Annotated in this window: 94 protein-coding genes, 1 tRNA gene and 2 pseudogenes (1 of these 97 running past the window's edge); 64 read left to right on the forward strand and 33 right to left on the reverse strand. The window is 68.4% G+C overall.

Annotated features, from left to right (window positions below; genetic code table 11):
- Positions 1-176: 176 nt before the first annotated feature.
- Positions 177-1,040 carry a TauD/TfdA family dioxygenase gene (locus RTL41_RS09085; protein WP_312163518.1) on the reverse strand — a complete coding sequence of 288 codons (864 nt, stop codon included), beginning with the start codon at positions 1,038-1,040 and terminating at the stop codon, positions 177-179.
- A gap of 223 nt (positions 1,041-1,263) precedes the next feature.
- On the opposite strand from RTL41_RS09085, the gene cobS reads away from it, so the two are divergent.
- Positions 1,264-2,268, forward strand: coding sequence for a cobaltochelatase subunit CobS (cobS, locus tag RTL41_RS09090; protein ID WP_312163520.1), 1,005 nt, complete (start codon positions 1,264-1,266; stop codon positions 2,266-2,268).
- 307 nt (positions 2,269-2,575) lie between these two features.
- Positions 2,576-3,760: a DUF3089 domain-containing protein gene (locus RTL41_RS09095; RefSeq protein WP_312163522.1), complete on the forward strand. Its 1,185-nt coding sequence runs from the start codon at positions 2,576-2,578 to the stop codon at positions 3,758-3,760.
- A gap of 449 nt (positions 3,761-4,209) precedes the next feature.
- Here the strand turns inward: RTL41_RS09095 and RTL41_RS09100 are convergent, their stop codons facing one another.
- Positions 4,210-4,389, reverse strand: coding sequence for a DUF1328 family protein (locus tag RTL41_RS09100; RefSeq protein WP_312163524.1), 180 nt, complete (start codon positions 4,387-4,389; stop codon positions 4,210-4,212).
- 67 nt (positions 4,390-4,456) lie between these two features.
- Entirely contained in the window at positions 4,457-4,876 is a 420-nt protein-coding gene (locus RTL41_RS09105) for a YciI family protein (RefSeq protein ID WP_312163526.1), read from the reverse strand.
- 200 nt (positions 4,877-5,076) lie between these two features.
- On the opposite strand from RTL41_RS09105, the gene RTL41_RS09110 reads away from it, so the two are divergent.
- The 3 genes from RTL41_RS09110 (at position 5,077) to RTL41_RS09120 (ending at position 9,539) form a co-directional block, all read left to right on the forward strand.
- Positions 5,077-6,303, forward strand: coding sequence for a DUF4010 domain-containing protein (locus RTL41_RS09110; RefSeq protein ID WP_312163528.1), 1,227 nt, complete (start codon positions 5,077-5,079; stop codon positions 6,301-6,303).
- 126 nt (positions 6,304-6,429) lie between these two features.
- The gene (cobT, locus tag RTL41_RS09115) at positions 6,430-8,379 is read left to right on the forward strand and encodes a cobaltochelatase subunit CobT (RefSeq protein ID WP_312163529.1); all 1,950 of its coding nucleotides are present in this window, start codon (positions 6,430-6,432) and stop codon (positions 8,377-8,379) included.
- Between the two features lie 131 nt (positions 8,380-8,510).
- Positions 8,511-9,539: an esterase-like activity of phytase family protein gene (locus tag RTL41_RS09120; RefSeq protein ID WP_312163531.1), complete on the forward strand. Its 1,029-nt coding sequence runs from the start codon at positions 8,511-8,513 to the stop codon at positions 9,537-9,539.
- Positions 9,540-9,794: 255 nt separating this feature from the next.
- Here RTL41_RS09120 and rpmB read toward each other — a convergent pair whose 3' ends face one another.
- Both rpmB and RTL41_RS09130 read right to left on the reverse strand, forming a co-directional pair.
- On the reverse strand, positions 9,795-10,091 hold the full coding sequence (rpmB, locus tag RTL41_RS09125) for a 50S ribosomal protein L28 (RefSeq protein WP_312163533.1): 297 nt from the start codon (positions 10,089-10,091) through the stop codon (positions 9,795-9,797).
- A gap of 346 nt (positions 10,092-10,437) precedes the next feature.
- A complete protein-coding gene (locus tag RTL41_RS09130) occupies positions 10,438-11,007 on the reverse strand; it encodes an OmpA family protein (RefSeq protein WP_312163535.1) in 570 nt (189 codons plus the stop codon).
- A gap of 296 nt (positions 11,008-11,303) precedes the next feature.
- Between RTL41_RS09130 and RTL41_RS09135 the strand changes: the two genes are divergently transcribed.
- From RTL41_RS09135 to RTL41_RS09200, 14 genes are all read left to right on the forward strand, one after another.
- Positions 11,304-11,948, forward strand: a complete 645-nt coding sequence (locus tag RTL41_RS09135) for a TetR/AcrR family transcriptional regulator (protein ID WP_312163537.1) — start codon at positions 11,304-11,306, stop codon at positions 11,946-11,948.
- Entirely contained in the window at positions 11,945-12,919 is a 975-nt protein-coding gene (locus RTL41_RS09140; protein WP_312163539.1) for an HlyD family efflux transporter periplasmic adaptor subunit, read from the forward strand. Before RTL41_RS09135 ends, RTL41_RS09140 begins: the two co-directional genes overlap by 4 nt.
- The gene (locus RTL41_RS09145; protein WP_312163541.1) at positions 12,916-13,833 is read left to right on the forward strand and encodes an ABC transporter ATP-binding protein; all 918 of its coding nucleotides are present in this window, start codon (positions 12,916-12,918) and stop codon (positions 13,831-13,833) included. The genes RTL41_RS09140 and RTL41_RS09145 overlap by 4 nt, the downstream gene beginning before the upstream one ends.
- Positions 13,834-14,041: 208 nt before the next feature.
- A complete protein-coding gene (locus tag RTL41_RS09150) occupies positions 14,042-15,175 on the forward strand; it encodes an ABC transporter permease (RefSeq protein ID WP_312163543.1) in 1,134 nt (377 codons plus the stop codon).
- A 97-nt stretch (positions 15,176-15,272) separates the two neighbouring features.
- Complete coding sequence (locus tag RTL41_RS09155) at positions 15,273-17,096, forward strand: DUF885 family protein (RefSeq protein WP_312163545.1); 1,824 nt, start codon at positions 15,273-15,275, stop codon at positions 17,094-17,096.
- A gap of 74 nt (positions 17,097-17,170) precedes the next feature.
- On the forward strand, positions 17,171-17,404 hold the full coding sequence (locus RTL41_RS09160) for a type II toxin-antitoxin system ParD family antitoxin (RefSeq protein WP_312163548.1): 234 nt from the start codon (positions 17,171-17,173) through the stop codon (positions 17,402-17,404).
- Between the two features lie 8 nt (positions 17,405-17,412).
- Positions 17,413-17,703, forward strand: coding sequence for a type II toxin-antitoxin system RelE/ParE family toxin (locus RTL41_RS09165; protein WP_312163551.1), 291 nt, complete (start codon positions 17,413-17,415; stop codon positions 17,701-17,703).
- Positions 17,704-17,744: 41 nt separating this feature from the next.
- Positions 17,745-20,279: a helicase-related protein gene (locus tag RTL41_RS09170; protein WP_312163554.1), complete on the forward strand. Its 2,535-nt coding sequence runs from the start codon at positions 17,745-17,747 to the stop codon at positions 20,277-20,279.
- A complete protein-coding gene (locus tag RTL41_RS09175; protein WP_312163556.1) occupies positions 20,276-20,557 on the forward strand; it encodes an RNA-binding S4 domain-containing protein in 282 nt (93 codons plus the stop codon). Before RTL41_RS09170 ends, RTL41_RS09175 begins: the two co-directional genes overlap by 4 nt.
- 21 nt (positions 20,558-20,578) lie before the next feature.
- On the forward strand, positions 20,579-21,352 hold the full coding sequence (locus RTL41_RS09180; protein WP_312163557.1) for a pseudouridine synthase: 774 nt from the start codon (positions 20,579-20,581) through the stop codon (positions 21,350-21,352).
- A gap of 41 nt (positions 21,353-21,393) precedes the next feature.
- Positions 21,394-23,760: a penicillin acylase family protein gene (locus RTL41_RS09185; RefSeq protein WP_312163559.1), complete on the forward strand. Its 2,367-nt coding sequence runs from the start codon at positions 21,394-21,396 to the stop codon at positions 23,758-23,760.
- A 100-nt stretch (positions 23,761-23,860) separates the two neighbouring features.
- Positions 23,861-24,202, forward strand: a complete 342-nt coding sequence (gene fdxA / locus RTL41_RS09190) for a ferredoxin FdxA (protein ID WP_267232334.1) — start codon at positions 23,861-23,863, stop codon at positions 24,200-24,202.
- A 273-nt stretch (positions 24,203-24,475) separates the two neighbouring features.
- Positions 24,476-24,985, forward strand: coding sequence for a CarD family transcriptional regulator (locus tag RTL41_RS09195; RefSeq protein ID WP_312163562.1), 510 nt, complete (start codon positions 24,476-24,478; stop codon positions 24,983-24,985).
- A 71-nt stretch (positions 24,986-25,056) separates the two neighbouring features.
- On the forward strand, positions 25,057-25,896 hold the full coding sequence (locus tag RTL41_RS09200) for an alpha/beta hydrolase (protein ID WP_312163564.1): 840 nt from the start codon (positions 25,057-25,059) through the stop codon (positions 25,894-25,896).
- Here RTL41_RS09200 and RTL41_RS09205 read toward each other — a convergent pair.
- Positions 25,893-26,729: a CAP domain-containing protein gene (locus tag RTL41_RS09205; RefSeq protein ID WP_312163566.1), complete on the reverse strand. Its 837-nt coding sequence runs from the start codon at positions 26,727-26,729 to the stop codon at positions 25,893-25,895. The two genes, RTL41_RS09200 and RTL41_RS09205, sit on opposite strands and share 4 nt — an antisense overlap.
- A gap of 123 nt (positions 26,730-26,852) precedes the next feature.
- Positions 26,853-28,157, reverse strand: a complete 1,305-nt coding sequence (locus tag RTL41_RS09210; protein WP_312163567.1) for a dicarboxylate/amino acid:cation symporter — start codon at positions 28,155-28,157, stop codon at positions 26,853-26,855.
- 60 nt (positions 28,158-28,217) lie between these two features.
- Between RTL41_RS09210 and RTL41_RS09215 the strand changes: the two genes are divergently transcribed.
- Positions 28,218-28,294, forward strand: a tRNA-Arg gene (locus RTL41_RS09215).
- Between the two features lie 193 nt (positions 28,295-28,487).
- Positions 28,488-29,399, forward strand: coding sequence for a DUF4365 domain-containing protein (locus RTL41_RS09220; RefSeq protein ID WP_312163569.1), 912 nt, complete (start codon positions 28,488-28,490; stop codon positions 29,397-29,399).
- Between the two features lie 294 nt (positions 29,400-29,693).
- Here RTL41_RS09220 and RTL41_RS09225 read toward each other — a convergent pair whose 3' ends face one another.
- Positions 29,694-34,874, reverse strand: coding sequence for a hypothetical protein (locus RTL41_RS09225; protein ID WP_312163572.1), 5,181 nt, complete (start codon positions 34,872-34,874; stop codon positions 29,694-29,696).
- 436 nt (positions 34,875-35,310) lie between these two features.
- Here RTL41_RS09225 and RTL41_RS09230 point away from each other — a divergent pair, with 436 nt between their 5' ends.
- Positions 35,311-36,915, forward strand: a complete 1,605-nt coding sequence (locus RTL41_RS09230) for an LA2681 family HEPN domain-containing protein (RefSeq protein WP_312163574.1) — start codon at positions 35,311-35,313, stop codon at positions 36,913-36,915.
- Positions 36,915-38,270, forward strand: coding sequence for a hypothetical protein (locus RTL41_RS09235; RefSeq protein ID WP_312163576.1), 1,356 nt, complete (start codon positions 36,915-36,917; stop codon positions 38,268-38,270). The genes RTL41_RS09230 and RTL41_RS09235 overlap by 1 nt, the downstream gene beginning before the upstream one ends.
- Before the next feature lie 201 nt (positions 38,271-38,471).
- Here the strand turns inward: RTL41_RS09235 and RTL41_RS20860 are convergent, their stop codons facing one another.
- Positions 38,472-38,894 (reverse strand): helix-turn-helix domain-containing protein, encoded by a 423-nt coding sequence (locus RTL41_RS20860; RefSeq protein ID WP_409418321.1) that lies wholly within the window; start codon positions 38,892-38,894, stop codon positions 38,472-38,474.
- 220 nt (positions 38,895-39,114) lie between these two features.
- Here RTL41_RS20860 and RTL41_RS09240 point away from each other — a divergent pair, with 220 nt between their 5' ends.
- From RTL41_RS09240 to RTL41_RS09255, 5 genes and pseudogenes are all read left to right on the forward strand, one after another.
- A complete protein-coding gene (locus tag RTL41_RS09240) occupies positions 39,115-40,584 on the forward strand; it encodes a HEPN domain-containing protein (protein ID WP_312163578.1) in 1,470 nt (489 codons plus the stop codon).
- A 225-nt stretch (positions 40,585-40,809) separates the two neighbouring features.
- Positions 40,810-41,139 (forward strand): annotated as a pseudogene (locus tag RTL41_RS20865) (restriction endonuclease); the annotation flags it as partial.
- Positions 41,140-41,330: 191 nt separating this feature from the next.
- A pseudogene (locus tag RTL41_RS20870) lies at positions 41,331-41,405 on the forward strand (hypothetical protein); the annotation flags it as partial.
- A 47-nt stretch (positions 41,406-41,452) separates the two neighbouring features.
- Positions 41,453-41,743: a restriction endonuclease gene (locus RTL41_RS09250; RefSeq protein WP_312163582.1), complete on the forward strand. Its 291-nt coding sequence runs from the start codon at positions 41,453-41,455 to the stop codon at positions 41,741-41,743.
- 17 nt (positions 41,744-41,760) lie between these two features.
- A complete protein-coding gene (locus tag RTL41_RS09255) occupies positions 41,761-42,342 on the forward strand; it encodes a hypothetical protein (protein ID WP_312163584.1) in 582 nt (193 codons plus the stop codon).
- Positions 42,343-42,813: 471 nt separating this feature from the next.
- Here RTL41_RS09255 and RTL41_RS09260 read toward each other — a convergent pair whose 3' ends face one another.
- Positions 42,814-43,077, reverse strand: a complete 264-nt coding sequence (locus RTL41_RS09260) for a hypothetical protein (protein WP_312163586.1) — start codon at positions 43,075-43,077, stop codon at positions 42,814-42,816.
- Positions 43,078-43,632: 555 nt separating this feature from the next.
- Here RTL41_RS09260 and RTL41_RS09265 point away from each other — a divergent pair.
- From RTL41_RS09265 to RTL41_RS09280, 4 genes are read left to right on the forward strand one after another with little or no spacing between them, the layout of a single operon-like run.
- A complete protein-coding gene (locus tag RTL41_RS09265; protein ID WP_312163588.1) occupies positions 43,633-44,472 on the forward strand; it encodes a TnsA endonuclease N-terminal domain-containing protein in 840 nt (279 codons plus the stop codon).
- Complete coding sequence (locus tag RTL41_RS09270) at positions 44,469-46,664, forward strand: DDE-type integrase/transposase/recombinase (protein WP_312163590.1); 2,196 nt, start codon at positions 44,469-44,471, stop codon at positions 46,662-46,664. Before RTL41_RS09265 ends, RTL41_RS09270 begins: the two co-directional genes overlap by 4 nt.
- A complete protein-coding gene (locus tag RTL41_RS09275) occupies positions 46,661-47,563 on the forward strand; it encodes a TniB family NTP-binding protein (RefSeq protein ID WP_312163592.1) in 903 nt (300 codons plus the stop codon). Before RTL41_RS09270 ends, RTL41_RS09275 begins: the two co-directional genes overlap by 4 nt.
- A complete protein-coding gene (locus tag RTL41_RS09280; protein ID WP_312163594.1) occupies positions 47,560-49,395 on the forward strand; it encodes a hypothetical protein in 1,836 nt (611 codons plus the stop codon). Before RTL41_RS09275 ends, RTL41_RS09280 begins: the two co-directional genes overlap by 4 nt.
- Before the next feature lie 35 nt (positions 49,396-49,430).
- Here RTL41_RS09280 and RTL41_RS09285 read toward each other — a convergent pair whose 3' ends face one another.
- The gene (locus RTL41_RS09285) at positions 49,431-49,607 is read right to left on the reverse strand and encodes a hypothetical protein (protein ID WP_312163596.1); all 177 of its coding nucleotides are present in this window, start codon (positions 49,605-49,607) and stop codon (positions 49,431-49,433) included.
- 569 nt (positions 49,608-50,176) lie between these two features.
- Between RTL41_RS09285 and RTL41_RS09290 the strand changes: the two genes are divergently transcribed.
- On the forward strand, positions 50,177-51,223 hold the full coding sequence (locus RTL41_RS09290) for an IS110 family transposase (RefSeq protein WP_312163598.1): 1,047 nt from the start codon (positions 50,177-50,179) through the stop codon (positions 51,221-51,223).
- A gap of 771 nt (positions 51,224-51,994) precedes the next feature.
- Complete coding sequence (locus tag RTL41_RS09295) at positions 51,995-52,882, forward strand: NosD domain-containing protein (protein WP_312163600.1); 888 nt, start codon at positions 51,995-51,997, stop codon at positions 52,880-52,882.
- Between the two features lie 9 nt (positions 52,883-52,891).
- On the opposite strand, the gene RTL41_RS09300 is transcribed toward RTL41_RS09295, so the two are convergent.
- From RTL41_RS09300 to RTL41_RS09310, 3 genes are all read right to left on the reverse strand, one after another.
- Positions 52,892-54,580: an AMP-binding protein gene (locus RTL41_RS09300; protein ID WP_312163602.1), complete on the reverse strand. Its 1,689-nt coding sequence runs from the start codon at positions 54,578-54,580 to the stop codon at positions 52,892-52,894.
- Between the two features lie 57 nt (positions 54,581-54,637).
- Positions 54,638-55,909, reverse strand: a complete 1,272-nt coding sequence (locus RTL41_RS09305; protein WP_312163604.1) for an MFS transporter — start codon at positions 55,907-55,909, stop codon at positions 54,638-54,640.
- An 85-nt stretch (positions 55,910-55,994) separates the two neighbouring features.
- On the reverse strand, positions 55,995-57,368 hold the full coding sequence (locus RTL41_RS09310; protein WP_312163606.1) for a carbohydrate kinase: 1,374 nt from the start codon (positions 57,366-57,368) through the stop codon (positions 55,995-55,997).
- 77 nt (positions 57,369-57,445) lie between these two features.
- Between RTL41_RS09310 and RTL41_RS09315 the strand changes: the two genes are divergently transcribed.
- The 3 genes from RTL41_RS09315 (at position 57,446) to RTL41_RS09325 (ending at position 61,717) form a co-directional block, all read left to right on the forward strand.
- On the forward strand, positions 57,446-59,551 hold the full coding sequence (locus RTL41_RS09315) for a bifunctional rhamnulose-1-phosphate aldolase/short-chain dehydrogenase (protein WP_312163608.1): 2,106 nt from the start codon (positions 57,446-57,448) through the stop codon (positions 59,549-59,551).
- 13 nt (positions 59,552-59,564) lie between these two features.
- On the forward strand, positions 59,565-60,860 hold the full coding sequence (locus RTL41_RS09320; protein WP_312163609.1) for a TIM barrel protein: 1,296 nt from the start codon (positions 59,565-59,567) through the stop codon (positions 60,858-60,860).
- Positions 60,861-60,934: 74 nt separating this feature from the next.
- The gene (locus tag RTL41_RS09325) at positions 60,935-61,717 is read left to right on the forward strand and encodes a DeoR/GlpR family DNA-binding transcription regulator (RefSeq protein WP_312163611.1); all 783 of its coding nucleotides are present in this window, start codon (positions 60,935-60,937) and stop codon (positions 61,715-61,717) included.
- 26 nt (positions 61,718-61,743) lie between these two features.
- Here RTL41_RS09325 and RTL41_RS09330 read toward each other — a convergent pair whose 3' ends face one another.
- Positions 61,744-62,421 carry a TetR/AcrR family transcriptional regulator gene (locus RTL41_RS09330; protein ID WP_312163613.1) on the reverse strand — a complete coding sequence of 226 codons (678 nt, stop codon included), beginning with the start codon at positions 62,419-62,421 and terminating at the stop codon, positions 61,744-61,746.
- A gap of 174 nt (positions 62,422-62,595) precedes the next feature.
- Here RTL41_RS09330 and RTL41_RS09335 point away from each other — a divergent pair, with 174 nt between their 5' ends.
- On the forward strand, positions 62,596-64,170 hold the full coding sequence (locus RTL41_RS09335; protein ID WP_312163615.1) for a carboxylesterase family protein: 1,575 nt from the start codon (positions 62,596-62,598) through the stop codon (positions 64,168-64,170).
- A 4-nt stretch (positions 64,171-64,174) separates the two neighbouring features.
- Here the strand turns inward: RTL41_RS09335 and RTL41_RS09340 are convergent, their stop codons facing one another.
- Complete coding sequence (locus RTL41_RS09340) at positions 64,175-65,209, reverse strand: alpha/beta hydrolase (protein WP_312163617.1); 1,035 nt, start codon at positions 65,207-65,209, stop codon at positions 64,175-64,177.
- A 299-nt stretch (positions 65,210-65,508) separates the two neighbouring features.
- On the opposite strand from RTL41_RS09340, the gene RTL41_RS09345 reads away from it, so the two are divergent.
- From RTL41_RS09345 to RTL41_RS09360, 4 genes are all read left to right on the forward strand, one after another.
- Positions 65,509-68,106 carry a TonB-dependent receptor gene (locus tag RTL41_RS09345; protein ID WP_312163619.1) on the forward strand — a complete coding sequence of 866 codons (2,598 nt, stop codon included), beginning with the start codon at positions 65,509-65,511 and terminating at the stop codon, positions 68,104-68,106.
- Positions 68,107-68,232: 126 nt separating this feature from the next.
- On the forward strand, positions 68,233-71,439 hold the full coding sequence (locus tag RTL41_RS09350) for a family 78 glycoside hydrolase catalytic domain (RefSeq protein ID WP_312163621.1): 3,207 nt from the start codon (positions 68,233-68,235) through the stop codon (positions 71,437-71,439).
- A complete protein-coding gene (locus RTL41_RS09355; RefSeq protein ID WP_312163623.1) occupies positions 71,436-72,317 on the forward strand; it encodes an alpha/beta hydrolase in 882 nt (293 codons plus the stop codon). The genes RTL41_RS09350 and RTL41_RS09355 overlap by 4 nt, the downstream gene beginning before the upstream one ends.
- A gap of 20 nt (positions 72,318-72,337) precedes the next feature.
- On the forward strand, positions 72,338-73,909 hold the full coding sequence (locus RTL41_RS09360; RefSeq protein WP_312163625.1) for a tannase/feruloyl esterase family alpha/beta hydrolase: 1,572 nt from the start codon (positions 72,338-72,340) through the stop codon (positions 73,907-73,909).
- A gap of 6 nt (positions 73,910-73,915) precedes the next feature.
- On the opposite strand, the gene RTL41_RS09365 is transcribed toward RTL41_RS09360, so the two are convergent.
- Positions 73,916-76,069, reverse strand: coding sequence for a malate synthase G (locus tag RTL41_RS09365; RefSeq protein WP_312163627.1), 2,154 nt, complete (start codon positions 76,067-76,069; stop codon positions 73,916-73,918).
- Between the two features lie 161 nt (positions 76,070-76,230).
- Complete coding sequence (locus tag RTL41_RS09370; protein WP_312163629.1) at positions 76,231-77,646, reverse strand: short-chain fatty acyl-CoA regulator family protein; 1,416 nt, start codon at positions 77,644-77,646, stop codon at positions 76,231-76,233.
- A 157-nt stretch (positions 77,647-77,803) separates the two neighbouring features.
- Between RTL41_RS09370 and RTL41_RS09375 the strand changes: the two genes are divergently transcribed.
- Positions 77,804-79,396, forward strand: coding sequence for an isocitrate lyase (locus RTL41_RS09375; RefSeq protein ID WP_312163631.1), 1,593 nt, complete (start codon positions 77,804-77,806; stop codon positions 79,394-79,396).
- A 160-nt stretch (positions 79,397-79,556) separates the two neighbouring features.
- Positions 79,557-80,546, forward strand: a complete 990-nt coding sequence (locus RTL41_RS09380; protein WP_312163633.1) for a polysaccharide deacetylase family protein — start codon at positions 79,557-79,559, stop codon at positions 80,544-80,546.
- A 7-nt stretch (positions 80,547-80,553) separates the two neighbouring features.
- On the opposite strand, the gene RTL41_RS09385 is transcribed toward RTL41_RS09380, so the two are convergent.
- Positions 80,554-81,255, reverse strand: coding sequence for a methyltransferase domain-containing protein (locus RTL41_RS09385; protein WP_312163635.1), 702 nt, complete (start codon positions 81,253-81,255; stop codon positions 80,554-80,556).
- 181 nt (positions 81,256-81,436) lie between these two features.
- On the opposite strand from RTL41_RS09385, the gene RTL41_RS09390 reads away from it, so the two are divergent.
- Genes RTL41_RS09390 through RTL41_RS09400 form a run of 3 tightly spaced genes read left to right on the forward strand, consistent with a single transcriptional unit; the run spans position 81,437 to position 84,728 of the window.
- Positions 81,437-82,306, forward strand: a complete 870-nt coding sequence (locus RTL41_RS09390; protein WP_312163636.1) for an ABC transporter permease — start codon at positions 81,437-81,439, stop codon at positions 82,304-82,306.
- Positions 82,303-83,568, forward strand: a complete 1,266-nt coding sequence (locus RTL41_RS09395) for an ABC transporter ATP-binding protein (RefSeq protein ID WP_312163638.1) — start codon at positions 82,303-82,305, stop codon at positions 83,566-83,568. Before RTL41_RS09390 ends, RTL41_RS09395 begins: the two co-directional genes overlap by 4 nt.
- A gap of 29 nt (positions 83,569-83,597) precedes the next feature.
- Positions 83,598-84,728, forward strand: coding sequence for a glycosyltransferase (locus RTL41_RS09400; RefSeq protein WP_312163641.1), 1,131 nt, complete (start codon positions 83,598-83,600; stop codon positions 84,726-84,728).
- Here RTL41_RS09400 and RTL41_RS09405 read toward each other — a convergent pair.
- From RTL41_RS09405 to RTL41_RS09435, 7 genes are read right to left on the reverse strand one after another with little or no spacing between them, the layout of a single operon-like run.
- Positions 84,701-85,672, reverse strand: a complete 972-nt coding sequence (locus tag RTL41_RS09405; RefSeq protein WP_312163643.1) for a glycosyltransferase — start codon at positions 85,670-85,672, stop codon at positions 84,701-84,703. The two genes, RTL41_RS09400 and RTL41_RS09405, sit on opposite strands and share 28 nt — an antisense overlap.
- A complete protein-coding gene (locus RTL41_RS09410) occupies positions 85,672-86,544 on the reverse strand; it encodes a glycosyltransferase family A protein (protein WP_312163645.1) in 873 nt (290 codons plus the stop codon). The genes RTL41_RS09405 and RTL41_RS09410 overlap by 1 nt, the downstream gene beginning before the upstream one ends.
- A complete protein-coding gene (locus RTL41_RS09415; RefSeq protein WP_312163647.1) occupies positions 86,531-87,499 on the reverse strand; it encodes a glycosyltransferase family A protein in 969 nt (322 codons plus the stop codon). The genes RTL41_RS09410 and RTL41_RS09415 overlap by 14 nt, the downstream gene beginning before the upstream one ends.
- Entirely contained in the window at positions 87,496-88,602 is a 1,107-nt protein-coding gene (locus RTL41_RS09420; protein ID WP_312163649.1) for an NAD-dependent epimerase/dehydratase family protein, read from the reverse strand. The genes RTL41_RS09415 and RTL41_RS09420 overlap by 4 nt, the downstream gene beginning before the upstream one ends.
- The gene (locus tag RTL41_RS09425) at positions 88,599-89,618 is read right to left on the reverse strand and encodes a Gfo/Idh/MocA family oxidoreductase (protein ID WP_312163651.1); all 1,020 of its coding nucleotides are present in this window, start codon (positions 89,616-89,618) and stop codon (positions 88,599-88,601) included. The genes RTL41_RS09420 and RTL41_RS09425 overlap by 4 nt, the downstream gene beginning before the upstream one ends.
- On the reverse strand, positions 89,615-90,607 hold the full coding sequence (locus RTL41_RS09430) for a glycosyltransferase (RefSeq protein WP_312163653.1): 993 nt from the start codon (positions 90,605-90,607) through the stop codon (positions 89,615-89,617). Before RTL41_RS09430 ends, RTL41_RS09425 begins: the two co-directional genes overlap by 4 nt.
- Positions 90,604-91,575, reverse strand: a complete 972-nt coding sequence (locus RTL41_RS09435) for a glycosyltransferase (protein ID WP_312163655.1) — start codon at positions 91,573-91,575, stop codon at positions 90,604-90,606. The genes RTL41_RS09430 and RTL41_RS09435 overlap by 4 nt, the downstream gene beginning before the upstream one ends.
- Before the next feature lie 498 nt (positions 91,576-92,073).
- Between RTL41_RS09435 and RTL41_RS09440 the strand changes: the two genes are divergently transcribed.
- Positions 92,074-93,057, forward strand: a complete 984-nt coding sequence (locus RTL41_RS09440) for an NAD-dependent epimerase/dehydratase family protein (RefSeq protein ID WP_312163658.1) — start codon at positions 92,074-92,076, stop codon at positions 93,055-93,057.
- On the opposite strand, the gene RTL41_RS09445 is transcribed toward RTL41_RS09440, so the two are convergent.
- On the reverse strand, positions 93,050-94,120 hold the full coding sequence (locus tag RTL41_RS09445; RefSeq protein ID WP_312163660.1) for a glycosyltransferase family 2 protein: 1,071 nt from the start codon (positions 94,118-94,120) through the stop codon (positions 93,050-93,052). The genes RTL41_RS09440 and RTL41_RS09445 overlap by 8 nt on opposite strands.
- A gap of 103 nt (positions 94,121-94,223) precedes the next feature.
- Here RTL41_RS09445 and RTL41_RS09450 point away from each other — a divergent pair, with 103 nt between their 5' ends.
- The 4 genes from RTL41_RS09450 (at position 94,224) to RTL41_RS09465 (ending at position 98,923) form a co-directional block, all read left to right on the forward strand.
- Positions 94,224-95,351 carry a glycosyltransferase family 4 protein gene (locus RTL41_RS09450; protein ID WP_312163662.1) on the forward strand — a complete coding sequence of 376 codons (1,128 nt, stop codon included), beginning with the start codon at positions 94,224-94,226 and terminating at the stop codon, positions 95,349-95,351.
- Positions 95,341-96,360 carry a UDP-glucose 4-epimerase GalE gene (gene galE, locus RTL41_RS09455; protein ID WP_312163664.1) on the forward strand — a complete coding sequence of 340 codons (1,020 nt, stop codon included), beginning with the start codon at positions 95,341-95,343 and terminating at the stop codon, positions 96,358-96,360. Before RTL41_RS09450 ends, galE begins: the two co-directional genes overlap by 11 nt.
- Before the next feature lie 2 nt (positions 96,361-96,362).
- Entirely contained in the window at positions 96,363-97,538 is a 1,176-nt protein-coding gene (locus RTL41_RS09460; RefSeq protein ID WP_312163666.1) for a class I SAM-dependent methyltransferase, read from the forward strand.
- A gap of 110 nt (positions 97,539-97,648) precedes the next feature.
- Complete coding sequence (locus RTL41_RS09465; protein ID WP_312163668.1) at positions 97,649-98,923, forward strand: DUF1254 domain-containing protein; 1,275 nt, start codon at positions 97,649-97,651, stop codon at positions 98,921-98,923.
- A gap of 10 nt (positions 98,924-98,933) precedes the next feature.
- On the opposite strand, the gene RTL41_RS09470 is transcribed toward RTL41_RS09465, so the two are convergent.
- The gene (locus RTL41_RS09470) at positions 98,934-99,374 is read right to left on the reverse strand and encodes a hypothetical protein (RefSeq protein WP_312163670.1); all 441 of its coding nucleotides are present in this window, start codon (positions 99,372-99,374) and stop codon (positions 98,934-98,936) included.
- Positions 99,375-99,717: 343 nt separating this feature from the next.
- Between RTL41_RS09470 and RTL41_RS09475 the strand changes: the two genes are divergently transcribed.
- Genes RTL41_RS09475 through RTL41_RS09485 form a run of 3 tightly spaced genes read left to right on the forward strand, consistent with a single transcriptional unit; the run spans position 99,718 to position 104,041 of the window.
- Positions 99,718-100,437, forward strand: coding sequence for a response regulator transcription factor (locus tag RTL41_RS09475; protein WP_312163673.1), 720 nt, complete (start codon positions 99,718-99,720; stop codon positions 100,435-100,437).
- Positions 100,434-101,738: a FecR domain-containing protein gene (locus RTL41_RS09480; RefSeq protein WP_312163674.1), complete on the forward strand. Its 1,305-nt coding sequence runs from the start codon at positions 100,434-100,436 to the stop codon at positions 101,736-101,738. The genes RTL41_RS09475 and RTL41_RS09480 overlap by 4 nt, the downstream gene beginning before the upstream one ends.
- Complete coding sequence (locus tag RTL41_RS09485; protein ID WP_312163676.1) at positions 101,735-104,041, forward strand: CHASE2 domain-containing protein; 2,307 nt, start codon at positions 101,735-101,737, stop codon at positions 104,039-104,041. The genes RTL41_RS09480 and RTL41_RS09485 overlap by 4 nt, the downstream gene beginning before the upstream one ends.
- 6 nt (positions 104,042-104,047) lie before the next feature.
- Here the strand turns inward: RTL41_RS09485 and RTL41_RS09490 are convergent, their stop codons facing one another.
- Complete coding sequence (locus tag RTL41_RS09490) at positions 104,048-104,527, reverse strand: hypothetical protein (protein WP_312163678.1); 480 nt, start codon at positions 104,525-104,527, stop codon at positions 104,048-104,050.
- A gap of 620 nt (positions 104,528-105,147) precedes the next feature.
- Here RTL41_RS09490 and RTL41_RS09495 point away from each other — a divergent pair.
- Positions 105,148-105,567, forward strand: coding sequence for a helix-turn-helix domain-containing protein (locus tag RTL41_RS09495; protein ID WP_312163680.1), 420 nt, complete (start codon positions 105,148-105,150; stop codon positions 105,565-105,567).
- Positions 105,568-105,634: 67 nt separating this feature from the next.
- On the opposite strand, the gene RTL41_RS09500 is transcribed toward RTL41_RS09495, so the two are convergent.
- Entirely contained in the window at positions 105,635-105,838 is a 204-nt protein-coding gene (locus RTL41_RS09500) for a cold-shock protein (RefSeq protein ID WP_312163682.1), read from the reverse strand.
- Between the two features lie 188 nt (positions 105,839-106,026).
- Positions 106,027-106,656 carry a TlpA disulfide reductase family protein gene (locus tag RTL41_RS09505; RefSeq protein WP_312163684.1) on the reverse strand — a complete coding sequence of 210 codons (630 nt, stop codon included), beginning with the start codon at positions 106,654-106,656 and terminating at the stop codon, positions 106,027-106,029.
- Between RTL41_RS09505 and argH the strand changes: the two genes are divergently transcribed.
- From argH to RTL41_RS09525, 4 genes are all read left to right on the forward strand, one after another.
- Positions 106,657-108,087 (forward strand): argininosuccinate lyase, encoded by a 1,431-nt coding sequence (gene argH / locus RTL41_RS09510; protein ID WP_312163686.1) that lies wholly within the window; start codon positions 106,657-106,659, stop codon positions 108,085-108,087.
- Positions 108,087-108,365 carry a hypothetical protein gene (locus tag RTL41_RS09515; protein ID WP_312163688.1) on the forward strand — a complete coding sequence of 93 codons (279 nt, stop codon included), beginning with the start codon at positions 108,087-108,089 and terminating at the stop codon, positions 108,363-108,365. Before argH ends, RTL41_RS09515 begins: the two co-directional genes overlap by 1 nt.
- Positions 108,362-109,645: a diaminopimelate decarboxylase gene (lysA, locus tag RTL41_RS09520; protein WP_312163690.1), complete on the forward strand. Its 1,284-nt coding sequence runs from the start codon at positions 108,362-108,364 to the stop codon at positions 109,643-109,645. The genes RTL41_RS09515 and lysA overlap by 4 nt, the downstream gene beginning before the upstream one ends.
- A 103-nt stretch (positions 109,646-109,748) precedes the next feature.
- Positions 109,749-111,470, forward strand: coding sequence for an ATP-binding protein (locus tag RTL41_RS09525; protein ID WP_312163693.1), 1,722 nt, complete (start codon positions 109,749-109,751; stop codon positions 111,468-111,470).
- Here RTL41_RS09525 and RTL41_RS09530 read toward each other — a convergent pair.
- Both RTL41_RS09530 and RTL41_RS09535 read right to left on the reverse strand, forming a co-directional pair.
- Positions 111,467-112,006: a phosphoribosyltransferase family protein gene (locus tag RTL41_RS09530; RefSeq protein ID WP_312163695.1), complete on the reverse strand. Its 540-nt coding sequence runs from the start codon at positions 112,004-112,006 to the stop codon at positions 111,467-111,469. The genes RTL41_RS09525 and RTL41_RS09530 overlap by 4 nt on opposite strands.
- Positions 111,999-112,853 carry a DUF3426 domain-containing protein gene (locus RTL41_RS09535; RefSeq protein WP_312163697.1) on the reverse strand — a complete coding sequence of 285 codons (855 nt, stop codon included), beginning with the start codon at positions 112,851-112,853 and terminating at the stop codon, positions 111,999-112,001. Before RTL41_RS09535 ends, RTL41_RS09530 begins: the two co-directional genes overlap by 8 nt.
- A gap of 56 nt (positions 112,854-112,909) precedes the next feature.
- On the opposite strand from RTL41_RS09535, the gene ftsE reads away from it, so the two are divergent.
- The 4 genes in view from ftsE to RTL41_RS09555 are tightly spaced (at most 5 nt apart) and all read left to right on the forward strand, a layout consistent with a single transcriptional unit that may run on beyond the window.
- Entirely contained in the window at positions 112,910-113,626 is a 717-nt protein-coding gene (gene ftsE, locus RTL41_RS09540; protein WP_312163699.1) for a cell division ATP-binding protein FtsE, read from the forward strand.
- Positions 113,623-114,510: an FtsX-like permease family protein gene (locus tag RTL41_RS09545; RefSeq protein WP_312163701.1), complete on the forward strand. Its 888-nt coding sequence runs from the start codon at positions 113,623-113,625 to the stop codon at positions 114,508-114,510. Before ftsE ends, RTL41_RS09545 begins: the two co-directional genes overlap by 4 nt.
- Positions 114,507-115,124, forward strand: coding sequence for a YdcF family protein (locus RTL41_RS09550; RefSeq protein ID WP_312163703.1), 618 nt, complete (start codon positions 114,507-114,509; stop codon positions 115,122-115,124). Before RTL41_RS09545 ends, RTL41_RS09550 begins: the two co-directional genes overlap by 4 nt.
- Before the next feature lie 5 nt (positions 115,125-115,129).
- Positions 115,130-115,343: the beginning of a lysophospholipid acyltransferase family protein gene (locus RTL41_RS09555; RefSeq protein WP_312163706.1), read on the forward strand. 497 nt of this gene lie beyond the right edge of the window; 214 of the gene's 711 nt are visible here — the first part of the coding sequence; its start codon is at positions 115,130-115,132; its stop codon lies beyond the right edge, outside the window.

The following is a 115,343-nucleotide window of genomic DNA, read 5'->3' on the forward strand; positions in this document are numbered from 1 at the left end:
CGTGGTCTTGGTGTTTCAAAATCCGCCGAGCAGCTTGCGCCAGCCGCTGCCGGAGAAAAAGCAGGTGTCACCCCGGACCTGCCTCCGGCACCCCAACATTGCATCACTTCAAACAGACAATCCCGGTCCCGGCCTTCCGCTTCGCTCCAGCCGGGATGACACTTCAGGCAAGCCCCCTAAACCGGCGCGTCCCCCGCCACGGTCGTGCGGTGCATGACCCGCAGGTGGCCGTCATAGCCGCCGTCGGCGAAGTGCACGGTGCAGCGGTTGTCCCACATCAGCAGCATCCCCTGGCGCCACTTGTGGCGGTAGACGAACCGCTCGTCGGTCATGTGCGCATAGAGGAAGCCCAGGATCGCGTGGCTCTCCTGGTAGGTCAGGCCCTCGATGCCGACGGTGTAGGTCGGGCTGACGAACAGCGCCTTGCGGCCGGTGACCGGATGGGTGCGCACCAGCGGGTGGATCTGCGTCTTATCGGCCTCGGCCGAGACGATGATCTCCATCGTCCGCGCCTCGGTCTCCTTGGCGAAGACGCCCTGCGTCCCATAGGCGCGGGTGGCCGAATGCACCGCCCGCAGCGGCGCCAGCAACGCCTTCATCCCGTCCGAGAGCGCCTCATAGGCCCGCGTGCAGTCGGCGAACAGGGTGTCGCCGCCCACCGGCGGGGTGACCTCCGAGCGCAGCAGCGTCGCGGCCGGCGGCTGCTTCTGGAAGCTCCAGTCGGAGTGCCAGCCGGCCCCGAAGTTCCTGGCCTTCTCGTCCGGCTCGCGGCGCAGCTCCAGCACGTTGGGATGGCCGGCCATCGGCTTGATGAACGGGTCGACCCCGAACGGCCCGATCTGCAGGGTGAAGGCCTCCAGCGCCTCCAGGCTCAGCGGCTGGTCGGGAAAGGCCAGCACCGCATGCCGCGCCCAGGCGTCCTTGACCTGGCCCAGCGTCCGCGCGTCCAGCGGCGCAGAGAGGTCGAGCCCGGTGACCTCCGCCCCGAACCCGCTCGGCTGCGGCGTGACGGCGATGGCGTCGGCGAGCATCTGGCCCATGGTCGTTTCCTCCTCTTCGCCACGACCCTACGCCGGCCGACTTGATCCTGGACGCCGAAGATTTGACATCACGCGCCAACGGGCGGTCTGCGCCTTCCGCGCCCGACCGGTCTGCCCTGCGCCGCGGAAACCGGCTAAAGAAGTCGCCCTTCCCAGGTCGACGCTACGTCACGCGCAAACAGCCGTTTGCATCGGCCCCGTAACCTTGTAATCGAACCGCGCCATGACCTCTTTCGCCAATACGCAAGACGACAAGCTGATCGCCCTGGTCCCGGACAGGAAGGTTTCGGTCCGCGAAACCTTCGGCGTCGACGTGGACATGACCGTGCCGGCCTTCTCCGAGCGCGACGCCCACGTGCCGGACATCGACCCGGCCTACAAGTTCGACCCGGAAACCACCAAGGCCATCTGCGCCGGGTTCGCCTACGACCGCCGCGTGATGGTCCAGGGCTATCACGGCACCGGCAAGTCGACCCACATCGAGCAGGTCGCCGCGCGCCTCAACTGGCCGCTGATCCGGGTCAACCTCGACAGCCACGTCTCGCGCATCGACCTGGTCGGCAAGGACGCCATCGTCCTGAAGGACGGCAAGCAGGTCACCGAATTCCGCGAGGGCATCCTGCCCTGGTCGATCCAGCGCCCCGTCGCCCTGGTGTTCGACGAATACGACGCCGGCCGCCCGGACGTGATGTTCGTCATCCAGCGCATCCTGGAGGCCCAGGGCAAGCTGACCCTGCTCGACCAGAATCGCGTCATCCGCCCGAACCCGTTCTTCCGGCTGTTCTCCACGACCAACACCATCGGCCTGGGCGACACCACCGGCCTCTATCACGGCACCCAGCAGATCAATCAGGGCCAGATGGACCGCTGGTCGATCGTCACCACGCTCAACTACCTGGCCCACGACGTCGAGGCCGAGATCGTGCTGGCCAAGGCCCCGCACTACGACAGCCCGGAAGGCAAGCGCACCATCGCCGCGATGGTCCGCGTCGCCGACATGACCCGCAACGCCTTCATGAACGGCGACATCTCGACCGTCATGAGCCCGCGGACCGTGATCACCTGGGCCCAGAACGCCGAGATCTTCGGCGGCGACCTGGCCTTCGCCTTCCGCCTGACCTTCCTGAACAAGTGCGACGAGCTCGAGCGCGGCACCGTGGCCGAGTTCTTCCAGCGCGCCTTCGGCCAGGACCTGCCGGAAAGCACCGCCCGCGTCCGCGTGGCCTAGGACCGGGCCGCGTCCCCGCCGCCCAGCGGCTATGAAGCGGCTGTCATGACATCGGCGGCGCCGAGCCTGGCCTCGGCGCCGAAGATTCACCACCAAGGACACCAAGGACACCAAGGGCTCGGTAAGCGCGGCCCCCTTGGTGTCCTTGGTGTCCTTGGTGGTTGAAATACTGACGTCGCTCACGCGCCGCCTTCCAGAACTGTCTGCAGTCTTCGTCGCGAGCCCACGCCAAGGGGACTGGACGCTCGCCGGTGATCTGCGCATTCTCCGCCCCCATTGCGAACAATAGATTTTCAAGTGGGGAAACATGTCCAGGATCACGCTCGCGGCCGCCGCCGCCGGCCTGCTTTTCAGCGCCTTCAGCGCTCCGGCCTTCGCCCAGGAGCCGGCCGCCGCCGCCCGTAACGACTATTCGAAGACCGACGCCTGGCTCTGCTGGCCCGGTCGCGCCGACGCCTGCGCCATCGACAACACCACCACCGTCATCGCCGCCGACGGCGCCATGACCCAGGAGACCTGGAAGCCCGATCCCGCCGCCGCGGTCGACTGCTTCTACGTCTATCCGACCGTCTCCAACGATCCGGGCGTGTTCTCCGACATGACCCCCGACGCCGAGGAGCGCCGCGTGGTCGAGCAGCAGCTCGCCCGCTTCGGCTCCAAGTGCCGGATCTACGCGCCGATGTACCGGCAGGTGACCCTGACCACCCTGCGCGCGCGCATGGCGCCGGGCGCCACCCCGCCGGCCGGCCCGATGCCGACCACCAACTATGACGACGTCGCCGACGCCTGGAACCACTACCTGACCCACGAGAACAACGGCCGCGGCGTGGTGCTGATCGGCCACTCCCAGGGGGCTGGCCTGCTGACCGAGCTGATCGCCAGGGAGATCGACGGCAAGCCGGCGCAAGCCAGGCTGATCTCGGCCCTGCTGCTCGGGACCAACCTGCCGGTGCTCAAGGGCCAGGACGTCGGAACCTTCAAGTCGATCCCGCTCTGCAGGTCGGCGACCCAGATCGGCTGCGCCGTGGCCTATGTCAGCTTCCGCGAGACCTCGCCGCCCCCGGCCGGCAGCCGCTTCGGCGTCCCGCGCGAGCCGAACCCGGCCATGCAGGCGGCCTGCGTCAACCCGGCCGCCCTCGGCGGCGGCAAGGGCGAGCTGCACGCCTACCTGTCCTCGGGCGCGATGATCGCCGCGGAGGCCGCCGCCCCGCCGGCCTGGACCAAGGACGGCGCCAAGGTCACGACCCCGTTCGTCTCGGTCCCCGGCCTGCTGACCGGCGAGTGCGTTTCCAGGGACGGCTTCGACTATCTCTCGGTCCACATCAACGCCGACCCCAACGATCCGCGCACGGACGACATCGCCGGCGACGTGAAGGTCGGCCCGGTGGTGCTCAAGGACTGGGGCCTGCACCTCATCGACGTGAACCTGGCCATGGGGAACCTGGTCGACCTCGTCGGAACCCAGTCGCAAGCCTACCTGGCCAAGAACTAACCGCCGGTGGAGGGGGCGGCGGCCGGCCTTGAGCCAGCGGCTCCCCCTGCACTGGGCTGGGGTATCGGCTCGTCATGGCCGGGCCGCCAGGTCCCGGCCATCCATGGACGCCGAGGTCCGCCGGCGATCCCAGGCGCATATGAATCCCCGGCACGCCTGCGCGGCCGGGGATGACGAGCGGAGCGGGCGGCGACGCCATATGCGCGCGCCCTCCCCCGCCAAAGCAGGGGAGGATGACCAACGCCGCCCCGCAGCTATCCGCCGGTGATCTTCCGCCCGGCCAGGAGTATGATTTTCCCCCAACGGCTCGTCATGGCCGGGCCGCCAGGTCCCGGCCATCCATAGACGCCGAGGTCCGCCGGCGATCCCAGGCGCATATGGATCCCCGGCACGCCTGCGCGGCCGGGGATGACGATCGCAGGACGTGGGTAACCAACGCCGCCCCGCGGCTATCCGCCGGTGATCTTCCGCCCGGCCAGGAAGCCGAGCACCAGGAACACCACGAAACCGACCAGGAAGACGAAGAACAGGATCTTGGCGATCCCGGCCGCCGCCCCGGCGATGCCGCCAAAGCCCAGGGCGCCGGCGATCAACGCCACCACCGCGAATATCAGAGCCCACTTCAACATCGGGTTCTCCTTAAACCTGCAGAGCCAACGCCCTCCAGGCTCGGCCGTTCCGCTCGCGTCTGCGCGCTCAGCGCCCCGCCTTCTCGCGCACCCGGTCGTGCAGCTCGGCGATCTCCGGCGTCAGCGCCTCGCCGAAGTCCTCCATCTCGAAGAACGGGCGGATCTCGATCTCGCTGGGGCCCGGCATCGGATTGGGGCAGCGCTTCACCCAGGCCACCGCCTCGTCCATGTCCTTGACCTCCCACAGCCAGTAGCCGGCCACGACCTCCTTGGTCTCGGCGAACGGGCCGTCGATGACGACGCGCTTGTCGCCGTCGAACGCCACCCGCTTGCCCTTCGAGGACGGCTGCAATCCGTCGCCGCCCTTCATGATGCCGGCCTCGACCAGCAGTTCGTTGTAGCGGCCCATCGCCTCCAGCAGTTCGCTCGACGGCATCGCGCCGGCTTCGCTGTCGACCGTCGCCTTCACCAGAACCATCACGCGCATCGTCGTCTCCTTGGCTTGGGCCCTCCCGGCCCGTTCGAGCATAGGACGAACGGCGCCTGCGCACACCGACAGGCCCGGCCGCGAAATTTCACCGGTGCGGCCGGCCGCCGGCCCTGTAGTCTCCCGAAGACCCCTCGCCGCGGACGGCGAACGGCCAGGAGGCGCGCGCCATTCCCGACGAACCGATCCTCAACCTCGCCGTGGCCCTGGGCGTCGGGCTGCTGATCGGCGCCGAGCGCGAGCGCCGCAAGCAGGAACGCCCCACCCCCTCGGCGGCGGGGATCCGCACCTTCACGGTCGCGACCCTGGCCGGGGCGGTCGGCCTGCTGGTCGGCGGCGTGGTCCTGCTGTCGATCGTCACGGCCGCGGTCGCCGCCTTCGCCGCGCTCGGATACTGGCGCGACCTGGGCGAGGACGACCCCGGCCTCACCACCGAGCTCGCCCTGGTGCTGGCGGTGCTGGTCGGCGCCCTGGCGATCCCGCAGCCGATGATCGCGGCCGGCGTCGGGGTGGTGGTGGCGATCCTGCTGGCCGCCCGCACGCCGCTGCATCATTTCGTCGGCTCGGTGTTGACGGCCGACGAGGTCCGCAGCGGCCTGCTCCTGGCCGGCGCCACCCTGGTCGTGCTGCCGCTGCTGCCCGACCAGGCCGTCGGGCCGTATCAGGCCCTGAACCTGCGCTCGATCTGGCTGGTGGTCATCCTGCTGCTGGCCATCAGCGCGGCCGGCCACGTGGCCATCCGCACCCTCGGGGTGCGCTTTGGCCTGCCGCTGGCCGGCCTCGCCTCCGGCTTCGTGTCCAGCACCGCCACCATCGGCGCGATGTCGGCCCGCGCGGCCAAGACCCCGGGCGTCCTGGCCGGCGCGGTGGCCGGCGCGGTGCTCTCGACCGTGGCGACGATCGTGCAGATGGCCGTGCTGCTCGCCGCGATCAGCATGCCGACCCTGCAGGCCATGGCCGCGCCATTGGCCTGCGCCGGGCTGGCGGCGGTCGCCTATGGCGCGGTGTTCACGCTCCAGGCGCTGCGCCAGCCGCCGGACGAGGAGCACGCCGACCCCGGCCAGGCCTTCAGCCTGACCACCGCCCTGGTCTTCGCCGGCACGCTGGCGGTCATCCTCGTCGTCTCGGCCGCGCTCAGCGCCCGGTTCGGCGGGGCCGGGGCTGCGGTGGGCGCCGCCGCCGCCGGCCTGGTCGACGCTCACGCCGCGGCGATCTCGATCGCCTCGCTGGCCGCCTCGGGCCACATGGAGCCCGGCGCCGCCGTCCTGCCGATCCTGGCCGGCCTGACCAGCAACACCCTGACCAAGATGGTCTTCGCCTTCTCCGGCGGCCAGCGCGCCTTCGCCTGGCGCGTCGTCCCGGGCCTGGTCCTGGTCGCCGCCGCCGCCTGGCTCGGCGCCCTGCTCCAGGCCAGCTTCGGGCTGTGAGGCCCGGCGGCTCCGCGATCAGGCGCCCGCCCCGAACGCCGATCGTGGGCCGAATGCGGCCTTGCCCTCGCGTCACCTGCGCATTCCCCCTTGGGCGAGGCGAACCGTCGTTCTAAATGACAGCCCATGGCCAAGAACCCGGAAAGCCCTGTCGAGCCCTTCAAGCGCGCCCTGGCCCACGCCGCGCGCTCACTGGCTGAGAAGCCGGACCTGGAAATCGTCTATTCGGGCGAGGGCCCGCAGCTATCGGGCAACCGCGCCGTGCTGCCCCATCCGCCGCGCGACCTGACCCCGGCCGACGCCGCCCGCATCCGCGGCCTGGCCGACCAGATGGCCCTGCGCATCGCCCACCACGACGTCGCCGCCCACGCCAGGGGCCGTCCGGCCTCGGCGCTCGGCGCGCCGGTCTACGACGCGCTCGAACAGGCCCGCATCGAGGCGGTCGGCGCCAATGCGCTGGGCGGCGTGAAGGCCAACCTGCGCGCCGTGCACGAGCACGCCTGGGCCAAGAAGCCGCTCAACCAGCTCGAAGCCCTGGCCAATCCGCCGATGGCCGACGTCGTCGCCCTGCTGGCGCGCGAGCGCATGACCGGCGAGCCGCCGCCCGCCATGGCCCAGCCCCTGGTCGACCTGTTCCGCGCCGAGGTGGAGTCCAAGGCCGGCGCCGACCTCGACCGCCTGGCCCAGGCCGCCGACGACCAGAAGGCCTTCGCCAAGATCGCCCGCACCATCCTGCGCGACCTTTCCATGGGCGACGACCTGTCCGACGCCCCCGACCAGGCCGACGAGGAAGGCGACAGCGAGGACGGCGAGGCCGAGAGCCAGGACGACGGCGACGAGGGCGAAGGCGAGGGCCAGTCCCCGCAGCAGACCGCCATGGACGAGAACGAGGCGACCCATCGCGAGAGCGAGGACGCCGACAGCCAGATGATGCAGGCGGAGGACGATCCGAACGCCGAGGACACCGACGAGCCGCCGGAGATGGGCGAGGGCGAGCAACCCGCCCGCCCCGACCTCAAGGGCGAGGCCAAGCAGGCCACCTACAAGGTGTTCACCACCGCCCACGACGAGATCGTCGCCGCCGAGGAGCTGTGCGACGCCGAGGAGCTGACCCGCCTGCGGGCCTATCTCGACCAGCAGCTCGCCAGCCTCTCCAGCGTCGTCTCGCGCCTGGCCAACAAGCTGCAGCGCAAGCTGATGGCCCAGCAGAACCGCTCCTGGAGCTTCGACCTCGAGGAGGGCCTGCTCGACACCGCGCGCCTGACCCGGGTGATCACCGACCCGACCGCCTCCCTCGCCTTCAAGGAGGAGGAGGACACCGAGTTCCGCGACACCGTCGTCACCATCCTGATCGACAATTCCGGCTCCATGCGCGGGCGCCCGATCATGGTCGCGGCGGTCTGCGCCGACATCCTGGCCCGCACGCTGGAGCGCTGCGGGGTCAAGACCGAGATCCTCGGCTTCACCACCCGGGCCTGGAAGGGCGGCTCCTCGCGCGAGGACTGGCTGAAGGCCGGCAAGCCGCCGCAGCCGGGCCGCCTCAACGACCTGCGCCACATCATCTACAAGGCCGCCGACGCCCCCTGGCGCCGCGCCCGCCGCAACCTCGGCCTGATGATGCGCGAGGGCCTGCTCAAGGAGAACATCGACGGCGAGGCGCTGATGTGGGCGCACCAGCGCCTGATCGGCCGCCCCGAGCAGCGCCGCATCCTGATGGTCATCTCCGACGGGGCCCCGGTCGACGATTCGACCCTGTCGGTGAACTCGGGCCACTACCTGGAGCGCCACCTGCGCGACGTGATCACCGAGATCGAGACCAAGAGCCCGGTGCAGCTCATCGCCATCGGCATCGGCCACGACGTCACCCGCTACTATCGCCGGGCCGTCACCATCGTCGACGTCGAGCAACTGGCCGGGGTCATCGTCGACCAGCTCGCCGAACTGTTCGACGAGGAGGTCCGCAAGGTCACCCGCAAGACCGCCGGCCTCCTGCAACCGCCCCCCAGCACGCAGGGGCCGCAAGGCGGCGCCGCCCGCCGCTCCACCTTCAAGGAAGTCCGGAGAGCCGTGGCGTGATCCACGTCGGAGGCCGCCGCCCGACCTCCCTCCTCCCCCGTTCACGGGGGAGGGGGACCACGCGCAGCGTGATGGAGGGGGACCGCTCGCCCGCCCCCTCCGTCAGCCATGCGGCTCCCAAAGGGCGCGCAATGAGGGTCGCGGCCTCAGCCCTCGCCGCCCTGGCCCTCGCCGCCTGCGCCCAGCAGGCCCCTGCCCTGCCGACCGCGCCGCTGCCGGCCGGCCCCGGCTTCACCATCACCGCCGCCGCGGTCCCGCTGAACCCGGCCGACCCGAGCCAGCAGGTCGTTCGTGATGGCGTGCTGGTCGTTTTCGCCGACGGCAAGCCAGGCGATCCTCCGCCGCCCTCGCAGATGGAGTTCCGCTACGCCGGCGGCCTGGTCCTCTCCTCGGCCGACACCGCCCGCTTCCACGGCCTCTCCGACATGGCCGTGCGCAACGGCGTCGAGCTGACCGCGGTCAGCGACGAGGGCGACCTGGTCAGGGCCAGGCTGGTGCTCGACAGGGCCGGCCGGCTGGTCGGGCTGGAGGATGGCCGCCTCAGCGCCCTGGCCGGCCTCGACGGCCAGCCGCTGCAGGGCAAGCTGGAGGCCGATTCCGAGGGCATGGCCCTGCTGGCGAACGGCGACATGCTGATCAGCTTCGAGCAGCGCCACCGCATCTGGCACTACCCGGCCGACGGCGGCCCGCCGCGCGAGGCGCCGGCCCCCGACGCGAAGTTCCCGCCCAACGGCGGCATGGAGGCGCTCGGCCCCGATCCCGACGCCGGCCCCGACGCCTATCTCGCCGGCGGCGAGGAGAGCGGCCAGACCTGGACCTGCCGCCTCTCGGCCGGCTGCGTCCCCGGCCCGACCATCGCCAAGCCGCCGGAGTTCGGCCTCGTCGCGCTCACCCGCCTGCCCGGCCAGCGCACCGCCTGGCTGCTGCGCGCCTGGGACCCGGTGCGCGGCAACCGCGTGACCCTGACCATCCAAGACGCCCGGGGCGCGGAGGTCGGCCGGCTCGACCTCGCCCGGCCGCTCAGCATCGACAATTTCGAGGCCATCGCCGCGGTCCCGGCCAAGGACGGCGCGGTGCGATTCTACCTGCTCTCGGACGACAACTTCCAAAGCAGCCAGCGCACCCTGCTGCTGGCCTTCGACTGGACGCCGGCCCGCTAGCGACGAAGCGTATCGGCGCCATCGCACCGCCGGCATGACGCCTGCGAGCGCTCGACCGTCAGCTTCCTGCAAGCCCCAGAGCCAAAACCTGCCGCTTGGCGCCCTATCGTCACGCCAAACCGCCCTATCGGCAGGTTCGCCGGACCGATTCTGCGCATTTCGCGCCCAATCGGCAGCTTTGCCGATCGCGGCGCCGAAACGAAAAAGGCCGCCCCGAAGGACGGCCTTTCCGAACGCTTGTAGCTTGAGCGCGCCTCAGGCGGCGGCTTGGCTGGCCAGCTTGGCCTTCAGTTGGCGCTTGATCTTCAAGGCGCGCGGCGAGAGCTGCTCGTCGCGGGCGCCGGCCAGGAACACGTCCAGGCCGCCCTTGAAGTCCAGCGTGCGCAGCGCGGCGTTGCTGATGCGCAGGCGGAACGACTGGCCCAGCGCGTCCGACTGGAGCGTGGCGGGCGACAGGGCCGGCAGGAAGCGGCGCTTCGTCTTGATGTTCGAGTGGCTGACGTTGTGGCCGACCATGGGACCGACACCGGTAAGTTCGCAACGACGCGACATGGCTGTATGACCTACGCGAGAAAGGGATGGGCGGCGGGCGAACCCGCGCCAAGGAGCGGGCGATATAGTCGAAGGCCCTGCACGACGTCAAGGCGGAGCCGGCGATTGGGCGCCCCGACAGGCCAGAAAAACGACTCCGGCGGTTCACGGCCTGCGAACCCGATTGTGGTCCGATGACCTTGAGATACAATAGCTTGTAGGGAACAAAAACTGAATCGGCGCGAGTCGCTGATTCGGTCATGTTTCGTTTCGCCCGCGTTCCCCAGCCCCGACATTCTCCCGAACGCCGTTCGCTGAGCACGCACGAAAAAGCTCCGCGCGCGAGCACGCGGAGCTTCCAGCCGTCTTAGGACAGGACCACCAGCACCACGCGGCGGTTGGCCATGCGGCCTTCGCGGGTGTCGTTGGGGGCGACCGGCTCGTCCTCGCCATAGGCGATGGTGGCGATCCGGTTCAGGGCCACGCCCTGCTTGTTGAGATAGCGGCGAACCGTTTCGGCGCGGGCGGCGGCCAGGCGCAGGTTGCCCTCGCTCGAGCCGGTCGCGTCGGTGTGGCCCTGCACCTCGACATAGACGTTCTTGTTTTCGCTCTTCAGGCGCTCGGCGAAGGCCGACAGCCGCGACTCGGCTTCCGGCGACAGGGTCGCCTTGCCGAGCGGGAACTTCAGCGCGTCGTCCGACATCACCACCGAATACATGAACTTGCCCTCGGCCAGCTTGCCGGCGGCGGTGGCGCGTTCCAGGGCTTCGCGCGAGGTGTTGTCCAGTTCGCCCAGGCGGGTTTCGTGCTGCGCGACCTTGCCGTCGACCACGGCCACCTGTTCGTTGACGTATTTCTTGGTGGCGCAGCCCCCGAGACCCAGGGTCCCCATGGCGATCACGCTCAGCACCACCCCGCGAGTTTTTGTACCGATCATCTTGTTACGACCTCTCCCGTCGCCTCTGTCTTAAGTCTGGACGCTTTCAAAGACCCCTGATGAGCCAAGGGTTTTCCCGCATGGAACGGGCAGACTTCGGCGTCCGTAACGGCCATCGCCGCGCATGGTTGCGCGCGCTTATGGCGACGTTCCGTCGCACCCTGGCCAGGCGGCCAGGGGCCGACCTTGTCCGGGTCTTTCCGGAGTTTGGCCCGAGGGCCGGAGGCGGCGAAGCCCTTGCCGCCCGCGGCCCTAAGTCGTAATGACTGACCAGTCAGTTATTTGTGGTGGGTCACATGCCCCCTGCCGGACAACCCAAGTTCAAGCGACGCAAGGCCGACCGCCCCGACGAGATCGTCGCCGCCGCCATCGAGGTCTTCTCCGAAAAGGGTTTCGCCGCCGCGCGGCTGGACGACATCGCCGCCCGGGCCGGGATCTCCAAGGGCGCGCTCTACCTCTACTTCGCCACCAAGGAGGACATCTTCCGCGCGGTGATCGAACAGGGCGTGGCCCCCAATCTCGGCCTGGTCCAGGCGGCCATCGCCGCCCATGGCCGGTCGTTCCCCGACCTGCTGCGCGCCCTCGCCGCGATCATCTCCAGCCTGGCCGCCGCCTCGCCGGTCGGCGGGATCATCAAGATGGTGATCGGCGAGTCGCGGAACTTCCCCGAACTCGCCCGCGCCTGGCACGACAGCCTCGTGGCTCCCGCGCTCGGGGCGATGACCGCGGCGATCGCCCAGGCCCAGGCCCGCGGCGAGCTGCGCCCCGGCGACCCGCGCCAGTACGCCGTCTCGCTGGTCTCGCCGATGCTGCTGGGCGTGATCTGGCGCGAGACCTTCGTGCCGGTCGGCGCCGAGCCGCTCGACATCCCTTCCCTGGCCCAGCAGCACGTGGAGCTCTGGCTCCGCGGCATGCTGACCCAAGCCGGAGCCGACGCATGAAGCCGCAACGCCTGCTGGTCGTCGCCCTGCTGCTGGTCGCGCTCGCCCTGGTCGCCGCGCTGTGGGCGTTCCCGCGCCTGCACCGCACGCCGGCGCTGTCGGGCTATGTCGAGGGCGAGCCGCTCTACCTGGCCTCGCCCGTCGCCGGCCGCGTCGACCAGATGCTGGTCCAGCGCGGCGACCGAGTCGCCGCCGGCCAGAAGCTGTTCGTGGTCGATCCCTCGCAATTGCAGGGCGCGCGCGACCAGGCCAGCGCCGAGGTCGCGGCCGCCCAGGCCCAGGCCGCCGACGCCCGCAAGGGCCAGCGCCCGGTCGAACTGGCGGTCTTCGACGCCAACCTCGCCGCCGCCGAGGCCGCCGCCCGCGACGCCGCATCGGCCCTGCGCCGCGTCCGCCCGCTGGTGGAGAAGGGCGTCTACGCCAAGGCCCGGCTCGACGACGCCCAGGCCGCCTATGACGCCGCCACGGCCCAGGTCGCCGCCGCACGCAGGCAGCGCCAGGCCGCCGCTCTCGGCGCGCGCGAGGACCAGATCCGCGCCGCCGACAGCCGGGTGGCCCAGGCCGGCGCGGCGCTCACCGCCGCCGACGCCCGGCTCTCCGACGTCGCCCCGCTGGCCCCCGGCGCGGCGCGGGTCGAGGACGTCTTCTTCCAGACCGGCGAGTGGGCCGCCGCCAACCAGCCGATCCTGGCCCTGCTGCCGGACGACCGCATCAAGCTCCGCTTCTTCGTGCCCCAGGCCGACGTCTCGGCCTACAGGGTCGGCTCGCAGGTCAAGTTCGCCTGTGACGGCTGCCCGGCCAGCCTCACCGCCAAGGTCAGCTACATCAGCCCCCGCCCCGAGTTCACCCCGCCGGTGATCTACAGCCGCGAAACCCGCGACCGCATGGTGTTCCTGGTCGAGGCCGTCCCCTCGGCCCGGCTCAATCCCGGCCAGCCGGTCGACGTCCAGCCGCTGGAGCGCGCCAAGTGACCCTGGCCATCGACGTCCGCGGGCTGAACAAGAGCTTCGGCGACAAGCACGTCGTCCAGGACGTCTCCTTGCAGGTCGAAGAGGGCAAGATCTGCGGGTTCCTCGGGCCCAACGGCTCGGGCAAGACCACCACCCTGCGGATGCTCTGCGGCCTGCTCACCCCCGACAGCGGCGAGGGCACGGCGCTCGGCCTCGACATCATCAGTCAGGCCAACCTGATCAAGCGCCGCGCCGGCTACATGACCCAGAAGTTCTCGCTCTACGAGGACCTGACCATCGAGGAGAACCTGCAGTTCTCCGCCCGCATCCACAGCCTCGACCGCCGCCGGCAGCGGGTCGACCAGGCGCTGGAGCGGCTGGGCCTGATCGAGCGCCGCGGCCAGCTCGCCGGCTCGCTGTCCGGCGGCTGGAAGCAGCGCCTGGCGCTGGCCACCGCCACCCTGCACGAGCCCAAGCTGCTGCTGCTCGACGAACCCACCGCCGGCGTCGATCCCAAGGCGCGGCGCACCTTCTGGGACGAGATCCACGCCCTCTCGGCCGAGGGCCTGACCGTGCTGGTCTCCACCCATTACATGGACGAGGCCGAGCGCTGTCATGAGATCGCCTACATCAGCTACGGCCGGCTGATCGCCCGCGGCACGGCCCAGCAGGTGATCGAGGACACCCGCCTGGTCACCTTCAACGGCGAGGGGCCGGGCGTCGACCGGCTGGCGGTCGAGATCGGCAAGCTGCCCGGCGTCGCCATGGCCGCGCCGTTCGGCCAGTCGCTGCACGTCTCGGGAACCGACCGCGCCGCGCTCGAAGCCGCGCTCGCCCCCTACCGTCGCGCGCCGTTCACCTGGACGCAGGTCGAGCCCAGCCTCGAAGACGTCTTCATCCGCCTGATGGAGACGTCGGAGGACAACTTCCGATGACCCCACTTTGCCAAGGCTTCGGAGGGCAGGCCCTCAACCCCAGTTCGTCATGGCCGGGCCGCCAGGTCCCGGCCATCCATAGACTCAGCGCTTTTCCAGCGCACCACGCGCGTATGGATCCCCGGCACGCTGACGCGGCCGAGGATGACGACCCGGTTGGGGCGCCTGCAAGACCTGTCCTGCGAAGCTTCCTCGGGAGTGAAGCAGAATGAACGGCGTCTCGGCGACCCGCGTGCTGGCGGTGATGATCAAGGAGTTCAAGCAGCTCACCCGCGACCGGCTGACCTACGCGATGATGCTGGCCATCCCGGTGGTGCAGTTGCTGCTGTTCGGCTACGCCATCAATTCCGAGCCGCGCCACCTGCCGACCGCCCTGCTGGTGCAGGAGGACAGCGTCTTCGCCCGCTCGATCACCGCGGCCTTGAGGAACAGCGCCTATTTCGACCTCGTCGCCCAGGCGCGCACGCCGGCCGAGCTCGATGCGATGGTCCGCCGCGGCGAGGTGCAGTTCGCGATCACCATCCCCGGCGACTTCACGCGCCGCGTCGCCCGCGGCGACCAGGCCCAGATCCTGGTCGAGGTCGACGCCGCCGACCCCTCGGCCACCGGCCCGGCGGTGGCCGCCCTCGCCGCCCTGCCGCAGCAGGCCCTGGTCAACGACCTGAAGGGCGCGCTGGCGGCCCGCGGCCAGGCCGCCCCGCCGTTCGAGGTCGTCGTCCACCGCCGCTACAACCCCGAGGCGGTCACCGCCTACAACATCGTGCCCGGCCTGCTGGGGATCATCCTCTCGATGACCCTGGTGATGATGACCGCGCTGTCGGTGACCCGCGAGGCCGAGCGCGGCACCATGGAGAGCCTGCTGGCCACGCCGGTCGAGCCGATCGAGGTGATGGCCGGCAAGCTCGCGCCCTACGTCCTGGTCGGCCTGGTCCAGACCGCGATCATCCTGCTGCTGGCCCGCTTCCTGTTCGACGTGCCGATGATGGGCGGCTGGCTCGGCCTTTCGCTGGGGGTGGCCCTGTTCATCGTCGGATCGCTGGCGCTGGGCTTCCTGATGTCGACGATCGCCCGCACCCAGTTGCAGGCCATGCAGATGAGCGTGTTCTACATCCTGCCCTCGATCCTGCTCTCGGGCTTCATGTTCCCGTTCCGCGGCATGCCGGCCTGGGCCCAGGCGATCGGCGAGGTGGTGCCCGTCACCCACTTCCTGCGCGTGGTCCGCGGGGCGCTGCTGAAAGGCCAGGGCATCGAGGACATGTGGCGCGAGCTGCTGGCCCTGACCGCCTTCGTCTGCGTCGTCACCGCCCTGGCCATGGCCCGCTATCGCCGCACCCTGGATTGATCGCCCAGCCCCGGCGCCAGATTAGCGCGATTTAACGGGAGCCTTCGCCCGCCGCGGTGTAACAGCGAAGCCAAGGTTACAGTTACGGGGGGACCCCATGCACAATCGTCGCCAACTCCTGGCGAGCGCCGCCGCCTTCGGCGCCGCCGCCGCCGCGCCCAAACTCGCCTTCGCCGCCGCGCCGAGCGGCGAAGCGGCCAAGATGTACGCCTTCTTCGACAAGGCGATGGCCCAGACCTTCCGCCGCGCGCCGGAGCTGCCCACCGCGCTCGGCATCGACAAGGGCGACCTGGCCTGGACCAAGTCGGAACTGTCCGACTTCTCGCTGACCGCCCTGGCCGAGAACAAGGCCAACACCACCCGCGACCTCAAGGACCTGCGCAGCCTCGACCGCAAGCAGCTCAAGGGCATGGACGCGGTCAACTACGACACCGTCGAGTTCGTGCTGGCGGTGCAGGACGAGGCCAACCGCCGCTTCCAGTACGGCGGCCAGGGCGTGAACTCGCCCTATGTGATCTCGCAGCTCACCGGCGCCTACCAGCAGATGCCGGACTTCCTCGACACCCAGCACCGGATCGAGGCCAAGGACGACGCCGACGCCTATGTGGCGCGGATGGAAGCCTTCGGCCGCCTGCTCGACCAGGAGGCCGACGTGGTCCGCCATGACGTGGCCCTGGGCGTCACCCCGCCGGATTTCGTGCTCGACAAGGCGATCACCCAGCTCAAGGCGTTCCTGGCCTACGAGCCGGACAAGGCCCCGCTGGTCGCCAGCCTCGTGCGCCGGACCCAGGAGAAGAACATCGCCGGCGACTGGGCCGGCCAGGCGCAGGGGCTCTACGGCGAGAAGGTCCGCCCCGCCCTCGCCCGCCAGCTCGCCCTGCTGGAGGAGCTGCGCCCCAAGGCCGTGCACGACGCCGGCTGCTGGCGCCTGCCGGATGGCGATGAGTATTACCGCCTGGGCCTGCGCAACTACACGACCTCGAACATCACCCCCGACGAGGTGCACCAGACCGGCCTCGACCTGGTCCGCAGCCTGGGCGCCGAGGCCGACGCGCTGATGAAGAAGGCCGGCTACAGCCAGGGCCCGGTCGGCGAGCGCTACCGCGCCATGGCGGAGGATCCCAAGCAGGTCTATCCGAACACCGACGCCGGCAAGGAAGAACTGCTGGCCAAGCTCAACGAGCAGGTGAAGATCATCCAGGGCAAGCTGCCGCAATGGTTCGGCCAGTTGCCCAAGGCGCCGCTGGAAATCCGCCGCGTGCCCCCGGCCACCGAGGCCGGCGCCCCGGGCGGTTACTACTTCTCGCCCAGCCTGGATGGCACGCGCCCGGGTATCTACTGGATCAACCTGCGCGACACCGCCGAGGTGCCCGCCTGGACCCTGCCGACCCTGACCTATCACGAGGGTCTTCCCGGCCACCATCTGCAGCTCGCCCTCAACAACGAGGCCGGCGACCTGCCGCTGATCCGCAAGGTGATCGGCTTCTCGGGCTACAGCGAAGGCTGGGCGCTCTACGCCGAGCAACTGGCGGTCGAGATGGGCATGTACGACAACGACGTGCTCGGCCACATCGGCATGCTCCACGACGCCATGTTCCGCGCCGTCCGCCTGGTGGTCGACTCGGGCATGCACCACAAGCGCTGGAGCCGCGAGAAGGCGGTGAAGTACTTCGTCGACAACATCGGCGACGCCGAGGCCAGCGCCATCACCGAGGTCGAGCGCTATTGCGTGTGGCCCGGCCAGGCCTGCAGCTACATGGTCGGCAAGATCACCTGGATGAACGCCCGCGAGCGGGCCAGGAAGGCCCTGGGCCGCAAGTTCGACATCCGCAAGTTCCACGACGCGGGCCTGCTCTCGGGCGGAACCCCGCTGACGGTCCTGGACCAGGTCATCGACAACTACATCGCCTCGGCGAAGTAGGGCCCCAAGCGCCGGCGGCGGCTCCTGCCGCCGCCGGACTGGCCATGGGTACCAATTCTTGGTATTGTCTTCGCATGGGTAAGAACACGTCCATCAGCCTTGGCGAGCACTTCTCGGCGTTCATCGAGACGGAAGTCGCAAAGGGGCGCTACGCCTCCGCCAGCGAGGTCGTGCGCGCCAGCCTGCGCCTTCTGGAGGAACGCGAGGCGCAGCTTGAAGCTCTGCGCCTTGCCCTGATCGAGGGCGAGGAGAGCGGCCCTTCGACTCCCTTCGATTTCGACGCATTCATCGCCGCCAAGCGCGCCTAGACCCGTCCATGCTCCCGTATGTCCTTTCGCCCAAGGCGAAGGCCGACCTCAGCGAGATCTGGGACTACAGCGCCGATCGCTGGGGCGCCGAGCGCGCCACGGACTACGTTCTGGACATCCGACGCGCGATCGAGCGAGCGGCAGCCCACCCGCTCCACGGCCGTGCGTGCGACGAGGTTCGAGCCGGTTACTTCAAGGTCTCCGTCGGCTCACATATCGTATTCTATCGGCTCGTCGACGAGATGCTCGATGTGGTCCGGGTGCTTCACCAGCGGATGGACATCGGCCGGCATCTTTAGCCCCGCTTGCCGCGCGGTGATTCCCGCCCCACCTTCGGTTCATGAGCGCGCGTCTGTCGGACTTCGGCCCGCCCAGGTTGGTGGCGGTGCTCGGGCCGACCAATACCGGCAAGACCCACCTGGCCGTCGAGCGGATGCTGGGCCATGCCAGCGGCATGATCGGCCTGCCGCTGCGGCTGCTGGCGCGCGAGATCTATGACCGGATCGTCAAGCTGCGCGGCCCCTCCTGCGTGGCGCTGATCACCGGCGAGGAGAAGATCGTCCCGGCCCGGGCGCAGTACTTCGTCTGCACGGTCGAGGCGATGCCGCTGAGCCGCCAGGTCGAGTTCCTGGCCGTCGACGAGATCCAGCTCTGCGCCGACCCCGAGCGCGGCCACATCTTCACCCATCGGCTGCTGCACGCCCGCGGCCGGTTCGAGACCATGTTCATGGGCGCCGGGACCATGGCGCCGCTGATCCGCCGGCTGCTGCCCGACGCCGAGATCGTCACCCGCGAGCGGTTCTCGCGCCTGACCTATTCCGGCCCCAAGAAGCTCACCCGCCTGCCGCGCCGCTCGGCCGTGGTCGCGTTCTCGGCCGACCAGGTCTACGCCATCGCCGAGCTGATCCGCCGCCAGCGCGGCGGGGCGGCGGTGGTCATGGGCTCCTTGAGCCCGCGCACCCGCAACGCCCAGGTCGCGCTCTACCAGTCCGGCGAGGTCGACTTCCTGGTCGCCACCGACGCCATCGGCATGGGCCTCAACATGGACGTCGACCATGTGGCCTTCGCCGGCCTGCGCAAGTTCGACGGCAAGCGCACGCGGTTCCTGCATCCCCCGGAGGTCGGCCAGATCGCCGGCCGCGCCGGGCGCTTCACCCGCGACGGGACCTTCGGCGTCACCGGCGAGTGCGAGGACATGGACGCCGACCTGATCGAGGCGGTCGAGCAGCACCACTTCGAGGCCGTCACCGCCGCCGAGTGGCGCAACGCCGCCCTCGATTTCAGCTCCCTGAAGGCGCTGACCCACTCGCTGGCCGCGCCGCCCGCCCAGCCGGGCCTGAAGCTGTCGGCCGAGGCGCTGGACGAGAAGACCCTGCGCGCCCTGGCCGACGAGCCGGAGGTGATCGACCGCACCCTGCGCGACCGCTCGGCCATGACCCGGCTGTGGGACGTCTGCCAGACGCCCGATTTCCGCAAGACCTCCGGCGAGGAGCACATCCGCCTGGTGCGCGAGTTCTTCGGCTGGCTAACCAGTCGCGACCGCAAGGTGCCCGAGGACTGGATCGCCGGGCAGTACAGGCATCTGGACCGCACCGACGGCGAGATCGACACCCTGGCGGCGCGGCTGGCCAGCGTCCGCACCCTGGCCTATGTCGCCAACCGCCCCGACTGGCTGGCCGATCCCGGCGGCTGGCAGGGCCAGACGCGGCTGCTGGAGGACCGGCTCTCCGACACCCTGCACGAGAAGCTGATGGCGCGGTTCGTCGACCGCCGCACCAGCGCCCTGATGCGCGCCCTGCACGTGCGCGGCGACCTGCTGGCCGGGGTCGCGGCCGACGGCGCGGTCACGGTCGAGGGGCAGTATGTCGGCAAGCTGAGCGGCGTGGCCTTCGCGCCGGCCCAGGGCTCGTCCGTGATCGAGGAGAAGGCCCTGCGCGCCGCCGCCGTCGCCGCCGTCGGGCCGGAGATCGCCAAGCGGCTGGGCCGGCTGGCGGCCGAGCCGGACGAGGCCTTCTCCTTCACCCCGGACGGCGTCGTGCTCTGGCGCGGCGAGGCGACGGCCGCCTTCTCCGGCGGCGCCCCGTTCACGCCCCGCGTGCGGCTCTATGGCGAGCTCGGCCCGGCCCAGGCCCGCGAGCGCGCGGCGCGGCGGCTGGAAGCGTTCCTGGCCGCCGAGGCCGCCCGCCGGCTGGCGCCGCTGCGCCGGCTGGAGAGCGCCGTCTCGACCGGCAAGGTCAAGGGCCTGGCCCGCGGGGTCGCCTACCGGCTGATCGAGGCCGGCGGCGTGCTCGACCGCGAGCTGGTACGGGCCGAGGCCAAGGCGCTGAGCCAGGTCGAGCGCCGCACGCTGAAGTCCCTGGGCGTGCGCCTGGGCGCCTTCAGCCTCTACCTGCCGGCGCTGCTGAGGCCCGCCTCGCTCGCCTTCGCTCAGGGCTTCGTCCCGCGCGAAGGCCGGGTGAGCGTGGGCCGCCTGAACGGCCCGCCGCCCTCGCCCCAGGCGCTGGCCGCCTTCGGCCTGCGGGCCGTCGGCCGCCACGCCGTCCCGGTCGAGACGCTGGAGCGGCTCGACGCCCTGCTGCGCGCCGCGCCCAAGGCGGGGCTGCTCTCCGACCAGGCCCGCGAGGAACTGGGCTGGAGCGAGGCCGACGCCCGCGAGATCATGCGCGCCCTGGGCTTTGCCCCCACCACCAGGCCCAAGGAGGGCGCGCCCCTGGTCTGGCGCCGCCGCGGCGAGAAGCCCCGCCCCGAGGCCAAGGCCCCGCCGCCGGTCGACTCGCCCTTCGCCGCCCTGGCCGCGCTGAAGGACCAGCCGCCGCCTGCCCGTCGCCCGCGCCGGCGGCGCAAGCCCAAGGCGGCGCGGAGCCAGGCGTCGTGAGCGAGGACGCCTGCCGGGCGGACGTGTGGCTGTGGCGCGCGCGGTTCTTCAAGACCCGCTCCCTGGCCGCCAAGTTCCTCGACGACGGCAAGGTGCGCCTGACCCGCGCCGGGGCCGAGACCCGCATCGACAAGTGCGCGCGGCCGGTGAAGATCGGCGACCGCCTGGTGTTCGCGCTCGGCGGCCGCCTGATCGCCGTCGAGGTGGCCGCTCTGGGGGAGCGCCGCGGCCCGGCCGAAGAAGCCCGCACGCTGTACGCCCCGATGGACGCCGGCTAGCCCGCGCCGTACATGGACGCCATGGCCTGGACCCGACGTTACGACGATCCCGAACCCCAGCGCGTCAACAAGTGGCTCGCCCAGAGCGGCGTCTGCTCGCGGCGCGAGGCCGAGGGCCTGATCGCCCAGGGGCTGGTGTTCATCGACGGTGAGCGGGTGGACGACGCCGGCCGCAAGATCCTGCCCGGCCAGACCCTGGTGCTGAACGACAGCGCCCAGGAAAAGCTGAGCTCCAGCCTGTCGATCGTGCTGCACAAGCCGATGGGCGTCGTCTCGTCGCTGCCGCAGGACGACCAGGTCGAGGCCGTCACCCTGCTGACCCGCCAGGCGCTGTGGGGCGAGGCCCAGGCGACCATCCCCACCGCCGCCCACAACCTGGCCCCGCTCGGCCGGCTGGACCGCGAGTCGCGCGGCCTGCTGGTGCTGTCCGAGGACGGCGTGCTGGCCAAGGCCCTGATCGGGCCGGAATCCGAGATGGACAAGGAGTACAACGTGCTCCTGACCGGGGTGATCACGCCCCAGAAGATCGCCCTGCTGCGCCACGGCCTGGAGCTGGACGGCCGCAAGCTGCGCCCGGCCAAGGTCACCCAGTTGACCGAGCAGAAGCTCAACATCGTCCTGAAGGAAGGCCGCAACCGCCAGATCCGCCGCATGGCCGAGCTGGTCGAACTGCGCGTCGTCGACCTGATGCGCGTCCGCGTCGGGCCGCTGAAGCTCGGCGACCTGCCGGAAGGCAAGTGGCGGCCGCTGAGCGCCGACGAGCGCGCCGCCCTGATCGCGGCGTCGAAAGGCTAGGGACGATTGCCCGCGGGCGGCGCCCGGCCTAGCGTGGCCGTATGCAACGCCTGGTCACGCTGTCCGCCCTTCTGCTCGCCACCGCCGCCCACGCCGCCCCCAGGCAGGAGACGCTGAACGTCGCCGGGCTGGCCCAGCCGGCGGAGATCCGCATCGACCGCTGGGGCATCGCCCACATCTATGCGGCCGACACCCGCGACGCCTTCTTCCTGCAGGGCTACAACGTCGCCCGCGACCGGCTCTGGCAGGTCGACCTGTGGCGTAAGCGCGGGCTGGGCCTGCTGGCCCGGGACTTCGGCCCCGACTATGTCGCCCAGGATCGGGCCGCGCGGCTCTTCCTCTATCGCGGCGACATGGACCGCGAGTGGAACGCCTACGGCGCCGGCGCCAGGGACAACACCGAGGCCTTCGTCGCCGGCCTCAACGCCTATGTCGACGAGATCGCCGCCGGCAAACGGCCGCTGCCGCGGGAGTTCCAGCTCGCAGGCACGACGCCCGACCGCTGGAGCGCCGACGACGTGGTCCGCATCCGCAGCCACGGCCTGACCCGCAATGTCCCCAACGAGGTCGGCCGCGCCCGGATCGCCTGCGCCGCCGGGATCGAAGCGGCCAGGCTCTACAAGAACATCGAGCCGAAGTGGGAGACCAAGGTCCCCGAGGGCCTCGATCCCTGCGACGTCACCGAGGCGGTGCTGGGCGACTACGAACTTGCCACGCGCGGCGTGCGGTTCACCGGCTCGCAGGCCAGGCTCGCCATGCTGGAGATCCCGCCCGAGGCGATCGGCTCGAACAACTGGACCGTGGCCGGCGAGCGCACCGCCAGCGGCCGGCCGATCCTGGCGAACGACCCGCACCGCGAGCACAGCACCCCGTCGCTGCGCTACATCGTGCACATGGAGGCGCCCGGCTTCTCGGTGATCGGGGCGGGCGAGCCGGCCCTGCCCGGCGTCTCGATCGGCCACAACGGCACGGTCGCCTTCGGCCTGACCATCTTCCCGGCCGACCAGGAAGACCTCTATGTCTACGAGACCGACCCGCAGGCCCCGGGCCGCTACCGCTACGCCGGCGGCTGGGCCGAGATGACCACGCTCACCGAGACCATCGAGGTCAAGGGCGAGGCGGCGCGCAAGGTCGAGCTTCGCTTCACCCGCCACGGCCCGGTGGTCTACGCCGACGCCGCCAAGGCCCGCGCCTTCGCGGTGCGCAGCGTCTGGGCCGAGCCCGGCACGTCGGCCTATTTCGGCTCCATGGGCTACATGACCGCCAAGGACTGGCCGAGATTCAAGGACGCGCTCTCCGACTGGGGCGCGCCGTCCGAGAACCAGGTCTTCGCCGACACCCGGGGCGACATCGGCTGGGTCGCGGCCGGCAAGGTCCCCAAGCGCCCCAACTGGGACGGCCTGCTGCCGATCCCCGGCGACGGCCGCTACGAATGGGCCGGCTTCCTGAAGCTCGAGGAGCTGCCCAGCACCCACAACCCGGCCTCCGGCTGGTTCGCCTCGGCCAACCAGCTCAACCTGCCGGCCGACTATCCCTATGCCGAGCGTAAGGTCGGGTTCGAATGGTCGAACGCCGCGCGCATGCAGCGGATCGAGGAGGTCCTGGGCGCCAAGGACAAGCTGACCCTGGCCGACGCCATGGCCTTGCAGACCGACCCCACCGACGTCACCGCCCGCCGCATGAACGCCCTGCTGGCCGGGGTGAGGACCAACGACGCCAAGCTCGCCGGCGCCATCGCCCTGCTGGCCGGCTGGGACCAGAAGACCAGCGCCGATAGCGCCGCCGCCGCGCTCTACGAGGTCTGGACCACCAAGCACCTGGGCAAGGCGAGCGTTGCCCGCGCCGTGCCCCAGGCGGCCCGCGCGGCCGTGGGCAATGGCGACTTCGCCGCGGTCATGGCGTTGCTGGAGGCGCCCGACGCCAGCCTCGGCGTCGATCCGGCCGGCGCGCGCGACGCCATCCTCGCCGAGAGCCTGCTGGCCGCCTATGACGAAGTCGCCGGCCAGCTCGGCCCCGATCCCAAGGCGTGGGCCTGGGGCAAGCTGCACCAGGCGCGGTTCGACCACGCCCTGACCCCGCTGCTGCCCGCCGCGGACCGCGACGCCTGGTCGAGCGGGACCGCCCCGATGGCCGGGACGGCGCTCTCGCCGCTGGCCGCGACCTGGCGGGCGAACGACTACCGCGTCACCGCCGGCGCCTCGTTCCGCATGGTCCTGGACGTCGGCGCCTGGGACAACAGCGTGGCGATCAACACGCCCGGCCAGTCGGGCGATCCGGCCAGCCCGCACTTCCGCGACCTGTTCCCGATCTGGGCCAGGGGCGACTATGTGCCGCTGAGCTATTCGCGCGCGGCGGTCGAGGCGGCGACGGAAACGGTGCTGAAACTGAAGCCGTCCGGCGGGGACTAACACCCCTTCCAGATAAGTTGCGGCCCACGGCCATTGACTTTGGGCGCCCGGAGCCGGAAAAACCGCCGCCCGAAGCGTGCCGCCGGAGTTGTACCTCGCGATGACCTACATCGTCATGGATCCTTGCATCAAATGTAAGTTCATGGACTGCGTCGAGGTGTGTCCGGTCGACTGCTTCTATGAGGGCGAGAACTTCCTGGTCATCAATCCGGACGAGTGCATCGACTGCGGCGTCTGCGAGCCGGAATGCCCGGTGGACGCCATCAAGCCGGACACCGAGGACGACCCGGATTCCAAGTGGTTGAAGATCAACACCGACTACGCCAAGGTCTGGCCGAACATCACGGTGAAGGGCGAACCGCCCGCCGACCGCGAGGAGTTCGAGCGCGAGACCGGCAAGTTCGAAAAGTACTTCAGCGAAAAGCCCGGCCGCGGCTCCTGAGGCCGCCCCAGGGGGCAAGCCTTTCTTTCGGCTGATTTTTATGTTACCTTCCGCGCTGATGTGACGGTAGCGACTACGCACGCCATATCAATTTCTGCAGAAGAGCCGTCCCCGGCCAGTGTACGCCGTAACAAGGCGAAGGGTGTCCTAGAGGTCTATTCCGTTCCTACAGGGGTCAGACACCGCGCAGTTTTGCGGAGGGTGTCCTTTGCCTTTTGAGGAACCGGTTAACGCCTCTTAACGGGTTCGGACGAGTCGAAAGGACTTGAGCGAATGAGCAAGAGCGGTCTGGAATTCTCCGTCGGCGATCACGTCGTCTATCCGGCCCATGGCGTGGGCCAGGTACAGGGGATCGAAACCCAGGAAGTCGCCGGCTATTCTCTCGAAGTTTACGTGATCACCTTCGACCACGAGAAGATGACCCTTCGCGTTCCGACGGCGAAAGCCCGTGGCGCGGGCCTGCGCTCGCTGGCCGAGGGCAATGTCGTCAGCCAGGCGCTGACCACCCTGAAGGGCCGCGCCCGCGTGAAGCGCACCATGTGGTCGCGCCGCGCCCAGGAATACGAAGCCAAGATCAATTCGGGCGACCTGATCTCGATCGCCGAGGTGGTTCGCGACCTGCACCGGGCCGAGAACCAGCCGGAACAGTCCTATTCGGAGCGCCAGCTCTACGAATCGGCGCTGGACCGCATGGCCCGCGAAGTCGCCGCCATCGAGCGCATCGACCGCGACGCGGCGATCACCATCCTCAACAAGAGCCTGGTGAAGGCGGTCGCCGCCTAAGGCCCGCCCACCCGGTTGCAAGTTCGAGACGCCCGGCCGACAGGTCGGGCGTTTTCGTATCCGAGGCCGCCATGTCCGCCCCGCCCGCCCCCATCGGCTATCTCGACCTGCTGGCCCGGCCGCGCCGGCCCGCGACGCTGCGCGAGCGCTATGGCGAGACCCCGCTGCAGTTCGGCGAGCTCTGGCTGCCGGCCGGCCCCGGCCCCCATCCGCTGGCGATCGTCATCCATGGCGGCTGCTGGCTCGCCGAGCTGCCGGGCCTGGAGATGATGGACTATCTGGCCGCCGACCTGCGCGACCACGGCGTGGCGGTCTGGAACATCGAGTACCGCCGGATCGGCCATGAGGGCGGCGGCTATCCCGGCGCCTTCCTCGACGTCGCCCATGCGGTCGACCACGTGCGGACCCTGGCCGCCCCGCATGGCCTCGACCTCTCGCGCGTGGTCCTCACCGGCCATTCCGCCGGCGGACACCTGGCGATCTGGGCGCTGGCCCGTCACCGCCTGCCGCCCGCCAGCCCCCTGCACATGCCCGACCCGCTGAAGGCGCGCGGCGCCGTCCCGCTGGCCGGCATCATCGACCTGGCCGCCTACCACGCCGCCGGTCCCGACGAATGCGGCGGCCCGGGCACCATCGACGCCCTGGTCGGCGCCGGGACGCGCGCCGACGTCTATGGCGACACCTCGCCGCCCCGCCTGCTGCCGCTGGGCGCGCCCCAGGTGGTGGTCTCCGGCGCGCTGGACCACATCGTGCCGAGCGCCTTCGGCGAGGCCTACGGCCAGGCGGCCTCGGCCGCCGGCGATCGCGTGAAGATCCTGGACTTCCCGGGCGCGGGACATTTCGAACTGATCGACCCGACCTCGGCCGCCTGGCCGCTGATCCGGGCCGAACTGCTGGCCCTGCTGGGCTAGACCCGCACGAAGATCGGCCCCCAGAGCACCTGGTAGCGGCCGGCGTCCATGCGCCGCCGCGGGCGCAACTGGTAGACCCCCGGCGGCAGCGGCCCCGCGGCCGCGCCCTCCAGCCTGGCGCGGGCCGCGGCCTCGTCCAGCGGGTCGGCCAGCGCATAGCTCTCGAAATGCGGCGACGTCTCGCGCAGGGCGCTGGAGAGGTCCCCCTCCCCGGCCAGGCGGAACGGCAGCGGCGCGCCCAGGGCGCCGTCGGGACGCGCATAGAGGCCGACCGCATAGGTCCGCTCGCCCTTCGCCACCACCCCGAACCCGGCCTGCGCATGGCGGGGGCGCAGCAGGTTGGTCCAGTGCGGCGTGCTCCTGCGCCAGATCCCCATCAGCTCGGCCGCCGAGGTCGGATCGCCGGCGCGGCGGAAGGCGATGTTCTCGCTGGCCGAGCCGATCATCCGCCGGGCCAGCAGGCCGACGCGGTGGGTGGGGTCGAAGCCCTCCGGCGACAGATGCTCGACATAGCCGCGCCCCGCCAGGTCGGCCGCATGGGCCCTGGCGACCCGCGCCAGCTCCTCGTTCCAGCCGCAGGAGGCCGCGCCCGCCGCGCGCCGCGCCGTATTGGTCAGCGCCAGCAGCTCCCGCTCGGTCGCCGCCTGGAAGCGCCCGCCGCCGGCGTCCTGCAGCCGCCGGCCCAGCCGCGCCTCATAGCCCAGCCAGGCGTCTTCGGAGATGGCGAGGGGATGGGCGGCCGCCGGCAGCGCCGCAAGCCCGCCGAGGCCAGCCAGCAGCGCTCGGCGCGACAGGCCGCCGTGTAAGCCACGGGAGGGTGCTGGCGTCTGCATCCGAAGTCCCGTCAGGCCGAAAACATGCACGTCACCGCTGCGTACTCGCGTCGGGAAACCCTGCCCGATCATCGCCGGCCCGGCAAGTCAATCGCGGGTTGAGACCTGGGAACCTTCGCCCGCCTAGTCGGCGTCGGCGGTCACGATCCTGGGCTCGGCGACGTGGTTGGGGCCGCGCTCCAGCTCCGCGGCCAGCTTCTCGCGATCGAGGTCGCCCTCCCAGCGGGCGATGACGATGGTGGCCACGCCGTTGCCGACCAGGTTGGTCAGGGCGCGGCACTCGCTCATGAACCTGTCGACCCCGACCAGGATGGCCAGCGAGGCGATCGGGATCTGCGGCGCCACCGCCAGGGTCGCCGCCAGGGTGATGAAGCCGGCCCCGGTCACGCCGCTCGCCCCCTTCGAGGTCAGCATGGCCACCGCCAGCAGGGTCAGCTCCTGGGTCAGGGTCAGGTCGATGTTGGTGGCCTGGGCGAGGAACAGCGTGGCCAGGGTCATGTAGATGTTGGTGCCGTCGAGATTGAACGAATAGCCGGTGGGGATGACCAGGCCGGTCGTGGTCTTGCCTGCGCCCAGGCGCTGCATCTTGTCCATCATCTGGGGCAGCACCGATTCCGACGAGGACGTGCCCAGGACGATCAGCAGCTCCTCGCGGATGTAGGCGAGGAACTTGAAGATCGAGAAGCCCGCCGCCAGCGCGACCAGCCCCAGCACGATCACAACGAACAGGATCGAGGTCGTGTAGAAGGTCAGCACCAGCGCGCCGAGCTTGACCAGCGCGGCCAGGCCGTACTTGCCGATCGTGAAGCCCATGGCCCCGAAGGCCCCGATCGGCGCCAGCTTCACGATCACCTGGATGATCGAGAAGAACACCTTGGAGACGTCCTCCAGCACCCCGGCGACCTTGTCGCCGAACGCCCCCAGCCGCGAGCAGGCGAAGCCGGTCAGGATGGCGATGACCAGCACCTGCAGCAGCGCACCGTCGGCGAAGGCGCCGAAGAAGGCGTCGGGGATCAGGCTGAGGATGTAGTCCGGCAGGCTCTCGCCGTGCTTGGCCTTCTCGACATAGCCCTCGGCGATGCTGGGATCGAGCGTGGCCGGGTCGATGTTGAAGCCGCGGCCCGGCTTGACCAGGTTGCCGACGATCAGGCCGATGGCCAGGGCCAGGGTCGAGATGACCTCGAAATAGATCAGGGTCTTGGCGCCCAGCCGGCCGAACGCCTTGATGTCGCCCATCCGCGCGATGCCCGCGACGATGGTGCAGAAGATGACCGGCGCGACGGCCATCTTGATCAGCTTGATGAACCCGTCGCCCAGCGGTTTCAGCGACACCCCGAACTCGGGCCAGACCGCCCCCACGGCGATGCCGAGCGCGATCGCCACGAGAACCTGCACGTAGAGCAGGCGAAACACTTTGAAGAACCCCATACGCCCCTCTATCGCAGCCATTCCCACCGGAACAGCGTTGCGCTATCACCCCCACCGGTCGGCCCGGTAGCTCAGCAGGATAGAGCAGCGCTTTCCTAAAGCGAAGGTCGGGGGTTCGAGTCCCTCCCGGGCCGCCAGCGATATATCGCGCCAACCTAACGCTGGCCCAATCCCCACTTAAGACTGTCCGATATATCGGAAGCGGGACCTTAGACTCGGCATAGTGACTGCTCGGCGCCACGAACGGACCTTGGCCTCCATCCGTATTCCGGACATTTAAGATGCCCGCGCTGAAGCTACGCTGATGCGCACCGAAACGGGGGTCTCAACGTGCCAGTTACAGGGCTTTCTAAGCAGCGGCAGGGGCAGTTAGGGGTCAACGCTGTCGAACGCATCGTGCTTCAGGAATGGAAGAGTCGCTGGCAGCCGTTGGATGCCGTCAACGATGATGGTGTCGACGGCCTTATCTTCATAGAACGTGGCGGAGTTCCCACGGGGCAGATCATCCACGTCCAGGTGAAATGTCGTTCCGAGCAGCCAAAGGATGGTATTTTCGCGCTACCAATCGGCACAGAGAAGTTGGCTAAAAACGCCGCTCGTTGGCGCCGCGTCGTGGGCGCCGCCATCCTGGTAAAAGTCGACCCTGAGTCACTCGCCGCGTATTGGACTGATGTCCGGGACGGCGGCTCAGTCGTCGGATCTCAGGTGTTTGTGCCAGCTGCAAACAAGTTCGACGCATCAGCGAAGAACCGCATTGCCGATCTCTGCGGTACACTACATGGCGACCTCCTGTTGCGGCAGATCAAGACCACAGCGGACGACTTCAAATACCTAACGTCGAAATCAGCACCTGTCGCTGCGGCGCGGCAAGAATACGTAAGATTGAATACACTGTCGCTGCATTTTGCGGGCTCCAACGCCGCAGTGCACTTCACAAGGGAGGGCTGGCGACACATGAATCGGAGGGGACGGGAACGTCTCGCCAAAAGCCAGTCTTGGACACTTGTCGGAACTCTCGCTCACATCGTCCAGAATGTTTCCGAGAATTCTCTCCTGGTCGTAAGGCCTTCACGGAGAGGCCTTCCTGAGCTGGTAGCAGCGACGGTTACCGTGCTCTTCCCTCATCGCCAGTCAGCGATTGTGCGAGCAGTGTTTCGCCGCCGGGGACAGCCAGGCTCTTGGAACTACAGCCTTCACACCCTGTACGAGCCGCGCCGCAAACGGAACCTCATGGGGGTCTGAGACGAGCCGTACTCCGCCCAAAAAACCACGGATTTTACGCCGGGCCGCTTAGCCTGACCAAAGCCTGACCGGGGGCAGCTCTAGATACGCCTCGCCTCCCCATCAATGTACGCAATGCGCGGATTTGGAGCAACCCGATCACCAAGAGCTCAGCCCGCGTTGCGCCAATAGGAGACCTTGATCTGCTTGCGCAAAGGCGACTTTCAAACGAAGTTGAACGACGCATGCGGTGAGCGTCATGATGATTGCCTGTCTTCGACGGGCGCTTGAGCCCGGCCGTCCGCAGCAGCCGGACTAGGAACCTGCTAGCGCACCTTCGAGCATTCGCGCCTCGGCGACACCGAGGCGCACAAGTACGGCGAGGACACCGTCGATCACTTGGCGTTCGGGTTTATCGGCCACCAGTGCCTCAGGAGCAGATTGACGAACTTGGTCCACCCACGCGCAAAGCCTGCGACCGATACCGTGCTCAACCCAAAAGGCTGTGTAGTCGACATAGCTCGCGACCCAGGCCTCAGCGGCTGCAATGAGAAGCGGCAAGAGGGAAGCGCTGGGAGCGACCTCCAGTAAGTCCATGGTGACCAAAGCAACGAAGTAGCTGGGACCACGAGCCAACAGATCCGTAAGCTCGGGCAGGAACGGACCGACACGCTCCATCGCCTTCGGCGTGAGGTAGGTAGAGGTTTGCCGCAGGACGTAATCGTTGAAGAAGATCGCGCCGATAGCGGGGCCGATGTGCATCTCGATCGAGCTTGACCGTTCGCCTACTAGGCGCCGCCAGCCGAGGGACGCGATGAGGCGTTCGATGAATTTTCTGCGGATCGCCGGTGCCTCGGCCTCCAGCAGATGATCATTGAAGTAGATAACGTCGATTGCGCGCAGGAACTGCGGTGTGACATCGAAGAACGACTGATCCGGCAGTGCGGTGATCCGCCCCACGGCAAGCTCATCCATCTCAGCCTCAGAGAGGCCAACGAGGGTGCGGGCTAGCAGGGCGTAGTAGGTTCCGTTCCACTCGCCTGGGCTTCGGGACAACTCTTCCTCGGTACCGAGTCCAAGGCCATTGAGCTTTGCCGAGAATTCGGCGTAGGCCCGCACAAGGTCGCGCAGCCAGGGCCGGTCGACCACATCGACGATTGCCCGAAGCGAGCCGATCCAAAGCGCGGCTGCCTGTTCATCGACATAGGTCTCGGGCTCTGCGGTTCGCTCCTCGGGTTGGGCCTGCGGCGTTGGCTCGCCAACTCGGATTCCACGCCGGCGACGTCGTCTTGGGCGCGCGCCCTCGGGCTCGAAGTCCGGCCAGTCTGGCTCCGATCCCAATCCATTGAGCCAGACGAGCTCGGCTTCGACTGCGGCAACGGTTCTCTCGGCATAAAGCGCAGCACGCCGTGCGGCCTCCTCCTCGCTCACCTCCCACTGGCGGATTGGCCTCACGCAAGCAGCGAACCCGCAACGGACAATCGCCTTCGGAATTCGCTCATCGACTTCAGCAAGGCTCGCGACCGAAGCCGCAAAGCCGTGTGCGCCGGCCGGGCTCTCGCGCGCCGCAACTTCGAGAAGGATTCGAAGTCGAGCGGGCGTGGGCTCGCGCCGATAGAGCTCGGCGAAACCCGCAAATGCCGTAGCTACGGGGTTGAACTTGAGGCCGCCGCGCACCCGATGCGCAACATCGTCAGCGGCCTTGAGGGCCTCGGAAAACACTTCCTCAGCCCAAGCCCCATGCTCGCGCCGAAGATCATCATCACCATCGCGAACCGCTACCAATGCCGCGGCTCTGATGCCTTCGCCGCTTACGAAATCCTCCTCACTGTCACGATCGTCATCGTCATTGTCTTCGCCGTCCGCGGTACTTCTCTCGCTCTTTGGACGAGCCAGCTCTTCACGAGCCCATGCAACGCCTTGCGCGGCGATATCCGCCGATGATCGCGAGGGGTCATCAATTGCCGCGAGGAGCGCTGCGCGAATGTTCGCGGACGCGAACTTTGAGGCGGCGGCGGCGTTGAGCGCGAGGAGGTGCTTGGCCTCTTCCTCAGGCGGAACGTACTGGCGCGCCATAACTTTTGTCCCGTCGACGCGCTCGGCCTCTACCTCGGGCCAATTCGCCGGGTTTACGAGATTGAGCGCGTGCCGAGCCATGAACTTCGGATCAGCAAAGTTCGAACTTGCGTCCTGCCCTCCCAGCCGCTGAGAGGCGCCCTGCAACAGCCGCTCGATCTTTGAGCGCAACTCTTCCGGGCCGTAACACGAGTATGACCCGAGCAGATTCTCCAGTGGGACCCGGCGCGACACGCGCTGCTTCAGGCTTTCGCGGGTAGCGCCGCCCACGGGTTCCTTCTCCAGCGCCCTCAGTCCGAATAGATCCGGGAGCTCGATTTGATCCTGACCCTGGCGCGTGCGGTCCGTGCTGAGCAGTTCCGGGCACGCCACGAACGGGACTGCCGCAGCACGCGACGCCGGCCAATGCGAGATAACCAGATCAACTGCGACGAGCAGGTACGCTGCGCACGAGCCTGGTGGTCCGAGCACATCCTTCAGAACAGCATCGAAATCGTCGCCGTTCTCGATGCGCTTGTGAGCCCATGCCTCAAGCGCCATGAGGCCCGAAGCAACCGCATAGTCGTTGCTTTGCCCGCGCGACCATCGGTAGCTGCGGGTCCAGGGGAAGAACCGATCGCCCTCATCGAGCGCGACGCGGAATCCATCTTCGCCGGGATTCCGGCCGCGCGTCCGAAACTGAATGGCGTGGTCGACAAGCTTTCGGACCAGCCCAAGACCTTCGTCCGGCGCGTGCGTGAGCAGCTCGAGGAAGGGCCCTTGGGCAGGCGCAGCCGGGAGGAAATCGTGATCGAGATTCTGAAAGGGTTCGTCGCGTTCCCGCCGACGGTACGGGTCCTGCTCGTCTTTCCCCTCGGCGATCAAGTTCTCAGCCACTAGCGCCGCTAGTTCCTTCGGTGCGGCTTGAGCAAGCGTGCCCCGGAACTTCATGATGCCGGAAATCACCCCGCGATCGTGCTTGTAGGCTCGAACTCGGTTCACGTAGTCGGCCGCAAGGTCGGGCCGCTTGTTCGCGAACATCAGGAAGCCCGTTCGCAGCTTTTCAGCGAGCCCGCGCTCCTCGCGATAGCCGAAATGACCTGCATAGGTTCGAGGGGGCGTGCCCGGCGTTCCTTCCTCTTCTTCGAGTTCGACCAACCATGCATGCAGCCAGGCCAAGAGGTTCGACGTGAGAGGGCCGTGACCAAAGGTGCCCAGCATCCAGTTTGTGTAGAGCTCCACCACGTCGCTCAGCGCCTGAGCGGGAGTTCCTGCACCCAGCTTCAGAAGCCAAACAAGAAGGTGAACCCAAGCCGCACCGGTCGGAACGAACATGCCGGGAGGGATTTGGGCGGGGTCGACGCCAAGCTGCACGAGGAGCTGCGAAGCTGGCTCCGCGTCCACGGCCATCGTGGTCCGGATCAGCTCGCGAAGCAGCACAGCTTCGTTCGCCAGGAGGCGCGCCGTTTCCCGATCGAGCAAAGCGCTCGCGGTCTCCGAGTGGACGATAGCGAGGAGCGCCGCGCGTCGCCACGATCCATGAACTCCCGGCTGGGAGAGGCGGTCCAGGATCGCTGCCCAACGATCCCCATTCGATTCACGTGCCAGTGCGAAGCGAGCGGCCAGCTCTACGCCTCGGGCCAGAATCGCCGATGCAGGCTTGTCCAACGGTAGCTTGCCAAAGCTTCCGTCGTCCGCAGCGAGTAGACTGCCAATCGCCCATTGCCGCAGAACATCGTGGCGGAAGGTGACCCTATCGGTGCCAAGGTCGCGAAGCGTTTCGCTCCGCACGAGTGCGTCTATTGGCGCTGGTGGCTCGCCTTTGACGTCGAGCACAAAATCACCGCCAAGCGCCATTTCGGCGAGCGTCCGAAGAAGGCGCGCACGTTCCCGGTGTCCTGCGTCGTGTTCGCCATCCGCCGAACTCCACCACTGAGCGGCCATGTCCAGTTCAGTCGTAGGCGGTGGTGCCGATCCCGGTTGTGTTGCTAGACGCGACAATCGGTAGAGGTTGCGGACCACTTCGCGTGCGGGATGGCCGTCCGCCAGAAGGCGCGCCAGGTGGGGCTCGGACTCGCTGAGCTCAGTGACCTCAGCATCGTTCAACTCATCGATCACGACTGCCGGTGATGAACCAAGGGTGGCGATCGCGTTGGCGTCCAACCAGCTCGGTTCATCAACGCCGAAATTGCGGCGTGCCGTGGCGATCACGACGACGCTGGGTACGTCGGACGCCGCACGTAGAAGGTCGTTGACGGTTCTCCGCTCGTCGTCGCTGAAGGAGTCGAGGTTGTCGATGAACAGCGCCGCTCCGCCATCGGAGGCGAGATCGCCTAGAAGGTCACGCGCAGTTCCGTTGAAACCCAGGACGCCGCGCATGGTCGTCCAGCCTCGCGGCTGCGTTCGCCCGGGGCTAAGGACGACGATCCGCCCTTCCGTCGAGAAAAGGTTGGCGAAGTGCTTCAGGACTCCGGACTTGCCGACGCCGGCATCGCCTCGAACTTCGAGATAGCGTCCTTGATCGAGGGCTTCGTTGACCGCTTCGACCCTCGCGGTTCGGGCGATGACCGTTCCACCGATCTGGTCGACCATATCCGCAAGCGCTTGCACCGAGGCCTCAGCGACCGCGGCCCGGACATCTGTCAACCGGCGGTCGCTTGCTAGCCGAATGGATTTGTTCTGAATGTCGGTGAGCAGGCGGGCGCGGTCACGATCTCCGCCGTCCGCTCCAATCTCCTCGGCGAGGTCTGTCAGGGCGCTCCAAAGGGATGCCGCACCACCGGCACCTTCGGGCGGCAAGACGCGGACGGCCCGTTCTCGTGACAGTTCTTCTGCGGCTGAGCCGATTGCGGTGTAGTCGAAGATCAAAATCTGGAGCCGCGCGAGCACCCTCCAGACCGCATCGTCTTTATTCGCCGCACCTGCTTCGCGCAGGTGCTCGCGCAGCGTTTCGACGAACGTGCGCATGTCGTCATTGCCGGTTCCGGGGCGATTGAGGCGCTCGAAGAAGGTCTTCGATGAACCGAGCTGTCGCGCCCAGCGCAGCACATCCTGGTAGGCACCATCGATCTTTCGAGACGTCGCGGCCGTCGCAATCGCCAGCTCGTTGCGGCCGCTCCAAAAGTCTGGCTCCGCGATCGCCTTGGCGATCTGCCCGACGACCTTCTTGAAGATGGCGTCGCCAGGGGAAAACGAGATCGTCCGCTTGACTTGGATCTGGAGCGACGCGGCTTTGCCGCTCGTATTTTCGTGGGCGTGGATGATGACGTCATCCAGCGGGAAACCATCGTCACCGCGTTGGAACGCGATCAGATCGATAGACGTGCCCGGGAGACCGCGCGGCTCCGCGTGAGACAGCATCGTGAGGAGGTAGTGAGCGCCGACCTGGCCCTCGAAGCGAGCGCCACTGGGACCCGTCGAAGCAGGGCTCGAACCGCTCAATCTTTCCTCGCCGATTCCATCAACGCTCCATGTTATGGGGAGGAATGAATCGCCGCCACAGATTGGCTTGCGTTCACTTATTGTTCTTGCATGTGCGCTCCCCTATGATCGAGCAGATCGATCCATAACCGGTCGGCGCACGAGCCCAGAGGCAGCCAATGGACCCGCGAACTGAGCCAAGCGCGGCCTTCGGCCTCCGCCTCTCGGCAGACATACTCACGGCGCTTGTCATTACCGGCTTGCTTTAGCGCGAAATGCTCAATCGATTGCTGAACGGCTTCGAGGGCAAGCTCACATCCTCAAAGTGGGCGCTGATCACGAAAACCTCGCAGGACATGGCTTCTCGCGACATCGACGATCCCAGCAAGCGCGGAATCCTCCAGGAGGACGCTGCTGGCGGACGAAGCACGAGCTACTCCCTTGTGGAGACCGAGTGATGGACGATGGTGAAGCCACGCCCGGGGAATTGCTCACGCTCGCTGAGCTGGCCGCGCGCGAGACCCTCGATGATCTCGAGATTGGTCCGGCTCTCGACTGGATCGCACAGCTCGTCGACCGCGCGGGCGACGACGCAAACGAGCCCGGCTTGAAGAAGGCGCTCGCCTGGGCGGATGTGATTGAGGCGAAGTCGCCGGGCGATCGCGTCATCTCGATCCTCAACTATTTTCGGGCCAACGCCTGGGCGAACCTTGAACGACTGAAGCACCAAGCCGGCGGCGACGCAGTCAGGTGGTCGTGGGAGCAACCTGAGGCCGAGCAGCAAATCCTCTGTCTGCGGACTGCGCTCAACAGCCCTGGCTTCTCGAAGGTTCAGCTTGGCAGGAAGTGCCAGATCCTCACCAATCTCGCGGGGCAGCTGAGCACCGCCGGTCGACCAGTCGAGGCGCTGGAAGCCTGGGGCAGAGCCCTTTCACTGGTTCCCAATTTCTGGATGGCGCGTGGCAACCGCGGCGTCGCCCTCAAGCACTACGGACTGGCGGTTCACGATCCAGGACACCAAGCGGCATTCCTGCTCTTCGCGCATTGGGACCTGGACGCTGCGTCGAACCCCGATCCCGAGACGCTCTCTTGGGGTGATCCAGCAATTCTGCCTTACTTCGAGGCGCATAAACGCCACATCGAAGGTGGTGCTGATCTCAAGACCATCGAGGAGCGCCTCAAACTTGACGACCATTCTCTCGGCCGCTCAGGCAGCGAGCGCTCCTATCGGACCTGGTGCCTTCGAGAGCGCCTATTCCTCAACCCGCTCAACGATCTCGGCGACCACACCATCGCCGCACGAGACGTCCTAACCCTGCCGGATTTCATTACGTCGTTCGATGAGCCGCCTGTGGTGACGGGCTTCTTCAACCAGATGAAGCAGGAGTTCGTCTCGGCGAGGTGGGAATTCTATCTCGGCGTCACCGCTCACAGCCCACACTTCTCGGATCGAGATGTGCTGCTCTACAACACGCTCGACTATCCGGCATATGGCCTTGCCGTCGAGCGCATGAAGAGCGCCTACAAGTACGCTTACTCGCTCTTCGACAAGATCGCCTTCTTCCTGAACCACTATCTCACGCTAGGCATCAGGCCGACCGGCGTCTCCTTTCGATCGATATGGCGGGAGAAGAATGGCGACCCGATTCACCCAATACGCGAGACGTTTCGGCAGTCTGAGAACTGGCCTCTCCGGGGGCTGTTTTGGCTCAGCAAGGATCTCTTCGACGAGCACCAGAAGGTCGTCACCGACCCCGACGCGCAGGCGCTGCATGAGCTGCGCATTCATCTCGAACATCGCTACGTGAAGGTTCACGAGATGATGCTTGGGCCCGTTCCCATGGGCGACAAGCCGGACCCCTTCTTCGACACGTTGGCTTATCGGATTTCCCGGCGATCGCTTGAGGAGCGCACGCTTCGGCTGCTGAAGCTTGTCCGCGCGGCCCTGATCTATCTCTCCCTCGCAATGCACTGTGAGGAGCAGCGCCGGCGCAAGGAGCGCGGTGAGGGGCTCACCATGCCGATGGCGCTCGACCCCTGGCGAGACAGCTGGAAAATCTGATGGAGGCCTTCCGAATTCGGCCTCTGACCGAAGCCGACATCCGCATGGTGGTTGAGACGTGCGGCGGCCAGGTCGCTCATCCTGACGCAGATCGACGAGCCGAGCGCGGTGGCGACTTCATCCTCGGGGGGGCCGCTATCGAGCTCAAATTGCTGGATGAAGACGGCCTCCAGAAATCGGAACGGCAGTCAAAGCTCGCAAAGCTGTTTCGGGATGAGGGCTTCACGGCGCCGGTCGTCGTCCTCGATCGAAAGGCGCTCTCCGAAGCCGGTCAACGCGGCTACGACCGCGCCATAGAGGGCCCGATCAAAAGCGCGGTCGCTTCGGCTCGCCAACAACTCAAGCAGACGAGGGCCGAGCGGCCGGACACCGCGCTCTCGGTGCTGTGGGTGATCAACAACGGCTACACAGCCCTCAACCACGAGGAGCTGACTGCACTCGTCGCCCATCGGGCACGCAATGACACCTCCAACATCGACGGGGTCATCGTCGGCGGCTGCTACTTCCACAGCGACGGGTTCGACAGCTTCTTCTTGTGGCCGCTGACCTACGTACCGATCCGCCTCGATGATTTTCCAGCTTTCGACTCGTTGCGCGCTGCCTGGCAGCGGTTTGCCGAGAGCTGCATGTCGAAGGTCGTCCGTGGCGACGTCGGTCCTGATCCGACCAAGGATCCCGTGCTCGATACGCAGTTCGAACTCGACGGCACGACCTACGTGAAGCCCGCACCGCCAATCGGCGGGGAGTCAGACTTCTTCAAGCGCGGGCGACCGCGGAAAAACAGCACGGGGCTGACACAATCGCCCAAGATAGCGCTCACGTTCCCCGGCCTCTCGCCGACAGAGTGGCGTCGATTCCGGACCGCACTGCCTCACGAACTCGGACTCAGACAGACCTACGCGGAGTGGCTCCGGCATGAGGAGGAGGCGCGGGCCGATGGAAAGCCAGAGCGACCGTTCGTCCGCATGCCTGTGACATTGGAAGGGTGGCGACGCTGGTTCGGCAATGAGCGGCCGGAGGATCCAATGCTCTCGCTGTATGCCTATGCGAACGACTGCTTTCAGGAACGCGTGGTTCCTATCATTGAAGGCGCTCGGGAAGCCAAACACGATGGGCTATTGCCGGCGCGCTACATTCTCGCTGTCACGCAGGAAATCGGCCAGGACAAGGCCAACGATCTGTCTCATGTCGCGAAGGTGCGGCTCCGCGTTCGCGGCGATCCCGAGATCAGTCCAATCGTCGAAGATCTCCGGGCGTTTCACCTTCACGCCGTTAGTATCGCTGCTGCCTATGCGGTCGCCGAAGGGCTCGATGCCGTGATGTGGATCAGGGATCGAAAGTACGCCTGGGCCTAGGCAAGCGGAGACCGTCGGCGACGATGCGGTAGGTAAGCGCCGGCTAGGGTGGACCCCCGAACGATCAGCTTAAGCCGGTACTTCTCGTGGTCGTAGCTGACTTCGATCCGATCGAGCCCCTCGCTATAGGTCGCGCCATTGTTGATCTGCATCAGCTGCACGCGGTGAGTGTCGCAGGTCACCACTCGGCATTCCGCCTGCTCATGATAGTGCCGATCGCTCATCGGCCGTGTTGACCCGATCCTGTGACCAACGCCCACGACCGAAATGACTTGGTCCCTCATGCTCAAAAATGGCGGCCGTCTTCGAATTTCGGGAAGCGACGAGTTCATTGAACCGAGCCTCAGAGGCCTTCCGCGTTGAAGACCCGACCCGTTCATTCGCGCCGCCCGTAAAGTGAGTTCGGTTCCGGCTGGCCGAGACCACCACCGCCACGACGTCGCAGTCCTCAAGCCTCAGGACCTCGCTCGACCAGCTGATCGGTGGATAGCAATCGTCGGCGCTTTCCATCACGCGCTTCTGCAGAGCGTCCGTGCTGTCGCAGCCAATGACGCCGCCGTCGTTCGCCACACCAATGTAGAGAATCGCAGTTCGCCCTTCGGGTGCTGAGTGGCGAAGGCGCAGAGTGTCGCGCGAATTTCCGCAGACTTGATGCCTTGAGACTTCCGCTCAATGAAGTTGGCCTCCTGATCGGACACCCTCGCGCGCAGGTCGCTGCTCATCTGGCATCCCCCAACCGCTTGAGGCCGCAGGGTTGGAATCCTGCGCGCTCTCGTCCAGGCTCGCTAACCTGGGGTCGCGTGCAGGTGCACGCTAGGGGAGCGCGCCGCGCTGGCGAAGATCAATGTCCACCTCCGCTTTCGGCGTTGCGATCTTCCCGTACCTGAAAACAAGCGGACGGGTTCAGCTTGGCCGGTACATCTTCCGGTCAACAACCGAGCTTGAAGACCTCCCGGCGGATCAACGCGCCGCCGTCGAGGAGCTCTGCACGATGCTCTTCTTCCGAGACGACCTTCGCATCGACCAGGCCACTTATGCGATCACTCCGGGCCTGGGCTCCCTCCGGCCGGACCCGACCGTGCTCGATCTTGGACGGGTTCGCACCGTGTTGGCCTACTTGTACTCCTCGCCACATCCGACGTTCGGTGATGTCTTTTTCGCTCCTGAGAACGTCAGCCTGATGGTGGTGCAGCCGGCCAACGTCACGGTCCACCTCGTTCGGGAAATTCAGGGTGCGACGCACGTCGGCCCGCCGTTCCGAGCCGAGCCAGACAAGTTGGGCCACATCCCCGGTTATGAGGGGGTCTACAACACACGCAGTCCGGTTTGGCTGACGGCGGGCTCAAGGCTCTATGGCCCAAAGCCCCAGATGACTTTGAATATCGCGCAGGACTTGGCTGCTGACCTCAGCTACGTCAGCGAACCGTCGGAAATCCTTCTCCGCCTGCTCGTAAAGAAGCCTACTCCGTTCAGTGAGCGCATCCTGACCGCGCTCGACTGGTACAACAGCGCCAATGAAATGGAGCGCGAGAGCAGCCAATCTCTGCTCCACCTCGCGGTCGCGTTCGAGACCCTCCTTCAGCTACCAGCGTCTGAGAAGACAGATCGTCTGTCGGACGCGATCTCGCTCCTTCTTGGTAGGACCGATCGCCTCAAAGACTGGGCGGTCCAATTCTACGCTCAACGGTCGGCCGTCGCGCACTCTGGGCGCGCGAGCGATTGGTGGTTCTACGGCGCCGGCGATGCCAAGCAGGGGACGGCCGCTCATCCCTTCGGCAACCTCATGACCTATGGACGGCAGGTCTTTCAGCTCTGTGTGAATACCATTCTCGTGGGGGCGCATCTAGCAGACGCGGCGGGGCTCAAAGACCGCTTCATTGCCAACAGCGAGCGCTACGAACTGATCTGTCGGATGGTGAAAGAGGGTGCCGATCCCGATGAACGGCTTCGTAAGATCGCGCGCTTGGTCGATGAGCTGGGGGAGTTCCGGTTCGTACCGAGCGGTGGGTTAACCATCGAACTGATGATTGCCGCAGTACGCACAGCCTCGGCGACCCTTCTTGAGGCACGCCACAATGGAAGCGGGGGGCTCCTTGTTGCGCTGAAGGGGATGGCCGAAACCAAGCGCAAGGACACTGACTTCGAGAAACTCTCGGCTCTCGAGCGCTGCGCGGCGATGTTCAAGGAGGACCCACCTCAGCAAGACGAGCCGTCAGCACGCGTCGTCGCCTCGCTTGTGGATCATGCGTGGGGCGATCTCTTCATGACCTACTATCGAATGAAGCAGGCTGAGGAGAAGGCCCAGGAATCGTAGCCGCGAGCGCGCCGCTGCCGCTCACTGAAACCGGCTACTGGTCCGTTTCTCTCGCACACCAAGACGTGGCGCGTGCGCCGGGCTCGTCGGGAACAGCGCGACCTTTTCGACTGGAGGGACGAGCGGCAGGTCATCCGAAAACACAGACCCTTGTTCGGTCGGTCCCTTCCTGCCAGCCTCTTGGGAAGGGAGGGACCAGTGGCCGACTGGAAGCGCGCATCCGAGATGCTCGACCGCTTTGAGCGGGACGAGAAGTTGTACCCGGCCGACGCTGAAAAGCTCGTCGCCGAGGTCTTCCGCGCGTGCGGTCACCCGGTCGCCGATAGCGGTTTCGTCGAAAGTGATCGCGGCGTCGATATGTTCCTTGAGACCAAGGTCGACGGCGCGCCGCATCGCATCAGCGTCGAGGTCAAATACTCGCGTGGTCCGGCCGGCGAGGCGTCCGTCCGCCAGCTCCTGGCCTTCCGCGAACAGACACCCATCGACCGCGCGATGATCGTGTCGCGCTCCGGCTTCACGTCGGGCGCGCTTCGCCTTGCCGCCGATAGCGGCGTCGGTCTCATCGATCTGTTGTCACCTGGCGATCTGCGCAACTGGCTCCAAAAGCACGCGCCGCAAGCGCAGCCCGACAAGTCCGCCGAGATCATCATTCGCGGCGCCATGAAGGCGCTCGCGAAGCTCATCGCCGAGATCCCGAGCAACTCGCAAAGCTGGAGTGGCGGGACCTTGAACGCGTTCTCCGAGAGGTGTTCGAAGGCCTGGGCTTCGATACCAAGCTCACCCGCTCGGGCAAGGATGGAGGGTTCGATCTCAAACTCAGCATGCTTAAGGACGGGACGAAGGCGGTTTACCTGGTCGAGGTGAAGCATTGGACCGACCAGAGCCCGGGCCCAAGCACCTCAAGAAGCTCGTGCACGTCACGGGGTCGCAGCAGGCGACGGCCGGCGTCCTGCTATCTACCTCGGGCTTTACGAAGACGCTCTACCAAGGCTTCGCGAAACTCTCGGCCCCTGTCCGGCTGTGTGACGGCGCCAAGGTCGTCTCGCTCTGCCAAGCCTACTATCGGCTCGAAAGCGCTTTATGGATTGAGGCCAAAGACCTCGAAGAGACGCTCTTTGAGGGCACGCTCCAACCCGATCCGGCCCGGCTCATCGTCTAAGTGACAGGTTCGCCCTAATGGACAATCCGTATCACCACGCGGATGTCAAACCGCACTACCTCGACCGCGAGGCGGTTCGGGTGAAGTGCTTCGACGTCTTCAACATCGTTTCCGCCAGCGTCGCACTGGCGGGCGAGTACGAGATGGCGGAGGCCGACGATCCGCTCGAACCGTCCTCGATGTTCAAGCTTCATCACGAGCTGGCCGAACAACGGCTCTCGCAGCTCCTGCTCGATATCGCCGTCTTCGTCCGCACCTTCGACGATCTCATGAGTGCGGAGGCTCCCGATGAGTATGCGGCCCACGTTGAGAAGACGGATGGTGACAACTTCATCGGCACGCTCGACGGGGACGGCGACTTCCGGCTGCGGGAGGCTTGCAACAAGATCATCCACGCGACCGACTTCCGCCCGGTCTATGACCACGCGGATCGCGACCTGGGGGACGACAAGTTTGAGCGGGTGTGGCACCTCGACGGCCAAATCGAACTTGAGGGGACGAGGGGCAAGAAGACCTGGGAAGCCGTCCTGAACGTCGAGCCCTTCCTAGAGACGGTGTTGGACCGGATTGCGTTTGAACCGCCCGAGACTGCGGAGTGATTTCTTAGGGAAATCAGTTCTTTGTCCGACTCGGCATCCCGGGTGTATGCAGAGCTAGCGGCGCGGGCCAAAACTTACACAAGCCCTTACACGCGAGAATTCGGAACGAAATAATCCTTCCCTTACAGAGGGATGCGGGTACCCACAGCGGACCTAAAGTCTACCGGGTCTGCATGCGGACCTTCTCAACGTCGTCCTTGAGTCAGCTCCGGCCATCGAGTGTCGGCCGGCCTCCCGATCTAAATCAGCCTGCCCGCAAGCGGACGCTCCCAACGTCGACAATGAGCCCGTCCCGGTCATTTTGAGCTACAGCAAGCTTGGTGCCCGGAAGCGGACATCGGGATGGACCCTACGAGCCCAATGCCGTCGTCATATCCAGCGCGAGAGGCCGAGAGCGAACGTTCCGAACTGCGGTTACGAGCCTCCGCGGCCGAAAAAATACGCGAGTACGAAGCGAGTTTTGCCTGGCTGCTATTCGCAGCTGCGCAGTGACCCGAGAAGCTCGCCAAGCTGGTCCGGCGTCAGTTCATCCCGATGCAGATAGCGACCGGCTACAGGCGGCACTGTGGCAATTTTCGCCGGCCCCGTCTTGCTATTGAGCACTACGAGGCCGACCGGCTCCCCCTCCTCGGGCAACGCCCACATGGCCAAGGCGTACGTGACGGGCCGTGATCCCGCCACAACATTGGGGTGCATAAAGAACCAGCCATCGGCGGACGCAATCGACTTGTACATGTAGCTCTCCTCAGACGAGCAGAGTCGCGCCACGTCCCTTAGAAAGCGTGAATCGCATCAGTGGAGCGGAGACGGCCGCTCACGCCCCCGCGCTCGAATATATTGGCTGCACACGTTATTATACTTTCGGCGTGGTCTTGAGACCACATTCGGGTGGACACATACGCTCAACCAATTATGGGCGCGTTTTCGAGCGATCAATTCGCCGCCACCCGACAAATACACTTGCTTAGACTCAAATTGTGAACCTGATTAACCTCGCATTATCTCTGCCGCGCACCGGCGAGACCATCAGGTCAGCGGGCATGGCGAAGCCGTGCCTGGGCAAGAGGAGGGGAAATATGAGGCTAGCCTAGCATTCACCGCCTTTTGGCGGAGCGGCTGGACCTGGGAAGGCGCCAACCTTCCCAGGAGCCCGGTCACGGAGCGAATCCGAGACGCGTTGATAGGCGATCGGAACTCTCTCCCCGCATGGTGAAGATGTCAACAAACGCCTGAGAAGGCGATCGATGAAACACGCCTGCGCTCCGCCTCTTCAACAACAGGAGAGGTTTCATGAACACCCATACGACCAACCACTCGCAGCGCTCCAGACCAGCTCCCATCGACGAGCGGCGCTCGCCCGCTCCTAGCCTTCTGGACGCCATCCTCAGCCCGCTCGCCAAGCCCGCGAAGCACAGCGAGAGCGGTACATTCCTCACCGCCGCGACAGTCGTTCTCACGCCTGACGGCAGCCCAATCCGCAGCGTGCTCACGGGCCGCCGCATCATGGTCACCGGCTTCTACACAAGCCGAAAGGCTGGCTGCGCAATGCCCTACGAGGGCATGAACGAGCTAGCGCTCCTGAAGCACTGCGAAGTCGATACGAGCGTGATCGACTATCGTTCCCAGCCGTTCCGGTTCGAGTTTGTCATCGACGGCGTCAAGCGCACCTATATCGCTGATTGCACCCGCCTCATGGATGACGGGACAATTGAGGTGCTTGAGGCGAAGGCCTCTTCCAAGTACCTGCGCGACCCAAAGTACGCCGAGAAACTCAAGGCGGTTGAGAGCACGTGCAACAAGCTGGGCTGGCGCTTCAGGGCGGTCACCCGCAACCACCTCTTCGAACCGCGCCCCGTCTTCGCAAATGTCGATCTAATCCAGTCGCGCCGCTTCGTTCGCATCGACGAGGCCGACGCCTACCGGACGGTCGAGTTCATCGAGGGCGAAGGCGGTGAGACAACACTGGGCCGGCTCAGCGAAGTACTCGGACGAGGCCCAGGTGGATTTGCGATTGCGCAGGCCATGATGGTTCGCCGCCTGATAACTTTGGACCTACGTGCACCGCTCTCAGCAATGAGTCTTGTGACGCTGGTGAACGGTCGGCCCGCCAAAAGGAGGGCCACTCGATGAATCCCTCTTTCTTCAATGTCGGCAGTCGGTGGCTTCATTGTGGGAAGCCACTGCGGTTCGCAAACCACCTTGGCGACAAGCTCCTGCACTTTCTGGACGAAACGACCGGCGGCCCGTTTCAGATCGAGGACGATGACGGGCGGCTCAGCCTTCCGGACATGGAATGGGCGCTGAGTGCATTCGCGAATGGCGAACTGAAAGGCGCTCCGGATCCACACGGATCGCCTGTCCGACGAAAGGCGGCGCTCCAGGAATTCGGCCCAATCGAAGCTGCAAGGCTCGACCCGCTGGCGCAGCTAAGAGCTTTTGTCGTGCGGGGTCTGGACGATCTCAGACCAATAGCAAGCAGCGATCGGGCCTATCGAACTGCCATCGCAGAACTTTGGGCGAAACATCCGGACGAAGTCGCGGCATTCCCTCGCAAACCTTCACCGCGGACCGTGAGACGCTGGATGGAACAGCGTGGCACGCCCGGGGAACGCCCGCTGTCTCAAATGATCTCGATGTCAGGTCGGGTAAAGCGACGACAGCGCTTGCCGCCCCTGGTCAAAGCCGAGGTGCGGCGCGCGGCGCTTTGGTACTGGTCTGGCCTCAAGCGGCCGATCAAGGACGCCTACGCGCGGCTGTTTGCGAATCTCGAAGCCATCAATCTCGCGCACGCGAATGATCCCTCCTTCGTGCCTTTGTCACGGCCCTCCAGCGAGACCCTTCGCAAAGAGATTCGGCGGACAGAGTGCCTCGAAACTTATTCGGAGAAGTTCGGCCCCAGGGCGGCGCACCTCCGCTTCAAGCCGGCCGGCCAGGGCGTCAGGGCGATCCGCATCCTGCAAATCGGGGAGATGGACCACACCCTTATCGACAATACGGTCGTTTTTGATGGCCAGGAGTTGCTCCCGCTGGGGCGCCCGTGGCTCACTGTAATCCTGGATGTCTACAGCAATTGCATTGTTGGCTTTGTTGTCACCTTCGAACCACCTTCCCTCTATTCAGTGATCGAGTGTATCAAACGCGCTAATCGGCCCAAAGATCACGTCTCGCAGTCAACTGCGAGATTTCCAGACCTCTGCTACATATTCGGACGCTTCGATGAGATCATTGTCGACAACGGCATGGATTTCTCCGGGACTTCGCTGCACGACGGCCTGGCTGACCTCGGGATCTCGCTGCGCTTGGCTCCGGTGCGATCCCCCACTTACAAAGCGGCGGTCGAGCGGTTCTTTGGAACACTCAATAGCCTGCTATTTCACAAGCTTCCCGGCGCAGTATTCAAACCCGACGCCTTACGCGAGTTCGACTACGACCCGACGAAAGATGCGGTGCTTACGCTCTCAGAACTTGAGGAATTCCTCTGGGATGCGTTGGCTCTCTACCATATCACTCCCCAACGCGGGCGGGGAATTGCGCCAGCCCAGCTGTGGATGGACAGCGCCAAGCGCCATACCATCAGTGTAATTGGGGACGACGCCCAGCTCGACAAGATGTTGGGCGCGCTCAAAGAGTGCCGAGTCACCCGGTCTGGCGTGGAGCTGTTCGGCCTAGTCTTCCACGACGAGGCCGGGGTCGCTGAGCTCCTAGAAGACCTCATAGAATTCGAACCCGTGCGCGAGCACCGGAAGGGTTCTGCGACGGCAAAGGTGAAGGTCAAATACAACCCGGCGTCCTTGGCGGAAATCCACGTCTGGAACCGACGCACCAACCGGTACGTCACACTGCCATGCACCGACGAGCAGTACGCACAGGGGGTGTCGCTCTGGCACCATCGCAGACTGCAGGAACTGGCGCTTCAGCGGGGCGAAGAATTCAGCACCGAAGACGACCGGCTCCGTCTCCGGGCGACGATCGTAAGGAAGATTGAGGAGTCCGCCCCCACGCTCAGGGCCAAGGAACGCCGGGCCCTGGCCCGACTACTGCATTCACCCAAAATCCAGGGCCGCAACGAGGGTGAAGTCGGCCTCGCCTACGCCCTTTCCCGCCACGACGGGATGGCGCCAGTTACCGAGTACGACTTGGCTGCTCCCACGCGCAGTGATGGCGGCCAGCGGCCGACACGACCAGCGCGAAAGAAGAAGCAAGGGCCAGTCAAGGCTAGGCGCGCAAAGGCGGCCCGAAACCACATCCACCTGCAGCCTGAGACTGGGGACATTGCGGACTTCGCCGTAGACCTTTCCACCTGGAAGGAGATCGACCTGTGAAACGAGATCTCATTCCCACCAAGATCGCGCGTTTTCAGGAAATCTTTATCCCATACCCGCCGCACACCGAATTCCACGAACGGTGCGACTACCTGGTGAAACTAGGCCAGGTCACACGGGGACAGCCTCAGAAGGGCATGCGGGCTCTCGCGCCATCCGGCTCGGGGAAAACAGCTGCCGCGCGAGCCTTCATACACCAGTTCCACGCGAAGACACCGCGTACCCAGGAACGGGTGCCCATCGTCTACGTCGCGTTGGAACGAGCATCGACATCAAAGCGCCTGATGATTTCGATCTTGGACTACTTCGGCGACCCGTTTTCCACCCGCGGAACCGAGCAGGAGCTTAAGCAGCGTGTGAAAGCCTGCTTCGAGCGATTTCAGACTGACCTGCTGTTCATCGACGAGATCCAACACCTCAATTATCGCAACTCCGAGCGGAGCGACGTCACTGACAGCCTCAAACGGCTGTTGGATGACGGTGTTGTTCCAACCGTGTTTTTGGGAACGGAGGACGCCCTCGACCTCTTCACTCGCAATATCCAGCTAGGCGGGCGACTGATCGCGCCGAGCGACTTCCACCCCCTCGACCTGAAGTCTTCGTCGGATCGAGCTCTCATCGCCGGCTACGCCACGCTGCTGGATCAGGCGCTAGTGGATCGAGACATTGTCGACGAACCCAGCGGCTTGAACGAACCCTGGGTGCTGGCCTGCTTGCATGCCATCTCCGACGGGGTCATCGGGCGAGTTTCGCGTCTTGTCGAGGTGGCGCTTGAGATTGCTCTGCGGAGGGGCGCTTCCCGCATTGAGAAGTACGACCTAGCAATCGCAGTCGATCGGTGGGCGATCCCCAACGGCCTAACCAAGACCAACCCATTCCTCAGGGAGCCGGCGTTGTGACTGGGGCATCGACCGAAGCCGGCCACCGTGAACCGCGCATCCTGTTTGCCCTCACCCCTTTTCCCGATGAGAGCTTCTTCGGGTTCGTCTCCAGGCTCGCGACCTGGAACCATGTCAACAGCAGTCGGGAGCAATTCTTCAAAGGCGTCGGCCTGCTTGACCTGAGAAACCATGGCATGGACGCCGCGATTGAAGACGCTGGACCGCTTGCATGGCGCCTCCGCCTCACGACCCAACAGCTGGGGGCCTTGGTTGCGCGGGATGATCCTGAGCTTCACCTCTACCGCAAGCAAATCAGCCTTGCTGCAAGACGGGTGTCACCAAGCGGCCTGAAGGTCGCGGCCTATCATCGCGCTGCCTGGACCTCGAAGCTGCCGTTCTGCGCCCAAAGTTGGGACATTCTGATTGAACGCTGTCCGGGATGCCAGAAGACGCTGGGGTGGAGCACGCTCAGGATCGAGCTGTGTGAGCGATGCGGTTTCGACCTTCGTGCTGCGGCTACTTCGCAGATCCCTGAAACCCAGCATCAAACCCTATCGGCGCTGGCGGCCCTGATCGATCGCGATGCTGAAAAGCGACTTCGCCCTGCAGGCCTGCCTGCGGCCCTCTCCACGAGTTCAACTTTTCAAGTCTTCGCGCTCGCGCTCGCGCTCGCGCGCACTTGCGCCAGCGCCTTCCATGGTACGAAATTCGCCAAGCTGTCGCCCGTGGAGAAGGCCGCCCACATGGCGGCGGGCCTCAAGATCCTCCTGAACTATCCCGCCTCCTTTGAGGAGCTGACATCTCAAAAGAATGCGCGGCTACCCGACTTCTTCCGGATCGCGACCCTTCACATGGGGCTGGATGTGGGCCCACTCTTTGACCGCCTCTATTCGGACTGGCAGCCGAACCGGCATGGCCCCTCCCGGCTTCGCAGGGAACGAGAGCTGCGCGGCCAGCTCACCCTTCGTGGAGCAGCGAGCAAGCTTCGTATCGAAAATCGCGATCTCCGCCGGCTGATAGATTGCGGCCTAATCAACGCACATGGAAGGCGCGGGACTGCACGCATATTCCAGTGGCTAGATCCCGGGGAGATTTGTCACGCGGCTCGCCGCCTGGACGGGCGAATGTCGATCCAGGAGTTCTCCCGGACCTTCAAGATGCCTTCTCGCGGAGTCAGCCAGCTCGTCAATCTGGGGCTTCTGGATCGCAATCGAGACCCGATGGTCACAGAGCTGCACGCATCAGTTCAGCTTTGTCGCAGCAGCGTAGTTCGCCTGGTGCGCAGGCTCCAGGCGGTCAGCCAAAGTCAGGTTTGCGACGTCCCGGCTTTAGCGCTGGAAGACGTCTTCCACGGCATCGGCGCTCAAGAAAAGCCCTGGGCTCCGATCCTGCGCGCGGCAGACATGGGACAGATCAAACTCTACTATGATCATGAGGGTTCGGAGTACCTGCAGATAAGGAAGCTGCAAATCTCCCGAGCCCTAGCGGACGAAATTCTCGCTGGGCAGCGCTCTGAGCTGCTGGACGTCTCAACCACTTCACCGCCTAACTCGTTAGACGAGACCATGACGCGGGTCGATGCCGAGGACTATCTGAACTGCTTCCCACGAGATCTCTCATGGCTCCTCGCAGAGGGAGTGCTTTCATCGCTCCAAGCAGTGGAAGTCATCGCCCTGGGAGGTGAGGTTATAAGCTCTCGCGAGATCAGCTGGCGTTGGCGCGTTTCGCCGGAGTATCGCGAGGGCCTCACCAAAAGGCATGGAATCGAGCGAATAGTCGGGCCCTTCTGGTCACGGGCTGCAGTAGAGGCCCATTTTGCGGCGCATTTTCCCTTTGGCCGTCCCAGTTAGGGTGCGCTGGTCCGTTCCACACGGAGCCTGCTCCTCTACCCGCCCGCCCACTGCTGCAGGAGGAGCATGACGAATCCGAGCCCGCCAGCGCCCGCGACGAGGCTGACAGCAGATAGCCAAGCGGCCCGCACGCGACCGTTGGCCAGCGCAAAATTCTGAGCCAGGTGAAGGCGATTGAGGCGGTGCAAGGCCGCGAGGTCGCTCTGGTCCATTGCGGCTCCCTATGGATGAGGATTCCTACCGCGCCCGCAACAACGACGGAAGGGTACTGGTCGCCCTAGCCTTGGCTCTTTCGCCTACAAAGTCCGGAACCGAGCGCAAGATCAGCATGCCTTCGTGGGCGACCGTTCGGGCCGAACTCCGGTCTTCAACTTGAGGCCCCGCCAAACGGAACGACAAAGTTGGTAGGGGGTGTGATCCCCAACCTTGAGCTCGGAGCGCAGTTCCGATAACGCCCGATAGCGGAGATGCACTGCGGCTGGGAGTGAGTGGCGCTGTCGCTCTAAAAAGATCAGAGTTTTTGGGGTTGTCGCCCCCGCCGCCACGCCTTTCCGCGGGGTGTTCCCCCGCGTCCTCCGTACTTCTCCGCTTCCTGATTCAATGACGTGCGACTCGCACGCGAACGTCCTCGCGTGGCTCAGAACACGTACCCGCCAGTCTTGAAGGATCGTGCCCTTCCGAGTTGACCTTTCAGCCAGCGGCGGACCCAAGCCACTGCTCCTCCGCTCGGGCCGCGAGTATACTCGCGCCAGGCTGGGAGGCCGAATATGGGAGGACGGAAATGCCCTACTTTGTTGGCCTGGATGTCTCGAAGAACACGACCAGCATTTGCGTAGTCGACACTGATGGGCAGGTGATTGAAGAGCTCACGGTCGAGACCACCCCTCGGGCGCTAGTAGAGGCACTTCGAGGTAAGCGCCGCCGCTATCGGCGGATTGGCATGGAGGCCGGCGACATGGCCTCTTGGCTCAACGAAGGCCTGACGAAAGCCGGACTTCCGATCATTTGTATCGACCCTCGCCATGCACACACGGTTCTGGCCGCTCGACACAACAAGACGGATCGGAATGACGCGCTCGGCATCGCGGAACTCATGCGGATAGGCTCCTACAAGCTGGCCCACATGCGAAGTCACGAGAGCCAAGAGATACGAGCGCTGCTTGTCGCTCGCGATATGCTCGTCGCCAAACGGCGAAGCTTGGACTCGGTCATCCGCGCGATACTTCTGGGGCTGGGGCTCAAGATACCGCGATATGCAACAAGGACATTCGTGGAAAGAGTGGCTGCGATTGTGGCCAAATATCCAGCGGCAGCGCGATCGGTCGGACCGCTGCTACGAGTACGGAGCGTGCTCGTCGCCGAATGCGAAGCCTATGACCACCAAGTAGATCAATTTGCCATGAGCGACCCAGTTTGCCGACGACTCGTCACTGCGCCTGGGATCGGAAACCTTTGCGCACTCGCGTTCCGAGCGGCGGTGGACGAGCCACGACGCTTCCCCAACTCCAGAGCCGTCGGCGCTCACTTCGGGCTAACGCCCAAGACCTATCAATCCGGCGAGAAAACAAGCCAAGGGCGCATAACCCATGCTGGGGACCCCGTGATTCGAAAACTCCTCTACCTCGCCGCATGCAATCTTTCACGGCCGGGCCGGCGCGAGTCCCCACTAAGTCGATGGGCGAAAGCGCTGCTTCAGCGAATGCGATTCAAGAAAGCGATGGTGGCCGTAGCTCGGAAACTGGCCATCGTCCTTCATCGGATGTGGATCGATGACACCGACTTTCGGTGGGAATATGAGTCAGCCGACGCATTGCCGACCCCGTCTTGAGACCCAAAACCACCCTCGCTACATGCGCGTGAACGACCGCTAGTGAGCCCATCCAAGCACAATCCTGATACCAGCATGGGACACAAAGTCCGGTCGAAGTTCGAGGAAAGTGCAGAAGGTGAGCTAAACGGCACCCTTGTTCACGGCATGCGCCTAGCATCCCGTCGGATGACGTGCGTTAGAATACCAAAACGCGACAAGCGTGGTGGGAGCTAGGCGGCGAGGGCCGTGCAGAACGGAGCTCAATTCATTACCAGTTTGGGCCTTTGACGGCGGTCATCGAAGTCGGAGCTCTCGAACAAGCGCGCAACCATAGTGCAGCCGTCGTCGGTGTAATCGCATAGCTGCCAGCTCCCGTCAGGGGAGCGAGCAATCGTGTCCAGGAACACCCGTGCGGGCTGTGCAAAGCCGGCTCGGGTCCTGGAGGGCATAACAATCTCTAGGGACGGATCCACCATTCCAAGAGCTTCGATGAGTTCGGCGACGGTCATGGGCCAAGATTGCCTTCATGGATGAGCGTGGCCAAGGGTGAGGGGCACGACTTGCGCGCGATTGCGGCCCTCGCGTCCGAGATCTGCCCGGGCGCGAGCAGTGCGTTCTCGCTCAGGGTCAGTCTTAAGTTGTCGACACCCCTCTTAGGGCCAGCGTTAAGTTGGAATCCCTAATTTGTCGATTTTCGGCTTTTCAGCCAATTCAATGAGCTACGCCGTCAGCGTTAAGTTGCCTCGACACGATAATTGTTCGCGATCGGTCCAACGAGGAGAGCCCGCCATGAGCATCGCAGCGACATGCGCGACGATCGTGACCGCGCTCGCCTCCGCTCAGGGCGGCGAGACGATCACCCTTCGGGGCGACTGCGGGGCGATCGCCGTCACGCGGACCTATCCCAAGCTGGTGACGGTGAACGCCGAGGGCGCGAGCGTCCGCGGGCTGACCATCACCGGCGGGAACCTCGCCTGGAACGGCGGGACCCTCTCGGCGCCCAAGGGCGCGCACGCCAGGGCCGGTGACGGATATGGCGTGCTGATCCGCAATGCGAGCGACGTCACGATCACCGGCGTGGTCGTCACCGACGCGAAGAAGGGCATGGTGGTGGATGGGGCCAGGGGCGTGACGATCGCCGACAGCCGCTTCGTGCGCTACGGCGAGGACGGCGTCATCGCGTCCGACACCCGGGGGCTGACCATCGTCCGCAACCGGTTCGCCGACCAGATCGGCAAGCCGACCGAGTGCGACGTCGGCGGCAAGATCAGCTATGGCCTGAGCCGAAAGGACTGCATCGCGACCAAGGGCGCCTGGCAGGACGGCTACCACAACGATGCGGTGCAGATGCGCAACGGCGTGGTCGATGCGCTGATCGCCCACAACCAGGTGGAAGGGGAAACCCAGGGCATCACCCAGATGGACAAGACCGGCGACGCCCCGCTGGAGAAGATCCGGATCGAGTCCAACACCCTGCGCACCGACGGCTATCACCCGATCACCCTGGGGACCTGCGTCTCCTGCTCCATCCGCCTGAACGTCGTCCGGCGCGCGCCCGGCTCGACCAAGAAGGCGGTGATCCGGGCCCAGGGCGACACCATGGTGTGCGGCAACACCGTGCCCGACATGCCCTCGACGGGCGGACCGCGCTGCAAGGACGGCGCGTCGGGGAACTAAGCGGGGCCGCTACGCGGTCTTCTGCGGCGCCAGGCTCAGCTCGGCGATCATCGCCTCGCGCATGGCGAACTTCTGCACCTTGCCGGTGACCGTCGTCGGGAAGCTCTCCACGAAACGGATGTGCCGCGGGATCTTGTAGTGGGCGATCTGCCCCTTGCAGAACTCTCGGACCGCCTCGGAGGTCAGGCTCTCGCCGGGCTTCAGCACGATCCAGGCGCAGAGCTCCTCGCCGTACCGGTCATCCGGCACGCCGATCACCTGCACGTCCTGGATCGCCGGGTGGCGGTAGAGATATTCCTCGATCTCGCGCGGATAGACGTTCTCGCCGCCGCGGATGACCATGTCCTTGATCCGGCCGACGATGTTGGCGCAGCCGTCGGCGTCGATGGTCGCCAGGTCGCCGGTGTGCATCCAGCCGCTCTGGTCGATCGCCTCCGCGGTCCGCGCCTCGTCGGCCCAGTAGCCCAGCATCACCGAATAGCCGCGCGTGCAGAGTTCGCCGGTTTCGCCGCGCGGGACGATGCGGCCCTCGGCGTCGACCACCTTGACCTCCACATGCGGATGGACGCGGCCGACGGTGGAGACGCGGACCTCCAGGTTGTCGTCGGCGCCGGACTGGAAGCTGACCGGCGAGGTTTCGGTCATGCCGTAGGCGATGGTCACCTCGGGCATGTGCATCTGGTCGATCACCTGGCGCATCACCTCGATCGGGCATGGCGAGCCGGCCATGATCCCGGTGCGCAGGGAACCGAGGTCGAAGCGGCCGAACCGCTCGTGTCCCAGGATGGCGATGAACATGGTCGGCACGCCGTAGAGCGCGGCGCACGCCTCGGCCTCGACCGCCTCGAGCACCGCCAGCGGGTCGAAGCCGTCGGAGGGGTAGACCATGGTCGCAGCGTGGGTGACGCAGCCCAGGTTGCCCATGACCATGCCGAAGCAGTGGTAGAGCGGCACCGGTATGCACAGCCGCTCGCCCGCCTGCAGGCCGATCGCCTCGGCGACGAAGAAGCCGTTGTTGAGGATGTTGTGGTGGCTGAGGGTCGCGCCCTTGGGGAAGCCGGTGGTGCCGCTGGTGAACTGGATGTTGATCGGGTCGTCGAACTGCAGGGTCGGCTCGATCTGGGCCAGCCGGGCGCGGTCGGCCGCCGTCCCGGCGTCGCAGGCCTGGTGGAAGGCCAGGCAGCCGGCATGGTCCTGGTCCCCCAGGGTGATGATCCAGCGCAGCGACGGCAGGCGCGCGGCCTGCAGGTCGCCCGGCCGGCTGGCCGACAGCTCCGGCGCCAGCTCGCGCAGCATGTGCAGGTACTCGCTGGTCTTGTGGGCGACCGCCGTGACCAGCGCCTTGCAGCCCACCTTGTTCAGCGCGTACTCGGCCTCGGAGACCCTGTAGGCGGGGTTGACGTTGACCAGGATCAGGCCCGCCTTGGCGGTGGCGAACTGGGTCAGCGCCCATTCGGCGCAGTTGGGCGCCCAGATGCCGACCCGGTCGCCGGGCTCCAGGCCCAGCGCCAGGAAGCCTGCGGCCAGGGCGTCGACGCGCTGCTTCATCTCCGCATAGGTCCAGCGGATCTTCTGATGGCGCGAGATCAGGGCGGGGACATGCGGATGCGCCGCGCAGGTCGCATCGAACGCCGCGCCGATCGTCTGGCCCAGCAGGGGCCTGGCGTCGGCGCCGTGGACATAGCTGAGAGCGCTCATCTCGATCTTCCCGTCACGCACCCTGATGACCCTCCGCCCAAGTGAGCGCACCCTCTTTCACTCTGCGCAAGTCCGGTTGGCCGGCCGGACCGCCGACCCGACCCAGCCGTAGAGGGCCACCGCCGCGAAGCTGACGGCCGGCAACAGGAAGGCCGCGGGCACGCCGTAGGCCTCGGCGATCAGGCCCATCGGGTAGGGCAGCAGCACGCCGCCGCCGATCGCCATGACCATCATCGAGGCGCCGCGCTTGGTCGAACCGCCCAGGTCGGCGATCCCCAGGGTGAAGATCGTCGCGAACATCGCGCCCATGAACAGGAAGGTCGCGATCAGGGCCACGGCCGAGACCTTCTCGATCCCCGCCGCCACGACCAGGCAGAGCGCCAGGTTGATCAGGCCATAGGCCGTCAGGATGGCCCGCGGACTGACCTTCAGCAGCATAGCGGTGGTGGCGAAGCGCCCGCCCAGATATCCGGCCGTGGCGATCGAGAGCATGAACGCCCCGTCTCGCGACGACAGGCCCGGCCAGGTCTCGGTGACCAGGTTGATGAAGAAGGCGCCGATGCCGACCTGCGCGCCGATGTAGAGCGCCTGGGTGACCACCCCCAGCACGAAGTGGCGGTGGGACCAGAGGCTTTGCGCCCCGCCCGGCGTCTCGACCTCGTCATGGCCAAAGCCGGTCAGTTCGCGGTCGCCCGTTTCCGGCAGCCGCGCGCGCCAGACCACCGCGGCGAAGACCAGCACGGCGACGGCGATGACCAGATAGGTCACCTGCACCGCGCCTTGCCCGCTGACGCCCTCCTTGGCTTCGGCGAAGAACAGGAAGCCGCCGATCAGCGGGCCGCAGAAGACGCCCAGCGCGTTGAACGACTGCGCCAGGTTCAGCCGGCGCGGCGCGTGCTCGGCCGGCCCCAGCACGCTGACATAGGTGTCGGCGGCGGTTTCCAGGACGCAGAGGCCTGCGGCCAGCACGAACATCGAGCCGACGAAGAAGGTGAAGCTGCCCGCCTGGGCCGAGGGAATGAACAGCAGCGCCCCGACGGCGGTGATCAGCAGGCCGCTGACGATGCCGGCCTTGTAGCCGCGCTTCTGCAGGAGGACGCCGGCCGGGACGCTGAGCAGCAGGTAGGCGCCGAAATAGGCCATCTGCAGCCATGTCGACTGCGCCTTGCCGACATGCAGCGTGTCCTGGAAGTGCTTGTTGAGGACGTCGAGCAGGCCATAGGCCAGGCCCCAGATCGTGAAGCAGGCGATGGCGATGGCCAGCGGATGGCGCAGCGAAACGCTCGGCGCGGAGACCTCGCCGGACACGGCGCGAGTGTCGAAAGCCATGCAGAACCTCCCCGGACGGCGCTTGAAGAACGCCTTTCGGTCAGACTGCCCGTGATCGCTGATGAACGCAAATGATTAACTTCAATCACCCGCGCAGAGCCGCGCGCCAGCGCCGCGCATAGTCGCCCAGGGCGACCGGCAGGGGCTTCACCGGCGTCAAGGGCGACGCCGGCGGCAGGTCCGGATCGATCAGGCGCAGCGCGCCATAGGGCACGTCGTCGTGCGCGTTCGAGACATAGACGCGCTGCTCCGGCCGCAGGCCGGCCAGCGCCCGCACGAACACCTCGGCCTCGGCGAACCGCCCCTCGACCAGCAGCCGCCCGCGTGAGCCGATCAGGCCCAGCGCCGCGTCGGCGACCAGGGCGAGATAGAGCTCCAGGGCCGCGCGGCGGCCTCGCCGGTCGGGCGGCGGGTCGATCCAGCGCCCGGCCTGGTCCGGGAACGGCCCCACGCCGGGCGCGAAGCTCGGCAGGATGAGCGAACCGGCGGCGACCACCGCCAGCGCCGCCTCGACGGACGCCGGCTTTCCGCCAAGCTCCCAGGCCCGGCTGATCGCCTCGGCCTCGCGCCCGCCCATGAACCGCGCCGAGAGCGCCGGGCGGCCAGATGCGTCTACATTGACCAGGCAATCGCGCGCCTCATCGAGGACGACAGGCTCATGCACGCCCGAGCGCAAGGCCACGAACCAGGTGCCGGTCGACAGCACCGTGGCGTCCTCCGCCGCGATCTCGGCATGGCCGCGCGCCGCCAGCAGCGCCGCGTTGCTGTCGTGCAGTCCGCAGAGCACCTGGCAGTCGGCCGGCAGGCCAAGCTCGGTCCACTCGGCCGCCAGGAGACCCAGCATCTCCCCCGCGCGCCGCAACGGCCCCAGCCGCCCGGCCCAGCCGGCCGCGTCGGCGAGCGCGCTCGGCCGGCCTTCGTAGGGGCGCCAGAGATCGCTGTGGCAGCCGAGGCTGGTGACCTCGCTGGCCATCACCCCGCAGAAGCGCCAGGCCCAGTATTGCGGCCAGGGCAGGATGGCGAGGTCGTCCGGCCAGGGTCCGGTCAGGGCCTCCAGGCGATGAAGCTGCAGGCCGAGGTTCAGGCCCACCGGCAGGGCCGGCGAGCCCGTGTGCTCGAAGGCGTCCCGGCGACGCAGATAGGCCTCGCGCTCGCCCTCCCCGCCGGGGTCCTCGTAGTCCATTGGCGGCGCAAACAGGCGCCCGTCCGCGATCAGCGCCGCGGCGGCGCCATGCCCGACCGGCACGATGGCGCGCACACGGCCCAGCCGCGCGAAGCCGGCCAGGATCGGCGCCATCCACGCCTCGATCCCGGCGGCGTCCAGCGCCCGGTAGCCCGGCCCTTCGACCGCCTCGTTTTCGCGCACATGCCGCGCCAGGCAGCGCCCGGACCGGTCCCAAAGCGTGAGCTTGGCGTTGGTCTTCCCGATGTCCAGCACCACCGTGCAGCCGTCTTCCACGCCGCCTCCCGATCAGTTTTGACTGCTTTTTATCGAAGATGATTGATTACCGCTAGAGGGAAGGTTAGCCTGCGATCATGTCGAGCCTCGCCGCCCCCCCGTCTGCCCTGCCCTTCCAGATCCCGGCCTCCCGCTGGTCCGACACGGCCGCCGCATCGTTGTCGCCCGAAGACCTGCTGCTGTACCGCTCCAATCTGCTGGGCTCGGACCTTACCGTCACCAACTTCGGCGGCGGCAACACCTCGGCCAAGCTGACCGGCGTCGATCCCCTGACGGGCGACGAGGTTCGCGTCCTGTGGGTGAAGGGCTCGGGCGGCGACATCGGCTCCATGCGGCTCGACGGCTTCTCCACCCTCTATCTCGACCGCCTGCTGGGCCTGGAGCGGATCTATCGCGGCCGCGAGTTCGAGGACGAGATGGTCGGCTACCTGCCGCATTGCACCTTCGCCCTGAACCCGCGCGCGGCCTCGATCGACACGCCGCTGCACGCCTACCTGCCGTTCGACCATGTCGACCACGTGCACCCCGACGCGATCATCGCCCTGGCGGCCGCGGCCGGCGGCGAGGCGGCCACGCAGGAGGTCTTCGGCGGCAAGGTCGGCTGGTTGCCTTGGCGGCGTCCGGGCTTCGACCTTGGCCTGACCCTGCGCGACTACGTCCAGGCCAATCCGGGCCTGCGCGGCGTGATGCTGGCCGGCCACGGGATCATCTGCTGGGCCGACACGGCCAAGGCCTGCTACGAGAACACCATCGAGCTGATCGCCCTGGCGGCAGAATATCTGAACGCCCGCCTCGCCAAGGCCCCGGCCTTCGGCGGCCAGGTCACGGCGCCGCTGGCGCCGGAAGCCCGCGCCGGGCTGGCCGCCGAGCTGATGCCGCGGCTGCGCGGCCTGATGACCGGCGAGCGCGCCAAGGTCGGCCATTTCAGCGACGACGCCGAGACCCTCGAATTCGTCGGATCGCGCGACTTCGCGCGGCTGGCCGCGATCGGCACCTCCTGCCCCGACCACTTCCTGCGCACCAAGATCGCCCCGCTGGTGCTCGATCCGCAGCGACTGGGCGAGGAGGCCTATCTCGCCGCGGCCCTGGCCGAGTATCGCGCCGGCTACGCCGCCTACTACGGCCGTAACGCCGGCCCGGCGGATCCCAAGATGCGCGACGCCAACCCGGTCGTGGTGCTGCTGCCCGGCGTCGGCCGCTTCACCTTCGCCGCCGACAAGCCGACCGCCCGCATCGCCGGAGAGTTCTACGCCAACGCCATCAACGTCATGCGCGGCGCCGAGGTGATCGGCGGCTATGTCGGCCTGCCTGAAGGCGAGGCCTTCGCCATCGAGTACTGGGCGCTGGAAGAGGCCAAGCTGCAGCGCATGCCCAAGCCCAAGCCGCTGGTCGGCAAGGTGGCGCTGGTCACCGGGGCGGCGGGCGCGATCGGCGCGGCGGTGGCCGTTCGCCTGCTGAGCGACGGCGCCTGCGTCTTCCTGACCGACATCAGCGGCGAGGCGCTGGAGGAACGCCGCGTGCACCTGGCCGGGCGCTTCGGCGCCGACCTGGTCCGGGCCCAGGCCTGCGACGTCACCGACGAGGACCAGGTCGCCGCCGCCTTCGCCGGCGCGGCGCGCGAGTTCGGCGGCCTCGACATCGTCGTCGCCAACGCCGGCCTGGCCTCCTCCGCGCCGCTTGAGGAGACCAGCGTCGCCCTCTGGCGCAAGAACTACGACGTGCTGGCCGAGGGCTACTTCCTGACCAGCCGCGCGGCCTTCCCGCTGATGAAGGCTCAGGGCGGCGGCTCGATCGTGTTCATCGGCTCGAAGAACGCCCTGGCGGCGACGCCCAACGCCTCGGCCTACGCCTCGGCCAAGGCCGCCTCCCTGCACCTGGCCCGCTGCCTGGCGCTGGAAGGCGCCGAGCACGGCATCCGGGTCAATGTGGTCAATCCCGACGCCGTGATCCGCGGCTCGCGCATCTGGGACGGCGACTGGCGCCAGGAGCGCGCCAGCGCCTATGGGATCGATCCGGGCGACGAGCTGGAAGAGTTCTACCGCAAGCGCTCGATGCTGAAGCGCAGCGTGCTGCCCGATGACATCGCCGAGGCGGTCTGCTTCTTCGCCGGCGAAGCGTCGGCCAAGTCGACCGGCAACATCATCAATGTGGACGCGGGCAACGCCCAGGCGTTCACGCGCTAGGGCGGAGACCACCGTGACCACCAGCCTGCCGATCTCCGCCGACCAGATCGAGGACCACAACGCCTCGCGCATGGAGGCCCTGCAGGACGAGTACGACAGCCTGGGCCGCGCGCTCGGCCGTCGCGGCGTCGACATCGGCGCGCTCAAGCGCAAGGTGGCGGGCTTCTCCGTCGCCCTGCCCACCTGGGGGAGCGGCCGGGGCGGCACCCGCTTCGCCAAGTTCCCGCTGGCGGGCGAGCCCACCGACATCCACGAGAAGCTCGAGGACTGCGCCGTGGTGCAGCAGCTCAGCCAGGTGACGCCCCGCGTCTCGCCGCACTTCCCGTGGGACAAGGTCTCCGACTACGCCGCCCTGCGCGAGGAGGCCGCGAGCCTCGGCCTCGGCTTCGACGCGGTGAACTCCAACACCTTCCAGGACCAGCCGGGGCAGACGCACTCCTATCGCAACGGCAGCCTCGGCGCCCAGGACCCGGCGGTCCGCGCCCAGGCCGTGGCCCACAACGTCGAGTGCATCGAGATCGGCCGGAAGCTGGGCTCCCGGGCGCTGACCGTCTGGGTCGGCGACGGCTCGAACTTCCCGGGCCAGCAGGACCTGGGCCGCGCGCTCGACCGCTATCTGGAAAGCGCCGCCGAGATCTACGCCACCCTGCCCGCCGACTGGCGGATGCTGCTGGAGCACAAGCTGTTCGAGCCGGCCTTCTATTCGACCATCATCTCCGACTGGGGCTCCAGCATCCTGGCGGCCCAGACCCTGGGCCCGCAGGCCCAGTGCCTGATCGACCTTGGCCACCACGCGCCGAACGTGAACATCGAGCAGATTGTCGCGCGCCTGCACCGCTTCGGAAAGCTGGGCGGCTTCCACTTCAACGACTCCAAGTACGGCGACGACGACCTGGACTCCGGCGCGATCAACCCGCACCAGTTGTTCCTGGTGTTCAACGAGCTGGTCGAGGCCGAGCTGAACCCGCGCGAGGGCTTCACCCCCGCCTACATGATCGACCAGTCGCACAACGTAACCGACCCTATCGAGAGCATGCTGTCCTCGGCCGAGAGCATCGCCCACGCCTACGCCAAGGCCGTGCTGGTCGATCGCAAGGCGCTGCACGAGGCGCAGGGTTCCGACGACGTGATGATGGGCTTCCAGGCCCTGCGCCAGGCCTATCGCACCGACCTGACCCCGGTGCTGGCCATGGCCCGCATCGAGGCCGGCGGCGCCGCCGATCCGATCAGCCTCTATCGCCGGGTGCGCTGGCGCGAGCAGAAGGCGCAACAGCGCCGTGCGGTCGGCCTGGGCGCGGGTATCGTCTGACGTTTCCTGATCAATCCTGATTGCGCCGGGCCCGGAAGCGGCGGAGATTGGCGCCGGAACCATCCGGGGGAAACATGCACGCCACCGAGCGCGAGCGGCTCATTCTCGACCTGTTGCAGGCTCGCGGGTTCATCGGCTTCCAGGAGCTGGACCAGAAGGTCGACGCCTCTCCCGCCACCATCCGCCGCGATCTCGAGCGGCTGGCCACGGAAGGCCGCATCGAGCGGGTCCGCGGCGGCGCGCGGCTGGCCGGCCCGGCGGAGGCCGCCGCCCCCGAACGCCCCCATCTGCGCGGCGTGCCCTTCCATGAGAACATCGGCCGCAACACGGCCCAGAAGGAAGCCATTGGCCGGGCCGCGGCCGAGCTCTGCCATCCCGGCGAGGCGGTGATCATCGACGGCGGCTCCACCACCCTGCAGATGTGCGCCCACCTGGAGCCGCTGGAACTGCAGGTGCTGACCAACTCGCTGCATATCGTCAGCGCCCTGCTGCCGCAGTCCAATACGCGGATCTCGATCCCCGGCGGCTCGCTGTTCCGTGAGCAGAACATCATCCTCAGCGCCTTCGAGGACGACGGCGTCAGCCGCTACCACGCCAGCAAGATGTTCCTGGGCGCCGAGGCGGTCGGCCGCCACGGCATCATGCAGAGCGACATCCTGCTGGTGCAGGCCGAGCGCCGCCTGCTCAGCCGCGCCGACGAACTGGTGCTGCTGGTCGATTCCAGCAAGTTCGCGGCCTCGGCCGGCCATGTGGTCTGCGGCCTGGACGAGATCGACGTCATCGTCACCGACGCCGGCGTCACCGCCGACCAGCGCAGGATGTGCGAAGCCGCCGGCGTCCGCATCGTCGTCGCCTGACAAAACGAGGCGGACGGAGCCGAAGCTCAGGTCTTGGCGGGCGGCAAGACGCCCTCGTAGAGCCCGCGCAGGAAGCGCTGCAGCAGGATGATCGACTGCTCCAGTTCGGCGCGGTCCTTGACCAGCATCAGGTCGATCGACAACCCCCGCACCGCCGCCACGAACAACCGGCGCATGGCGTTGAACTCGGGAATGTCGGGGAGATCCCCTTCGCGCAGAATCTGCTCCACCGTCTGCTTGGAGGTCGCCTCGATCTGCCTCTGCAGCGGCGCCAGGCGCGCGGCCAGCTCGGCGTCGGACCGCGAGCCCATCATGATCTCGAGCACGGCCATGGCCGAGGGGCGGGTCAGCACGTCCCACATCATCTCGGGGAACTTGTAGAAACGCTCGCGCGGGGAGTCGGCCTGCCGCCCGCGCCGCTGATATTCGGAGGTTTCACGCGCATAGACGTCGCTGACCACCGCCAGCATCAGATCGACCTTCGTCGGGTACTGGTGGAGCATGGCGCCACGGCTGACGCCGGCTTCCTCGGCGATCAGCCCGCTGGTGGTCGCGCCGTAGCCGACCCGGTGCAGCACCGTGACGGCGGCGTCGATCAGCCGGCGCTGGGTCTCGGCGCTGCGTTCGGCCTGGGTGCGCCGCCCGGCGGCCCCGGCGCGCGAGGGCCGCTTCTTCCGTCCCGGCGGCGCCGCCTCTCCTGCCAACTGGTCGATCCCTTGAGTTCCTACGCCCGCCAATGGTGTAGCCCGCTCCGCCGCCCGTGTCAGCGCAGCCCCGGACAATAGCCATATACATACGGGATATCCTGCTTGTAAATATCCACAGGCGTGGCCGCGCAGGCGGCGAACCGCAGCGGTCCAAAAAAAGGGGGAACGAACATGGCGCATGCGCGCAGAGGCCTGATCATCGCAGCCAGCGCCGGCGCGCTGATCCTGGCGTCGCAGGCTCACGCCGCAACCCCGAGGGTCCAGTTGGACACCGGCATGGCTGACGGCGAGCGCGTCGGCGGGATCGAGGTCTTCCGCGGCCTGCCCTACGCCGCCCCGCCGCAAGGCCCGCTGCGCTGGCGCCCGCCGGCGCCGCCCGCGGCCTGGCAGGGCGTGCGCGAGGCTACGCGCTTTGGCCCCGCCTGCCCGCAACGCGGCCCCCAGGGCGAGGCCGACCTGGTCCGCCGCGGCGGCGCGCCCGAGCCGACCAGCGAGGATTGCCTGACCCTGAACGTCTGGGCGCCGGCGGCCAAGGCGGCCGCCCCGGTGATGGTCTGGCTGCACGGCGGCTCGGGCCGCATGGGAGCTGGCTCCCTGCCCTACTACGACGGCTCGGCCTTCGCCCGCGACGGCGTGGTGCTGGTTACGGTCAACTACCGCCTGGGCCACCTGGGCGGCTTCGCGCATCATGCGCTGAGCGGGGAGCCGGGGCCCAAGGGGGCCTACGCGCTGATGGACCAGATCGCCGCCCTGCAATGGGTGAAGCGCAACATCGCGGCCTTCGGCGGCGATCCGGGCAACGTGACCATCTTCGGCGAATCCTCGGGCGGGATCAGCGTGCTGACCCTGGCGGTGACGCCCTCCGCCCGGGGCCTGTTCCACAAGGCGATCGTGCAGTCGGGCGGCGGCTGGTATCCGCCGCCGGGCAAGGCCGCGGCGGCCGAAGCTTCCGGCGAGGCGACGGCGCGGGCCGCCGGCGCTCCGGCCGGGGCGAGCGCCGACCAACTGCGTGCGCTGCCGGCGCGGGCGGTGGCGGCGGCCGCCGCCGACAGCCAGCCCTATCCCGACCGCACCTTGCTGCCCGAGCCCCAGACCATCGCCATCGACGCCGGCCGCCACGCGGCCGTGCCACTGATGATCGGTTCCAACAGCGGCGAGGATTCGCTGCTCGACTATGGCGGCGGCCTGGAGCGGGCCAGGGCCGCGACCAAGCCCCAGGATCTGCGCAAGCTGCGGCGGCTCTACGGCCTGGGCGCCGCCGAGGACGAACTGGCGATCCGCTACAGCCTCAACGACGGCCTGGTCGCCGCGCCGGCCCGCTGGGTCGCCAGGCGCTGGTCGCGGAAGGCGCCCGCCTACGTCTACTACTTCGACCATGTGGACGAAGCCGACCGCGCCCGCCGCGTACGGGCCGGCCACGGCGCCGAGATCTACTACGTGTTCGAGACCCTCGGCCGCCAGCCGGCCGACCCGCCGCCGCCCTCCATCGGCGACCAGCATCTGGCGCGTGAGATGCACGCCCGCTGGGTGGCCTTCGCCCGGACCGGCTCTCCGAATATCGAGGGCGCCGCCCCCTGGCCGGCCTATTCGGCCCGCGACGACCGCACCATGCTGTTCGGCCCCTCCGGCGCCGCCAGCCGGCAGGCCCTGCGCAAGCGCGAGTTGGACTGGCACGAGGGACGGATGGCCCCGCTGATCTTCCTGCTGCGGCTCAAGACCGAGCTGGAGCGGCTGTTCGGCCGCTGACCGGCTAGCGTGGCGGGTCGAAGCGCGCGCGCCAGAAGTCGGCGGCCTCGGCCATGGCCTGGCGGCCTTCGGGCGCGCCGGCCATCACCATCATCCCCGGGAAGGCGTGGGGCATGCCTTCATAGAGCTCCAGGCGGGACTCGCCCCCGGCGGCGCGGATCGCCCGGTGCAGCCGCACCATGTCGCTGAGCAGCACCTCCTTGGTGCCGCCCTGGATCAGGGTCGGCGGATAGCCTTTGGTGAAGTCGCCATAGACCGGCGAGACGTAGGGATTCTTCTGCTCGGCCGGCGGCGCGTAGAAGTCGAAGCCGGGCTGGATGCCGCCCGGCGGCAGGACGGGGTCCGCCTCAAGCAGGGTGACGTGGGTGTCGCCGGCCCGCGTCAGGTCGGTCGCCGGCGAGACCAGCAGCAGCCCGGCCGGCAGCGGCAGGCCCTGGTCGCGCAGCTTCAGGGTCGAGGCCGCCACCAGGTTCCCCCCGGCCGAGTCGCCGAACATGCCGATCCGGTCCGGCTTCACGCCTTCGCCCAGCAGCGCCCTGTAGACCCCGACGACCTCGTCGGTGGCGAGCCGCCAATCGCCCTTGGGCGCCAAGGTATAGTCGATCGAGATCACCCGCCGGCCGGTCGTCTCGGCCATGGTCCCCGCGCCCCGCAGGCTCGACCTGGCGCTGCCATAGATGAAGCCGCCGCCATGGACGTAGATCAGCAGCGTGCCGTCGTCGCGATAGTCGCGCGGCGTCACCTCCAGCACCTTCACCCCGGCGATCTCGCGCTCCGCCGTCCTCAGGCCCAGCGACGCCAGGGCGGCGTTGGCGGCGAGGGCGGCCCGCTCCCCGGCCAGATAGTTGGCCTCGATCTGCGCCTTCGTGCGGGCGGTCGGCTGCCCGCCCGAGAGAACATAGGGCCGGTAGCGTGCATAGAGCGCGGCCGCCTCGGGCGAGATGGTCGTCGGCACATAGGCGCGCAGCGGATCGGCGGCGGCCGGGGCCGCGGCGCTCAAGCCGCCGACGATCAGGACCAGTAACGAACCACGACGCATCCCTGCCTCCCCGCGATTTGCATCGGACCTTGCGCGCCAATTTACAAGCAGGCAAGACTGCTTTTATCATCTAAGGCGAAGTTCACGGAGCGGACGACTCAAGGACGAGGATGATCATAAATGATTGTTGACGCGCTCATATATGATCAATATCGGTAGTATTTGAGCGCAGTCGGCGGTCGGCCGGCGCTCGCGAGACCTGACAACGACACCAGTCACGAAGACGGCCCATGAGGGGCCGCGACGGGGGAAACGATATGGGCCAGCAAGCAGCGCATGCACCCAACCTTGCGCGATGGATGATCTCAGCCAGCGTCCTGGCTCTGGCGGCCTCGCCCGCCCTGGCCCAGGACAGGTCGGCTACGACCGCCGACGGCGAAATCGTCGAAGAAGTCGTCGTCACCGGCACGCTGATCCGGGGGATCGCCCCGACCGGCACCAATGTAATCGATGTCGGCCGTGAGGAGATCGTCTCGATCGGCGCGGTGTCGGCCAACGACCTGCTCGCCACCATTCCCCAGATCGGCAACTTCGGCACCATCCCGGCCGGCTCGGCCGGTTTCGGCAACCCGATCGTGCGGCCGAACATCCGCAATCTCGGCGGTTCGGGCGGCTCGACCACACTGGTGCTGATGAACGGCCACCGCCTGGTCGGCGCAGGCGTGCTGCAGACCTCCCCCGATCCCTCGATCATCCCGCCCGGCGTCATCGACCGGGTCGAGGTCATCCCGGACGGCGGCTCGTCGATCTACGGCTCGGACGCCATCGGCGGCGTGATCAACTTCATCACCCGCAAGCGCTTCCAGGGCCTCGAGGCGACCGCCCGCTACGGCGTCGCCGACGACTACGAGACCATCGACGCCAACCTCACCGCCGGAACCGAATGGACCGGCGGCTCGGCCCTGATCTCCTACGCCTACGCCTGGCACGACAACATCCAGGGCCTCGACCGCGACTACGTCACCGCCGACAACACGGCCAAGGGCGGAACCGACCTGCGCAGCACCGCCTGCGCCCCCGGCAACATCTCCATCGGCGATGCGACCTTCGCCCTGCCCGGCCGGTTGCTGGGCACGCTGAACCGCTGCGACCCGACCGACTATGCCGACATCTATCCGCGCGAAGAACGCCACACCGTCTTCGCCGCCGGGCAGCAGCAACTGGCCGACAATCTCGACTTCGAGATCACCGGCTACTGGTCGCGACGCGCCACCACGACGCTGTCGGCCCAGGGCAACACCAGCGGCGTGATCACCGCCGCCAATCCCTACTTCCGCCCGGTCCTGGGCGAACCGGCCCACAGCGTGGCCTTCGCCTTCGACGACGTGTTCGGCAAGAGCGCCAAGAGCAAGGCGACCTTCGAGTCCTACGGCGTCACCCCGCTGCTCATCTACCGCTTCGGCAAGGACTGGCGCCTGCAGGGCCAGGTCAATCTGGGCCGCAGCGAGAACGAGGTGCACGAGGGCGCGATCAACGCCTCGGCGGCGAGCGTGGCCCTGGCGGGCACGACCCTCGACACCGCGCTCAACCCCTACGATCCGCGCGCCTCCAGCGCCGCGGTCCTCTCGGCGATCGGCGACTTCGAGAACTACGGCGGCGCCACCCAGGACATGGCCGAGTTCCGGCTGGTCGCCGACGGCCCGCTGATGACCCTGCCGGGCGGCGACCTGCGCCTGGCGCTCGGCGCCGAGCACCACTACGAGAGCATCGACTCCGTGGTCTCGCTCGACCGGCGGGACGTGCGCACCTCGGCGACCTACGCCAGCGCCTCGCGCCGGGTGAACTCGGTGTTCGCCGAGCTGTTCGTGCCGATCGTCGGCGACGACAACGGCCGCCCCGGGCTCCGCGCCTTCGACATCTCGGCCTCGGCCCGGTTCGACGACTACAGCGACGTCGGCTCGACCACCAATCCGAAGATCGGTTTCAACTACCGCCCGTTCGAGGACATCAAGGTCCGCGCCAACTATGGCACGTCGTTCCACGCGCCCAGCCTGGCCGACACCACCAACTCGGTGGACGCCCGCGTCCAGATCCTGCCGATCAGCCCGTTCCGGCCGCCGACCAGCCCGCCCACCGACCTGCTGCGGCCGACCATCGTCCTGGCCGGCGGCAACTCCGACCTGAAGCCCGAGACCGCCGACACCTGGTCGCTGGGCGTCGACTGGACCCCCCAGCAGATCCCCGGCTTCACCGCCAGCGCGACCTACTACAACGTGAAGTTCGAGGAGGCGATCGGCCTCGTCCCCGCCACCTCGCCGGTCATGTTCTCCGACCCGAACTTCGCCAGCTTCTACGTCATCGACCCGACCCTGGAGCAGGTGAAGGCCGCCGTCGGCTCGCTGCCGCTGAACGGCGCGCCCTCCATCGAAAGCCTGTTCGTCGGGCGCTCGCCGTTCATCCTGATCGACGCCCGCCGCAACAATCTGGGCGCCATCAACATCGACGGGATCGACTTCAACCTGAACTATGCGCGCCCGACCAGCTTCGGGGCGGTCACCGCCAACCTGGCCGGCACCTACACGCTCAATCGCGAGATGCAGACCATCAAGGGCGGCGACTGGACCAACCAGTTGCAGAACGGCAACGGCCGCTGGGCCGTGGTCGCCTCGGCCGCGGTGAAGTACGGTGATCTCAGCGCGCGGGCGGCGGTCAACTACCGCGACAGCTATCCGGTGCTGGGCTACGTCAACCAGACCAAGATCGACGCCTTCACCACCGTCGACCTGTTCGTCGGTTATGATCTCGAGGGCTGGGGGCCAGCCGACAACTTCATGCTGACCCTCAACATCGACAACCTGTTCGACGAGGATCCGCCCTATTCGAACACCAGCATCGGCTACGCAAACGGCAGCACGCTCGGCCGCCTGGTCAGCGTCGGCCTGCGGGCGAGGTTCTAGGTGGTCACGCCGGCGGCGACGGCCAGGGCGGACGCATCCCCTCCCCGGCGTGTCAGCTCGTCGCCGTCGGCGCGGCGGTTGTTTGCGGCCCACGCCGCGCTTTTGCTGACGGTAGGCTTCAGTCCGATGTCGTCGTTCGCCGCCGAGCCGCCGCCCACGGGGCTGAAGACCGAATACGCCGTTCGCCCGCTCGGCCTCGACGAACCGCGCCCGCGCCTCTCCTGGCTGGCGCCCGCGGCGGCGCAGAGCGCCTATCAGCTCCGCGTCGCCGCCTCGCCCGAAGCGCTTGAACGCGGCGAGGACCTCGTCTGGGACAGCGGCCAGGTCGCCGGTTCCGACACTCTGCAGATCGAATATGGCGGCCCGCCGCTGGCCGCCCGAACCCGCTACTGGTGGCAGGTCCGCACCTGGGACGCCGCGGACGCGCCGTCCGAATGGTCGACGCCCGAATGGTGGGAGATGGGCCTGCTGTCGCCTGCAGACTGGCAGGCGAGCTGGATCGGCGGGCGCCCGTCGACAGAGCACGACTGGTCGGACTTCGACCTGAAGACCGAGCTCACCCTGACCGCCGCGCCGTTCAACCTGCTGTTCCGCGCCCGCCCGGTCGGCAAGACCTATGGCGAGGCCTATGTCTGGACCTTCACCGTCGAGGAAGGCCGCCCGGTCCTGATCGAGCAGGTCCGCCGCTATCCGGGCGGTTCGAACTCCAACACCACCCTGACCGTGATCAAGCGCGTGCCGCTGCCGCAGGCGTCCGGCCGCCGGGTCGTGACCATCAGCGCCAAGGGCGCGCAGATCACCACCGCCGTGGACGGTCAGGTGATCGACGTCGTTCAGGGCATGGCCCACAGCCACGGCACGATCGGCTTCTCCGCCCGCGCGGCGGACGCCGCCGTGGTGCACGCCGTCGAGGTGAAGGCCCCGGGTCGGCCGACCTTCTCCACCAGCTTCGCCCGCCACGACAATCCGTTCACCGGCGGGCGGACCGGAGCTGAGGGGCTGACCGTTTCCGGCGGCGTGAACGTCGACGTCGTCCTGCCGATGGACCGCCCCGCGCCGCTGCTGCGCAAGGCCTTCCGGGTGAAGGCCAAGCCGGTCGCCCGGGCGCGGCTCTATGCGGCGGCCGGCGGCTTTCCCAAGCTCAGCCTCAACGGGACGGCCGTGGGTCCCTCGGCCGTGGCCAACGGCTTCACCGACTACGCCAAGCGCACCCTCTACAGCGCCTACGACGTGACCGAGGCCCTGGAGCCCGGCGAGAACGTGCTGGCCGCCGAGCTCGGCCGCGGCTGGTACGGCCTGGTCGATCCCAATGAGTGGTACTTCCACCAGGCGCCCTGGCACGGCGCGCCGGTGCTCAAGGCCCAGCTCGAAATCGTCCATGCGGACGGCGAGCGCCAGGTGATCGTCAGCGACGAGGCCTGGCGCGTCTCCGACGGCCCCACGCTCAGCGACTCCATCCATCGCGGCGAACGCTACGACGCCCGCCGCGCGCCGGACGGCTGGCGGCGCGCCGGCTTCAACGCCCGTCGCTGGACGCCCGCCGTCCGCGCCGCAGGCCCCAAGGGGGGACTGGTCGCCGCCAACCTGGAGCCGATCGCCCCGGTCGCCGAGGTGGCGCCGGTCTCGCTCAAGCAGGTCAAGCCGGGCGTCTGGGTGTTCGACTTCGGGCGCATCTTCGCCGGCTGGACCGAGCTCAAGGTCAGCGGCCCGGCCGGGGCCACCGTCTCGCTGCTGCACAGCGAGCGGATCGGCGACGACGGCCAGGCCGTGCCCGCCGCCGGCCTGATCGACGCCCAGTTGCAGACCGACCGCTACACCCTCTCGGGCCACGGGACCGAAACCTGGGCGCCGAGCTTCGGCTACAAGGGCTTCCGCTATGTCCAGGTCGAGGGCTTCCCCGGCGCGCCGACCCTGGAGACCCTGACCGGCCGCCAGGCGCACTCGGCCGTCGCCCGCACCGGGCGCTTCAAGGCCAGCCTGCCGCTGCTGGAACAGATCGACGCCGCCGCCCGCGCCAGCATCCTCAACAACATGCACGGGATGCAGACCGACACCCCGACCCTGGAGAAGAACGGCTGGACCGGCGACGCCCAGGCCTCGGCCGGCGCGGCCGCCCGCAACTTCGACGTCGCGCGGGTCTGGACCAAGTGGCTGGCCGATTTCCGCGACGCCCAGTCGCCCAAGGGCGAGATGCCCGAGATCGTCCCGACCACCCCCGACTACGGCTACGAGAACACCCCCGGCTGGAACGCCATATGGGGCCCGACGACGCCCTGGGACGCGGCGACCTTCATCCTGCCCTGGGAGATGCACCAGACCTACGGCGACCGCCGGATCCTGGAGCGGATGTACGACGCCCAGAAGCGGCTGGTCGACTACACCGCGACCTATTTCACCGCGCCCGACTACGCCTACGACAAGGGGCTCAGCGAGTGGAGCCCGCCGGGCGCCCCCGACTATGTCAACCAGCGCGGCGGCGGGGCCGGGGCGGTGACGACGGCCTATTTCTACCTTGAGGTCGACCATCTGGCGCGCAGCGCCGCCCTGCTGGGCCGTGACGCCGACGCCGGGCGCTACCGCGCCCTGGCCGAGGACGTGCGCGCCGCCTACAACCGCCGCTACTGGGATGGCGCGCGCGGCCTCTATCGCACCCTCGACGCCAAGGGCGCCGCCAACGCCTACGCCCAGGTCCAGAATGTGCTGCCGCTGGCCTTCGGCATGGTCCCGCCCGGCGCCGAACAGGGCGTCGCCGACCACCTGGCCGCCGACGTCAAGGCCAACGGCCTGCAGACCGGCGTCTACGCCACCCGCTACCTGCTGTTCCTGCTCGGCGACCACGGCTACGCCGACCTCGCCTTCGACCTGGTGTCGAGCACGAAGGAGCCGAGCTGGGGCTGGTGGATCGTCAACGGCCACTCGACCATGTTCGAGACCTGGAGCCTCAACTCCCGCTCGCGCGACCACCACTACTTCGCCTCGGTCTCCGATTGGCTGCACCAGGGCCTGGCGGGCCTGCGTCCCGGCGCGCCGGGCTATTCCACCGTCCTGATCCGCCCCGCGGCGCCGCGCGCCCTGGAGCACGCCGCCGCCAGCATGGATACGCCGCGCGGCCCGGCCGCCTCCAGTTGGCGGCGCGAGGGCTCGATCCTGCGGCTGGAGGCCGTCATCCCCAACGCCGCCCGCGGCGAGGTCTGGCTGCCGCTCGGCGGGGGCGAGGTCCGCGCCCCGGCCGACGCCGAACTGCTGCGCCGCGAGCCCGGCTACGCCGTCTATGGCGTCGGCCCCGGCGCCTTCACCTTCGAATCCACCGGATGGGGCAAGGAGCCGTCGTGAGCCTGATCGCAACCCTGGCCCGCGCGGCCGTGCTGCTGGCGGCCACCGCCTCCGTCGCCCACGCCCAGACGGTCGTGCCGCTGTGGCCGCAAGGCGCGCCGGGCGCCCTGGCCGGCGCCAGGCCCGAAGTGACCCAGATGCGCGGCGCCGAACAGCTCGTGCGCAACGTCGCCGAGCCCAGCCTCACCGTCTATCGGCCCGACCCGAAGCTGGCCAACGGCACGGCGGTGATCGTCGCCCCGGGCGGCGGCTTCCACATGCTCTCCTGGACCAGCGAGGGGACCGAGGTCGCCCAGTGGCTGAACGGCCTCGGCGTCACGGTCTTCCTGCTCAAGTACCGCCTGACCCCGACCGGCGACGACTTCCAGCAGCAGTTGCTGATGCGCCTGATCTCTCCCGCCAGGATGCAGGAGATGCTGGCTCCGCTGCGCCCCCTGGCGACCGCCGACGGCGAACAGGCGGTGCGGCTGGTGCGCCGGGACGCGGAACGCTGGGGCCTCGCCCCCGACCGCGTCGGCATGCTGGGCTTCTCCGCCGGCGGGGCGGTCACCGTCTGGACCCTGCTGGCCGGCCATGCCGACAGCCGCCCCGACTTCGCCCTGACCGTCTATCCGGGCGTGCTTCCCGAGACCCTGACCCCGCCGGCCAAGGCCCCGCCGCTGTTCGTGACGGTGGCCGACGACGACCGCATCGCCGCCGGCGACAGCAAGCGCCTGGCCGCGGCCTGGCAGGCCGCCGGCGCGTCCAGCCAACTGCTGGTCTATCCCAAGGGCGGCCACGGCTTTGGCATGACCAGGCGGGGCCAGGCCACCGACGACTGGCCCGCAAAGGCCGCCGCCTGGATGCGCGGCCAAGGCCTGCTCGCCCGCCGACCATGACCTGCCCAAGGACATCCGCCATGACGACCGAACGCCGCCCGAACCTCCATCGCCTGTTGCAGGGCGCCGCCCTCGCCGTCCTGGCGAGCCTGGCCGCAGGCTCCGCCGCCGCGGCGACCTGCGAGGACCTGAAGGGCGTGAAGCTCAAGGACGGCGTCGTCGAAAGCGCCGCCCCGACCGCCGCGACCGACTCCATCGCGCTCGGCGGCGCCTTGCCCGGCCTGCCCGCCCCGGCCGCCTTCTGCCGCGTCAAGGTCCGGCTGAAGCCCGCCGCCGGCTCGGACATCGGGGTCGAGGTCTGGCTGCCGGAGAGATCGGCCTGGAACGGCAAGTTCCTCGGCGCCGGCAACGGCGGCTACGGCGGCAGCTTCATGGGGCCGTTCATCATGATGCGGGGCGGCGTCGCCAAGGGCTACGCCGCGGCCGGCACCGACATGGGCCACACCGGCAAGCGCGACACCGACGCCAGTTGGGCCCTGGGCCAGCCCGAGAAGATCAAGGACTTCGGTTACCGCGCGAACCACCTGACCGCCGGCGCCGCCAAGACCCTGATCGCCGCCTATTACGGCGCCGGGCCCAGGCTCTCCTACTTCCACGGCTGCTCGGACGGCGGACGCGAGGCGCTGATGGAGGCGCACCGCTTCCCAGGCGACTATGACGCGATCATCGCCGGCGCCCCGGCCGTCCCCTGGACGAAGCTGATGTCGGCCTTCGCCTGGAACGCCCAGACCATCGCCGCCGGGCCGATTCCGACGGCCAAGCTGGCGGTCGTCCAGAACGCCGTCATGGCCCAATGCGACCAGCTCGACGGCTTGGCGGACGGCGTGCTGGAGAATCCCGCCGCCTGTCGCTTCGATCCCGGCGTCCTGCAATGCAAGGCCGGCGACGCCGCCGATTGCCTGACCCCCGGCGAGCTCGCCTCGCTGCGCCGCATCTATGCCGGCCCCAGCACCCGCGCCGGCGTCTCGATCTATCCGGGCTTCCCGGTCGGCGGCGAGGCGATCCCCGGCGCCTGGGACACCTGGATCACCCAGGCCGACGGCCAGCACGCCAAGTTCTCGACCGAGTTCTTCCGGGCGATGGTGTTCGACGATCCGAACTGGAACCTGTCGGCCTTCGACCTCGAGCGGGACTTCAAGGCGGCCCAGGCCCGCCAGGGCGCGACGCTCGATCCCGGCGATCCCGACCTGCGCGCCTTCAAGGCCCGCGGCGGCAAGCTGATCCTCTATCATGGCTGGGCCGACGCCGCGATCCCGGCCCAGAGCACGATCGACTACTACAAGGCGCTGGAGGCCAAGACCGGCGGCGACTTCGTGCGGCTGTTCATGCTGCCCGGCATGTCCCACTGCCTGGGCGGACCTGGCCCCAACGTCTTCGACGCCCTGGGAACCCTGGACGCCTGGCGCGCCGGCGGTCCGGCCCCGGAGCAGGTGATCGCCACAAAGTTCGACAACGACCTGTTCGGCTTCCTGGGCTTCCCGGCCACGCCGGTGCGCACGCGGCCGATCTGCGCCTATCCCCAGGTCGCCCGCTGGGACGGCAAGGGCTCGACCGACGACGCAGGCGCCTTCGCCTGCGTCGCGGCCAGGTAGCCGGCCTCAGCCGCCGGCCAGTTGCGCCTTACGCTCGCGGCGGCGGCGGGTCAGGATGTGCTCGGTGTAGCCGTTCGGCTGCACGCGGCCGTCGAACACCAGCTCCAGCGCCGCCTGGTAGGCGATGCTGGCGGCCGGGTCGGGGCTCATCGCCTGATAGGCGCCGTCGTCGGCGTTCTGGGCGTCGACCACCTTGGCCATGCGGGCGAAGGTCTCGCGCACCTGCGCCTCGGTGCAGACCCCGTGGTGCAGCCAGTTGGCGATGTGCTGGCTGGAGATCCGCAGGGTGGCGCGGTCCTCCATCAGGCCGACGTCGTGGATGTCCGGCACCTTCGAGCAGCCGACGCCCTGGTCGATCCAGCGCACCACGTAGCCGAGGATGCCCTGGGCGTTGTTGTCCAGCTCCTGCTGGATGTCGGCGGCGTTCCAGTTCGACCTGGCCAGCGGCGGGGTCAGCAGGTCGTCCGTGCCCGTCTTCGTCGCCGCCTGGAGCATCGAGGCCTGCAGGGCCGAAACGTCGACCTCGTGATAGTGCAGCGCGTGCAGCACGGCGGCGGTCGGCGAGGGCACCCAGGCGGTGTTGGCCCCGGCCTTCGGGTGGCCGACCTTGGCGGCCAGCATGGCCTGCATCTGGTCGGGCGCCGCCCACATGCCCTTGCCGATCTGCGCACGGCCCGGGAAGCCGGCGGCCAGGGCGATCTCGACGTTGCGCTTCTCGTAGGCGGCCAGCCACGGCTCGGCCTTCATGGCGTCTTTGCGGACCATGGGGCCAGCTTCCATGGCGGTGTGGATCTCGTCGCCGGTGCGGTCCAGGAAGCCGGTGTTGATGAACACGATCCGCTCGCGCGCCGCATGGATGCAGGCGCCGAGATTGGCGCTGGTGCGGCGCTCCTCGTCCATGATCCCCAGCTTCACGGTGTTGCGGGCCAGGCCCAGCGCGTCCTCGACCAGGTCGAACAGCCGAACGGCCAGCGCCACCTCGTCGGGGCCGTGCATCTTCGGCTTCACGACATAGACCGAGCCGGCCGGGCTGTTGCGGCGCGCGCCGGTCAGGTCGTGCTTGGCGGCCGCGACGGTGACCAGGGCGTCGACCACGGTCTCGAACACCGGCTCGCCGTTGAAGCGCACCACGTCGGTCAGCATGTGGTGGCCGACATTGCGCACCAGCATCAGGCTGCGCCCGCGCAGGGTCAGCTCGCCGCCCGCCGCTGCGTTGTAGCGGCGGTCCTCGTCCAGCCGGCGGGTCTCGGTCTTGCCGCCCTTGGCGAAGCTGGCCGCGAGGTCGCCGCGCATCAGGCCCAGCCAGTTGCGGTAGACGCCCGTCTTGTCCTCGGCGTCGACGGCGGCGACCGAGTCCTCGCAGTCCTGGATAGCGGTCAGCGCCGCCTCGACCAGCACGTCGGCCACGCCGGCCGGGTCGTCCTTGCCGATGTTGTGGCTGCGGTCGACCTGGATCTCCAGGTGCAGGCGGTTATGGGCGAGCAGCACGCCCTCGGGCGCCTGCGCCTCCCCGCGCCAGCCGACGAACTGGGCCGGATCGGCCAGGCCGACGCTCTGGCCGTCCTTCAGGGTCACCACCAGTTGCTGGCCGCTCACGGCGTACGAGGTCGCATCCGCATGCGAACCGGCGCTCAGCGGCGCCACGCGGTCCAGCAGCGCGCGGGCATAGGCGATCACCTTGCCGCCGCGCGCCGGGTCATAGCCCTTGGTCCCGGTCGGCGGCTCCAGCGCGTCGGTGCCGTAGAGCGCGTCGTAGAGGCTGCCCCACCGCGCGTTGGCGGCGTTGAGCGCATAGCGGCCGTTCGAGACCGGCACCACCAGTTGCGGCCCGGCGATCGAGGCGATCTCCGGATCGACGTTCTGGGTGGCGATCTGGAAGGCCGGCGGTTCGGGCAGCAGATAGCCGATCTGCTGCAGGAAGGCGGTCTCCTCGGCCACGTCCAGCGGCTTGCCGCGGCGCTCGCGCCACCAGGCGTCGATCTGGGCCTGGAGGTCGTCGCGGCGGCGCAGCAACTCGGCGTTGCGCGGGGTGAAGTCGGCGAGGATCTGTTCCAGCGCGGCCCAGAAGGCCTCGGGCGCTACACCCGTGCCGGGGAGCAGTTCGCCTTCCACGAAGGCGTGCAGCATCTCGTCGACGGTAAGGGATTTGCTGATGTTCATGCGCGACCGAGTCCCCAACTAAGGCGTCCTTGCTCTTCGCCGCACTGCAGCGAACCGGACCATTCCGGCGCTTTACTGCACGGAAGCGCGCCGGTTTGAAGCGTTTTGTGCGCGAGGGGTGACGCTTTGGCGCGCCGAAGGCAGATTTTGCCTTGAGGACCTTAGCTGTCGGAGAAGCCGAACGGGGCGCTGGTGCGGCGGATGTCGTCGGCCAGGATCTGCCGGCCGATCGGCGGGGCCGACCTGGCGGTGCATTCGGTGCGGTGGCACAGGCGGCAGGTCACCCCGATCGGGGTCGCGCTCTCCGGGCCCGGCCGGTCCTGGGTGTAGATCAGCCGGTGGGCGTGCTCGGCCGCGCAGCCCAGCGCGATCGCCCGCTCGACCCGCGGGGTGCCGAACGCCCCGCCGCCGGCCGTGACGGTCCGGGAAATGGAGAAGAACCGCTCGCCGTCGGGCAGCTCCAGCCACTGGGTGACGATCTCGCGCGGGGTCCTGAACGCCTGGTGCACCGACCACAGCGGACAGCCGCCGCCGTGCCGCGCGAACGGGAAGCCCGCCCCGTCCAGCCGCTTGGAGACGTTGCCGGCCGGATCGACGCGGATGAAGAAGAACGGCACCCGCTCGTGCCCCGGCTTCTGCAGGGTCGTCAGCCGGTGGGCGGTCTGCTCGAAGCTGGCCCCGAACTGCCGGCCCAGCGCCTCGACGTCGTAGCGCCGCGCCTCCACCGCCTTGGCGAAGGCGGTGTAGGGCATCAGGATCGCGGCGGCCGCATAGCTGGCCAGCGCCCGCCGGGTCAGCCGCTCGCCGCTCTCGCTGGCGAAGCTGCCCTCGCCGGCGACGGCGTCGATGTCCTCGCGCATCTCCAGATAGGCCAGTTGCAGCGCCAGTTGGAACACCTGGCTGGCGGTGTCGAGCGAGTCGTCGACCAGCAGTTCCTTGCGGTGCCAGTCCAGCCGCCGGATCGAGCCGACCATGAAGCTGGAGGGGATGCGCCGGACGCGCAGGTTGTGGCGGGCCTTCAGATAGGCCGCGATGCTGTCGTGGGCGCCGACCGCCTGGGCCAGCCGTTCGGCCGCGTCGTCGAGGACGGGAAACGAATTGCGCCGCGCCGCCAGGAACCGCCGCGACTCCGCCACCGGGTCGGCGGCGTCCGGGCCCTGGGCGGCGTCGCCCGCCGGCCCTTCGGCGCTGCGGTCGGCCAGGGCGAGCTGCTCCTCCTTGTAGGCGGTGTAGAGCCGCAGCAGCGCCTCGGTGATCCCCGGAAAGTTCGTCGTGACGTCGGTGCTTTCCAGCGTCGGCAGGTCGATGTCACCGAACATCGGGTCCTTCAGCACCGCCTGCAGCCGCGCCGCGTCGTCGGAGCCGCCGTCCCCGGCCAGGGCGGCCATGTCCATCTTGTAGGTCTGCGACAGCCGCAGCAGCATCTCGGCGCTGAGCGGCCGGTGGTTGCGCTCCAGCAGCGCGATATAGGACGGCGAGACCTCCAGGTCGGCGGCCATGTCGGCCTGGGTCAGGCCATGGTCGCGACGCAGGCGGCGCAGGCTCGGCCCCACATAGAGGCGGCGTTCGGCCGGCATTTCTTGACTCCGGATTTTGTAGAGTCATTACAGCATTACAGAAGTCGGCCGTAAAGTTTTACATCTGCACCTCGCGGCGACTCCACAGGCCGCGCCCCGCGCCCTAGGTGACCGTCCAACACCGGGTCGAGTTCCCCGGGCTGAGCGGAAGAGGCACATGTCCTACCAAGACCACATCATCCAGATGAGCCAGCTCATCAACAGCAAGAACGGCGCCTGGGACGGCATCAACGCCGAGTCCGTCGCCCGCATGCGTATCCAGAACCGCTTCAAGACCGGCCTGGAAATCGCGCGCTACAACGCCGCGATCATGCGCAAGGACATGGCGGCCTATGACCTCGACGCGGGCAAGTACACCCAGTCGCTGGGCTGCTGGCACGGCTTCATCGGCCAGCAGAAGCTGATCTCGATCAAGAAGCACTTCGGCAACACCGACCGCCGCTACCTCTACCTGTCGGGCTGGATGGTCGCCGCGCTGCGCTCGGAATTCGGTCCGCTGCCGGACCAGTCGATGCACGAGAAGACCTCGGTCCCGGCCCTGATCGAAGAGCTCTACACCTTCCTGCGCCAGGCTGACGCCCGCGAGCTGGGCGGCATCTTCCGCGACCTCGACGCCGCGCGCGCCGCCGGCGACAAGAAGCGCGAGCAGGAACTGCTGGACGCGGTCGACAACTACCAGACCCACGTGGTCCCGGTGATCGCCGACATCGACGCCGGCTTCGGCAACGCCGAGGCGACCTACCTGCTGGCCAAGAAGATGATCGAGGCGGGCGCCTGCGCCCTGCAGATCGAAAACCAGGTCTCGGACGAAAAGCAGTGCGGCCACCAGGACGGCAAGGTCACCGTCCCGCATGAAGACTTCCTGCAGAAGGTCCGCGCCTGCCGCTACGCCTTCCTCGAGCTGGGCGTCGAAGACGGCGTCATCGTCACCCGCACCGACTCGCTGGGCGCCGGCCTGACCAAGCAGATCGCCGTCAGCCACACCCCGGGCGACCTGGGCGACCAGTACAACAGCTTCCTGGATTGCGAAGAGATCGCCCCCGCCGACCTGAAGAACGGCGACGTGATCATCAACCGCGAAGGCAAGCTGCTGCGTCCGAAGCGCCTGCCCAGCAACCTGTTCCAGTTCCGCGAAGGCACCGGCGAAGACCGCTGCGTCCTGGACTCGATCACCTCGCTGCAGAACGGCGCCGACCTGTTGTGGATCGAAACCGAGAAGCCGCACGTCGAGCAGATCGCCGGCATGATGGACCGCATCCGCGCCGTCATCCCGAACGCCAAGCTGGTCTACAACAACAGCCCGTCCTTCAACTGGACCCTGAACTTCCGTCAGCAGGTGTACGACGCCTGGAAGGCGGCCGGTAAGGACGTCTCGTCCTATGACCGCGCGGGCCTGATGAGCGTGGACTACGACGCCACCGAACTGGCGGCCGAGGCCGACGAACGCATCCGCACCTTCCAGGCGGACGGCGCCAAGCGGGCCGGCATCTTCCACCACCTGATCACCCTGCCGACCTACCACACCGCGGCCCTGTCGACCGACAACCTGGCCAAGGAATACTTCGGGTCGCAAGGCATGCTGGGCTACGTGAAGGGCGTCCAGCGCCAGGAAATCCGCCAGGGCATCGCCTGCGTGAAGCACCAGAACATGTCCGGCTCGGACATCGGTGACGATCACAAGGAATACTTCGCCGGCGAAGCCGCGCTGAAGGCCGGCGGCGCCCACAACACGATGAACCAGTTCGCGTAAGCCGACGGTCCATCGACTGTAACGACCAGGGAACGGCCCGGAGTTCGCGCTCCGGGCCGTTCTTTCATTTCGGCGCGCGCATGCGAACTTCACTCTCAGCTAAGGCATTTGGCTGTTAATCTGCGCGGAAACCGCCGCCGGCGCTGGGGAATGAGCTCCGATGTCCAGGATCAGACGCATCGCGCGCAAGGCCAAGGCCCGGCTCACCGCCGCCGGCCGTCGCGCGCTCGGCCGCCCCTCGGGCCCGGCCATCCTGATGTACCACCGCGTCAACGAGCCCGGCTTCGACCCCTGGGAGCTGGCGGTCACGCCCGCCCACTTCGACGACCAGTTGGCCTGGCTCAAGCGCCATCGCACGGTGCTGCCCCTGGTGGAGTTCGCCGAGCGCCACCGGCAGGATCGCCTGCCGCATGACGCGGTCGCCATCACCTTCGACGACGGCTACGCCTGCAACGGCCTGAACGCGGCGCCGCTCCTGGCCTCGCACGGCCTGCCCGCGACCGTCTTCCTGACCACCGGCGCCATCTCCGCCAGCCACGAATTCTGGTGGGACGACCTGGAGCGGATCGTGGTCGGCACGCCCAGCACGGTCATCGACCTGGAGATCGAGGGCCGGCCCCTCGCCTTCGATCTTGGCCCGGTCGGCTCGACCACCGCGCCGGCCGCCGCGCGCCAGAGCGCCTATACCGAACTCTGGAAGGCGATGCGCCTGCTCGATCCCGTCGTGCGGCGCGGCCTGCTCGGCGATCTCGCCCGTCGCCATGGCATGGCCGAGGCCGCCCGGCCCACCCATCGCAGCATGACCACCGAAGAAGTCCGCACCCTGGTCGACGGCGGCGTGATCTCGTTCGGCGCGCACTCGGTCAACCACCCGGCCCTGAGCGAGCTCAGCCGCGAAGACCAGCAGGCCGAGATCGTCACCAGCCGCGAGGCCTGCGCCGCCCTCCTCGGCGCGGCGCCGACCACCTTCGCCTATCCGTTCGGCGACTACAGCGACGTGACCGTCGATGTCGTGCGCGAGGCCGGGTTCGCCGTGGCCGTCACCACCGACGCCGATGTGGTGCGCAAGGACGCCAACCGCCTGCGCTTGCCCCGCCTGCAGGTCGGCGACTGGTCGGGGCGCCGACTGGGCGCGGCGCTCTGCGGCTGAGCCGCGATCAGGCGCGGCGCGCGCGGATGGTGATCGTCACCGGATAGCCGTCGTCGACCACGTCGAGCTTGCCCTTGCTCACTTCCTCATGCGCCAGGCCTTGCAGGAAGGCCGTGGCGGAGAAGGCGTTGCCGAAGGTCTCGACCTCGACGTTCTCGGGCCCGAACACCTCCCCGAACAGCCGCTTGGCCGACAGCGCGGTCAGCGACCAGTACCAGGTGGTTCCCCACTCGTCCTCAGCCACCGGGCTGATGCCCGGCACGGTCACCAGGGCGACGCCGCCGCCCGGCTTCAGGCCGCGCCAGATCCCCTCGACCGCGGCCTTCATGTCGTAGATCAGGTGCAGGGTCTGGGTCAGGACGATGCAGTCCAGCCCGCCCTCCGGCAGCACGCCCGGTTCCGACAGGTCGCCGACGATCGTCGCCTCGGGGTTGCCGGCCTTGACGTGCAGCACCTCCTGGCGCGTCACCTGCGCGCCGCCGAATTGGCGGCAATAGCTCGCATCGCCGATCTCCAGCGCCCGGCCGCTGATGTCCGCGGCGTTCCGGCGAAGGAAGTTCTCGATGTAGTATCGATCGATCGGCGTGCCCCGATCATAGCCGAACCTGCGGCTGACGGGCTCCGTCGTCAGAAACCTGAGGAACAGTCCCGCGCCGAAACGGCGATCAAATTTGCCCAGCAAGGCACGACGGCGGCGGCTGTCCAACAACACAGCGATCCTCAAAAAGTGACGGGAAGCAATAAACCAACGCAAAGCAGCAATTGACGATTGCGCTTCAACATTAACACTCCCTAAGCATCGGTCATGCTCCAAGCGTTGGCAACTGGTGTCTTGATGCAGGCGCCCAGCTCGGCCAAAGCTCGGCGACCGCAAAGGAGTTCGTAACGGCATGGCGAACGGCGCCGCAGTCCAGAACAGCGAGCCTGCCTCCCCGCACGTGCTTCGGGAGACGGTGGTGCGCCCGACGCGCGGCTGGCGCTCGCTGAATCTCGGCGAGCTCCTGCTCTATCGCGACCTCATAGCCTTCCTCGTCTGGCGTGACCTCAAGGTCCGCTACCAGCAGACGGTGCTGGGCGGGGCCTGGGCGATCATCCAGCCGCTGGCGACCATGATCGCCTTCACCTTCGTGTTCGGGAAGCTGGCCAAGCTTCCGTCCGACGGCGTCCCCTATCCGCTCTTCAGCTTCACGGCGCTGGTGATCTGGACCTATTTCAGCCAGTCGATATCGGGCGCCGTCGGCAGCCTGATCGGCAACACCCAACTGATCGAGAAGGTCTATTTCCCGCGCCTGATCCTGCCGATCGCCGCGGCGGTGCGCGGCCTGGCCGACCTGGCCATCGCCTTCGGCTTCCTGCTCCTGGTGCTGGCCTTCTACGGCGTCTGGCCGACCTGGAAGGCGGTGTTCGTCATCCCCTTCACCCTGCTGGCCGTCATCGCCACCCTGGGCATCGGATCGGGCCTGGCGGCGATCAACGTGCGCTTCCGCGACGTGCGTCAGATGATGCCCCTGCTCGTCCAGCTCTGGATGTTCGCGACGCCGGTGGCCTATCCGGCCAGCATGGCCCCGGCCCAATGGCGCCCGCTGCTGGGCCTCAACCCCATGGCCGGGGTCGTCGAGGGCTACCGTTGGGCGCTGCTGGGCACCGGTCCGTTCCCCTTCGCCCTGGTCGCCATCTCCACCGCCAGCGCCCTGGTCCTGCTGGTCATCGGTTTCTTCGTGTTCCGAAGGATCGAAAGCAGCTTCGCGGACATCATATGAAGAACGAACGGCCATGGGCGATCAAGGTCGACGACGTCACCAAGCGCTATCGCCTGGGCGGCGCGGGGCCTTCGAACCTGCGCCAGACCATCGCCCAGGGGGTCGAGCGCCTTCCCCAGATGCTGCGCGGCGAGCGCCCCCCGCGGCCTGAGGACTTCTGGGCGCTCCAGGGCGTCTCCTTCGAGGTGACGCGGGGCGAGATCGTCGGCGTCATCGGCAAGAACGGGGCCGGCAAGAGCACCCTGCTGAAGATCCTTTCGCAGATCACCGAACCCACCAGCGGCGAGATCCGTTTCCGCGGCCATGTGGGCTCGCTGCTGGAAGTCGGCACCGGTTTCCACCCCGAGCTCTCGGGCCGCGACAACATCTTCCTGAACGGCGCCATCCTGGGCATGAGGCGCCAGCAGATCGCCCAGCGCTTCGACGAGATCGTCGAGTTCGCCGAGGTCGCCGCCTTCATCGACACCCCGGTCAAGCGCTACTCCAGCGGCATGTACACGCGCCTGGCCTTCGCGGTCGCCGCGCACCTGGAGACCGACATCCTGCTGATCGACGAGGTGCTGGCGGTCGGCGACGTCGGCTTCCAGCAGAAGTGCCTGGCCCGCATGGGCGAGATGGCCCACGACGGCCGGACCGTGCTATTCGTCAGCCACAACATCGCCGCCATCCAGTCGCTGTGCCCGCGCTCGATCCTGCTCCAGGGCGGCAAGGTGACCGCCGACGGCCGCACCCACGATGTCCTGTCGGCCTACCTGCGCGCGGGCGCCGACGGCCCCTCCGGCATGCGCCGCTGGGATCCGGACAAGGCGCCGGTCGGCGGATCGGCCAGGCTGCTGGCCGTACAGGCCCTGTCGTTCAGCGAAGAGCGCTCGCGGCTGATCGACGTCAACACGCCCTTCAGGATCGCCTTCGACTACGAGTGGACCGGCGGCCCGCAGCGCCTGCGCTTCGACATGCGCCTGACCAACCGCGACGGCGTCATCGTCTTCGACGTCAGCAGCCACCAGTCGCTCTGGGCCCAGACGCCCGGCCGCCGGCGGATAAGCTGCCACATCCCGGGCGAGCTGTTGAACGCCGGCGAATATCGGCTGCACCTCACCCTGCGCCAGGACGACGAGGAGGTGCTCGACCTGCACGACGTACTGGTCTTCGAGCTGCTGGACAGCGACCGTGATCGCCAGGGCTGGTACGGCGAGTGGGAGGGCGTCCTGCGGCCGCACTTCGAATGGCGGGGCGAAGCCATGCCCCTTGAAGTCATCTGACCCCGCGCATGACCGGGAAGGCGACCCGCGTGTCCGATACGCCGCAGACCCCGATCGGCGCCGGCGTCGCCACGCCGGGCGTCAGCCATCGTCATCTCGCCGACGGACCCGAGCCGGACGACGGCGCGTGGATGACCGTGTTCTGGAGCGAGGGCCTGCCCGTCGGCCATGTCTTCACCGGCGGCGACGGCGTGGTCCGCCGCGTGCCCCCGGCGCCCCGGCCGCGCGTCGCCCGCCCGCCCGCCCAGGACCGGGCGCTTCCCACCGCCAGCGTCGTCATCTGCACGCGTGACCGCCCCGACGAGCTGCGCCGCTGCCTCTCGTCCCTGCCCAGCCAGACCCTGCAGCCGCTGGAGGTCATCGTCGTCGACAACGCCTCGACGAGCGACGTGACCCGCCTCAACGCCCTGGCGGCGAACGCGGTCTATGTCCGCGAGGACCGGCCCGGCCTGGACTATGCGCGCAACACCGGCGCGGCGAAGGCCCGCGGCGAGATCGTCGTCTATACGGACGACGACGTCCTGCTCCATCCGGCCTGGCTCGAGAACATCGTGGCCGCGTTCGATGCGCCGCGGATCGGCGCCGTCACCGGCCTGGTCCTGCCGGCCGTGCTGGAGACCCCGGCGCAGCACCACTTCGAGACCTTCTGGAGCTTCGCGCGCGGCTACGAGCGCAAGGAGTTCACGCCCGAGGCCTTCCGGGCCCGGCGCGAGACCTTCCCGGCCTGGGAGATCGGCGCCGGCGCCAGCATGGCGTTCCGCCGCGAGGTCTTCGACAAGGTCGGCGGCTTCGACGAGCGGCTGGATGTCGGACGGGCCGGCTGCTCGGGCGATTCCGAATACTGGTACCGCTTGCTGGCCAACGACTACGCCTGCCGCTACGAGCCCACCGCCGTCGCCTTTCACTACCACCGGGCCTCGGACGAGGGCCTGGCGAGCCAGTTGTTCCACTACATGCGCGGCCACGCTGCGGCGCTGCTGGTGCAGTTCGAACGCACCAGACGCATCGCCAATCTGCGCCGCGCCCTCCTGGGCCTGCCGCTCTGGTACGGCCGCCGACTGCTGAAGCGCGCCTACCCGCGCGACCGCTTCCTGGGCCGCGAGATCCGCGGCTTCGTCTCGGGCCTCGGCTACTACCTCACCGGCCCCTGGCGCGGCTGAACGTCCTGGCGCCCGACCAGTTGGCGGGCCTTGCGCCTCGCCGCTCGCCGGGTCCGCACCGCGAAGTCCCCGGCGCGCCGCGCGGCGATGGCGATGCGATCGCCAGGTCCCAGCGGCCAGGCCGGATCGTCATAGGGCGCGAAGGCCATCCGGAACGCGCGGGCCAGTGACGGGGTCATCCGCCCGCTGGCCTGCGCATGCTCGGCCGCCCAGCGCAGGAACGCGATCCGCGCCGCGTGCGGGCGATAGCGCTCGTAGTCGCCGGCCTGCGTGGCCTTGGTCGAGGTCGACTCCGGATGCTGGCGATAGCGCGATTGGACCTGGTCGGTGACATAGACCGGGTGGCGCAACAGCAGCTTGGCCCACAGGCTCTGATCTTCGTAGAGCTCGAACGCCTCCTCGAAGCCGCCGACCTCCTCGATCGCCGAGCGGCGGATCATCACCGCGCAGGTGCACGGCACATCGCCGCGCTGCCCCAGCAGCACCCGCTTCAGCAGTTCGGGCGCCGGGTGCACGCGGCCGGCGAAGGGGCGCATGTTCTCGGTCCAGGTCCGCGGGGCCTCGCCCTCCCACCACCAAAGGGTCGGCCCATAGACCCAGGCCGCCTGCGGCGCGCGATCGAACATCGAAAGCTCGAAGCTGAGCTTGGTGGGTTCGAACAGGTCGTCGGCGTCGAGGAACACGATGAACCGGCCGCGCGCCTGCGCCATGCCGCGGTTGCGGGCCGCCGCCGCGCCGCGCCGGTCCGGGTCGGGCGCCAGCACCTTGATCCGGGGATCGGCTGCGGCCGCGGCTGCGGCCATGGCCGGGCTGGCGTCGGTCGAGCCGTCGTCGACCAGCAGCAGCTCCCAATCCTCGAAGGTCTGGGCGCGCACCGAGGCGATCGCCTCCTCCAGATAGACCTCGGCGTTCAGGAACGGCGTGATCACCGACACTTCGGCCATCAGCGGCGCACCTTGCGAAGCACGCGGCGGGCGAAGCCCTTGGCCCGCGAAAGCCGCAGGTCCGCGATCGTCCTGCGCACGGCCCGCTGGGCCTCCGGGTCGGCGCGCCGGTTGGCGAGATAGCGCGAGAGCCAGGTCAGGTAGCGCAGCCGCGCGCGATCGTCGGCGCCCGCCGCCGCCGAGGTCGCAGTCGCGCTGGTCGGGTGCTGGCGATACTTGAACCAGACTGCATCGGCCACATAGGTCGGCGCCGCCAGCAGCGCCTTGGCGTAGAACACCTGGTCCTCGAACATGCCCTTGAAGGCGGCCTCGAACCCGCCGACCTCGTCGACGAGCGACTTGCGCAGCAGCGAACCGCTGGAGGTCGGGGTCTGGTAGACGTTCTTCAACTGCAGGTGGAATAGGTGCGGCGGCCGATAGATCTGGTCGGGCTCCACGCCCAGGTCGTAGACGAAGTCCTGCTCGACCGCGTCGGGACGCCAATCGTGCCAGATCAGGGCCCGGCCATAGACCATCCCGGCGCTGGGCTCGCGCTCCAGGATCGCCACCTGGTCGGCCAGCTTGCCCGGAACCCAGACGTCGTCGGCGTCGAGGAAGGCGACGAGGTCTCCCTGCGCATGGGCGAGCCCCAGGTTCCGGGTCGCGCTCATGCCGCGATTGGCCCCCTCGGGATGCCGCAACAGCCTGACCCGGCCCGGGTGGGCCTCGACATAGGCCGCAGAGATCTCGCGGCTGGCGTCGGTCGACCCGTCGTCCACGATCAGCAGCTCGAAGTCGGTGAAGGTCTGGCCCAGCACGCTGTCGATCGCTTCCGCCAGGTAGGTCTCACCGTTGAAGACAATGATGATGACGCTGACCCTAGGCGGGGCCATTCGGACCTCCCGCCCGTTGGGTCAGGCGGCGGCGAAGCGCCGATCGCGCCGCGCCGGCCATCTGCCGCGCATGGCCGATCGCCATCCGCATGGCGCTGGCCGGCAGGGCGCGGGGCGCGATCTTGGTGATGCCGACCGCCTGGCCCAGCAGCGGCATGATCGCCGCCGCCCGACGGTTGGCCAGCAGGGTCGTCAGCCAGGTGTCGGCATAGAACCGGATCCAGCGCGCCTCGCCCTCGCGCACGGCGGCGCGCCATTCGGGCCGCTCGTCGGCCGCGCTGCGATAGCGCCTCAGCACGCCGAGCACCGAACGCAGCATCATCGCCGAGTCCCGGGACATGTTCCCGTCGTGTTGCCAGTACTCGGCCATCATGTCCGGCCGCGCGGCGATGGCGTAGTCCCGCGCCATCCGCAGATAGACGTCGTAGTCCTCGCACGCCCTCAGCGTCGGATCGAAGGCGCCGGCCGCCTCCAGCCGGTCGCGGCGGTACATGACCGTCGCGTGCATGCCGATGCAGTTGCAGCGCAGGAAGGTGGCGAACGGGTCCTCGCCCGGCGGGAACGGCGTGGCGTTGGTGATCTCGCGCGTCACCGCGTCGACATAGCAGTACGAGCCATAGACCATGCCGCAGTCGGGATGCTCTGCGAACAGCTCCAGTTGCTTGGCCAGGGCGTCGGGCAGCAGTTGGTCGTCGGCGTCCAGGAACACCAGGTACTGGCTCGACGAGGCCCGCATGCCGGTGTTGCGCGCCGCCGCCAGGCCCTGGTTCTCCTGCCGGATCAGCTTCACCGACGGATAGAGCGCCGTCACCGCCGCCGGGTCGTCCCTGGAGCCGTCGTCGACGACGATCACTTCCCGCGGCGGCGGGGTCTGCTTCAGCGAACTCTCGATCGCCGCGGCCAGGTAGTGCGCGTGGTTATAGGTCGGAATGATTACCGCTACGCTGGAAGTCATCGCCCCGCCCTGCCTTTCGCCGAAACGACCGGATAGCCTGCGTATTCGAGCCACGCGATGGATCGACGCAAGCCTTCGTCGAACGATACGACGGGAGCATAACCCAGTTCCACCTCAGCGCGAATCCATGGAATCTGGACCGCGCCGGTCTGCAGCAAGGCGCGCTCCAGCGAGACGGCCGGTTCCGTGGATCGTCCTCCCGACGACACGCCGGATCTGGCGCGATAGGCGTTCAGTCCAGCGCCGACGCCGACGCGGACCGGACGGGGCAGCAGACGGGCCAGCGCTTTCACCGGGGCCGCGCGCCGCAGAGCCTGCAGGCGCGAGGGCGCCGCCTCGCCGACGGCGGCCGAGGCCGGACGATCAGGCAACTGATCCAGCGACCTCCCCAGCGCCTCGGTAATCGGGCCGTAGAGATCGCGCCAGGACGGCTGCTCGCGGTCGCCGACCAGATAGACCCGGCCGTCGGCCCGCTCGGAGACGGCGGCCAGCATGACGGCGTGCACCAGGTTGTCGACATAGATGGAGTTGCAGGCGCCCCTCGCGCCGTCCACCACATAGGCCTGCCCCGACAGCAGCTCGTCGGCCCAGCCCCCGACCCACTGCGAGCGCGGCCCGAAGACGATCCCCGGCCGCAGGACCACGGTCTCGACGCGCCCGGCCAGCCGCAGGCGCGCCAGCGCCTGTTCGGCCCTGACCTTGGCGTTGTTGTAGGCCATCGGCTGGCGGTCGCTGAGCGGGCTGTCCTCGTTCACCCCGGCCGCCGGCGCCTGGCCATGCACCGAGGCGCTGCTCAGATAGACCAGCCGCCTGACCCCGGCGTCCTGCGCGGCCTGATAGACCGGCTCCACCGTTCCGACGATCGTCTCGGGATCGCCCGCCACCGCGACGACCAGGACGTCGCAGTCCTGCAGCGCCAGGGCCAGCCCCGGCCGATCGGCGGCGTCGGCGACCCTGACGTCGAGGTCGAAACGGCGCGGCAGCGCCGCCGCCGCCGCGCGCCGCACGATGGGCCGCACCTGCGCGGCGCCCGACAGATGCAGCATCTCGACGATGCGATTTCCGACGAAGCCGTTGGCTCCGAGCACAGCCACCCGCATCATGCGATCTGCTCATTGACGAGCCAGGGCTCAGACAGCGGCGCCCTGCGCGCATAGCAGAGATCGATCAGCCGCAGCGCGCCGACGCCGGGGTCCAGGGGCGAGCCCTCGGCGTCCGCCCGTCCGATCCCTTCGAGCGCCAGACGCAACTGGTTGGTGAAGGCGCCCTGGAAGTCAGCCGCCGGTCCGCCGCCGGTCTCCTCCAGGAGAAGGGTGCTGGTGAACGGCGCCCCGTCGAGGATCAGCTCCAGCCGATCGGTCTCGTAGGACGTCCACACGATCCGCCCCGCCGCGCCCTGGAACACGAACCGGTTGGGCCGCGACCAGTCGCGGCTGAAGCGCACCTTCGCGGCCACGTCGCCGAACGCCAGCCGCGCCTGGGCGTTGACCTCGACTCCGCCCTGGGCGTCGTCCTGGTAAGCGACCAGTTCGGGCTCGCCCAGCCAGCCGATCAGCAGGTCGAACACATGCGGGCCAAGGTCGCGCAGCACCCCGCCGCCGCTCTCGGCGCGGCTGAAATAGGCCGGCGAACTGACCGGCCAGTCGAACGGGCCGCCTTCGAAGACCTCGACGCTGGCCAGCGGGCCGATCACGCCGCGTTCCAGCAGGTCGGCGATCGCCCGCACCGCCGGAAACTGACGCCTCACCAGGCCCTCGGTCAGCGGCCGGCGGGCGGCGTGGGCGGCGGCGATCATCGTCGCGGCCTCTTCGGCCGACATGGCGAGCGGCTTCTCGCAATGGACCGCGACGCCCTTGGCCAGCGCCTCGGCCGCCTGCCCCGCATGCCAGCGAGGCGGCGAGGCGACCAGGATCAGCTCGGGCCCGGCGGCCAGCAGTTCTGCATAGCTGCGGCAGGCCTGCGCCCCGGGCAGCCGCCCGCAGATCGAGGCCAGCGCTGCGTGGTCGGGATCGAAGGCGGCGACCAGTTGCCCGCGCCCCTCCGCCTGCAGCGCCTGAAGCGCAGGGACATAGTAGCGCTCGCTGACCGCGCCACACCCCGACAGTCCGATGCGGATCATGCGGCGTCCGCGCTGCCGGCGTTGAGATTGAGGGTGAACGCGATCTTCGCGGCCCGGCGCAGCACGGTGGGGCTGGAGCTCATCTTGATCGCTTCCATCAGGTGCGCCTGCATGCCTCGCAGATCGCCGGACCGCGCCAGTTGGCGCGCATTGTTGAGGGCGGTGTCGGCATAGGTCAACCGGGCCCGGCGCACGATGGCGCGCGCCTTCTGCGGCGGCAGATAGTCGGCGAAGATCTCGATGGCCCGGCGCGTGTAGCCCAGTTCCTCGGCCATCCGGTAGTGACGCCCGGTGTTGGATTCCTGGTGCATGCGATAGCCCGCCAGCACCGAGGGCTCGTACCAGACCGGATAGTGCGCGGCGATGCGCACCCACATCTCCCAGTCCTCCGAACAGGCGAGCCGCGGGTCGAACCCGCCCAGCTTCTCATAGGCCTCGCGCCGCACGGCGATCGACGGGGTCATGATCCGTTGCTCTTCGGCCAGCCGCTCCACGCCGCCGGCCAACACCCCGGGCGACGGCTGCTCGGGCTCCGGGATGGAGATTTCACGGCTCTGGACGTTGATGAACCGATGCCGGCAGAACGCGGCTCCGACCTCGGGCGCGGCCTCGAACCCGGCCTGCAGGGCGGCGTAGAAACCCCGCTCGACCCGGTCGTCGCCGTGAAGCAGATGGACATAGCGCCCCCGCGCCCTGTTCAGGCAGGTGGCGAAATTGCGGATATGCCCGACGTTCTGCGGCTGGCGGTGAAAGACGACCCGGTCGCCCGCCACCGCGCGAACCACCGCCTCGGGATCGTCGGACGAACCGTCGTCGACCACCTCGATCTGCATCTCGCCGGGGCCCGGAGCCTGGTCGAGCACGCTTTGCAGGGTCTCGCCCAGCAGGCGCGCGCAGTTGTAGGTCGGGATCATCACCGACCAGGTCGGCCGCGGCAGGCCGTCTGTGACCGGCGCGATCTGCGCCCGCTGTTCCAGGGGGCGGCTCATCGGCGTTCCCCCGCCAGCCATGCGTTCCGCGCCGCACGCAGGAACCTGCGCACGCCCAGTTGGCTCACGCCTCCCGCCCGCAACGCCCTGCGCAGGCAGTCGCGGGCCATCCCGATCTCGCCGCGCTGGGCGTAGACCTCGGCCCAGTCGAAGAAGTAGCGGCTCGCCCCCGCACTCGCCGCGCGGCGCTGGCTGGGGGGCACGACCGCCCGCATGCGCCGATAGAAACCCTCGGTGCGATCGAGCTTCTCGCCGCCCGGCAGCGACGAGAACATCCCGCCGGCGTGCAGGCGGTAGCCGCCGACCGGCTCGTCGACGAACGCGATCGGCCCCTTCGCGGCGCAAAGGATGTAGAGCGGCCAGTCGGTGATCGGGAAGAAGTCGGCATACCACGCCCCGAGGTCGCTCAGCGCCTCGCGGCGCAGCATCCCCGCGCAGGTCGCGAACGGATTGCCGTCCCACAGGTCGTCGCGGCCCGAGACCGCCTTCTGCTCGGCCGGCGTCCAACGCCTGGACGGCGCGCCCATCCCGTCGTCGATCAAGGCGTTGTGAAACACCGCCGCCAGCGCCGGGTCGGCGTCCAGCATGTCGGCCTGGCGCTGAATCTTGCCCGGGTCGGTCCAGTAGTCGTCGCCGTCCAGCAGGCAGATATAGCGTCCCCGCGCCGCCCGGATCGCGCGGGCGACCACCTCGTTGGAGCGCAGGTTTTCCGGAGACGCCAGCACGCGGATCTGCGGATGCCGCTCAAGATAGCCTGCCAGAATCGTGGGCGTGGCGTCCGTCGAACAGTCCTCGCTGACGATCAACTCGACCGTCTTGTCGGTGTTCTGCGCGAGAACTCCGTCAAGTGATTTCGCAATATAATCTGCGTGGTTATAGGTAATTAAGAGAACACTTACGTCGACGCGCTCCGAGGCTTCACCGTCAGAGGACAACTGCAGCGACAATTTTGCCCGTTCGCATACCATCAGTATCTCGCGTGACGCTCGCCCCTGGACCCCGCCCCCATCGACAACTTAAAGATGCCGCGCCCGAGGCGGGAGTTTCCGAATTTAGGCCACGAAATGTTAAAAGTGTGTCCGCATCGCGTCCGTAACGACGAAACCTGCCGCCGCCCCGGGCACGATCAGGACGCGCGCAGATTTCCCGAAACAAAGAAACGTCCGGACAATCACACCCACTTGTGACGAGGTGATATCTACCTCGACTGTAAGACCTCAGAAACCCCGCGCCGTTAAGGTGTGCATTCGCTGGAATTTCTCCAAAATGGGGAATGGCGTTTTTTCCTGATGTATCAGATCGTAAATCGACTAGTGTACAGTCTATAAGTCTCGGATTAATGCGTATCTCTGGCCTAGCCTGACTTAAGGAAGCCGACTGTTCCGACTGGCGGGGCGTCGAAGCGGACCTTTTTGGGCGACGCTCAGATCTACCGTTCACAACTGGGGGTGAATGTGGGAAAGGCAGTGCTCGTTGCTGGTGGGTGTGGATTCCTTGGTTCGCACCTTGTCGATCGCCTGCTGCTGCGGTCCGACGTCGACCGGATTCTGGTGGTCGACAACCTATGGACCGGCACGCGCGACAACCTGAAGCACATCTCCGATCCGCGGCTGCACATCGAGGTCAGCCCGGCCGAGAGCTTCGCGACGTCCGAGCGCTTCGACGAGATCATCCATCTCGCCTCGCCGGCCTCGCCGCCGTGGTACATGCGCGACCCGGTGGGCGTCATCCAGGCCAATCTCGGCGGGGCGCTGAACCTGCGGAACCTGCTGGCCAAGGGCGGCCGCTTCTGCTTCGCCTCGACCTCCGAGGTCTACGGCGACCCGCTGATCTCCCCGCAGCCCGAAAGCTACCGCGGCTCGGTCGACTGCACTGGCCCGCGCTCGTCCTACGACGAGAGCAAGCGGTGCACCGAATCCCTGCTGTTCGAGTGCAAGCGCGTCTACGGCACGGACATCCGCATCGTGCGCCTGTTCAACGTCTACGGACCGCGGACCCGCATCGACGATGGCCGCGCGGTGTCGAACTTCCTGGGCCAGGCCCTGACCACCGGCAAACTCACCGTCTATGGCGATGGCCTGCAGTCGCGTAGCTGGGGCTATGTCGACGACATCATCGACGCGCTGGAGCGGTTCTTCTGGCGCGACAACATCTCCTTCGGCGGCCCGCTGAACGTCGGCAACGACCGCGAGATCTCCGTGCTGGAGGTCGCCGAATACATCACCAAGCTGGTGCCCGGCACGTCGATCGAGTTCATGCCGCCGGTGCCGCAGGACCCGACCAACCGCCGTCCCGACCTGACGCGGATGAACCAGATCCTGCCGGGCTGGTCGGCCGACATCCCGTACGAAGACGGGATTCGCCGCACGCTCGACTGGTTCAAGGTGCAGATCGGCAAGCAGACGACTCCAGCCCTCGCGCCGGCGCCGCTGTTCATGGGGCCTAGCTAGCGGGACGCCCCACCATGCGCGGATCGTACGCCGCATCGAGCGCAGCGAGGTTCTTGAACCGTTGAAGCCTGCGCCTCGAATCCCAAACCGTGTCGACTTCGGTCTCGGAGTAGGCGTCGAAATGGCGTGGATCGACGCCATGTTCCGCCGCCGCGCCCGTTCGGCTGAGATAGACCAACCCCAGCCGCACCTGCTCAGCCAGCTTGAGCGGCGCGCCCGCGGCGTCGCGGGCGAACGCCTGGCCGACCGCGCTCAGCGCCTCCCCGACCTTGCCGCGCCGGATGCGGTTGCGGGCGTACTCGGCATGGAAGGTCGCCATCCGGCGCCGCGCCAGTTCTCGCCCCGCAGCATCCAGGTCGGGCCAGAGGACCTCGTACATGTGGATGTGCGAGCGGATCATCCGCCCGGCGTCCCCGGTCATGGCGCCCTCGGTGCGCCGATATCCGGTCAGATAGGCCGGAACGCAGGCGAACTGGTGCTTGAGCGCGATCTGGAGCTGGAGCAGGTAGTCCTCGCACCCCTGGTTGCCCGCCGCGTTCAGCGCGGAATCGAACCGGATGTCGCCCAGGGCGCTGCGCCGGATCAGCGGCGTGCTGCCGTTGGACACGAAGTTCCAGTCCAGATGCCGGTAGAGCACCCAGCCCTCCACGATCGGCGTGGCCGACGGGTCGACGACGCGGCCGCTGGTGTCGATCCGGCGATACCAGTTGTAGACCAGGCCCAGGGTCGAGGGCCCCTTGTGGAAGCGCTCGAGCTGACGGCGCAGCTTGTCGGGATGCCACAGGTCGTCGGCGTCCAGCAGCGCGATGTAGTCGCCGCGCGCCGCATCGATGCCCGTGTTGCGCGCCGCCGCCACCCCGCCGTTCGGCTTGGAGATGACCCGCACCCGGGCGTCCTCGGCGGCGAACGCCTCGGCCATCTGCCGCGTCGCGTCCTTCGAGCCGTCATCGACCACGATGACCTCGAGTTCGGCATGCGTCTGCCGCAGCACCGAGCGCATCGTTTCGTCGAGCGTCGGTACGGCGTTGTAGGCGGGAACGACGACGGAGATCAGGTCAGACATCAGCCAACTTCGCGGTGAAAACGTGCAAACTTCGAACTACACTATTCAAATACCTTCGGCCGTCCACGGCCTAGGGCCGATGTGTCGCTGATCGGGAGTCATTGTGCGTATCGCCTTTGTCTCGCTCGGTAGTCCCTTCAACCGCTCCTCCTGGAGCGGGATACCCTACTATGCGCTGCGCGAGCTGCGGCGACGCTTCAACGATCTGACGGTCATCGACACCCCCCGGATCGACGAAGGCCTGCGCTACGCCTCCAGCCTCGCCGCGGTCGGCGTGCTGGTCTCGCGCGAGCCGGTCGTGACCCGGGCCTTCGCACGCTGGCTGGACAAGCAGTTGACCGACGCCGACGCCGACGTCGTCGTCTCGATCGGGGCGGCGCACAAGGTCGCCTATATCGACCCCAAGTGGCCCGTGATCCATGTGGCCGACGCGCTGTTCGGCCCGCTGGTGGACTATTACCCGAAGTACCGGCTGCTCAACGGGCGCAGCCGGCGGATCGGCAACGCGCTGCAGAAGCACCTGATCAACCGCAACCAGCCGATCCTGCTCACCTCCGACTGGGCCGCGCGCTCGGCGGCGGAATATTACGACGTCCCGCCCAGCCGCTTCGGCGTCGCGCCGCTGGGCGCCAACTTCGACATCGAACCGGCCGCCTATGAGCGCACCGAGCAGGGCGACAAGCTGAAACTCCTGTTCGTGGGCTACGACTGGCCCCGCAAGGGCGGCGCGCTGGTGCTGAAGGTGTTCAAGCAGTTGCGCCGCCACATCGCCGACGCCGAACTCCACATCGTCGGCTGCAAGCCCTCGGAAAGCTTCGGGGTCGAGGGCGTCGTCCACCACGGCCACCTCAGCAAGACCGACCCCGAGCAGGCGGCGCTGCTGGAAAGCCTGTTCCGGGAATCCTCCTTCCTGTTCATGCCGAGCCAGCAGGAGGCCTTCGGCCTCGTCTATTGCGAGGCCTGCGCTTTCGGCCTGCCCTCGATCGCCCGCGACACCGGCGGCGTCAGCGCCATCATCCAGCACGGAACCAACGGGCTGCTGTTCGCCTCCGAGGCCGACGTCGACGCCTATGTGGAAGGAATCCGCGAGATCTGGTCCGACGGCCCGCGATACCTGGAGATGACCCGCGCCGCGCGGGCCGCGTTCGAGGACCGGCTTCGCTGGCACGTCTGGGGCGCGACGGTCGAGGCCGAGCTCCGATCCCTGGGGAGAAAAGCCAATGGCGAGTGACGCCGGACGCCACAAGCCCACCATCCTCGTCACCGGGGGCGCGGGATACATCGGCAGCCACGCCGTGCTGGAGCTGCTGGACGACGGCTATCCGACGGTCGTGATCGACAACCTGGTCACCGGCTTTCGATGGGCGGTCGACCCCCGCGCGCACTTCGTCCAGGGCGCGGTCGAAGACGACGCCCTGGTCCGCAAGACGATCCGCGAGCATGGCGTCGGCGGCGTGCTGCACTTCGCCGGATCGACGGTCGCCCCGGAGTCGGTGATCGATCCGCTCAAATACTACCGCAACAACACCGCCGCGAGCCGCTCGCTGCTGGAAAGCGTCATCGGCGAGGGCGTCCGCCACTTCGTGTTTTCGTCCACCGCCGCCGTCTACGGGATCACCGAGGACGGCCCCGTCTCCGAACGCGACCGCGTGGAGCCGGAGACGCCCTATGGCCGCTCCAAGCTGATGACCGAGCGGATGCTGGCCGACGTCGCCGCCGCGCATGACGAGTTCAACTACTGCGCCCTGCGCTATTTCAACGTCGCGGGCGCCGACGCCCTGGGCCGGGCCGGGCCCTCCGGCATCGGCGCGACCCACCTGATGAAGGCCGCCGTCGAGGTCGCCGTGGGCAAGCGCGAGGCCCTGACCATCCACGGCGACGACTTCGCGACCCCCGACGGCACCGGGGTCCGCGACTACATCCACGTCAGCGACCTGGCCCGGGTCCACCTGCTGGCCCTGGAGCGCCTGCTGGCCGATCCCGGCCGGAGCCACGTCCTCAACTGCGGCTATGGCCGCGGGCATTCGGTGCTGGAGGTCGTGACCGCCGTCAGCGAGGTCGCGGGGCGCCCGATTCCGTACATCGTCGGCGGCCGGCGGCCCGGCGACCTCGGCTCGGTCATCGCCGACAACCAGCGCATCAAGTCCGAGTTCGCCTGGCGGCCGCGCTACGACGAACTCGCCGTCATCGTCGCCGACGCGCTGCGCTGGGAGCAGGAACTGGTCCGGCGCCGGGCCTGAGCATGACCCAGGCCGCCCCCCCCCAGCCCGAGCGCCTGCTGCAGGTCGGGATCCTGCGGCTTCGCGAGCATTTCCTGCATCACGCCGAACTGATCTTCCGGCAGATGCTGGCCGAAGCGCCCGGCCACCCTCATGCCCAGCGGTTCCTGGGGGTCACCCTGTTCAAGCTCGGCCGCCGCGACGAGGGCCTGGACCTCCTGCGCCAGGCCGCCGCCGATCCGCAGGCGCCGCCGCCGGCCTGGGGCGACCTGGCCGCCGCCCTCCATCGCATGGGCGCCGAGCAGGAGGCCGCGGAGGCCTACGGCCACGCCCTGCAGGGGCCGCCCACCCCGCCCCCGGCCGACATCGCCTTCGCCACCGAGCGGGCGGTCCACGAGTTCAAGCTCGCCGACTATCCCTACCGTGCGAGCGTGCGCTACGGCGGCGGGCGCCCGCCCCACCCGCAACTGTTCGCGCTGATCGAGGCCGGCCGCGAGACCTATGCCGAGCAGCTCGCCGGCGTCGCCGAGATCCAGGCCGACTTCGCCGACATCCCCTGGGGCGGCCACTACGACACCCTCACCCCGTTCTGGCTGAACGGCTGGTTTCCGCCGCTGGACGGCATGATCCTGACGAACATGCTGCGGCGCCTGAACCCCAGCCGCTTCGTCGAGGTCGGGTCGGGCGTCTCGACCAAGTTCGCCCGCCGCGCGGTGACGCGCTATGGCCTGCGCACCAAGCTGATCTCGATCGATCCCCAGCCGCGCAACGAGATCGACGCCCTCTGCGACCAGATCCTGCGCAAGCCGCTGGAGAACTGCGACCCGGCGATGTTCGACGTCCTCGAACCCGGCGACATCTTCTTCCTCGACTCCTCGCACCGCGCCTTCCAGGGCTCGGACGTCACCGCCTTCTTCCTCGACATCCTGCCGCGGCTGAAGCCCGGCGTGATCGTCCAGATCCACGACGTCTACCTGCCCGAGGACTATATCGGCGGCCACGTCGCGCGGCTCTGGAACGAGCAGTATCTCCTGGCCGCCGCCCTGCTGTTCGGCGGCGGGTCCTTCGACATCCTCTTCCCCTGCTGGTTCGCGGGCCAGGACGCCGCGCTCGCGGGCCGGGCGGCCGAGCTGTTCCACGGCGGCCCGCTGGAGGGCCTGAACCTCTACGGCGCCTCGTTCTGGATGCGTAAAACCTAGCTGGGCGCTTCCCACGATTGCCAGGCCAGGCCCCGCCGGGCAGGTTGCGCGCCCGGTCGCCACCGCCGCAGGGCGGCCGTTCAGCGTCACGCGGCCGGGGACATCTTCATATGCCGGGTACGACCGCCGCCGCGCCGACCACCGAACTCGACAGCCTGCGCGAGGCGGCCTGCGAGGCCTGGATCTTCGGCCTGCCCCTGATCGAGATCGCCAGCACCCGCGCCAACTCCGCCGGCTTCGGCGGCGCGATCAACACCTTCGGCCACATGCGGAACCTGGCCACCCACAAGATGCGGGCGGTGACCACGCCCAACAACGACACCCTCTACACCAGCGGCCAGATCGACCTCAGCGCCGGCCCGGTCACCATCAGCCTGCCCGCCGCCGGCGAGCGCTACCTGTCGCTGGCGCTGATGGACGCCTACACCAACAACTTCGCCATCCTGGGCACGCGCACCACCGGCCCGGACGCCGTGACCTTCCGCCTGGTCGGTCCGGGCGAGGCCGCCGAGGGCGCCAACACCCTGCGATCGCCGACCAACCACGTCTGGGCGCTCGCCCGCATCCTGGTCGACGGCCCGTTCGACCTGGAGGCCGCCCGCGCCGTCCAGGCCGGGATCTCCCTGCAGGGCCCCGCCGCGCCGGAGGCCCCGGCCCACGCCCGCCGCAGCGCGCCCTGGAACGAGTACTTCGCCAGCGTCGACGCCCTGATGGCCGCCAACCCGCCGCCGATCACCGACCTGGCCCTGTTGCGCCGCATCGCGCCCCTGGGGCTGGGGAGCGGCGAGTTCGACCCGGCCCGCTTCAGCGCCGACCAGGCCGCCGCCATCGAGGCCGGCATCGCCCAGGCCAGGACCCTGATCCGCACCACGGGCATCGGCGGCGTCAACTGGATCGACGGCTGGTCCTATCCGCGGTCCGACCTCGGCGACTTCGGCCAGAGCTACGGCTACCGCGCCGCGGTCGCCCTGGCCGGGCTCGCCGCCCTGCCGCCGGTCGAGGCCATGTACATGCGCGGCAAGGGCGAAAGCCGCGGCCTCTACGACGGCGCCAAGGCCTGGCGCCTGCATTTCCCCGCCGACCGCCTGCCGGCCGTCGACAGCTTCTGGTCGCTCAGCCTCTATGAGGCGACGTCCGACGGCCAGTTCTTCTTCACCGACAACCCGCTCGACCGCTACGCGATCGGCGACCGCACCCTGGGCCTGACCTACAACGACGACGGCTCGCTCGACATCTGGATCGGCCACGAGCATCCGGGCGAGGGCCGCGAGAACAACTGGCTGCCTGCGCCCGACAGCCCCTTCGCCCTGTTCATGCGCGCCTACCTGCCCAAGGCCGCGATGCTGGAAGGCGCCTACCGCCTGCCGCCGGTGACGCCGGCATAGGCAGCGCCGCCTAGTGGATCCGCTCGAAGTGGCCGCAGAGCCGCTCGACCGCATAGACGGTGTTGCGCAGTTCGCTGGTCAGCACCGGGTTCAGCGTCTCGGCGTCCTCGCCCGCGATCCAGAGCTCGCTGTGCTCGGCGCAGGCGGCCAGCAGCACCCGCAGGGCCCGCATCAGGTCTTCCCAGACCGAGCGGTCGTCGGTGCGCGGGCTGTCGGGGTCGGACACGAACATCAGGTCGGCGAAGCGCCGCATCGCGCGCGAGGCATGGGCCACGTCCATGGCCAGCGGACTGGCCTTGAACGACGGCGCCGACATCAACTGGCCGAACTCGCCCGGCGAGGAGCCCGCCCACAGCAGGCCTTCGTTCAGCCGGTGCAGCGCCTCGCTCAGGCGCAGCAGCCAGTAGGTCAGGTGCTCCTGCGGCGAGAAGCCGGGATGGGGAACTTGCACGAATTTCACCGTCAGCGCCCGGAGTCCGCGCCTCGTTCGGCGGCGATGCATCGCTTCAGCGCGAGGCCCAGCGACAGCACCATCAGGAGCCAGACGAACAGGAAGCCGGTGACGTAGACGGCGATACTCATAAGGGTCACCACGGGTCGACAAATACGCTGCGCCCCCATGCCGGGCCGGTCGCCAGACGCGGCGGCGCGTCTCCTCGGTAGTCCAGATCACCCTCTTCCAGGTGTAAACTTCCGGCGCATTTACACTTGTTTACCCGCCCAAGCCGGACCATGGCTGTAATTCTCCAGTCGGCGTCGGCGCTTTGCGACGTCGATGACGGTCGCGATCGAGCATGCGTATGAGAATTGCGGCGTTGGAAGACGACGACGCCCAGAGAGAGGCGATTGCTCGCCTGCTGGTGAGCGGGGGGCATAACTGTCAATGCTTCCAGATGGCGACGCCGCTGATCGCGGCGCTGCGTCGGGAAACCTTCGACTTGCTTGTCCTCGACTGGAACCTGCCCGACATGAGCGGGCTGGACGTGGTCGCCTGGGCGCACAAGAACCTCACGCCCAGCCCGCCGATCCTGCTGCTGACCAGCCGCTCGTCCGAGGCCGACGTGGTCGCCGGGCTGAACGGCGGCGCGGACGACTATGTGGTCAAGCCGGTCCAGCCGGGCGTGCTGCTGGCCAGGGTCAACGCCCTGCTGCGCCGCAGCTATCCCGACCGGGCCAGCGGCGGGATCGAGACCTATGGCGAGTACCGCTTCAACCTCCCCGCCGAGCAGGCGACCCGGAACGGCGAACTCGTCACCCTGACGGCCAAGGAATTCGGCCTGGCGCTGCTGCTGTTCCGCAACATCCACCGCGCGCTGTCGCGCGGCCACATCCTCGAAGCGATCTGGGGCCGCAACCCGGACCTGCCGACCCGCACCCTCGACATGCACATCTCGCGCGTGCGCACCAAGCTCGAGCTGCGCCCGCAGAACGGCTACCGGCTGGCTCCGGTCTACAGCTACGGCTACCGCCTCGAGCGGCTGACCGAAGACGCCGTGGACGAGGCCGCCGAATGAACTGGGCCAAGGCGGCGATGGCGGGGCTCGCGTTTCAGGCGCTGGCCGGCGCACCGGCGCTGTCGGCCGAGCCGGTCGAACGCTATGTCGTGCGCCAGGGCGATACGCTCTACGAGCTGGCCCAGCGCTACTTCGTCGGGGGCGACTATCGCGCGGTGCAGCGCCTGAACCGGGTCGCCGATCCGCGCCGGCTGCGGGTCGGAACCCAGCTCAAGGTGCCCGCCCGCCTGCTGCGCATCACCCCGATCGAGGCCCGCGTGGCCGGCTTCCGCGGCGCCGTCACCGTCACCGCCGGCGGCAGGACCCTGCCGGTGTCCACCGGGATGATGCTCAAGGAGGGCGTGGTCGTCACCACCGGCCCGAACGCCTTCCTGCGGCTGGACCTGCCCGACGGGACGCATCTGTCGGTTCCCTCCCAGAGCCGCGTGCGCCTGGGCCAGATGAGCATCGTGGAGATGACCGGCGTCGTGCGCCGCGACCTGGAGGTCCAGAGCGGCCGCCTGGAGTCCGACGTCACCCCCCTGCGCGATCCGCGCGACAGCTACACCGTGCGCACGCCGATGTCGGTGTCGGCCGTGCGCGGCACCGAGTTCCGCGTCGCCTATGACGACCAGGCCGCCCGCGCCAGCACCGAGGTCATCGAGGGCGTCGTCGCCGTCACCGGCGAACACCAGGGCGCCACGCTCGCCGCCGCCTATGGCGCGGTGACCACCGCGGCCGGCGTCTCGGCTCCGATCAGTCTGGCCGCCGCGCCGAGCCTCGCCGACCCCGGCCGCGTGCAGGACGAGCAGACCGTGCGCTTCCAGATCAGCGCCCCGGCCGCCGCCCTCGGCTATCACGTGCGGCTGGCGGCCGACGCCGGCTTCGTCGAGGTGCTGGACGAGACCTCGTCCGACGGCCCGGACCTGGCGCTGGGCGAGTTGCCGGACGGCGTCTACTTCCTGCGGCTGGCGGCCATGGACGACAACGGCCTGCTGGGCCTGCCGGCCACCTACGCCTTCGAGCGGCGGCTCAACACGCTGCGGACCGATGCGCCGACCAGCACCCAGGAAGGCGGCGTGCGGCGCTACAAGTTCCGTTGGCAGTCGGGCGGCCTGGGCGAGCGCACCTATCGCCTCCAACTGCTGCGCGAGGGCGCGCAGGCCCCGGTCGTGGACGAGGCCGGCCTGACGCTGCAGGAACTGACCATCACCGACCTGCCCCCCGGTGTGTACAATTGGCGCGTGATGTCGCGCACCTTCGCGCGCGGGGGCTACTACGAGAAATGGACTCCCCTCGAGCGGTTCGAAATCGGTCGTTGACGCGCCGCGCGCCCATCGCCAAGGCCGCCGCGCGGCGCAGGGTCATCGCCGAATGGGCGCTCGTCGCCCTCGCGGCCTCGGCGCTGGTGGCGTTCCTGGCGCTCAGCCGGGCGACCGAGCGGGCCGACAACGTCGTCTTCGACACGGTGTCGGAATGGGGCGTGCGCGCGCCGCACGACGACATCGTCATCGTCGCCATCGACAACCGCAGCATCGCCCAGCTCGGCCGCTGGCCCTGGCCGCGCGCGCGCCACCACGCGCTGCTGGAAACCCTGGCGAGGGCCCGGCCCAAGGCCATCGCCTACGACGTCCTGATGGTCGAGCCCGAGGCCGTCCCCGGCGCCGACGAGGCCCTGGCCCGGGCGCTGGCGGCCGCCTCGCCGGTCTACCTGCCGCTGACCTTCGACGTGCCCGGCCCGGACGGCGCGCCCTACGAACTGCTCGCCCCGATCGCGCCGCTGGCCCGGGCCGCCGCGGGCCTTGGCCAGGTCAATGTCGACTTCGACGGCGACGGGGTGATCCGGCGCGCCTACATGGTCGAGCGCGACGGCGCGCGCGCCTGGCCCCACCTGATGGCCTTCATGCAGGCGGCCGCCTCGGGCCTGCCCGCGCCCGTCGGCGCCGGCGCGGCGGCCGGCCCGGCCCGGGCGCCGCTGGTCCGCGAGCAGCCGCTGCTGATCTCCTTCGCCGGCCCGCCGGGCCATTTCCGCACGATCTCGTTCGTGGACGTCGTGAACGGCGCGACCCCGGCCGCCTTCCTGCAGGGCAAGCTGGTCCTGGTCGGCGCCACCGCCGACGGCCTGGGCGACCGCTACGCCACCCCGCTCTCCAACCACACCGAGATCATGTCCGGCGTCGAGCTGCAGGCGAACCTGCTCGACACCCTGCTGACCGGCAAGGCCATCAGCCCGGCCGGCCCCGGCAAGCTGCTGCTGTTCTCGCTGACGCCGCTGGCCCTGGCCCTGGCCGGCTTCCTGCTGCTGCGGCCGCGCGCGAACCTGCTGCTGGGCGGCGCGCTGCTCGCCATGACCCTGGCGGCCAGCGCCGTGCTGCTGCTCCAGGCCAGGGTCTGGGCGCCGCCCACCGCCGCCCTCGCCGGCCTGCTGCTGGTCTATCCGCTGTGGAGCTGGCGACGGCTGGAAGCCACCAGCGCCTACATGCTGCAGGAACTGCGGGCCTTCTCGCGCGAGCCCGACCTGCTCTCGGCCCTCACCCAGCGCCCCGGCGGCCCGCCCACCGACGTCATCGACCGCCAGGTGGCGCTGATGCACGCGGCCATCGACCGGGCCCGGGACCTGCGCCGCCAGGTGCTGGACGCGCTGCAGGGGTTGCCCGACGCCACCCTGGTCACCGCCCTCGACGGCAAGGTGCTGATCGCCAACCGCGAGGCCGAGGCCCTGTTCGGCGGCGCCGGCCTCGACCCCGCCAACCGGCCGGTCGCCGAGCTGCTGACGGCCCTGGCGCCCGAAGCCCAGCCCGAAGACTTCATCGGCTCGGACGCCGCCGGCGACCTGGAGCTGACCGTCGAGGGCGGCCGCAGCTTCGCCATCCGCCGCACGACGCTCAGCGAGGCCGGGGGCGCGCCGGTCGGCTGGATCGTGCGCTTCACCGACGTCACCGCCCTGAAGGAGGCCGGCCGCCAGCGCGAGAGCATCCTGGAGCTGCTGACCCACGACATGCGCTCGCCGCAGGTCTCGATCCTCACCCTGCTCGGCGGCTCCGAGGCGCAGGCCATCGCCGGGCCGCTCGCCGACCGCATCGCCGGCTACGCCCGCCGAACCCTGTCCCTGGCCGATAACTTCGTGAACCTGGCGCGGGCCGAGGCCGACACCTACAGCCTGGAGATCGTCGACCTGGGCGACGTGCTGCTGGACGCGGTCGACGACCTCTGGCCGCAGTCCTCCGCCCAGCGGGTGAGCGTCACCACCTCCGGCGCCGACGGCGAGGTCCTGGTCGAGGCCGACCGCTCGCACCTGACCCGGGCGCTGATCAACCTGGTCGACAACGCCATCAAGTATTCGCCCGCGGGCGGACGGGTCGACTGCGCGGTCCAGGTCGGCGAGGCCGGCGCGATCTGCACGATCGCCGACCAGGGCGAAGGCATGAGCCCGGCCCAGGTCGCCAACCTCTTCAAGCGCTTCCAGCGGGCGCGGCCCAAGGGCGGCGAGCGCATCGACGGCGTCGGCCTCGGCCTCTCCTTCGTGCACGCCGTCGTCCAGCGCCACGGCGGGCGCATCGACTGCGCCAGCGCGCCGGGCCAGGGCTCGCGTTTCACGATCACCCTGCCCTTGGCCGGCGGCTGAGCCTGGCTAGGGCGTCGCGGCCAGCTTCGCCGCCACCGCGGCGCTGAGGGTCTCGCCGGCCTCGCCGCAGTCGGGCTGGCGGCCGCGGGCGCTGGCCCGCACGCGATAGGCCTCGCCCCCCGAGGCCGCGTCGACGACGCGGGCGCTCAGCGTGCAGAGCCGGACGCGCTGGGGCGCCCACCACCACCGCCGCGTCTGCGGCGGCGCCACCCAGGCCGCGGGCTCGGCGTCCGCCGCCGGCCGCGGGCCGGCATAGGCCCCGACCTTCAGCGGGCGCTCGCTGTAGCTGACCTCGACCAGATAGCCTTGCCCCGGGGCCTCGCGCACCGGCAGGCCGGCGGCCTCCAGCCTGGCCCCCACCGGCCGCGCAAGGTCCGGCTCACCGTCGACGGCGGGCGCGAGCGCCAGGCCGCGGCCGGCCAGATCGGGCCGCACGCCGGTCTCGACGACATCGATCCTGTTGGAGACGCAACCTGCCAAGAGCAAAGCGCCAGCACACCATAACGGCGTTATTCGCATATCAGTCTTGCCTTGAGCATGGCTTGAGTATGTCGATTTTGACTTCCCAGTAAATGACCTGCTCGGCGCCAGACGCCTGCGCTCGGCTGCGCGCGCGCCTTCGCCCACAGGTAGATCCAAATCCCACCGCCAGCTTCGGCTGTCTGTAATTTGCGTGATTTCCGCGACATACAACCAGTTAGGGCGTTGCGGAGATCTTTCCGCGCGCCGTCCGCCCTGCTTCAGATCGTCGCCGAGCTCACCCATAGGGCGAGTTCTCGACGGTTGTGTCGAACGCGTTCGCCTCGCCTTTCGAGCTCGACCACAACCAGGAAATCGCTGAGTGATCAACGATCCTGGGATGACTTCGCCCGCTTTTCGGCGTCACGGCGCAGCTACAGCCCCCGATTTATTCGCAGGACGAAGCTTTCGGACCACGAGTACTCGGCGTCCGGGAAACACGTTCGCTGAGCATGCTCGGCAATCATCGCCGCCGAAGCCAACAGTACTCTTTTCAAAGGATAATTATCGGCCTTAACTTCCTTGAATCCAAAACGAACCTCGGAGCCTTCATTCCGCTGGCGGACGATTTGGGTGAGGAGACCACAATGTCTGCTGAACCTTCCAACAAGACCCCCGATCCGATGGACGTGGCGCTTGGCGCGGCGGTCAGGATCCGGCGCAGGACCATCGGCATGTCGCAGGAAGCGCTCGCCGAACAGTGCGGCGTAAGCTTCCAGCAGATCCAGAAGTACGAGAACGGCGCCAACCGGATCTCGTTCTCCCGGCTCGTTCAGATTGCAAGAGCCTTGCGATGCCGGGTTGTGGACCTGATGGACGTCCTGGACACCCCGGCCGGCGATGGCGACGTCGACCTGCTCAGCCGCATGCGCACGCCGGGCGCGCTCGAGTTGCTGAGCGCCTTCGAGCGGCTGCCGCAGGAAGCCAGGTCCTCCCTGGTCAACCTGCTGCGCGTCATGACCGACCCCGAGGCCGGCCAGAAGACCCGTCAGAAGGAAGTGGCCTAGGGACGCAAAAGAAAACGGGCGCCAATCCGGTTGGCGCCCGTCGTGAACTTGGGTGCGCGTCGGGCGCCTAGAGCGGCTTGAGGTCGACGGCGGCGATCTTGCCGCGCTCCTCCCGTTCCACGAACTCGACCTTCTGGCCCTCGTTCAGACCGCGCAGGCCCGCCCGTTCGACCGCGGAGATGTGGACGAAGACGTCCTTGCTCCCATTGTCCGGCTGGATGAAGCCGTAACCCTTGGTGGTGTTGAACCACTTGACCGTCCCGGTGGCCATAACGCTTTCGTCTCCCTGACTAGCGTTCCGAAAAAGGCCGCGCACGACACGGCCCGAAACAATCTCAAGTCTGGGAAGGCTGGTTCGGTCCGCAAAGGCGGGGGGGATGAACGTCTGCAGGCCCAAGTCCGGATTGCGGGGCAAATTTTTGCACACGGCCAGGCTGGCCGGTCAACAGAGAACGCGGTTCAATTTTCCGCCAGGACTTTATCGATCAGGGCTTTGGCGTCCTTGCCCGACCAATCGGCATCTCCGGCCAGCCGGCCGCGTTCGACCCCGTCGGCGCCATAGACGACCGTGGTCGGCATGCCCGCCGCCGGCGGCTTGAAGGCGAACGGCAGGGCCATGTTCGGGTCGTGATAGAAGGCCAGCGGCGCGTGCTTGGCGATGAAGGCGCGGGCCTTGTCGCCGTCCTGCGGCCGGTCGACGCTGATCGCCACCACCTGGACGGGCTTGCCCTCGTAGCTGGCGGCCAGCCTGGCCAGGGTCGGCATCTCGATGACGCAGGGCGCGCACCAGGTCGCCCACAGATTGACCACCGTCACCTGGCCCTTGAAGTCGGCGATCCGCTTCGTGGCGCCGTTCGCGTCGAGGAAACTGGTGGCCGGCGCGGGGGCCGCTTCGACCGGAACCACGAACTTGGCCATCTCGCCCTTGGCCAACGACTTCAGGTCGCTTTCCCGCTGGGGGTTTATAGAAGCCTGGACGATGATGTAGACAACCGCGGCGACGCCGGCGACGGCGACGCCCCGAAGCACCCATTTCAACGGGAAGGCCTTGGGCTCGCCAACGGCTTTCTCAGCAGACTTCTCGTTCATATGACGCACTCTTCCTCGACTGGCGCCGGCGATCCGGCGCAAGCGCCCCAAGACGGGGGCCAGGCCATGTGGGGCGGACGGTTCTCGTCCAAGCCGGCCGAACTGATGCAGGCGATCAACGTCTCCATCGGCTTCGACAAGCGGCTTGCGGCCCAGGACCTGGCCGGGTCCCGCGCGCACGCCGCGATGTTGCTCAAGCAAGGCGTGATTACAAGCGAGGACGCAGCGGCCATCCAGGGCGGCCTCCAGGCCATCGAGGCCGAGATCGCCGCCGGGACCTTCCCTTTCCGCGACGAGTACGAAGACATCCACATGAACGTCGAGGCGCGGCTGCGCGAGCTGATCGGCCCGGCGGCCGGCCGCCTGCACACCGCCCGCTCGCGCAACGACCAGGTCGCCCTCGACTTCCGGCTCTGGGTCCGCGACGCCTGCGACCGCACGATCGCCCAGGTCCAAGCCCTGCAGCGCGCCCTGGTCGCCAAGGCCGAGCCGCACGCCGCCACCCTGATGCCCGGCTTCACCCACCTGCAGCCGGCCCAGCCGGTGACCTTCGGCCACCACCTGCTGGCCTATGTCGAGATGTTCGGCCGCGACGCCTCGCGCTTCGCCGACGCCCGCGCGCGGATGAACGAGTGCCCGCTGGGCGCGGCGGCCCTGGCCGGCTCGCCCTTCCCGATCGACCGCCATGCGACCGCCCAGGCCCTGGGCTTCGCCGCCCCGACCGCCAACTCGCTCGACAGCGTCTCCGACCGCGACTTCGCCCTGGAGAGCCTGTCGGCCGCCACCCTCTGCGCCGTGCACCTGTCGCGCCTGGCCGAAGAGATCGTGATCTGGATGACGCCGCAGTTCGGCTTCGTGAAGCTGACCGACGCCTTCACCACCGGCTCCTCGATCATGCCGCAGAAGAAGAACCCCGACGCGGCCGAGCTGATCCGCGCCAAGGTCGGGCGCATCCTCGGCTCGCTGACCCAGCTCACCGTGGTGATGAAGGGCCTGCCGCTGACCTATTCGAAGGACATGCAGGAGGACAAGGTCCCGACCTTCGAGGCCTTCGACGCCCTGGAGCTGTCGCTGGCCGCCATGGCCGGCATGGTCGCCGACCTGGAGCCGAACGCCGAGCGCATGGCCGCCGCGGCCGGGGCCGGCTTCTCCACCGCCACCGATCTGGCCGACTGGCTGGTGCGGACCCTCGACATGCCGTTCCGCGACGCCCACCATGTGACCGGAGCGGCGGTGAAGCAGGCCGAAAGCCTGGGCGTCGACCTGCCCGGCCTGCCGCTGGCCGAACTGCAAGCCATCGAGCCGCGGATCACCGCGGCCGTCTATGACGTGCTGACGCCCGAGGCGTCGGCCGCCAGCCGCAAGAGCTACGGCGGAACCTCGCCGGAGCAGGTCCGCGCCCAGATCGCGCGTTGGAAGGAGAAGCTCTGATGAAACTTCACCCCCTCGCCACGATCGCCCTGATCGGCGCGGCGGCCCTCGCGGGCTGCGGCAAGATGGGCGAGCTGGAACGGCCCGGACCGATGTTCGGCAAGGGCTCGGGCGCCGACGCCGGCGCCGATCCGGCCCGCTCGGTGCGCACGGTCGACCCGCGCACGCGCGACGACCGGCCCGCGCCGCCGCGCACCCTGCCGATCGACTCCGCCCAGAACCCGACCGCCAGCGCCCCGCAAGGCGCCCTGCCCGACCCCTACGCGAACCCGAGATGAATCATTTTGAGCTGAAGGGCGGCGAGCTCTTCTGTGAGGGCGTATCCCTCGCCGACATCGCCCGGGCGGTCGGCACGCCGGTCTACGTCTATTCCAGCGCCACCTTCGAGCGGCACTACACGGTGCTGCGCGACGCCCTGGTCGCCGAGGGGATCAGGGGCGACGACGGCGGCGATCCGCTGATCGCCTTCGCGGTCAAGGCCAACTCGAACCTGGCGGTGCTGCGCACCCTCGCCCGGCTGGGCGCCGGCGCCGACACCGTCTCGGAGGGCGAGGTCCGCCGCGCCCTGGCCGCCGGCGTTCCGGCCGAGAAGATCGTCTTCTCCGGCGTCGGCAAGACCGCGGGCGAGATCGCCTTCGCGCTCAAGGCGGGCGTCGCCGAGATCAATGTCGAGTCCGAGCCGGAGATGCGGCTGGCCAGCCAGGTCGCCCAGTCGCTGGGGACCCGCGCCACCATCGCCATCCGGGTCAATCCCGACGTCTCGGCCGGCGGCCACGCCAAGATCTCCACCGGCAAGTCGGACAACAAGTTCGGCGTCTCGTTCTCCGAGGCCGAACGCCTCTACGCCAACGCCTCCAACGACGCGGGCCTGAACCCCGTCGGCGTCACCTGCCACATCGGCAGCCAGATCACCGACCTCGAACCCATGGCCCAGGCGTTCGCGAAGATGCGCGGCCTGGTCGAGCGCCTGCGCGGCGAGGGCCTGGCGGTCCAGCGCCTCGACCTCGGCGGCGGCCTGGGCGTGCCCTATTTCAACCAGCCCGAGCCGCCCACGCCCGCCGACTATGCGCGGATGATCGCCAAGACGATGAAGGGCCTGGACATCGGCTACGCCTTCGAGCCCGGCCGGATGATCGCCGCCAACGCCGGCGTCCTGCTGGCCCAGGTGCAGCATATCCACGAGCGGCCGGAGGGCCGGAAGTTCGTCGTGCTCGACGCGGCGATGAACGACCTGATCCGCCCGGCCATGTACGACGCCTATCACGAGATCGTCCCGGTCCGCCCGCGCCAGGGCGAGCCGGTGGTCTATGACGTGGTCGGCCCGATCTGCGAGACCGGCGACACCTTCACCCGCGAGCGCGCCCTGCCGCCGCTGCAGGCCGGCGACCTGGTCGCCTTCCTCAGCGCCGGCGCCTACGGCGCGGTGATGTCCAGCGAGTACAACAGCCGCCTGCTGGTCCCCGAGGTCCTGGTCAAGGGCGGCGCCTACGCCGTCGTGCGCCCGCGCCCGACCTACGAGGACATGCTGTCGAAAGAGACCCCGGCCCCCTGGCAGTAGCCGGGCGATCGCCCTGCATTCATGGGGGCGGTCCCCCGGGGTTAATCCTTACCACACGAGCTGGGCCATAGGGTCGCTGGGGAACAAGCGGCAGGCTCTGCGAGTGCATTGGAAAGATATAGTCGACGACGGCCGTCCGGGCGCCACCCTGGACATGACCAAGCAGAGCTGGAAGCACCGCATCGTCATGTCGGTGATGGCCGGCATGCTGCTGCTCGTGGCGCTCGGGCCGCTCGCCCTGCTCTGCTGGGTCGCAGCTAGCCTGGTCCTGGAGGCCTGGCTGATCGTCGCCCGCGCCCGCTTCGAGCGGTTGGGCCAGGCCGTGCCGCGCGTCGAGCGGCTGGCGCCGATCGTCCTCTACGGCGCGTCGTGGTCGGCCATGGCCGCCGTCTGCTGGATCCGGGGCGGACCGGCCCTGCAGTTCGCGGCCTTGCTGATGCTGTTCGGCCTGCTGATCTCGTCGCTGAAGTACACCTCGCTCAGTCGCGCCTCCTTCGTGTTCCTGGCGCCGTTCCCGCTGCTGGCCATGAGCCTGTCGCCCACCCTGTTCGGCGGGTTCAGGGGCATGGACCTGGTGATCGTGCTGGCGTCCCTCGCCGCGCTCGTCGCCTGCGTGGTCAATGTCGCCCGCACCATCCGCGCCAACGCCCTGGCGCTGGAGAAGGCCCAGGCCGAGGCCCTGGAGGCCAGCCGCGCCAAGTCGGCCTTCCTGGCGATGATGAGCCACGAGCTGCGCACGCCGATGAACGGGGTGCTGGGCATGGCCCACGCCCTGGCCGCCACCCGGCTCAGCCGCCGGCAGGCCGACTATCTCGACATGATCGTCCAGTCGGGGGACAGCCTGATGGCCATCCTCAACGACATCCTCGACCTGTCGAAGATCGAGGCCGGCAAGATGGACCTCGAATGCGTCGGCTTCGATCTGGAGAAGCTCGGCCGCCAGACCCACCTGCTCTGGAGCGAGGCCGCCCGCCAGAAGGGCCTGGAGCTGTCCTTCGAGATCGATCCCGCCACCCCGGCCTGGCTGGTCGGCGATCCCGTCCGGGTGCGCCAGATCCTGCTCAACCTGATCTCCAACGCCCTGAAGTTCACCGAGCAGGGCGCGGTCGCCGTCCGCATCGGCCCGCTGGCGCCGCAGGGCGTCGAGATCGTGGTCGCCGACACCGGCCTGGGCATGCGCCGCGACCAGCAGGAAAAGCTGTTCCAGGCCTTCTCCCAGGCCGAGGCCTCGACCACCCGCCGCTTCGGCGGCACCGGCCTGGGGCTGTCGATCTGCCGCCAGCTCGCCACGATGATGGGCGGCGAGATCTCGGTCGAGAGCGAGCCCGGCGCCGGCTCCACCTTCCGCGTCGCCCTGCCGCTGGCGGCGGGCGAGGCGCCCGGCGCCGCCGAAGCCGCGGGCGAGAGCGTCAGCCTGGAGGGGCGCACCGTGCTGGTCGTCGACGACAACCGGGTCAACCAGGCGGTCGCCAGGGCGATCCTGGAGGCCGGCGGCGCGGCGGTCAGCATCGCCGACGACGGGATCGAAGGACTGGATCAACTGCGGGCCGGGCGCTTCGACCTCGTGCTGATGGACGTCCACATGCCGCGCATGGACGGGATCGAGGCGCTGCGCCGCATCCGCCTCGGCGAAGCCGGCCCGGCCGGCGTCCCGGTCCTGGCCCTGACCGCCGATGCGATGTCGGACGAGTGCGAGCGCCTGGTCGCCCTGGGCTTCGACGACGTCCACCCCAAGCCGATCCAGCCGGCCGAGCTGATGTTCTCCGTCGCCGCCTGGTGCGCCAGGGCCGATCGCATCGCCATCCTGGGGGCCAGCGCCGCCTAGTCGAGCGCGCCGATATAGGGCAGGCCGCGCAGGGCGCCGGCCGCGTCCATGCCGTAGCCGACCAGGAACCGGGCCGGGGCCTCCCACGCCACGAAGTCGGGCGCGATGGCCCGCGGCGTCGGCCAGGGCTTGCTGGCGAACACCGCGGTCAGCACCCGGGCCGCGCCGGCGTCGCGGACCAGGCGCTGGGCCTCCGACAGCGACAGGCCGGTGTCGATCACGTCGTCGATGACCAGGGCCGTGCGCCCCGACAGCGGCCGCTGCAGGTCGGCGCGCACCTCGCAGCGCCCCAGGCTGGCGCGCTCGTCGCCATAGGAGGCCAGCCACAGGGCGTCGAACCGCACGAACCGCCCGGCCCGGGCCAGGGCCCGCGTCAGGTCCGAGGCGAACCACAGCCCCCCGGTCAGCAGGCAGACCGCCACCGTGTCGTCGTCGATGGCCGGCGCGATCCTGCGGGCCAGGGCTTCGACGCGCCCGGCGACCTCCTGCTCGGTCAGCAGCACGGTCGGGGCGCGGGTTTCGGGCGTGTCACTCATGGCCGGGCAGGGCGTCGGGGCTGCCGGGCGGCAGCGGTTGGGCCTCGACCGGCGTCGGGGCGGCGGCGGGGCGCAGGGCCGGGCCGGGCGCCGGCTCGGAGGCCGGGGCGGGATCGCCTTGCCTGACGCGGACGCTCACCGGCTCGCGCGGGGCGAACGCCACCTCCAGCTCCTTGGCCGTGGCCGGAGGGTCGAGCAGGGCGATGGCGAAATGGCGGGTCTCGCCGGGCGGGATGCGGGCGTCGGCCGGCCGCGCGATCTTGGTCGCCACCGCCTTGCCCTCGGCGTCCAGCAGGCTGATGCGCAGCGGCGGGGTGACCACCGGCTCGTTCTCGATGTTGCGGATCATGCCCGACACCGACAGCGCCGCGTGGCCTTCCTGCAGCGAGGGTTCGAACCGCACGCCCTCGATCACCAGCCCCAGGCTGTTCACCGGCAGGCCGACCCCGGCATAGGCGCTCGCCGTCCGCGGCCACAGCCGCACCACGTCGACCCGGAAGATGATCGCCAGGGCGACCATCAGCACCAGCGCCGCGGCCATCCCCGCCCAGATGACGCCGGTGGCCGCCGCCTCGCGCACCCGCCGCTCGGTGTCGGCCCTGGCGCGGAACGCCTTGGGCAGCTCGTCGCCGCTCAGGGCGTGCGGCGGCTTGTCGTCCTGCGGCTCGGGCGTCCGCTCGCGGGCGACCGCGCCTTCCTCAGGGGAATTTTCCAGTTCCAGCGAGATTTCTGCAGTCGCGGTCCAGCGCGCGCCGCAACTCGCGCACTTCACCAACCGGCCTTCCGCGGGGATCTTGGAATCGTCCACGAAATAGCTGGTGGCGCAGTCTGGACAGGTCAGTATCATGACAGCCGAATCGGACGCTCCAGCAACCTCCACCGAGGTCGCCGATTTCGGCCCCCATGTCCAGAAACCCGAACGCCACAGGCGCCACCGACGCCGATCACGCCGTTGTCCGCTTCGATGATGTTTCGATGCGCTATGGTCGTGCCCCCGAGACTTTGAAGGACCTTACCTTTTCCCTGGAGCCGGGGTCGTTTCATTTCGTCACCGGCGCGTCGGGAGCGGGCAAGACCTCGCTGCTCAAACTCCTGTTCCTGGCGGCCAAGCCGTCCAAGGGACTCATGCACCTGTTCGGCCAGGACGTCTCGACGATCGCGCGCGAGAACCAGCCTTTCCTGCGCCGCCGCATCGGGGTGGTGTACCAGGAGTTCAAGCTGCTGGAGCACCTGTCGGTGTTCGACAACACCGCCCTGCCCCTGCGCATCGAGGGCCGCAAGCCCGACACCTATCGCGACGACGTGGCCGAGCTGCTGGCCTGGGTGGGCCTCAAGGACCGCATGCACGCCATGCCCGCCACCCTGGCCGGCGGCGAGAAGCAGCGCCTGGCCATCGCCCGCGCCGTAGTCAACCGCCCCGAGATCCTGCTGGCCGACGAGCCGACCGGCAATGTCGATCCCGACATGGCCCTGCGCATCCTCAAGCTGTTCGTCGAGCTGAACCGGCTGGGGACCACCGTGCTGTTCGCCACCCACGACCAGGACCTGGTCGCCCGCTCGGGCATGCCGGTGCTGCACCTGGACGCCGGCCGGCTGACCACGCCGAGGGAGCGCCGATGAGCGATTTCGACGTCGCCCGCTGGCGCCCCGCCCCCTTCCTGCCGGAGACCGATTCCCGCGACGGGTCGCTGACCTTCGTGGTCGCGGTGCTCTGCTTCCTGGCCTGCCTCACCCTGCTGACCGTGCTGGCCGCCAACCGCGCCGCCCACGACTGGACCGACCAGCTCGAAGGCCAGGCGACGGTCATCGTCCGCCCCAAGGCCAACGAGACGCCCGACGGCGCCGCCGCCCGCGCGGCCGAGACCCTGGCCGGGGTGCCCGGCGTGGCCGAGGCCCGCGCCATCGAGAAGGAGAAGGCCGAGGCCCTGATCGCCCCCTGGCTGGGCGACGCCGACCTTTCCGACCTGCCCGTGCCGCGCCTGGTCGGCGTCCAGTTGACCCGCCAGGCGCCCGCCAGCGCCCAGGCCCTCGACCAGGCGCTGAAGGCCCAGGGGCTCGACGCCGTGGTCGACGACCACTCGGTCTGGATGGCCGACATCCAGCGCGCGGCGCGGATGGCCCGCTGGGCCGGGCTGGCGGTGTTCGGCCTGATCGCCCTGGCCGCCGCCGCGGTCGTCGCCTTCGCCACCCGCGCAGGACTGGCCGCCCGCCGCGAGGTGGTCGAGGTCCTGCACCTGTCCGGGGCCGAGGACGGCTTCATCGCCGGCCTGTTCCAGCTCCGCTTCGCCCGCATGGCCGCCACCGCGGGCTTGTTCGGAGCCGGCGGCGCGGCGATCATGGGGGCCATGCTACGCTTGGCGGGGGGAGGCCAGGGTTTGACGCCGGTGCTGCCGATCGCCTGGATCGACCTGTTGTCCGTCCTGCCCGCGCCGCTGGCGGCCGGCGCCGTGGCCGCGCTCGCCGCGCGCTTCACCGCCCAGTCGATGATCCGGGAGCTGGCGTGAAGGGTCTGACCGCCCTGCTCGTCCTGGCCGCCATCTGGGCGGCCGGCCTGCTGGCCTTCGCCGAGCGGGTCGAACGCTCGACGCCCGCCCCCTCGCCCGCCCCCGCCGACGGGGTCGTCGCCCTGACCGGCGCCGGCTCCAACGAGCGCATCGGCGCGGCCATGGAGCTGCTGGCCGAGGGCAAGGCCCGGCGCATGCTGGTCTCCGGCGTCAGCCGCGAGGCCTCGCGCGAAGACATCCGCGTCGTCAGCCGCGCCGCCCGCCGGCTCTACGACTGCTGCGTCGACCTCGGCTTCGACGCCGCCAACACCCTGGGCAACGCCCGCGAGACCCAGGAGTGGTCGCGCGCCATGCGCTACGACAGCCTGATCGTGGTCACCGCCGACTACCACATGCCCCGCGCCATGCTGGAGCTGCGCGGCGCCATGCCGGGCAAGCGCCTCGCCCCCTACCCGGTCGCCACCTCGGTGATGAACGCCGGCCGCTGGTGGCGCACCAGCGGCGCGGCGCGGCTGATGGTGACCGAATACTGCAAATATCTGGCGATCCTCGGCCGCGAGGCGGTCCTGGGTCTTGGCCCCCGCAGCGACGCGGCGGCGCCGAAGAAAGGCTGAACCGCTTGACGACCGTCCGCTCCCTCCTGTTCGCCGCCCTGTTCTACCTGTGGTCCGTGCTGGTCGCGGTCGGCTGCGCGATCGTGGTGCTGCCCGGCCCGCGCAGTTGGACGACGGCGATGATGCGCGGCTGGGCCAAGGGCATCATCGTCCTGCTCCGCGTGGTCTGCGACATCAGGGTCGAGGTCCGCGGCCGCGAGCACATGCCGACCGGCGCGG

The sequence above is a fragment of the Phenylobacterium sp. genome (genome assembly GCF_031984885.1).
Lineage (GTDB): Bacteria > Pseudomonadota > Alphaproteobacteria > Caulobacterales > Caulobacteraceae > Phenylobacterium.

What these genes read in the sequence shown, in the direction of transcription:
- RTL41_RS09085 (WP_312163518.1), bottom strand. Translation starts at nt 1,040, where the DNA reads ATGGGCCAGATGCTCGCCGACGCCATCGCCGTCACGCCGCAGCCGAGC.
- cobS (WP_312163520.1), top strand. Translation starts at nt 1,264, where the DNA reads ATGACCTCTTTCGCCAATACGCAAGACGACAAGCTGATCGCCCTGGTC.
- RTL41_RS09095 (WP_312163522.1), top strand. Translation starts at nt 2,576, where the DNA reads ATGTCCAGGATCACGCTCGCGGCCGCCGCCGCCGGCCTGCTTTTCAGC.
- RTL41_RS09100 (WP_312163524.1), bottom strand. Translation starts at nt 4,389, where the DNA reads ATGTTGAAGTGGGCTCTGATATTCGCGGTGGTGGCGTTGATCGCCGGC.
- RTL41_RS09105 (WP_312163526.1), bottom strand. Translation starts at nt 4,876, where the DNA reads ATGCGCGTGATGGTTCTGGTGAAGGCGACGGTCGACAGCGAAGCCGGC.
- cobT (WP_312163529.1), top strand. Translation starts at nt 6,430, where the DNA reads ATGGCCAAGAACCCGGAAAGCCCTGTCGAGCCCTTCAAGCGCGCCCTG.
- RTL41_RS09120 (WP_312163531.1), top strand. Translation starts at nt 8,511, where the DNA reads ATGAGGGTCGCGGCCTCAGCCCTCGCCGCCCTGGCCCTCGCCGCCTGC.
- rpmB (WP_312163533.1), bottom strand. Translation starts at nt 10,091, where the DNA reads ATGTCGCGTCGTTGCGAACTTACCGGTGTCGGTCCCATGGTCGGCCAC.
- RTL41_RS09130 (WP_312163535.1), bottom strand. Translation starts at nt 11,007, where the DNA reads ATGATCGGTACAAAAACTCGCGGGGTGGTGCTGAGCGTGATCGCCATG.
- RTL41_RS09135 (WP_312163537.1), top strand. Translation starts at nt 11,304, where the DNA reads ATGCCCCCTGCCGGACAACCCAAGTTCAAGCGACGCAAGGCCGACCGC.
- RTL41_RS09140 (WP_312163539.1), top strand. Translation starts at nt 11,945, where the DNA reads ATGAAGCCGCAACGCCTGCTGGTCGTCGCCCTGCTGCTGGTCGCGCTC.
- RTL41_RS09150 (WP_312163543.1), top strand. Translation starts at nt 14,042, where the DNA reads ATGAACGGCGTCTCGGCGACCCGCGTGCTGGCGGTGATGATCAAGGAG.
- RTL41_RS09155 (WP_312163545.1), top strand. Translation starts at nt 15,273, where the DNA reads ATGCACAATCGTCGCCAACTCCTGGCGAGCGCCGCCGCCTTCGGCGCC.
- RTL41_RS09160 (WP_312163548.1), top strand. Translation starts at nt 17,171, where the DNA reads ATGGGTAAGAACACGTCCATCAGCCTTGGCGAGCACTTCTCGGCGTTC.
- RTL41_RS09165 (WP_312163551.1), top strand. Translation starts at nt 17,413, where the DNA reads ATGCTCCCGTATGTCCTTTCGCCCAAGGCGAAGGCCGACCTCAGCGAG.
- RTL41_RS09170 (WP_312163554.1), top strand. Translation starts at nt 17,745, where the DNA reads ATGAGCGCGCGTCTGTCGGACTTCGGCCCGCCCAGGTTGGTGGCGGTG.
- RTL41_RS09180 (WP_312163557.1), top strand. Translation starts at nt 20,579, where the DNA reads ATGGCCTGGACCCGACGTTACGACGATCCCGAACCCCAGCGCGTCAAC.
- RTL41_RS09185 (WP_312163559.1), top strand. Translation starts at nt 21,394, where the DNA reads ATGCAACGCCTGGTCACGCTGTCCGCCCTTCTGCTCGCCACCGCCGCC.
- fdxA (WP_267232334.1), top strand. Translation starts at nt 23,861, where the DNA reads ATGACCTACATCGTCATGGATCCTTGCATCAAATGTAAGTTCATGGAC.
- RTL41_RS09195 (WP_312163562.1), top strand. Translation starts at nt 24,476, where the DNA reads ATGAGCAAGAGCGGTCTGGAATTCTCCGTCGGCGATCACGTCGTCTAT.
- RTL41_RS09200 (WP_312163564.1), top strand. Translation starts at nt 25,057, where the DNA reads ATGTCCGCCCCGCCCGCCCCCATCGGCTATCTCGACCTGCTGGCCCGG.
- RTL41_RS09205 (WP_312163566.1), bottom strand. Translation starts at nt 26,729, where the DNA reads ATGCAGACGCCAGCACCCTCCCGTGGCTTACACGGCGGCCTGTCGCGC.
- RTL41_RS09210 (WP_312163567.1), bottom strand. Translation starts at nt 28,157, where the DNA reads ATGGGGTTCTTCAAAGTGTTTCGCCTGCTCTACGTGCAGGTTCTCGTG.
- RTL41_RS09230 (WP_312163574.1), top strand. Translation starts at nt 35,311, where the DNA reads ATGGACGATGGTGAAGCCACGCCCGGGGAATTGCTCACGCTCGCTGAG.
- RTL41_RS09235 (WP_312163576.1), top strand. Translation starts at nt 36,915, where the DNA reads ATGGAGGCCTTCCGAATTCGGCCTCTGACCGAAGCCGACATCCGCATG.
- RTL41_RS09240 (WP_312163578.1), top strand. Translation starts at nt 39,115, where the DNA reads ATGTCCACCTCCGCTTTCGGCGTTGCGATCTTCCCGTACCTGAAAACA.
- RTL41_RS09255 (WP_312163584.1), top strand. Translation starts at nt 41,761, where the DNA reads ATGGACAATCCGTATCACCACGCGGATGTCAAACCGCACTACCTCGAC.
- RTL41_RS09260 (WP_312163586.1), bottom strand. Translation starts at nt 43,077, where the DNA reads ATGTACAAGTCGATTGCGTCCGCCGATGGCTGGTTCTTTATGCACCCC.
- RTL41_RS09265 (WP_312163588.1), top strand. Translation starts at nt 43,633, where the DNA reads ATGAACACCCATACGACCAACCACTCGCAGCGCTCCAGACCAGCTCCC.
- RTL41_RS09270 (WP_312163590.1), top strand. Translation starts at nt 44,469, where the DNA reads ATGAATCCCTCTTTCTTCAATGTCGGCAGTCGGTGGCTTCATTGTGGG.
- RTL41_RS09285 (WP_312163596.1), bottom strand. Translation starts at nt 49,607, where the DNA reads ATGGACCAGAGCGACCTCGCGGCCTTGCACCGCCTCAATCGCCTTCAC.
- RTL41_RS09290 (WP_312163598.1), top strand. Translation starts at nt 50,177, where the DNA reads ATGCCCTACTTTGTTGGCCTGGATGTCTCGAAGAACACGACCAGCATT.
- RTL41_RS09295 (WP_312163600.1), top strand. Translation starts at nt 51,995, where the DNA reads ATGAGCATCGCAGCGACATGCGCGACGATCGTGACCGCGCTCGCCTCC.
- RTL41_RS09300 (WP_312163602.1), bottom strand. Translation starts at nt 54,580, where the DNA reads ATGAGCGCTCTCAGCTATGTCCACGGCGCCGACGCCAGGCCCCTGCTG.
- RTL41_RS09305 (WP_312163604.1), bottom strand. Translation starts at nt 55,909, where the DNA reads ATGGCTTTCGACACTCGCGCCGTGTCCGGCGAGGTCTCCGCGCCGAGC.
- RTL41_RS09315 (WP_312163608.1), top strand. Translation starts at nt 57,446, where the DNA reads ATGTCGAGCCTCGCCGCCCCCCCGTCTGCCCTGCCCTTCCAGATCCCG.
- RTL41_RS09325 (WP_312163611.1), top strand. Translation starts at nt 60,935, where the DNA reads ATGCACGCCACCGAGCGCGAGCGGCTCATTCTCGACCTGTTGCAGGCT.
- RTL41_RS09335 (WP_312163615.1), top strand. Translation starts at nt 62,596, where the DNA reads ATGGCGCATGCGCGCAGAGGCCTGATCATCGCAGCCAGCGCCGGCGCG.
- RTL41_RS09340 (WP_312163617.1), bottom strand. Translation starts at nt 65,209, where the DNA reads ATGCGTCGTGGTTCGTTACTGGTCCTGATCGTCGGCGGCTTGAGCGCC.
- RTL41_RS09345 (WP_312163619.1), top strand. Translation starts at nt 65,509, where the DNA reads ATGATCTCAGCCAGCGTCCTGGCTCTGGCGGCCTCGCCCGCCCTGGCC.
- RTL41_RS09350 (WP_312163621.1), top strand. Translation starts at nt 68,233, where the DNA reads ATGTCGTCGTTCGCCGCCGAGCCGCCGCCCACGGGGCTGAAGACCGAA.
- RTL41_RS09360 (WP_312163625.1), top strand. Translation starts at nt 72,338, where the DNA reads ATGACGACCGAACGCCGCCCGAACCTCCATCGCCTGTTGCAGGGCGCC.
- RTL41_RS09365 (WP_312163627.1), bottom strand. Translation starts at nt 76,069, where the DNA reads ATGAACATCAGCAAATCCCTTACCGTCGACGAGATGCTGCACGCCTTC.
- RTL41_RS09370 (WP_312163629.1), bottom strand. Translation starts at nt 77,646, where the DNA reads ATGCCGGCCGAACGCCGCCTCTATGTGGGGCCGAGCCTGCGCCGCCTG.
- RTL41_RS09375 (WP_312163631.1), top strand. Translation starts at nt 77,804, where the DNA reads ATGTCCTACCAAGACCACATCATCCAGATGAGCCAGCTCATCAACAGC.
- RTL41_RS09380 (WP_312163633.1), top strand. Translation starts at nt 79,557, where the DNA reads ATGTCCAGGATCAGACGCATCGCGCGCAAGGCCAAGGCCCGGCTCACC.
- RTL41_RS09390 (WP_312163636.1), top strand. Translation starts at nt 81,437, where the DNA reads ATGGCGAACGGCGCCGCAGTCCAGAACAGCGAGCCTGCCTCCCCGCAC.
- RTL41_RS09395 (WP_312163638.1), top strand. Translation starts at nt 82,303, where the DNA reads ATGAAGAACGAACGGCCATGGGCGATCAAGGTCGACGACGTCACCAAG.
- RTL41_RS09405 (WP_312163643.1), bottom strand. Translation starts at nt 85,672, where the DNA reads ATGGCCGAAGTGTCGGTGATCACGCCGTTCCTGAACGCCGAGGTCTAT.
- RTL41_RS09410 (WP_312163645.1), bottom strand. Translation starts at nt 86,544, where the DNA reads ATGGCCCCGCCTAGGGTCAGCGTCATCATCATTGTCTTCAACGGTGAG.
- RTL41_RS09415 (WP_312163647.1), bottom strand. Translation starts at nt 87,499, where the DNA reads ATGACTTCCAGCGTAGCGGTAATCATTCCGACCTATAACCACGCGCAC.
- RTL41_RS09420 (WP_312163649.1), bottom strand. Translation starts at nt 88,602, where the DNA reads ATGATGCGGGTGGCTGTGCTCGGAGCCAACGGCTTCGTCGGAAATCGC.
- RTL41_RS09425 (WP_312163651.1), bottom strand. Translation starts at nt 89,618, where the DNA reads ATGATCCGCATCGGACTGTCGGGGTGTGGCGCGGTCAGCGAGCGCTAC.
- RTL41_RS09430 (WP_312163653.1), bottom strand. Translation starts at nt 90,607, where the DNA reads ATGAGCCGCCCCCTGGAACAGCGGGCGCAGATCGCGCCGGTCACAGAC.
- RTL41_RS09435 (WP_312163655.1), bottom strand. Translation starts at nt 91,575, where the DNA reads ATGGTATGCGAACGGGCAAAATTGTCGCTGCAGTTGTCCTCTGACGGT.
- RTL41_RS09445 (WP_312163660.1), bottom strand. Translation starts at nt 94,120, where the DNA reads ATGTCTGACCTGATCTCCGTCGTCGTTCCCGCCTACAACGCCGTACCG.
- galE (WP_312163664.1), top strand. Translation starts at nt 95,341, where the DNA reads ATGGCGAGTGACGCCGGACGCCACAAGCCCACCATCCTCGTCACCGGG.
- RTL41_RS09460 (WP_312163666.1), top strand. Translation starts at nt 96,363, where the DNA reads ATGACCCAGGCCGCCCCCCCCCAGCCCGAGCGCCTGCTGCAGGTCGGG.
- RTL41_RS09465 (WP_312163668.1), top strand. Translation starts at nt 97,649, where the DNA reads ATGCCGGGTACGACCGCCGCCGCGCCGACCACCGAACTCGACAGCCTG.
- RTL41_RS09475 (WP_312163673.1), top strand. Translation starts at nt 99,718, where the DNA reads ATGCGTATGAGAATTGCGGCGTTGGAAGACGACGACGCCCAGAGAGAG.
- RTL41_RS09480 (WP_312163674.1), top strand. Translation starts at nt 100,434, where the DNA reads ATGAACTGGGCCAAGGCGGCGATGGCGGGGCTCGCGTTTCAGGCGCTG.
- RTL41_RS09495 (WP_312163680.1), top strand. Translation starts at nt 105,148, where the DNA reads ATGTCTGCTGAACCTTCCAACAAGACCCCCGATCCGATGGACGTGGCG.
- RTL41_RS09500 (WP_312163682.1), bottom strand. Translation starts at nt 105,838, where the DNA reads ATGGCCACCGGGACGGTCAAGTGGTTCAACACCACCAAGGGTTACGGC.
- RTL41_RS09505 (WP_312163684.1), bottom strand. Translation starts at nt 106,656, where the DNA reads ATGAACGAGAAGTCTGCTGAGAAAGCCGTTGGCGAGCCCAAGGCCTTC.
- argH (WP_312163686.1), top strand. Translation starts at nt 106,657, where the DNA reads ATGACGCACTCTTCCTCGACTGGCGCCGGCGATCCGGCGCAAGCGCCC.
- RTL41_RS09515 (WP_312163688.1), top strand. Translation starts at nt 108,087, where the DNA reads ATGAAACTTCACCCCCTCGCCACGATCGCCCTGATCGGCGCGGCGGCC.
- lysA (WP_312163690.1), top strand. Translation starts at nt 108,362, where the DNA reads ATGAATCATTTTGAGCTGAAGGGCGGCGAGCTCTTCTGTGAGGGCGTA.
- RTL41_RS09530 (WP_312163695.1), bottom strand. Translation starts at nt 112,006, where the DNA reads ATGAGTGACACGCCCGAAACCCGCGCCCCGACCGTGCTGCTGACCGAG.
- RTL41_RS09535 (WP_312163697.1), bottom strand. Translation starts at nt 112,853, where the DNA reads ATGATACTGACCTGTCCAGACTGCGCCACCAGCTATTTCGTGGACGAT.
- ftsE (WP_312163699.1), top strand. Translation starts at nt 112,910, where the DNA reads ATGTCCAGAAACCCGAACGCCACAGGCGCCACCGACGCCGATCACGCC.
- RTL41_RS09545 (WP_312163701.1), top strand. Translation starts at nt 113,623, where the DNA reads ATGAGCGATTTCGACGTCGCCCGCTGGCGCCCCGCCCCCTTCCTGCCG.